Origin of the sequence: Peribacillus glennii, from assembly GCF_003429105.1 — a bacterium.
GTDB lineage: Bacteria > Bacillota > Bacilli > Bacillales > DSM-1321 > Peribacillus > Peribacillus glennii.
In genome coordinates this window covers 1-115,343 of sequence record NZ_QVTD01000016.1, presented here as the reverse complement: position 1 = coordinate 115,343, position 115,343 = coordinate 1, and the positions used below count along the sequence as shown (strand labels likewise).

Below are 115,343 nucleotides of genomic sequence, written 5' to 3'. Positions count from 1 at the left end.
TCAGTTGATCTACGTTCCAGGCAAAAAGACTCTTTCGTGGGCAGCACGACAGGTGAAATACCACAGGAGCGGTAGCGCCGAGGAGCCTCTAACGCCCTCACAGCGGAAAGTGAAGCGCCTGGACCGGAAATCAAATGACCTATCATTCTAAGAACAGTTTAGTGTAGTTTGTATTAAAGAGAAGGGAGCTTACGATCCGGATTGTCTACGTGCCTTGATCCATTTTCTCATTTCATCTGCATTCCCTCTTCTTTTAGCGTACTCTTTATATAATTTATGATTATTTTCAAAGTTGGGATTTCCTTTAGCTTCTGTCCTAGGATGCCAGAGATGGTACAGATCGTATTTGTTGATCCTTCTGTAGGGACCGCATAAGGTGTTCATCGCATCCCTGAATGCATTGTCCTCTCTGCCCCAGCCTGCAAATCTTTCATCAAATCCCCCGACCAGGTTAAAGTTTGCGCGGCTAAGGACTGCAAATGCGCCTACAGGTTTATGATCCTTCAACTCAAATCGATCCTTGAATTCTACATTGAAGGGAAGGGGCCATTGGGCATCGGTGCCCAAAAGTGCTTCGGTACTAAATTGTGATAGGTCCAGTATTTTATTATATGGGATAACCCAGGCATGTTCATCAAGCAGCTGGACCGCATTGATTAACACCTGTGGGTCGTATACGACATCTGTATCTATAATGGCAAACACATCTCTTGTTGCAATTTTTGCAGCATTATTTATAGCTTGCGATCTGTTAAACAGTTCACTGTTGCACTCCCCGATACAAATTTCAACCTCGGGCATCATATTTTTGTAAAAAGATTGTACCCATTTGAATAAATTATCTCTGACCCCATAATCTGGTTTGTATGGCATCAGCACAGATACTTTTTCTAACATCTACATTCCTCCAGGTGTAGGTGAAAAAGCAGGCTTATATTGTGAAGTGTTTTTAAACAAATGCACCGGGTTCTCGCCCACAATACTGTTTAGGAGTGATACATCTTCTTGATATATTCCCACTCATTTTGGATCCCTTCATGCAAGGTGATTTTCGGTGTATATCCCAGTTTTTCACGCGCCAGCGATATATCCGCCCATGTATGAAGAGGATCACCGGGCTGCCTGGGCTGGTAATCGATTTTTATTTTCTTGCTGGTGACAGCTTCCATAACAGAAAGGACTTGATTCACGGAAGACCTTTCCGCGCCCCCGATATTAAACACATTTCCGTGCTCCGGGTGGTTCATCGCCAGAATATTTGCTTCAATGGCATCACTCACATACGTGAAATCCCGGGTTTGCTGGCCGTTGCCAAAGAGGGTGATGGGTTCGTCTTGTAGGACTGCTTTCAGGAATTTGTGAAAGGCCATGTCAGGGCGCTGCCTTGGACCATAAACGGTGAAGTACCTCAGCGAAGTTGCCGGCAACCCAAAATTGAGGTGATATATATGGACTAAATGCTCACCGGCCAATTTACTTGTGCCATACGGAGAAATCGGCATTGCAGGTTTGTCTTCAGAGGTACTGCCGTCCGTTATACCGTAAATGGAGGAAGTCGAGGCATACACAAATTTCTTTAGGGGCAGGTACTTGCATGCTTCCAAGAGCCTCTGAGTCATAAGGATATTCAGTTCCACATATTGACGAAAGTTATTTCCCCAGCTATTCCTGACGCCCGCAATCGCTGCCTGATGGAAGACGACTTCAATCCCCTCAAGTAGTTCTTTTAAATCAAGCTCCAAGAGATTGCCGTTGACTAACTTGAAGTTTGGATGCTGCAAAAGCTCTTCAGTGCTATATTGCTTGAAGCGCTCCCATTCTTTGAACAGGAACATATCAACACCCGTCACCTCGTGTCCTTCAGCCAGCAGCCTTTCACATAAGTGAGAGCCTATGAAACCAGCTGCACCCGTAACCAGTACCTTCATGTTTGATTTCCCCTCCCTAATGCTAGATAGGTTATGCCGGCTGCCTTAATTATGTTTGGTTCATAAAGATTCCGCCCATCCAATAGGATCGGATTTTTCATATAAGCTTTTGCCTCATTCCAATCAATGCTGGTGAAAGTATCCCAAGTAGTACACAGGACGGCTGCGTCGGCTCCGACCAATGTCTCTTCGATTGTTTGGCAGACTATGATTTTACTATCATTAGGCCAAGGAGTTTTTGTGTTTGATTGAATGGTAGGGTCAAGGATGCGGATCTCTTTGCACGCAGGCAGGAGTTTGTTCACAATCTTAATTGCAGGAGATTCTCTTTGGTCATCCGTTTCAGGTTTAAAAGTGAGACCTAGTATCGAGATGGTCCAGGGTTCATTTGTTACCTTATCAAGAGAATCAGCCAATTTCGCCAGGTACACATTAGGCATTGATTCATTAACGGACTCTATTTCTTTCAAAATATGCGTTTCAACACCTATCAGATCCGCTGTAGAAATCAACGCCTTTACATCCTTGGGAAAACAGGAGCCGCCATAACCAATTCCCGATTGAAGAAATTCTGTTCCAATCCGCGGATCCAAACCGACTCCGTAAGCGATTTGAAGGATATCGGCTCCCGTCTTGTCTGCGATTTGGGCAATTTCATTGATAAAGGAAATTTTGGCTGCAAGGTAAGCATTTGAGGCGTATTTAATTAATTCAGCTGTTTCCCAATCACATATAACAAGTTTACTGTTAAGCTGGTGATACAGTTTTTTTATAATGGTAATGGCATCCTGACTGTTTCCGCCAATGACAGTCCTGTCAGGATTAAGAGTATCATAGACGGCATGGCCTTCCCGCAGGAATTCCGGATTGGAGATGACATCAAATAGTGTGCGGTCAGCGACTTTTTCCCCCAGATAATCCGATAACCAGCGATTTGTGCCAATGGGGACCGTGCTTTTGATCACAATGACCTTGTAATCATTAATGGAAGCGGCTATTGTATCAGCTACTGACCGGAGATATTTTAAATCGGCAGTACCATTATCAAGCGAAGGAGTCCCGACGGCAATTAACAGGATGTCGCTTGCCTGAATCGCTTCCTCGACCTGATCGGAAAAGGTTAATGTGCCCCTGAGAATATTATCCTTCAGCATTTCGTCAAGACCAGGCTCTACAAATGGGAGAATCCCGGCCGATAACTTTTTTACTTTTGCGGAATCCACATCCGCACCGATTACGTGATGGCCCAAGGTAGCTAACACTGCAGCAGTCGTGGTTCCCACATATCCGGAACCAATCACTGTAACTTTCATGATCCATTTCTTCCTTTCGAATTCTTCCGTTGTTTGAGGACGAATTTGTACTTACTCATTGCTTTTAACGAGTTTTGTATAGAGGAGTTTGATATCGGAGGTGACCCGGTCAAAGTTATAAATCTCCTTGACGTCTAATCGGCCGGCTTGGCCCATTGCGATTGCTTTGTGTGGATCATTGAGGACGTCAATCGCAGCGGCTGCGAATGCCAGTGGATTTTTATAATCATTGATCACAATCCCGTTTTTTCCGTTGTGAACTACTTCATGATTTCCGCCCCGGCTGGTTGTAATGATGGGCAATCCTGCCGCCATTGCCTCATAATGCACTCTTGCAAGCGGCTCCTTCCATTGCGATGGACAAATGAAAAGGTCTGCAGCTGCGTAATACTTTGGAATTTCGTCTACCGGTATATAGAAAGCGAATACGATACTGTCTTCATGTTCCGTCGCTAGTTGTTTCAGGCCCTCTATATATTTGCTGGTCGATTGATCTGCATACCACTTGCTTCCGACTATCAGCAACTTTGCACGTTCGACGTTTTTCAGAATCTCGTTCATTGCGGCTAAAATAAGATGGCATCCTTTGTCTGGTACAAGACGCCCTACAAAGAGAATGACCGGATCCTTGGATTCGAGATGATACAATGAGCGAATTTCGTTTCGCCATTCTCGTCCTGTCTTTGACCAAATGGGTGAGTACTCATCCAAATCTACACCAGTGTAAAGGGGCTGGATTTTAGCGGAAGCGTCAGGGAATTTTTCGGCGGTGTCTTGAGCGACAAACCTGCTGACTGTAAAGATCCAATCCACTTCCCTGAATGCTGCTTCGGCAAGAGCGCGTTCTATTTTTAAAGTGTTATAGACAAGGTTGTGGAGCGACAGGATGATCTTTGATTGTGGCGAGGCCTCCCGAATAAAGGGAATATAGCCTGGCCTGTTGTAAACCTGGATCACATCAAACTGAATTTCCTTTAGCGATTGACAAACTTGTTGGAAAAAATGGTCCTTATCATAGCGTTCAAAGTATACACCATTTGTACATTCTGAATCGGGGAGGGAAGGGTCGGTGATGGAGAATACTGTAACTTCATCTGTTTTAGCTAGCAAGGGTGCAATTTTGCTGATTAATAATTGGATGGCTCCGCCTTTCACAGGGGGACAGGGACCTCTGTCTGAACATATTAAAGCAATTTTCATCCAGATTTATCCCCCTTAACATCCGTGTTGTTTGACCCGTTTCTGGCATTTTTAGACGGGGATTGCGTCCCTTGTTTTCGCCTTTTTCCATACTTTTCTCCCAATTCAGCAATCTTTTGATCATCCCATCCATAAAGCTTTCGTGTGGACTCAATAATTTCCGGATGATAGATTCTAACACTGAGACTGCTCCGATTTTCCCCATGGAGCCAATATTCAGCTAAAGGCTCTTCCAGACAAAAGCCACGGTAATAGGCAGCCAGCCGAAGCCACATATCCCAATCCTGGGAATACCAATATTTTTCGTTAAAGAGCCCCGCCTTTTCAAAACAGCTCTTGTGGATCAACAAAGTGGATGTCCTGATCGTAAATTTGCGGATAAACAAAAAATATTGCAAATGCTCATTACTATTACAGGTATTCGGCTTCCGTAATTTTGTGTATTCCCCTTGATTATTCACATTGTAATACCAGGTATATAAAAATTTGCACTCAGGGTTCCTTTCGATAAATTCCATTTGTTTTTCGAGCTTCTCAGGCAGAAATCTGTCATCCGAATCACAAAAGGCGATGTATTCACCTTCCGCAAGGCGGACGCCGGTATTCCTGGCAGCAGAAGGGCCTTGATTTTCCTGCTTTACATAGCGGAGCCGATCCTTATATCGCTCCAATAGTTCTTCTGTATGATCCGTGGAACCATCGTCCACAACAATGATTTCATAGTCCTTATACGTTTGAGCAAGGACACTCTCGACTGCATGAATTGTAAACTCTCCCCGATTATAAGTGGGAATAACGACACTTACCTTGGGCAAAACTCAACACCTCTTACTTAAACTTATTTTGACAGCAGCGAGCTGTATATTGCTTCTAAATTCTCTATTTGCCTTTCAATATTAAAGAACTGTTCAACGGTTTCTCTGCCGTGTGTACCGAACCTTTCCCAATCCTCGGGGTGCTGAATAAAATGCAGCAAGCGCTCGGCCAATGCAGCGGAATCGCGTTCCGGAACGAGTAAACCCGATTTTCCATCCACTACAAGCTCCGGTATTCCTGCGTGATTTGTTGAAAGCACAGGCAAACCGCATGCCATCGCTTCTTTTAAAACATTTGGAATTCCTTCCTGATTTCCGACGTTGTCAGTCGTACTGGCGAGGGCGAATAACTGGGCTTTTTCCATTTCTTCTGCTACAGCCTGATGGGTAACTTCCCCCAGGAACTCGACGACTTCACCTAATAGCAGCCGCTCTACTTGTTTTTCAAGCGTCCGTCTTAATTTGCCATCCCCGGCAATTCGCAGCCTGATGCCTGGGTACTCTTGATGAACCTGATGAACAGCTTCAATCAGGTATTCCATTCCTTTCTTCTCAATGAGCCTCCCGACAGAAAGAACCGTGATAATCCCGTTCTCTGGTACTGAGCGCTTTTTGTATGAAAACTTCCCTACATTGATTCCGCTGTGATGTACGAATATTTTTTCCGGAGAACATCCATATTTGACAAGGATGTTTTTCATGTTAACTGAAGTAACCGTGAATGCATCTCCATGTTCAAATAAAGGCTCCAGCCGATTACCATACCTTTGCATGGACTTTAAATTTGTCGGCAGGTCAAAACCATGAAAAGAAGTCAACATCGGAATCCCGAGCACTTTTTTGACTTCAAGCAAATCAGCTCCCGTTACACCAAACCTTGCGTGAATCAGGCTGATTTTTTGTGTGCGGAGGATGTGCATCAGCTCATCATTATCCTTATATTGGTGAATAGGTTCAAAGGGGAAATGCTCCAGGTTCATGATCTTCTTGCAACAAACTATAGGAGAAACCGATTTGACATTTACCAATTCAGAGTAAATGAATGTTTCACTGATTGGAAGATACCACCCTCTTACAACTGCCACACGTGACATTGATATTCCACCGCCTCTGTTGGAGTTGCAAATTAGCAGCAGGAAGCAACCTAACCTGTCCTTCCATGCCGCAATTACAATATTTTATGAAGGCCTTGTCTGATATGTTCCTGGGCGTATAGACAGTATTCTGCTGATTTTTTTTTGGATAGGGAGGATTCAGAGCAAGAGGTTAGTAGCATAGACGGGATGATCATGAAATATCATCATTTTTCGTCTTTTTGGATGATAGCCAAGTACTAATGGATGTGCGGAACATATGATAATGGAATATCTCAGACGGCAGGAAAGGAAGGCGGAGCAGAATTGATTCATTATATTGTCGGGAAAAACCTGGGCCACTTGAACCCATGTGTCGCAAATATCTCAAAATTCAGGAACATAAGCAGTGAAGAGGTGAAAATTTTTGCTTATTCACATACACATGAATGGTTGAAGTCGAACCTCACTGATACAGAAATACATGATGCCGTACATTTTAGAAAAGGGGCAGACCAGCTTCTTAATGCAGACTTACTTATTCATGATTGGAGAGATGAAGTCAAGGAGACGAAGAATCAGCGGAAAGGCCAGGGACCCATTATAGGCGGAATTTATCATAGTGATCTGAGTGTATCGGATGATGATACAGACTGGACCACAAAATTTAAGCAACAAATCCGTGCGGTTTCCCAAAGATCAACGGATATCTTTTTTCATATCAATCTAACACAGCCAAAGGAAATTCCGGAATTGACTACTTTATATATGCCAATCCCAATCATAGCCCGTGATATCAACATGCAGCAAGCACAGGTGAAATCACGACTGGGGATTCCGGCCGATGAACCATTCATCCTGGTTCAAATGGGAGGAGGGATTGGGAAATTCCGTTACCGTTACATGGATGAATGGTATGAAAAAATCAATCAATTGGAGATACAGTACCGGATTGTTGTCGCAGGCCAGCTCGGGGGAGTAAACTTTCCATTCAATCCAAAAATAGTCCAGGCGCCTCTTTTTGAAAATGGCCGTGAATTAGTGAACGCAGCTGACCTCGTGATCAGTAAACCTGGAATGGGCATCTTGATGGACTGCATCTCTACAGGCACTCCTTTGCTGTCATTGCCTGCAGATACAAAGGAACGCGAAGTCAAAAATATGATGTTGAAGGAGCTGGCAGGAGAGGAGTCTTGTGTCGCGGAGCATGACATGCCTTTGCTGGAACTGGCGGCAAGAATAAAACAAATGATCAGCCAAAAAGATCACTACAATCAAGCCTTTAGCAAAGTACCCCAAAATGGGGCAGAGATTGTGGCTCAATCGATGAAAATGCTGTCGGGGAAAACTCTGGTGGATTTGCCCGACATATATGAGCAAATTTTAAAACTGACGCCTTTTCGTGTAAAGTAGATCCATCCAAGTAAAATAGGATGTAATATTAATAAGGCATAGACAAAAAACCGGGAATGTTCCCGGTTTCATTTTTTGTACTATTCCTTGGTGTTTGCTACCCTGAGCAGGTATTTGCCATATCCTGATTTAGTCTGAGAATTGGCCAGGGTGATGAGCTGATCTCTAGAAACGAACCCCTTCTTAAAAGAAAGCTCTTCAACACAGCCGATTTTAACACCTTTCTCTTCTTCAAATTGTCTTACATAGACAGCGGCCTCTAATAAGGAACCGGGGGTGCCTGTATCGAACCATGGACATTCTTTCCCCATCAATTCCACATGCAGCGCGCCCATTTCAAGATAGGCCTTATTGACATCGGTAATTTCCAGTTCCCCGCGGGCAGAGGGTTTGATCTTTTTGGCAATATCCACAACACGATTGTCATAGAAGTATAATCCCGTTACGGCATAGTTGGATTTCGGTTCAGCCGGTTTCTCCTCAATCGAATTAACTTGTCCAGCATCATTGAATGATACCACACCGAAACGCTCTGGATCATCGACGGGAAATCCGAAAACGGTTGCTCCATGGCTTCGGCTCACGGCTTTTTTGAGGAGAGGACCGAGATTGTGCCCAAAGACATTGTCCCCCAGGATTAAAGCCACGTTGTCTTGGCCGATAAATGTTTCACCAATCAGAAAAGCACCTGCTATTCCAATGGGAGACGGCTCGACTTCATACTGCAGCGAGATCCCAAGCTGTGAGCCGTCCCCTAAAACATCGATGAATCTGGGAAGATCGCTGGAACTTGAAATAATCATAATATCCTTGATTCCAGCCTCCATAAGAATGGAGAGCGGGTAATAGAACATGGGCTTGTCATAGACCGGAAGCAGAGATTTTGAAATCACTCGAGTCAGCGGGATAAGTCTTGTCCCACTTCCTCCAGCAAGAATAATACCCTTCAATATATACCTCCTATCGGAATTTTTGACTTAACAATATAAGCTATTCAATTTCGAAGATTTGGTAATGGGTATTTTGATTAGTTTTGCATAAATTCTATAAAGTGCGGATTTTCAAATTATTCTCGCATGATTGGGACAGCAAAGTAAAAGATAAGTTTTCGTCTTCTTCATTAATTATCTGCCCAGTGAAACTTTTTGAACTTGTGTATAAGAGGTTTAAAGAAATCCTGGACTTAATATTTCTTTAGCCGTGCCGGTAATGACGAGATGAAAAGAAATCATTTTCAGTAAACAGTCTGTAAAGAACTCCTATAATGCGACATAAAAAAAGCCAACATACGACATTGGCCTTGGTTTAATAAAATATTTGGTTTCGCTATAACTCTGCCACAAACCATCAGTCTTCAATTTCTTGCTCTTTCTTGTTTCGCTAACGATAATCTCCCCGTATTGTGTCGTGCCAGGCGGAAGCGTTGAGCCCAGCGCAACCAGTACTGGAAATTCAGCTGTAACTTCGTTGTTATGGCCGTACCTTCCCGGCCAAGTCCACCAATATATTAAACAGATGCCGTCAAGTTTCAGCTCGGTAATGTAGTCCGAATCATCGAACGGATCATCCGCCTTGAATAAAAGCATTGGCGAAACAAATGTAAAAACGAATTCACCTCGCCATCTAGTTTATATCGTCCACATGGACTTTTTTCTTTTTCAATGCATTTAAAATCATCGAAGAATCTTGATTTAATGGATTCCCGTAAAGCAAAACGTCTCTTAGAGTTGGCATATAAAGCAGAGGAGAAATGTCTGATATATTATTTTTTTTCAGCTCTATTTTACCTATTGATTTATTACCTTTAAGAACATTAATACTCATTATTTGGTTACTATTAAGTAAAACAACTCCAAGCTTTGGCATGAATTTTATAACTGAAATATCTCGTATATTGTTATTTTCTAAGTTTGCAAATGTAATATTTAAATTTTTTAACGGTGTGATACTATCTATTTTATTATCTGCCATATGGACTATATCTAGCCGCTTTAGATTCATTAAGGGAGCTAAATTAATAATATAATTACTATCCATCTGGAGTGTTTCTAATTTATTTAAATTCTTAAGTGGAGTTATATTTCCGATTTCATTTTTTGATATATCGAGATATCTGATGTTTGATAATTTTGAAATCGCTGATATATCTTTAACTTTATTATCAGCTAATTCAAGATGTTGTAGGTTTTTCAAGTTTCGAACAAAATTAATTTCAGTAATATTTGACTCACTCATAGATAATACTTGCAGTTTTGATAATTTTGAAACAGGGCGCATATCAATCTTTGATGCATTGACTTGATAAAAATCAAGTAATTCAAGGTTTTTCGCATATTCCAAGCCCTTTAAGCTTTTTGTATTTTTTGGTATACCTAGTGCATTTAACTTAAGGATGTCTACCTGTGTTAATGCACCAGTCTTCTTGTTCAATAATCTCCGCACTTCTTTATTCAAGTAACTGTCCGTGATATTGATCGTTTTCGATGCAGACAGAACATTAAGCTGTATGCCGAAAAATAGAACAATCAGCGTAATGGTAGTTATAAAAATCTTTTGCTTTTTCATATTCTCTCCTCTTTTTCTGCAAAAAAGTTAATGACATCTTTTGTACGAACATATACTCAATAACTTTATCGGTATTAAAATTATTTCTTTTAATATTCTTTTTACTTTTGCTACAGGGAAAGACAAAGTAAGCCTCAAAGAAGTGTGAAATATGAAATTTTGGGGAGTTTGGAGTACAATGAGATTCGCCGTTTTCGTAAACGAGCAGGTTTTCTTTATGTATGGACGGAAAACAGCCCGCCCTATGATTTACGTTAGGATACTCGATTAGTAATTGCTTTATAATCAAATTCCGGACACCATCTCCAAGAATAGTCCGAAAACTCGCTATGTCCAAGAGTATGTTTATAATTCTCCGATGCTAAAGAGTTGAAGTAATCGTTAAGCCAATCGCCCACTTCGTAGTTGTCTGTATTCTCTCTATGTCCTTGTCATTATCAGTCGCTTTCTGTAATGCTTTATCCGCCGTGACTTTCGCCTGTTCCGCAGTTTTCTTCAAAGCCATTACAAAATCACCTCCTGCGTAAAATTCTACGCCGCCACTGACAGGGACAACTCGGAAACTGATATACAACTTGTCGCCTTCTTTCGTATATTCAATGTCCTGAACGTCCTCTAAGCGGTCGTCAAAGGCAAGTGTTTCATAAACCATTCGGGGAATCTCTGAGTCTAGCAATTCCGGCGTCATATATTCTGCGATTAGATCGTGTAACTCGGTGCTGTACTCGTCCGAATAAATCACGTACTTTACGCTCTCTGTAAGGCGCTGGTTCGTATTCGATTTTTGTTACTGTGCGCCGTCATTAATCGGGCGGAACGTACATGCTTCGTTAAGTGTTCCGCCCGATATATCGTCAGGAACCTGTCAATAAAAATTCCCAATTTCACTTTACAAATGGTGGAATTTACTTAGTATTTCAAGAGTATGAAGTATCATACTACGCAGCAGGTAATCGGTAGTGAAAATTCCAAGTTCAGTTTATAGATAATGTGTATAAAAGGGAACCACTCCCCCCCTTGTTCTAACCAGGAATCTGACCGTTCCTGGTTAGAACAAGGGGGTATATTTTAAATCCAAAATAAAAAGGCAGCTATTATTGCTACCTATCTAATAATTAACATTTAATGATTTAATTTCATCTAAAATACTCCTTAACAAACTGATTCCCTTCTCCAATTTGACTAATATACAAATTCTCCTTTGATCTAGTGACTCCCACATAAAATAATCCCGCTTCCTCAACTGCATTTCTTTTGTGACTCGCTTTCTAATTCCTTTATGTCGATCATAATAACATTTGTCAAATTTACTAAACATCCTTGAAAGTCCACCCAATCACCTTGGGAAAGTAAATCATCCCTTGCTTTCTCTGTTGAATCAAATTCAACTTGGAATACTTTTTTGCAATTGTTAACAAATTCAAATGTCACTTTATATTGCGCCATGGAATCATCCTTTTTCTTTTTACTATTCCAATTTAAAGACAGATGATTCACAAACATAAAAACACACTCCAGCAAGTAGGTTAGGGGAGTGTGTTTTTCTATTTACGATATTCTTATTTCCAGTCTTTTCTCCAACTTTTTCTAAACTTGTCCATATCATACCGTTTAACAAACAGTTTTGTTTCGCGTAATTTCCCATTTATTACACTTAGTTTATAATCTCTTATGTACCATTTACCGTCACCATTATTATAGCCTGCCGTTCTAAAGCTGTGTTTGCCAACGTTTTGCGGTCTATATGTGTATGCAAATAGGTCTGCCTTCTTCAACTTACCTTTGAACATATAATAAATTCGTCCATCTTCAAAGTTTGAGGACATAGTTTCCGCAGTAATGAATAAATCAGGCTGCCCTTTGTACTTGGAAGGAACGGAGTATACCATCTTTCTCGTAGCATTATAGGTAAAGTCTTTTTTCTGATAGCCAGTATACTTTACGGTTTTCGATCCTGCTTTTCGCTGATAAATCTTGTAATCTCCGTGGTAAATTGTATCTCCTTGATTGACTCCTGCCCAACAGCTAGACCATGAATACTTACTGTTACATGAACCTATTGATTTCTTTTCATTTGTCGGGATAAAATAAATGGCGTATCTGACACCTGAAGAATCATCTAGGGTATACGTAACACGACTTTTAGAAGTATTAACCGCTGCTCCTTGAGCTTCTGTTACCCCAGTAAACAACAGTAATAAAGCAAAAACTACAGATGATGCTTTTAATATGACTTTCATGTTAAATTTCCTCTCCTTGTCTTTTTTCAAATTATACCAAGCAATATAGGTATCAACTAGATATTTTTCTACACAACGAAATACACCCCACTGGTTAAGTGAGGATATTTAGTGTTTATTTAAATTTTTTGTTTGTATCAATTGGTAAAACATCTTCATACCCATTTCCTAAATCAACGATATAAAAATTGTTTCTCAAATCAATTGCCTTTTTCTTCTTCAAAATATCATAAAAGGATTCATTTTGATGTGGATATGCTAAGTAATTCCTAGACAATTCTATAGCCTCCTTGATCCTCATCATGATGCCCGTGAAGATTGACAAAGCACCCGTCAAAGACTTATCCAGTTCTTACTTCGCCGTGAAATACGCCCTCTGCAAGGAGTTCGAAATTGGTCCGTAAAGCATCCTGAATGGTTAAAGGCTTTATGGAAGATTTTTTATTGTATATTAATATTGTGATTGAAAATTGAAGATTTGCCTCGGATGCGAACCCCGTGAAGGAGAACCATCATGTTCAACGATGCACTAATGTCTAAAGACTGAACGTGTGGCATTAGTCCGAGGCAGCTCCGGGTCGGATGAAGTTGAAATGTGGTAACCAACCCACGCATATCAGATTGTATATAACTCTATTCTTTGCTGTATGAAACACTATTTAAAACATTTAAGTCTGGTGGGTAAGACACATTCGTTCATATCAGTTGAATAATGAATTTAAAGCTTTTCCCCAGGTAATCCATTCTCAAATTCAAATTTAGCTGTTTGTGCATAATTTAGACCCCTAGCGAGCCGCGAAAACCCCTTGCAGCATAGTAGGATTCCGCTCCATTGTGGTACACGAAAACAGTGTCGTAGCGACAATCACAAAAGATGGCCCCGCCAAGTTTTCTAATATTAGCAGGAGTTTGCACCCAACTCGATGTTTTCATGTCGAAATTTTCAAGTTTCTGCAGCTCCCGGTATTGATCCTCTGTTAAAAGTTCAATTCCCATGGCAGTTGCCATATCAATAGCGTTATTTTCTGGTTTGTGTTTTTTTCTTGACTCCAGTGCTTTACGGTCGTAACAAACACTTCTGCGGCCTTTAGGACTTTCCGGTGAACAATCATAAAAAATGTATTCGCCCGTCTTTTTATCATGGCCAACAACATCCGGTTCACCGCCAGTTCCCTCCATTTCATTGAGCGACCACAGTTTTTCAGTATTAGCTTCAATCTTAGCTTGTACTTTAGCCCATTCGAGACCAATATGTCTGTGCATGTTTTTCTCAAAACGGGCTTCCAAAGTTCTTAGTAGTTCTTCACGTTGTTCTGGTGACAACTCCTTATTTTTCTTTGTCATATTAGATTCCCCCTAGCGTTGTCCTCACAATTGAGTAAGGACTAAACTGCTCCTTCGTACAATAACTTCAACATAAAGATGCGTTATCCTTCTTAGATAAACGCACCCATTAGTTTAACAAGAACTTATTTAGATTTAAAGTAAATTATCTCTAAGTTGTTTGATTGGTTGAATGCCAATATGTACAGCCTCGGCGGCATGCTTTCCGGCGAATGTGCGATACCTTCCAAAAGAAAGGCATCGCCCGGCTCAGAGCCTATCTGTGCCCGCCACTCCATATAAATCCTTTATATATAATGAAGTGAAACCCCATTTACACAAAAAGATTAATACTCCCCCAATATAGAAGAATCCCCTATTCGATTATTTTTTTATTTTGATTCTGTGTACTCCTTCGTCTCTCCGTCACTATACGTAATATCAAGCTCTAGATTCTTAAAATCTTCATTTAATTCAAAATCCTTCACCACTTCTGCAATAACTTCATCTTCGGGAGCATCCTGATTAAATTCCAGTTTTTCCAGCTTTGGTGCCAGTTGTTCCATCGCTTCATCGCCGGCTAGTTTCTTATCATTGATCTCGTCGTCAATCGATGCTTCTGTTTCCGCACCCTCTGTCTCATACTCAGCCTCATATTTCTTACCATCGGCATTCTCCACATTCAATTCGAATGATTTAAAAGTGAAATCGATTTTCTGAGAAGACGCCTCATTCGTTCCAGGTTTGTTGTCGCCCAGGTTTTCATTTTCAGCAACTGGCGGATTTTCCACTTCATCTTTATCGCTGCAGCCACCCAAGGCAAATACTGTCATCAACGGTATGCCTAAAAAATAATTAAAGGTTTTCACTGAATTCCCCTCCATATCATTTATGCTTTTATATTACCTTCTCTCCAGGAGTTAAACATTCTGTTAAACCTATGGGCAACCAACCATTTACATTGATATACCGCGATTTCTATGACTGTAGTGCGATTTTAGTTCATAGCAGACTCAAATTTTACAAAGAATGCACCATATGTCAATTATTCAATAAAATAAAGAACTTAAATACCCATGTTTTTAAGATAAACTACCACTCTCATAGTGAGCGTTTACAATATTGAAATCTTGGGTAAAATCTTTTCTGACACCTCCTTCAGGAACTCTTCCATCAACATATATGGGTAGGGAGCTAATAGCTTTGTTAATGGTGTCAAAGCTTAATATAAAGGCTTGCATTTGCAAATTATAAATATTTTAATGGGGAATGAATGAGTTGAAACTACAGTTATTAGCAAAAATTGGTGATGAAATTATCTTTAAGCAAGGTGTTAGAGGAGTCATAGAAAAAGTAAATAGTAACTCAGTTATTGTTACTATAATAAGCAATCCTACCACTCTAGAATTTCCAAACGACAGAACGGTCGTTAATCACAAGAACTACAAAATGGCCAACGAGGAAATATTAGGAAAAAGTTCCTAACTACACTGCTAATTATTTACCATTTCGAAGGTTATTTTAAAATCGAGAACTGTTCAGAAAAAATGGGATTCATATGAGAATTTTACAGATGGAGGTAATGATGATGACAGCAATTGAACTGTTTTCCTGGACATTATCAACGATATTAAGTATTTGCTTCATTGTTTCATTGTTCGCAGTATCAAGAAAACCGAAATTCATTGTTACAAGGAAAAATAAAATGTCATTTATTGATAGTAAAAGAACTGGAAGAAGTAATAAATAAAATAATTATGTCTAGTTAGAAGTGGTCGCTTTTTCCAGTTTCAATCTAGCAGATTGAAGGGAAAGTTAATCTGGCAAGAGTTTAGGTGAGATAGCAAGTGTGGCTGTCGTGATATTAGGCGAAGGTGGGGCCTAATATCTTTTTTTCCTTGCGATATTAGTAAAAATACTTTTTATTGGGTAATCCATGTATCACATAGTTTTTTTACCTTAACTTTGTTTACTTGCTTCTAAAGAATTAAAGGAGAAAATACGGTGCCCATAAATCAAATTAAGAAAATGCTATATGAGTTAATCAACTATAAGGATTCTGAAATAACTCATATATTTTCTAATTATGAAGATCCCTTTATAGTGTCTTTAAAAAAAGGAGAAAATCCCAATCGTTTTTTAATCACTTTCATTAATGAGCAAGATACTGAACTTTTAACTGATTTAGAAACAGCTGCTCGTGTTATAGATGAATTAGTACAAAATAAGATAGAAGAAGATAGCGATTTTACTATGCAATGAGGAATATGTTAAAGTGTGACACCTAGCTTTATAAAACTAAATAAAAAAAGAGCATAAACCCTTAGCGGTCTTGCTCTTGCTATTACTTAAATTCTAAAAATGGTATCCGTAACAAACCGGCCTTCGTATAATTCTTGAATGTAACCTGGCACTTTAGCTCCGGCCTAATGTAAATGAAATCCTTGTACTCATCCAGCGTTAGGATTTGGATTTTCGATATACTTCCTTGCGAGGTTCAGGAGAAACAAATTCCATAACCCCCATCAGCTTGATCAGACCCTTCTCCTCTACACCCAATAGCCAACCGAATTCCTTCTTCCTTAAACCTGTATAAAAGACATCGGCATACTGATAGTTAATGACCTTCAAAGAGGACATGCTTTAACGTGGGCTACGCTCTCCATAAGGAGACGGAGAAAATGCCCCTAACAAAAATCGAGATAATTGCGTCTGAGTCGACGTTTGCCAACCTGGCGTCGTTTACTCGGTCACTACCTTGGCTCTTATTTTCGGTATCGGCACCTCACTACCTCATTTATATTCTTGAGTATGATTTGGGCATTTGGCGCAGAAGGATCCCTTTTAAAAAAGGGAAGAGGTTTGGGAATGTGGTTCAGAAAATTGCGGGAGTTATTATTATCATGATTGGTTTGTTCGATATCATTACCTACTGGTAAAAAAGAAGCTTCCATAACGAGTTGCTTTCCATTGAGATGTTAAGCAATTTTCTGAAAATAATAAACAGCAGAACGAATTTCTGATTCTACCGTTTAGATATTAATGACCAGAATGCCCACCATCATCACCTTGGGACGGAGAAAGTTCATCTTCTGTGACCCATTGGTGGTTTTTCACTTCTTCTCCACCGGTTGTTGGCGTATAGTCAACCATATAAATAGTCGTTTGTTTTGCTGATTCAATAGTAGCCTTAGCACCCTTCATACCTTCCATATGCTCAACATTAAGAGTGACTTCATCTCCCACTTTATAAGGTATGTCACCAGCATCCTTCAAGTCTTCTTGAATAACCCATTTATGATTTGTCACTTTTACTCCACCCGTTGTTGGAGTGTAACTTACAGCATAGACAGTGGTATCGTAGGCATTAACAATCTCACCTTCGGCACCCTTCATGCCCTCCATGTGTCCATCGCTAAAATCACCTTGCTTCCAACCGGATATGTCGGATTCTGTGCTTCTTTTAACCCTTCAGGAACTTCTCCTGAGCTGGAATGATTCATCTCTGAATGATCCATTCCTGAATGGTCCGTGCCTGATTGGTTCGTCTCTTCTTGTTTGGACTCGTTATTGTTGTTCGAATGGTTTTCGTGGTCTGCATTATTTCCACATCCAGCTAACACTAAAGGCGTTGCAAGACCAAGTAATATCAGTAACTTTTTCATTTTTACACACCTTTCGAAAATAATATTTGGTATTTATAGCAGCATATATAATATACCCTATGAGGGTATATTATCAAATAAAAGAACTTTTTTAGAATCAACTTGAATAACTGGCCCATTTTCCAGCTGAAAATTTTTACTAAAGGCTTATATATGAAATCATCAAGAAAATATGCAAAAATTATGCAGTTAGCTTTCACGTTACTCTTATTAAAGAAATAATGGTTAAAATCATAAATGTAATCGTCAATATAGCTGCAATAACAAAGTGCCTGTTTAATATTGAGATAAACTTTGAACCTGATCCGTGCTTTGAAACATAAAAACATAACCGTATTTATGATCATTAATAAAATATGGGCTTATTGTTGAAACATATTTTTCTGTTCTCCAACTGTCCTCCAGTATGGAACCTTTCCTTGGAACATTTTCTATATTTGTTGAAATAATTTTCTGTTCTTCTTTATCCAGATCATTTGATTTTACTAGTATTTCATTATTTCGGTCAGTTATAACTACCTCTGTATCAGCCTGAGCTTCCATTAAAGCAACATGGTGAAGCGTGTCCTTGTTGAAAGACTTTTCTGCCACATCCCTATGGCTATTTCCTCTTGCCTACAGAGCATTAAGTTCCTCTTCTACCCTTGAATCCATTATGTTCGAATGTAAAAAGAAAATTAAAAACGATTCAAAAATAAGAATAATTACAAAAAACCATAATCCTAACCTTAAAGATATTTTATTTATAGGAATCAACACTTTTTAAAAATGTTCAATCCAAAATATCATAAAATTCTCGAAATCCATCTTATTTAAGACGGATGAGAATTATATCATTTTTGGTAAACTTCTGTTTAATTCACACCATTTATTTTTTAATTATCTTCTTAGCAAATTTTTAGGTTTTTCAGTATTTGAACTTACAAGGATAAGACTGGACAACTTTCCAAGCAATTCTGTTAATTCACTTTCAAATTCTATGGTGTTTCGTCAGTATTGGTATCGGCGTGAACTAACTCGTGCCCAAGTGTACCGGCGAAGGATTGTATATTTTATAGGTGGCTGCGTTAAATGATGATTCGTTTCAATTTAAACGGTCTCGCTGCAGAAGAATATTCGCATTTGCCGTTGATTGAAGAACAAAAATATTAAGGCTCCCTGACCTATTTTAATAACTAGGGTAAAATCCCGGTCATTGGCGGAATACTGACATTCCGAAATTCTCCATAACAACAAAGCGTAGCGTTTGGAAGTGGTTCCGAAACCCCATAACCATATCACTTATTACCTATTCTCTAGACCTTTCCCTCTATATGGCTTAGGTGGCCTTGGAATGTTAAATTCAATGTTGATACTACGATTTTCATTAACTTCTTTTTCTCAACTTCTTTGAACCCAGCCCTATCTAAAAAGTCTCAACGGACCCTAGCGACTTCCGAATCGTTCATAATGTCATACATTACCTGCCTTGCGACCAGTGTATCCGCAAAGAATAGAGCCTGAACAGATCCCAATATCTCATTTTTGTTTGTTTTAATCATATGCTGGATTTTGACTGTCTTCACCCTGGGGCTAGCTGTGACATGCGCACTATTTTCCGCATAACCAGCTGACAATGATCGATTTATTGAGAGCGTGACTTCATGAGATTTAATGAAGAACGACGTATAAGGGTTAGAGATAATCGCCTTGCACATGACAATCGTTGGTTCAACTGTCACAACTGTAGCCAAAGAGACTTTCAGTTATATTGACGTTACAGAAAACGCTTTAACCCTCACGGCCAGGGCTTTAATAAATTTCATACGCATATATCGTCGGATTCTTTTTCGAGCGTCAATTCAGTGCTGTGTTTCTCTAATGTGGTATTAATCCTTGTTTTTTCAAGGAATCTGCTTTATTCTCATATAACCTGTTTATTTAATGGATTTTGCACCATCAATTATTGCTACATACTTTTTCACAAAAGATATGTTTACATTTTTTCAAAAGTGTTCAAGAGGCTGTTCAGAAATAATAAAGACCCCGATTAAATGGTGAGTCCGGGGTCTTATCATCATATTTAAGGTATATTTAATATACTTTTACAGCTGTCGACTTACTTTTATTGCCAGCCTTATCTTTTGCAAGGATCGTTAGGCTTGAACCCTTTTTCTGAACCTTAATTTTCACTTTGAATTTGCCTTTGGAATCAGCAACCGCTTTGTTTACGTATGTTTTTCCGTTATATATATAAACAGTTGCCCCCTTTTCAGCTTTTCCGGTAACAAAAGTAGATTTGTAGGTTACTTTATTAACTGCAGGTGTACCAGGTGCAGTTTTATCAATAACTTTAACAGCCTTTGCTTTACTTACGTTTCCAGCTTCATCGGTTGCAGTCACTTTGATTTCCGTTCCCATGGCTTTCTTGCTGATTGAAAACTTAAAATCTCCATTCTTATCGGCAGTAGTGCTCTTTTGGAATTTACCATTTACATACAGCTTTACGGTTACACCGGGTTCAGCTTTGCCGCTGACTGAAGTAGTTTGATTAGATACCGGATTAACGCTAGGTACAGCTGGTGCATTAAAATCGGGCATATTTGTAAGGGACGGAAGACCAGAGATATAACCCACCCCACCTGTTTTATTTATGCCGATTTGTTCATCCACTGCCTTCACTAATTCATCTTTATTTACAGCAGTAATGGACTTCTTATCTACTTCATCACCTGGATGCTGGAAGTTGCTCATTATATAAGAGAAGCCATTACGGTCATCAGCGGCAAACAAACCAGTCGATTCAGCACCTGCTGGTACGGATAAAACACGTTCTAACGATTTCGTATCGATATTATACGCCCAAACAAAATTATTTGTATGCATACCACTGTCTTCGCCGATAAACAATGTCCTCATTGCCTCGGAATAGCTTAAATTATCCGGGCTTGCTACCTTGTCAACGTTGGCTGTATTGCCGTAAGCATCAGCTTGCGGCAGATCTTCGCCTACTAGCAAACCGGACATAGAGGCAGCCACATATTTGCTGAGAATGGCATTTCCCTTACTATCTTTTTGGCCGCCCTGTAAATTCAATTGGAATGTGGTACCTGATTTACTTTTTGGCAATTGTATATGGTCCACCGGGTCTTTTCCAGCCGTATCCTTTTCCATTCCACCGCTTTGATCAGCAACAGCTACATATACTTTTTTATCTTTAGCATTCAGTGTGATGCCTTCCATTTTATTAAATTCAGCAGTCGCTCCAATGTATGCTGCATAGCGGCGCGATTCAAGGAATGCCGCGGCTTTTTCCATGCCAGGCTTGAGTTTTAAATATTCCGTTTTACCATATGAATATTGCTTAATCGCTTTAAAGCCTTCTTTAGGCTCATCAAAGGTTTCAAATATATCACTGAATTTAATACCGCTGTCGATTATATCTTTAATTTCTTCATCCTTGGAATTCCCTAATTTAATCCATTCCAGGTTTCCTGAACCACCTTTTTCAGCTCCTGTCTGGTTGAATTTAGCTGCATATAACGTACCGGCAGATAAATCCTCGGCTTTTTCTGCTACATACATAAACATAGTCGTATAACCGCCATCATCGCCGAAAAATGCCGTACGGTTGTCAGGCATCATTTTCATGACTTCATGAGAGAAACGGCCTGTGCTGTAATGTTTCTCTACCTTTGTTTTCCCGTTCTTTTTCACCTTGATTTCCGGAATGTAACCATAGAAATAAGGATTGGCTTTTGATTTATCACCGAAATAAAGCTCGGCAAAGCTTTCCGTCCATGTTCTCGCGCTGGAAGCCGGGTCAAATTCAAAGCTGCGGGCATCCGGTTCGTACTCTTCTGAACCTAAATGCGTATTCCATGGCGAAGTAGATCCATTACATGGAATCCAAAGACCGTTCACTGCAGAAAAGTCGATTTTTTTAACTTCTGTTGGTTTTAGTTCGCCTGTTTTCTTATCTTGATCCAACGTGGTTAAAGACATGGAAGCAGGAACTAATCCATAAGCAGACTTTCCTGCCGCATCGATAGTATCATATTCGTAATGCGTAACCATGTATAGCTTGCCATCAATCGGATTCAGTAAGCTATTTGAATCGGGGGCATCCGAAACAAAATATGTAGGGTTTCCGTGAACACTTTTATCAACAATTGGATCCCCATAATAATCGATTGGAGTTCCAGCCGGAATTTTCTCACCATTAACTGTAGCTACTTTATCTTCGGATTTGAACAGCTGTTTGTATGAGAGCGGGAACTTTTTTACCTTTCCATTGCTGTATTTTACTTCTACTGATGCTTCTGTATATGTTTTTACCATCTGTTCAATGCTAGATGGTGCTTGCATTCCATTAAATTTTACTGAATCAATCTTTACTTCCTCTGATGGTGCAGCAGACACAGGGGTGAGAGCGGGAATGATAATCGCCAATGCGAGTGCCACCCCAGCTCCTTTTTTGGCAATACTTTTTTTGTTCATATAACATCCTCCTAATTTACTAGTTCACTTATCTACTTCTCTATTAAAATAAACGATTGTTAACCCACAATTATTGTTACGTTAGATTATTGTTGATTTTTGTTAAGGTGGTATGAAGACTTGTAAATCACATATAAACTCGCGTTTAAATAGTATTTATTTAACTATTGTAAAAATGGGTTTACTTTTTCGTGGCGACTTTGACGATCCACTAGAAAATAGCTAACATTGTGAGTGATTTTTTAATGGCATCAGTCAACATGCAAGAATAAAAGACAAACCATTCACCTATGAATTCAACGCATATAGATTCTATTAGCTAAAAATGAAATGGGTAGAGATGATATGCGTTGTGAAATGTTTAAAGAAGGAATATGAGGATTTCAAGCAGGACTTCCATAATTTCAAAATGTCATTTTGACCTATTATTGTAAAAATCCAGAAGTTAATGAACTCTGAGATGAAGTGCGTTTTAGAATTGAAGAAGAACGCTTCGACTATGACCATTTTAGACGTCGATTTAGATTAGAAGACGATTTTTTTCAAGACAGATGAGTATTAAGGATGCTGAAAATAGAGCCTTTGATGTCATTCTTGCTAAAGATTTATCCCGACTTGCCCGAAAACAGCGGGCTCTGCTACAAGATTCGTAATCTTGCCGAACGAGCCGGGATTCATATTATCACTTTGGATAATGCCATCAATTCACTTACAGGCAATGGATCCACGTTTGGCCTTTATACATGGGTTGCTTTCAAAGTCCAAATTTATCCTCACAAGATAAATCCAACCAAAAGTTTACATTTCAGCCTAAAATAGCTATTAATGAAATACTGAGTAAAAGGGAGATTCAGCGTTTTTGCTTCTTTCATTGAGTGAGGGAGTTGAATAAGAAGGTTCTCTATCCCAGTAAAAAACAACGGCAAATCAATTTGTCGTTGTTTTTTGATCTGGTCCAGATAAGGTTTTAAGCCTGACAGGCTTTGGCGACAATCATAATAAACGGGTGATTTTCGGTTCCGACGGGAAGATGTATTTCGGTTGGGCGACTGCCTTGAATTCCTGTGTGGTCGGTGAGGATAATAACAGGTGGCTTAAGGAACATCCGTTTCCCCATGACTATCCGGGCTCTGTTATCAGCCTTACCGGCGAAGATTTCAAGACAAAAAATTATCTAGCACCTAGAGATCAGGCACTAACAGTAGCATTTTCCCCTTTTGGCGTTTCCACTTTCCAAGGTGAGTGTGTGAAAGTAATTACTAAGGCTAGTGAAAGTATCTTAAGATAAAAGCCGGATGGTTCACAACTTGAAATGTTTGCATGGGGACGGAGGATCCTTTTCGAAAAAAGTTCGACCGCTTTAACCGGTTGGTCTGTGCAAACCATGGCATGTTGTTAGGGGAAGCCGTCCGCTGATGAATTTCAACGCATCATACAAGGATACTGGTACGGCTGGCCCGATTACATGGGAGGTTAACCCGTGATCAATGCGGTGTCTAGGCCAAAACAAAAGCCACAGCCACTCTTTGTACTATCCCACCACCCAATGCAGCCCCGAAAAACCATTTCGACATTAACTACGCACTCGGCAATAATGGGCTTTGACTTCAATTATAATCCTTATTTCGGTCGACTGACGAAGCTTATTTGGCAGAGTTCGGAAGTGAGGCACCTGAGACAACGGGTAGCAAACCGACACCAAATGTTGGCCCCCTTGTTTCAATTATAAATATGGAGAGCGGGAAAGTAAGAACATTTGCTATTAATCAGGAAAATTGTTCTCGCCTAGCGACTTTTTCTTTAGCAATTTAAAAACCGAATGTGCTTCTCAAAAGGAAAGTTTTTGTACAGTTGTTAAACATGGAGACTATATTTCTGTTGAATTTCACCAAATCCCTAGATTTGTCCAATCCTACCTTGTTAAGCCGCATAAACTTTATAGAAGGAAGAAATCGAATCCGTTTTAACGTTTGGGGGTCAGATATTGAGGTTCAACCGTTTTAATCCAGGACAGGAATCATTCCAGAGGAGGCCGCCTGTTAGGCAGTTCCCTCCATTTATGCCACGACAAAATCCAAGGCACACACAGACACCTGTACCGAAAAAAAAGACAGGTGTGACAGACCATATAGGCAATATTATGTCACATATTGGAAAAGTTCAAACAGGATTTAATATGCTGAGAGAAATCAAATCTATCATTTCTTTTTTCAAGTAAAAGTTACCCTATATAGAAAAAAGCCCGCGGTTCTCCCTTGAAAAAGGGCGGAAAACGTCGTAGTTGCACTCATGTGGTATAGGAAGTTTCACGCTATCCTATCAGCAAAAAAAGAAGCTGTCATTTACGCTTCTTTTTTGGTTAAGCCCACCCATTGAACCCGGTTGTTCGGCAGAGATGTCACCTTCAGGAATGCGGTGAAGAGGGCAAGCATTAACCCCAGCGCTAGTTCTGCCGTCACCTCCGTAGGAAACATATGGAGTGTTTGCTATCAAGATGCGTTTTTCTTTTGCCGCTTTGATATCTATGTTATCGAAGCCAGCTCCGAAGTTAGCTATCACTAGTGAATGAGGGGCTGACTCGATTACTTTTTTTGTTACCTTAGCAGAGAGTGGGCAAAGAAGGGCATCCGCATTTCTTACTTGCTCCATAAGCTCATTTTCTGTATTAGATTTTTCCAGTGTAGACAGTCAATTGGTGCTCCGAAAGAATTTCATAAACAATTTTCGGAATTTCACCTGAGATGAAAAATATGTGCCATGTCTGTTTGTCGACTCCTTTCTTAATCAAGCTTTAATAGCAGATTGCCGAACAACAAAGATTTTCTCCCTAGGCTATTTCCGGAATGGTCGCCTTCGTTATCATGCTTCTTGTAGCCCAAGTGATTGTCAATTTCCGCTTCAAACACATGTTGAATAGTATCTTTGAACAAATCATTCAATTTTTCCTGAATGTCTTCCACCGTCCGGCAATCTCTCGCTAATTCTTTAGCCAACCAGTTAGTTTCGTTTTGCATAAATGTCCACTCCTTAGCTGGTAAGTTTACCTATTTACACAAAACTTCTTACATCCTCTTTTCTTTTGGTTACTAGACATTCGTACACTACCTTTTAGATTGGTTAGGTTAGTTCCTTCAGATTTCTAATTCACCTGCACACTATAAACACTTCGTTAAAAATGTGACGAGTCATTCAGAGGATTTCTTCTGTTCTATATATCTATAAATAGTCGCTCTTGCTAAACCTGTTTCTTGAACAATCTCCCTCATGGTATATTCCCCGGAATAATACAGTTCATAAGCCTTTTCCTTAAGGAGTCTATTAGCTTCTTTCCTTCCTAGCTTAACTCCCTTCTCTCTTGCATTCTCGATTCCCGTTTTTATCCTTTCAACGATTAACTCCCTTTCAAATTCTGCGCAAACTTCGATCATATGAAAAACCATTCCGCCCTTTTCTCCAGAGGTATCAATGTTTTGTGTTAACGAAATAAGATCAATTTCTCTCTCCTTTAGCTCACTGGTTATTCGATGGAGATCTTGGATGCTTTTTGCAAGTCTATCAAGTTTGAATACGATTACAATGTCTCCTTCTCTGGCGTATTCCAGCATAGCATTTAGTCCTTCTCTTTCTGTGTTGCTTTTATTGTCTGTAAAAATCTTATAGCATCCAAATTCATCAAGAAAACTTATCTGTTTTTCCAAAGTATGTTTACCTGAAGAGGCTCTCGCATAACCCAGCTTAGCCATCAACACTCCTCCTTCCTGTATATAATCAATTACTTAAAATGTATCATAAATACCTCTCGGGCATTTGTACGTTAAATAAAAAGATATATTTTTGAGACAATGTTATAGCGATAGTGCGATACTCCTAATTTTGTTTCTAAAATATATGATTTTCAGATAAAAGGCAGCATTGTGGACAACTCATGGATCCAGGGGATAACTTAATTTCATTCATGTTACAAGAAAGCGAATATACGTTCGTCTCACGTTGAAACATTAAGAAAAATTGTGGATAACTAATGCCTGGTGTGAATAAAATTATTTCATTCATGTTACTGCCGTAAGGCAAAATAAAAACCACAGCAATACCGTGGCAACAAACTATCATAGGCTATTAGTGAAAATATTGCCCATTCATAAGCTTCAGGGGTTTCTATAACAAAGAGGGATCCCTTTATCATTTACAGCAGCTGTTTTCGATTCGGGATATTCCCCCTTATCTTCGCCCTCTATCCTTGTCTGCCGATTAAGGCAATTACATGGGAGGCAGGTATACGAATATATTATTACTCTGGTTTGGTAGCCGGTATTTTTCATCGATCATTGGTAGAATTTAACCTATGTCACATAGAACTCGAATATATCGTGAATTACACCATTTTTAGACAGATTTTGAGCCACACTTTGGGAATCTGAAAATATAAAAGGCAAATATATAAATAATAAAGAATTTCCTGGTACCTCAAGAAAATATTTAAGAGATATCTATATGAATATCAACGAAGTTACAAATTCTGCTGATCGACAGTCTATATTTACATGGTATGCTTATTTAAAATGAAAATGAAAAGTACCCCTCCCCCGGTTTCCAATAAATATAATTTTATTAGAGGTAGTCCATAAGAAAAGAGCTGAATCATGTGAAATGTTCGTTTAACCATAAGGTCGATGCTGCTATGAACTTTTCGGCAGCTGGCGAAAGATTTTTGAAGGATACCGAACCAATGCCGATCGAGCAGATTGCTCGATCATCTGAAAGAGGTATTATTTTTACACCATCAGGCAGATTATGTAAAGCGATGTCTGGCAGGATGGCTACACCAAGGGAGTTTTTCACCATCGAAATAACAGCCTGTTCATCATCTAAATGAAAAGCAATTTCAGGAGAAAGTTTATTGGATTTCAAGATGTTATGGATGATTTTAAGCGTAGAATTTTGGAGAATCAACTTCTCTTCCTGCAGTGCATTTAGCTTTATAGAATTTTCAGCACCAAGATGGTGGGTTTCCGGCACAACACAGCAAAACGCTTCTCGTTTTAAATGGAGCACCTCCAGATCGGCAGCAGGCAGCATTAAAAAACCGAAATCTACAATCCCCTGAGAAATCCATATAGTGATTTCCTCCTGTTTCCCCTCCACAATGTCTACTTTTATATGCGGATATTGATCCATGAATTTTTTCAATAGTCCAGGAAGCCATACAGCAGTAATAGATGAAAATGTGCCGATTCTGACAGTCCCTATTTCTAATCCCCTAATTTCCCCAGCCTCCTGAAGCATTTTTTCATTCAAATACAGAATCTCCCTCATATATAACAGCATTCGCTCACCGTTTACTGTTAGCCTGATTCCTGCTTTATTACGGGTTAATAAGGAAAATCCCAACTCTTTTTCCAAGCTGGAAATGGCATGACTTACCCCAGATTGGGAAATATTTAACGATACACTTGCTTTTGTTAAGCTGCCAAGTTCTACAACTGTATGAAATATTTCGTATTTACCTATCGACAAATCCATCCCTCTTTATATTAGTTTTACTTATAATATCACATATAAAATTAATTATCTTCATACCATCCCGCATTAAAAGAGACTGCTTGAGCAGTCTCCTCTTGAAACATTATTTTGGAAAATAGTTTATGATATAAGCGTCTTATCATGTTGTTTAATAATAGACTGGATAATATAGATGGAGTCCCATTCTCCAGAAGAAAATAACGTAATTGGATATTTTTTAGAAAACAATATGGCATTAATATCTTCGGGAGTCTTTCCATCTTCATGCAGCTTTAAAATATTTCCTTGAAGATCCAGCAAATAATCCAACTTCCTCTTCAAAGCTGTGCGTCCATCGTCCAAGTATCCTGCGTGACTGCAAAAAACATCCTCAAAATCATATGTTAAGATTTTTTTTAGTGACTCGATAATTACAGGGATATTTTCCTCCCGAAGAACTACCTTTGTCCGTTCTTGACAATAGAGATCTCCAGTAAATAGCTGTCCTGTATTATCATTTAAAAAGGCGAGATGATCAATCGCATGGCCAGGAGTTTTGATTACTCTCCATATTGCATTTGGAGAATTAAATGTTTCACCAATAGCTTCTGCCCGAAATGGTCTTAGCTTTCCCCAAAACAATTGACGATAAATCGGATAATCTGCCTTCTTCTTGCAGTATTCAATCATAATATCATTCATGAAAAGCGGCACCTGGAGATCTTCCTGTAAAAAAGCAGCACACCCCGTATGATCTTCATGAAAGTGTGTCATCACCACTTTATCAATACGAAGTTGATTAAAAAATGGCTTTAATAACTTTTCTAATGACTTAGACCCTGTATCAATTAAAACTCCATCAACAAAAAAGCAATGAACATTTAGTTTTACCCTTTGGAACGATACCGTTCCGTTACCTATCTTTACCCCATTCACTGTTTGTTGGGCAAAATTCTTTTTTAACAACATAGGCTTATCCCCCTAACTAATTACTTTTTTCAAAGTAACATAAAACAAATGAATGGGTATTCATTCATTTCCAGACAAATGATATTTCTGATAAGCAAAACCCAAGAATGCTGTTTAATCAGCATTCCTGGGTTATTAATCTGGGTGTATTCTCAAATATGCATTTTTAGACATCACCGTTTTTTTATTTTAACGTATTGTTTTTAGTGTACGGCTCCATGCAATCATATGGTCGAACATACCGTCAATATTGTTAAAAAACCCATATTTCGTTTATGCTTACTCAGGTATATAGGGTAATTCAAGATGCTTAGGTATGTTAATTACATGCATTTCAACATATGATTTTAAGCCCTCTTCACCATATTCACGCCCAACTCCTGACTGCTTGACGCCACCAAACGGAAAACGTACATCAAGACCCTGAACAGCTGCTGTGTTAATCATGGTAGTACCTGCTTCAATCTGGCGCGCGACTCTAATAGCGTGTTCTTCCTCTCCCCAAACAGAGCTAGTGAGGCCATAAATGCCTTGATTATGTAATTTAATAACATCGTTCTCATCATCAAATGGAAGTATTGGCACAGTGGGACCAAACTGTTCTTCGACGACAATTGGATCGTGGTGTTCTGCACCTAAAACTAAAGTAGGCTGCATGAAATACCCTGTTTCAAAAATCTCAGGATTAAGGATCTTCCCTAATTTAATCACCTCAGCTCCTTTGCTTGCTGCATCGTCAATAAGACTCTGTACGTAGTTCACTTGATTTTTATTGTTAACTGGTCCTATAGTTACATCTGGATTAAAAGGGTCACCTATTCGAATCCATTTATTTGCTGCTTCAACGTATTTTTCTACAAAAGAATTATAAATTGAGCGATGTACATAAATCCGTTTCGCAATCATACATATTTGTCCCGCTGTTAGAAAATTTGATATGACCATACGGCGCATGGCTCGACTGTCATTAACATCAAACTCAGGCAGAACAATAGCCACATCATTTCCGCCTAATTCCAAAGTCATATTCTTTAACGTATCAGCAGCAGATTTCATGATACTTTTTGCAGTTTTTGTTCCGCCAGTAAAAGCAATTTTGGCTACTTTTGGATTCGAAGTAAGTTCCACCCCGACATCTGCTTCACCATGAACAAGATTGAGAACACCAGGTGGAAATTCCGATGAAATGATATCGATCACCTTACTCACTGCAAGTGGAGCGAAGGGACTTGGCTTTAATACCATTGTATTTCCAGTTAATAAAGCTGGAGCAATCTTAATGGTTGATAGAGAAATAGGATAATTCCACGGAATAATAGCTGACACCACTCCAACCGAATCAAATGTTATAATGGTTTTTCCGTGGTCGTGTTCCTGTACCTGATCCTTGATAACATCTTTAACGATACTGCAGGCGTATTCCATCCACATGATAGATACGGCAAATTCTCCTTCAGCATCATAAAGTGGTTTACCGTGTTCACGTGATAAAAGGCGGGAAATTTCTGGTGTGGCATCTTTTATTTTTTGTACGGCACGTTTCATACGCTCAACACGATCATCTATTGAGCTATTTGACCACTCCTTAAAGGCATTGTGAGCTGCATCTATTGCACTAATCGCCTCTTCCTTTGTGTTTACAGGGGCATAGCCAACTATTTCTTCTGGGTTCGTTGGATTTTCACGAGAGTATTGTTTTTCCGTGGATACCCGTTCGCCATTAATGATTGCGTGCACTGTTATTGGTTTGTCTGCCATAAATGAATACTCCTTTATATGAGATCAATTTAAAGAATTATTTAATAATTCAATAACATTATCATAACATGAATATGTCCAACATTCGTAAAATGTTCGTTTTACGATAAATGAATTTAAAGTAAGCCAATTGTTTCTATCCCCTCAGTTGGTCTACTCATTCGTGACCTAATACTTTATTGGGAAAAAGTTTTGATTTCGACCTGTCCAACTAATTCATGAAGAAAAAGCCGCTTAATTTTTGCCAGATGTATCGTCAACCAACGCAATAGCTCCATTCACTACCGGCAATCCAAAATAAAAAACACCCATTATGGATGCTTAATTTATGACCCAGTCCCTTATTCCTTTAAGACCTGTGTATGTTTCCATCTTTTGAGAGTTTTCTTTAAGAAATTGTTCTCCCTTTAATGTGATTTCAGCAGTTGATAAATCGTACCTCCCATTGATGTAGACATCAACATAGGAAATATAGTTTTCACGTAATAAAAAATGAATGGCACTGTTCATTTCAAGAAGTTCGATATCCAAGTCCTCATGTTTGAAACGCTTGTTTCCTTTGGCCAATTCATTTATAATCGCTAAACACAATTTTTCTCGATTCAAATTATCATCTCCTTTTTGTTTTATACAAATTCGACAAAAGGAGGTGATTTCCTATGGATGAGAAAATTTTTAATATATTTAACATTTTTTTTATATTTTTGTAATCTAAAAATCCCCTACATTTACAGCGGTAGTAAAAATTGAGAATACCAATATTTCTTGGATACTTCACCCATTTAAACTTTTGACAGGCTTAGGTATGTATTCTTGCAATGTAACTCCCCATTACAGTGGCGTGTACCGTGACGGTCTTTCACGTACTTTCCTTTTGATCTTTGTAATCGTTATCCAAGGAACCCTTCCTACAAGTATGTATTTTTTGAATATAGAGCCATATTTAAAACGTTTACATATCGTGCTTGTTGAATAATGAAAAAGAAACAAATTCTAATTTATTTATACTTTTTTTGGGGTTAATGTGTATAGCATCTCTAGTAAATATTTCTCCAGTTGGAAATTTAATGGAGGATTCTGACATAAAGTTACGATTTGTGGCCGTGTAAATAAGGATTTGTACTTTTTGGTTTCTTATAAATATAAAGGTGAACGAGCCTTAATACCTTCCTGTGGTAATAAGCAATTTTTCCCACTGTTTTATTTGAATTATGGTATAATCCTTCTTTAAAAGTAAAGAAGGAGAGCAAATAAATGAAAAGCAGAACTTCCGTAATGATAAGTATTGTACTTGCTATGCTGGTAGCATCAATCGATACGACTATTATGAATACAACCATGCCCATCATCTCAAAAGAGCTGGGCAGATTTGACCTTTACGCCTGGTCATTTGCTACATATATGATAACAACTACTATTCTGTCACCGGTGGCTGGCAGATTATCTGATTTATTCGGAAGGAAAAGAGTATTTGGCACCGGGATTATTTTATTTTTACTGGGATCACTTCTTTGCGGGATGTCTGCAAATATGGTCCAACTGGTAATCTTCCGGGCAGTGCAAGGAATTGGGGCAGGGTTCATGATGCCGTTCCCTGCCATCATTGCGGGCGATTTGTTTCCAATTGAAAAAAGAGGGAAAATTCAAGCGCTGTTTACCGCCATGTGGGGAATTTCTGCTATACTCGCTCCCTTGCTTGGCGCGTTTTTCGTCGAGTATATGACATGGAGATGGATATTCTTCATCAATTTGCCCGTATGTATAATCGCATTCCTAACACTTTTACCTTACAAAGAGGATTATCAGCCGAAAAAAGCAAGTGTGGATTATATTGGCGCCGTGCTTTTCGCTGCGGGTGTTACGTTCCTTCTGTTGGATACCGTAGTTGAAGATAATAGAGTGTTATATACCTTGCTTGGAATCACGTTTATTATAGTTTTCTATTTTTATGAGAAAAAGCAGGCTTCACCGATTGTTCCCTTGTCCATGTTTAAAAATAAGACGATTTCATGGATCAACATTAATGCCTTTATTGGAACGGCTGCCCTATTTGGTACATCCAGTTACATTCCCTTGTTCTTACAGAACATAGCCGAGCTCTCCCTTTTCCTGAGTGGCTTTACACTTCTCGGTGTTGCCATCGGCTGGATGGCAGTAGCTGTCCCTGCCGGTAAATGGATAATGAAACATGGTTACCGTAGCTTGTTGATCATTGGGAATGGCCTGTTACTGGTTTCAGGAATCTTACTGATTCTTCTCAATGAAAATCATGGTTTCTGGTATGTGTTTGTTATCATGATTGTACAAGGATTAGCATTTGGCCTGCTGTCAACCGTTGGCTTGATTGGCTCCCAGCAATTAGTCGGCGGACATGAAAAGGGAATATCCACTTCATTTTTTATGTTCTGTAGAAACATGGGTACAGTAATCGGAGTTACGATCATGGGTGCCTTATTAACCAGCGGTACCGATTTTATGCAAGGGATTCATAATTTATTCATTTTCGGTTTCTGTGGAAGCATCTTAGCTTTAATAACATCCTTCTTCATAAAGAATGATACAGCCAATTCAGAATCCAACGTCGTTCATGCAAAATAGTGTTGTTATTAAACATGTTGATACGAATATGAGAGTGGAATCATCCACTGGTTGCATGTGCTTTTACTTTAATATTATCATATATCCAATGGTTTCAAATCCGAGCTAACGGGAAGCGACATAACTCGCTTCTCGTTTTTAACATCTTTTGAACATCAGGTGCGTACCTTTTGTCGATCGTGTTTTCAATTGAAAATCACCTAAAAGGAATCAATAGTTATTTAATAAAAAGAAGTATGTAATAATGCAAAAAAGGGGAGAATCCTGTAAAATCCTCCCCTCCCACTTTTTTCAATTAAACCCACTGGACAATATCGTTCATGTCCTTTCTAGTTTTTGGCCGGGGCTGATTTTTTCTATAGCCGAATGCGGCCATTACAGAAACAGCCAAATGGCCATCTTCAAGCAAACCTTCCTCTGCTAAGATCTTTTGAACCTTGTCAAAATTAAATCCTTCGATGGGACAAGAGTCAATTCCAATTTGGGCAGCAGCGGTCATCATATTCGCTAAGGCAAGATACGTCTGTTTGCTGGCCCAGTCGAATGCCGTTCTTTCATTTTTAAGAATGTTGATATCCTCTTCCTGAAATTCCCTGTATCTGATTTTCATCTGCTCAAACACGTCTTCAGGAATTTGTTTTACGTTTAGCATCTGGTTTTTTACATATTCGCTGTCATATTTTGTGTCTATAATCGTTCTTGCAAGAATAACGACGAAGTGGCTTGCAGTCGGAAGTTGTCCACGTGCTCCCCAAGAAACCTCCCGCAGCTTATCCCGCAATTCCCTGTTTTGAACAATTAAAAATTTCCATGGTTCATAACCGACAGAGCTGGGCGACAGCCTGGCTGCTTCTAAAATAAAGTGAAAGTCATCTTCAGAGATTTTTTTATCAGGGTCAAATTCTTTTGTTGCATGCCTAAATTGAAAGGCATCAAGTATTTCCTGCTTTTTTTGTTCACGGCTATCCGTCATTGTATTCTCCTTTTGTCTTATTTCGATATCCAAGATGAAAAATCTGAAACCGCATTTTACTTTAAACAAGTCTTAAGTGCATCCTCGCATTTCCCTGCAACTCCCTGGACACTTAAATTCAAGGGATATTATTATCTAGCTGGCAATTATTTATTACCAGAACGATTATAAAGAAAACAGAATTAAACACAAATAATATGCTTGAGTTCTGTAGCTCTATTGGCTATTAAAAAAAACCTTGCAATATTTAGATTTTCAGATAGCGTTTAGTCCTCCCAACTTGACACATATCATAATACATGCATTTACCTTCAGAGATTTAAAAAATTAAGGTATCAATGGATTAGGTAAACAATACTGGAAAATATTATAGTCAGAAGGCAAAATGAAAAACAAAAAGCAGCCACTTGACTGCTCTGTGAATATATCTGTTTTTTGATGCCGCAAAAAATTTCGGCTCGTTCGTTTTGGGGTCCTACCTAAATTGGAAGAGGAAAATAAGGAATTATGAAAGGCGCATTTCCTTTGTTTGAGTTCGTGATGATCAGGCGGTTTAAAACCGTAGCGTCACATAGACACTGTGGTACATTTATTGCAATAAGCAGATGATTCAATGGGTTAAATGTGATATAAAAGTTATGAGATATATTGTTAATTTTTATAAATACGAAGAATGGTATAAGGATCATCGACTTAACATCCAGGAAAACCTCTTAATTATCCGCTTCTACCCATCCCAGCCGTTCTATGCTAGTAAATAGCAAGGCTACATTCATGAACAACCATTATTAAATCCAATTTTCACCCTCAGTATCTGCTGCCTCCTCTAAAGTTCAACAAAGAAAGTGACTGCCTGCAACCACAGCCAGTTCTTCAATAAACGCAGGACAGATGTATAGATAAAATAAAAATTGTAAAGCCTTCTAGTATTAAATTTTGTTGATAAGGACAAAAGGATTAGAATATGTTTTCATTTCGTGGGGATGCTCATAAAATTTATCAAAAATTAAGAAAATTAAACAAGGAACACTCTATTGCATCAGTAAAACAGATTAAGGAAATTGAGGAAATTCAGAACTTTTATCTCTCCATTGATAGCATTACATTAAACAAAATTTATTTCTCTATGATAAAAGAAAAAAATGGATCCGGAATGATTCCCCTCCTCATATCCGCCGGACCATGGCTTTTCCTCATGTTTTCTCAACAATTACAGGAGTTTCTTTTTAAGGATGGGAGTTTACTTTGGGTCATCTTTGTTTCCACTTATATATCGATTCTTACTGTAAGTGTAATTCTTCACTTTCGCGAAAAATCCTGGGCTTCCGTTCATATAGAAATCATTCAAAAGATTTTACATGAACGGAGGGCATAATCTTCGTATAATCATCCTTATAAAGGATTTAATGGCGCGGTTACACCCTTACGAATAAATTGTCTTTGTCCTTCGCGAATTACTGGGGAAATGATTGGGGGTCGCCCGGAAGTATTCTAGTGGGCCCCTGTACTGTTTTGCGAATCTAATGAAAAGGATTGCTCCATAAAATTGTTGTTGAATCTGGTGTTCGAAAACAGGCTTACCCATTCCAGTAGAATCAGTGAGAGTCTGTTTGACTTTTATGCCATTTATCTATCGTTATACAGCTATTAATATTTATTCAACTTTAATTTTTGCCATTACAAAAGCACCCCAATGGTTAGATGGTGTCTAACCATTGGAGTGAGATCATAAATTACTTATTCAGTTTACTTTATGATCTCAAGGCGCTGTAAAAAGTACTCCTTTAACGTTATTTAGTTACAAGGTTTATAGCGTCTAGTTTCTCTTTGTCATGTTGAACATACTCGATCACGGCTCCGTCGGAGTGTTTAACCTCCATATTCATACCTGTTGGAATTTCCCTAGGTCCATCAAGGATGATTGCCCCTCTTTTCAGGAGCTCTTCTCTCCACTCGCTCAGCGAATCGACAAGAAAGGTTGCATCCGTCGATTTGAGGGGAACAAGTACTTTCTCGGAACCTGCTAACAAAAGTATAGAACCCACTTGTGCCAGTTCTAAGCCCATTTCCGGTACTTTAATGTGCATATAACATTTTTCACTGAATAGTTGCTCATATATGGAGATGCTTTCTTCTATCTGTTTCTCATTGATATAAACCCTGGCAAGTACTTTAAAAACTTTCATCAGTTCCCTCCTAACCAGATTAATTTTAATTACATAATTAAAAATGTCAGATGATTCACAGGGGAAGGACAAAGATTCGTTAAGGGTAACACATGTCATAATCCTAGAAGTGCCTGACAATGTCGCCAATAGTAAGGGTAATTTCTTTTCTTTCCCTATTCTGCTTCTTGTGTAAAAAAGTTAATAGTTATGATTGGCAAGACAAAAATCATCAATTCCCTTGGACAAAACAACCTGATAAAGTTGCAAAACCCAGTAAGTCCTACCGATACCGGTACCCAGTCAGAATGTTCCATCATATAAAATAGTATTGTATTATTGCATGATGTCCAAGATGGTATCTGTGCAGAGGAGATAAAAAGGGGGGCTTGGCTGGAAATTGTCTTGGTATGAATTACATTACCGTGGGACTTTCCGCGGCAATCGCCCCCCTGAATTTTCGAAACTATTTGTTCATTTTACGTATTTCCAGTAGATTCACCCTATCAGAAGGAAGGTGTGGGTACATCAACAATTCTACAAACTTTTTCTTCTAGGGCCGTTAATTCCTCCTTGCTATAATTATCAAACCAGAGCTGACGGTTTTTTGGTACTGATTGCGCATTTTGCACCTCGAACATCTCCAGTCTTGATGCGAATGAATCGGAGCATAAATCCCAGACGTAATTGAAAATACGCGTTTTCTCACGACCACTGTAGTTTTGTGCATTGATCGCTTTTTTTAGTACGGTACCAAATGATTCATCATCAAATGCTTTATCCGGAAAACGCATGATTAATCCCTGGCCAGAAATTTCTCTAAGGATGTTCATCATCTTTGGGTATTGTTCTACCGAGTACATGCGCCCAGTCGTGATAATATTATCATCAGCATGGGCGACACCACCCATAATGCCATAGTTCTCCTCAGCTGCGCGCAAAAATGCACGGCATGTCTCCAAGCAGCGTAAAGTCTCAGCAACAGAGTCCCTCACTTGGGGAATCTTCTCTGTCCCTATGACTTTGGGAATCAGGGATGCTGCACCAGCGATGAATTCGTAACGGCGGGTTATACGGGCCATAACATGCCAGTGTCCCCAAAGAGCAGTTGTTGAATAATATTTCGGTATTTCAGTATCGCCAACATAGAATACACGTTCATACGGGACGAAAACACGATCGAAGACGATCATTGCATCGATTTCATCAACACGTGAACTCAATGGATGTTCGATCTCTTTTCCAGGCGTTAACCACCCTTCACGGCATACAATGGTGACCCCTTTGGTATTTACAGGAATCGCACACGAGATTGCGTTGTCCTTTTCCAAATCTTTGCGATAAAGTGTGTGGACAATGATTTCTTCGGCAAACGGAGACAACGTCGCCACCACCTTTGCTCCGCTTACCACAATGCCGCTTTCTGTACGGTCCACCACCCGGAGATATTCTCGTTCCTCAGCCGGAAGCGTTCTGTCTCCCTGCGGATCGACGAATGCCAAGGTCATGATGGGGTTGTTTTGACGTGCCCACTCATAGTACCGTTCAACGTTTGATCCCAATTCGGGATTACTCTTAATGTATAATTCCCGGGATCCATACATTCCTAGGAGCATTGTTGGCATAAAGTCAGGACCACGTCCCATCGTTCCATGCGTCATATCAACAACAGCGTTTATTACCTGACCCCGTCGGCGGAGATCTTCCGTATTTCTCGGGATCATGTAGGCCGCGCTCGAAACGGTGCCATTCTCTCTTTTCTCTGTAAGTATATCTGCCAGAGGTCCAGATTGATGGGCGTCAAAATATCTGCAAATCATGTCCACTGTACCCGAAAACTTAGGATGAGAAGTAATGTCTTCGAGGTATTCCCCCTCAAACCACACACGTCGACCGTCACGAAGTGATTCTCTATATGAGTTTCCAGATCGTAGGTATACATTGTTTTCACTGCCAACAATATCACGGAGTGTTGTTTCCATATATTTCATCTACCCCCAAGTATATTTTATAATAAATTTTCATTCAGACCACTTAGCATCGAGACTGCTAACGGTGCTTGCTCATTCCCCCGCGAGAAGACCGCTTCCAGCACGCACTAAACAGCTGAATCACCGGGCATCCCCGTATTAACACGATGCCTGATACAACAACAACTGAAACCCTTTGCCTTATAGAAGTCATAATAGTTGGGCATAGCCGCGTCCCATGGGCATGCCGACCTAATTGAAAAAAAGAAGGTTAAAAAAATAAAATTGAGAAACAGCCCCAATCACAACACACTTCGTAAACACCTGGGTGGAAAACAAGTGGTGAACGTTGGTTGCCATATGTCTCACACGTCATCAAAACGTACATGGGTTCATATTTCTGATTCCCTGTAAAACAGTCAAGCTTCACCAAGACTTTTCATAAAGCAGAACTTACGGAAGGTCCGTAGGCGAAAGACAATATGGTCGATAGACTTTTCCGTTTGCGTCGGGCGCAAACGTGGACACATCGACATGGTCACAACTGAGAATAATTACCCCTAAGCGACCACCAGCTCTTAGTGACTGCGCTATGTAAGTACGTTGGTTCACGTACATGAAAATAGTGGGTGGAGTTGTATGAACAGAGAGGAAAACGCTAGCAGTCATGTCCCGAGGACTATGTTTAAAAAAATTCATGTTAATTGTTACACCAGAGGCGTAGCGGTGCATTACCCCGGCGGATTATTTCGCCCATTTTGTTTAGTTAGGCTTAATCATGTTCCATCCCTCCTCTACTAAAATATATGTAGCTATAAAATAGTATTATATTACTTATATATAATTGTCAATATATTTTAAATTTTTAAAATTTTATTGGTGGTTCTATCAGCAACCATATTTAATCGGAACACATAAAAAAATATTCAATCAAAATAAGCTGTAAAAACAGAACCTATGTGAAGAAAACAATAGAAAGAAATTTCGCTGATACAAAGATTTTCATACTTTTCAAACACGCAAGTTTTAATATGAAGAATCAGTCAGTGACCAGACACCATGACTACAACTTGCCAAAATCAAAAAATAGCCCTCGCCTCGACAGTTTCCCTAAATGGGGTACTATGGCTCTTCAATTTGTTATATATTAAACTTAATTTTTGAAATCATTATTAATCATGTTAGTTACGAGGAGTATTTTTTACAATACTTTTAACGGATTCAGTTATGTAAAACTGCCGTAATAAAAAAGAGCGGAAATCCTTATAACACAAAGAATTTCCACTCGTTCTGCTTTTAATGATTTATTGGTTCTAATCCTCGTGACCTATACCTGTGTACATACAAGGATCATAAAACGGTTAATTGATCATTATTTTATAGTGAGCATTTTGATGGTTTAGTTGATTGCAATGGAGAATCTGGATTTATTTTCAGAGATTATCCCAGAAAACCTTCTTTCATTTTGTTTGACCGGAACTGAAATGCTTCTCTAATTTACGGACAATTTCATCATTGACCGGTTCGACAACTTCCAGGTATTGCGGTTTATCAAACAATTGGCTGATTTGTTCAGGGAAGGGCTGTTCAATATTACAACGTTCAATGGATTCATTGAATTTTGCTGGATGGGCCGTTGCCAATGTGACACACACTTCACCAGGATCATTGCATGTTTCATATGCAGCGACTCCACAAGAAGTATGCGGGTCAAGTAAGTAATTGGTTTCGGCATAGCACTTGCTGATAGTTTGGAGGCATTCCTCTCCCTCTACACTATATGCCGCAAAATCCGCTTTTACCTGACGAAGCTGCTCCTCATTCACGACAATTTTTCCTTCTGATTTGAATTGATCCATTAAGGCAGTTACTGCACCAGCATTTTCATCAAGCAAGTAGTACAAATACCGCTCAAAGTTGCTGGCTACTTGAATATCCATGGAAGGGCTATAAGTACTTCTGAACTCGCCAGGCTGGTACACTCCATCCTTGATAAAACGTTCTAAAATATTGTTCTCATTCGTAGCAACAATAAGCTTGCCGACTGGAAGACCCATTCTCTTCGCCAGAAAACCGGCAAAGATGTCTCCAAAATTTCCTGTCGGCACACTAAAGTTGAGACTGTTTATGTCTTTCTCTTTTGCCACTTGGAAATACGCATAGAAATAATAAACGGTTTGCGCTAAAATACGAGCGAAGTTAATGGAATTAATAGCACGCAGATGATATTTGTTTTTGAATTCCAAATCTGCGAATAATTCCTTGATAATTCTTTGGCCGTCATCAAACGTCCCTTTTATAGCTAAATTCAAAACACTTTCGTCATGAACTGTCGTCATTTGCAGCTCTTGTACCTTACTTACCTTTCCATGAGGGTGCAAAATACAAATACGAATCCCTTCTTTACCTCTTACACCCTCAATAGCTGATGCACCTGTATCCCCTGAAGTAGCACCAAGAATATTGATTGTTACACCTGTCTTTTTTGCTATATAGGAATACAAATTTCCTAATAATTGCAGGGCAACATCTTTAAAAGCAAAGGTTGGACCATGGAATAGTTCCAACAGATACATATTGTCCTTTACCTTATGAACAGGAGTTACCTCGGAATTGCGGAAGGTTCCATAGCTTTTCTCGATGATTTCCTGGAGTTCATTTTGTGGAATTTCCCCATCCACATAATAGGAAATGATTTCGTATGCTAATTCTTGATATGTCAACTTGGACATTGCCTGCAACTTTTCTGCGGGAATATGCGGGATTTTTTCCGGAACCAGAAGTCCTCCATCCGTTGCCAGTCCCATTAAGACTGCATCAATAAAACCAATTCCACTTACATCCCCGCGTGTACTAATATATTTCATAACATCCTCCAAGAAAATTATAATCTATACAATCGTTACCCAGAATTCGCTGAGAGTCAACATAAAATTCAAAGTATTTTCTGAAATGCCAGACATATTTAATAGTATTATACTAATCTGACAAGTTCATATTTTACTTTCACTTTAATCCATTCTATACCCACCTGTCTAAGTTTCACCGTGTTCTACCAAGACTGCACATTAAATCAACAACAAATAACCGCCAAATGGCAGTCCAATTCTTGGTTAATTGATGCACAGGAAACTACTGTAGAGACAAATCATAAATGCTGTTAATTTCTTTCAACAGGTTTTTCCAATGCAATCTCTACCGTATGCCTTTTCGGCGGCCGGGATACAGTAATAACACTTGATTAAGCACGATAGCTAGAGAGACTTCCTAGGCCTTTTTGGTTTACAAATAACTAAAAAAGGAGTAATTTTGTCCATTGTATCCCTGTAAAAATAGAGAGCAGGGAAATTTAAAATAACTATCATGCACCATTAATAAAAGGAGTTTAACACCTATGACCAAACAAAAAACGAACGACTTTAATGAAATTGTTAAAGGACGGCGTTCAGTTAAGAATTACGATCCGGCAGTAAAAATCAGCAAGCAAGAAATGGAAGAGATCCTTGCACTCGCTACTACTGCGCCTTCTTCCGTAAATATGCAGCCATGGAGGTTCCTTGTTATCGAGAGCCCCGAAGCAAAAGCAAAGCTGGCACCGCTTGCCCGCTTCAATCAGAACCAGGTGAAAACTTCCGCCGCTGTGGTTGCAGTGTTCGGCGATATCAATAACTTCGAAAGGTTTGAAGAAATTTATGGAAAGGCTGTGGTGGAAGGGCATATGCCGCTTGAAGTTAAAGAAGGCATATATAGCTCTTTTGCTGGATATTTTGAGAACATTTCCCGTGCAGAGATGGAAGATGTAGTTCTGGTAGATGGTGGCCTTGTATCCATGCAGTTCATGCTTGCCGCCCGCGCATTTGGATATGATACCAACCCTATCGGCGGTTATGAAAAAGACAAAATCGCAGAAGCATTTGGTTTAGACAAGGAACGTTATGTTCCAGTTATGCTAATCTCCATTGGTAAAGCTGCAGATAAAGGGCATAAATCTGTTCGGCTTCCTATAGATAGAGTGGCGCAATGGAAATAAATGAGTAGACTTGATGAAGGGATAACGTTTGAGGCTTATTATTGACCCTTGATTCCATGTAATTACAATCAAAGAAGATCAATCTTTAAGCAGAGCTATATACCTTAGGGCCAGGCAGTTTGCAGGCCATAACCAGAGCGATATTACTTTATTCGTGTACAAAGCGGGAGAGTTCTTCACAATACAACATGATTTGAAACTATTTGATGGCCAGCCTGTGCAAAGTACATACTAAATGAGAGAAACCTTTATTGTGTCTCTTTTTATCAAAAGAGATGAGATCATATTAAAATCTCATCTCTCCCTAAATTTTGAATTGTATATTAATGGTTAGGCTCTTTTTAATAAGAGTTAGGTTTAACTCGCACCGTTAGCTAGAATCACCCACTAATCTTTCTATTGGTGAAACAGGGCCTTGGGTAATTTCCAAGACCCTGTTACGTAATTATGCCTGTCCTTAATTTCGAGAGTTTATTGATTTGTTCTCAAGGTTTCTTAAAATGACACGCTTAATTTTTCCTGAATCAGTTTTTGGTAACTGGTCAACGAATTCAATCAATCTAGGATATTTATATGGTGCAGTTATTTGCTTCACAAAATTCTGTAGATACTTAATCATTTCAGTTGAACCTTCTACTCCTTTTCGTAAAACGATATAAGCCTTAACTACATTCCCCCTAATTTCATCAGGGCTTGCGACAGCCGCACATTCTACTACATCTGGATGTTTCATTAAGGCATCCTCGATTTCAAATGGGCCTATTGTATAACCGGAGCTTATAATGACATCATCGCTTCTTCCCTGGAACCAAAAAAAGCCTTCTTCATCTTTGCTGGCACGATCTCCAGTTAAAAAATAATCTCCTAAATAGGAACTATTCGTTTTTTCGAGATTCTTGTAATACATCTTAAAGAGAGCCGGCAATTCTTTATGAATGGCAATATTGCCTATTTCTCCTGTTTTAACGGGAATACCTTCATCATTAACAATTTCCACAGTTCCATTTATGATCGGTTTACCCATTGATCCTGTCCTATGTTCCGCTCCCTGGAGTGTTCCTATCAAAAGCGTACTCTCAGTCTGTCCATAACCGTCTCTTATTTGAATGTCGAAGGTATTTTTAAATACATCGATTACTTCCCTATTAAGGGCTTCTCCAGCAGATACAGCACTTCTTAGATTCGAAAGATCGTATTGATTTAATCCTTCCGTTTTTACCATCATGCGGTATTCAGTAGGCGTACAGCATAGCACATTTATTTTTTGCTCCTGCAGAAGCTCTAAGTATTTTCCCGCAGAAAATTTCCCTTGATAAACAAATCCCGTTGCACCTGAACCTAAAATAGATAGAAATGGCGTCCATACCCACTTTTGCCAGCCTGGAGCGGCAGTTGCCCACACCATGTCATCTTCTCTAATAGTAAGCCATTCCTTAGCGGCAATACGGATATGGGCATAGCCCCAACTGTGTGTATGAGCGACACCTTTTGGATTCCCGGTTGTTCCGGAAGTATAAGCCAGGAAAGCAAGATCATCACATTTAGTTTTATCATAATTAAATTCATCGGAAGCAGAATCGCTTATCTCATCAAGATTCATCCAGCCATTTTTTTCTCCGCCAAAGGTTATCTTGTGAAGATATGGCAGTTCTCCCTCAATGGCATCAATTTCTTTTGTAAAATCAGCATAAGAAATAACTGCTTTGGCTTCAGAGTGGTTTAGCCGGTAAGCTATATCCTTGGCCCGCAGCAATTCTGAAGAAGGAATAATCACTAATCCGGCTTTTAAGCAAGCCATATAGATAATATATGACTCAATTAACCTAGGGGTAACGATCAGTACCCGGTCACCCTTTTCTAAACCTAAATTATATAACCCATTGGCAAGCTTATTGGATTTTTTTATAAGCTGGTTATAAGTAATTGTTTCAGCTGAACCAGACTCATTTTTAAAGATTAGCGCTAGTTTATCCGAGGCGTGCTTTTCAATTTCTTGAGTAATATTATAGTTTTCTGGTGCACTTAATTTCTTTTTGTAATCAAACATGAATAAAAGACCCCAATTCGTCTAAGTATCTAAAACTATTAATATTATACCTAGTTTTAATACCTGATACCAATTTTTTGTTTTTTGAAAGTATCCCTTTAGTTCAGTAAACCAAAATATTGAGTCCTGACATGAAAGAACAGATTTCAATTTAATTTAGTATTTACTATTTCTGCAACCTCATTTCATATGCCTTATCTATATAGCTGACTATTTGCTCTATGTTATCTACCCACTCCAACCTAATATACACTTCACCAGGAGTCAGTCTCGTCAGGTCAGATTTTTCATACTCATTACCAAGCAATTCATCTATATCCATCTGTATTTTCTTCGCTGTTTCTGTGTGTAGTTTCTTTCCCAGATGAAGTACGAAGCATGCTTTCCTGGCTGCAGTTATTGTTGCAAATTTATATGAACCTTTCTTGCTTACATAACCTATACAATCTGTTCGAACCCCATTTTTATATCGTTGATGATAGTCCTCGTCATCATCCTTATACAAACTTTTTTTATAAATATAATCATCGATTTCTTTTGCCAGCATTCTAGCTTTGTCTGTCTTAAACAAGCTATAATAATAATCTTTTGATTTGGCAGCTCTTTGATCGATTTCTCTCTTAACTGCCAATACATCCGTCACCCATCCAAAATAGAGATTTACCCCATTTAATTGTACCGGTCCGACAATCCCATCTTTCTGCGGGGATAGATGAAAAAGCTTCACAAACTCTGCATAGTGTTCAAACCATTTTCCTGTCTCACTAAATGAATGAATAAGCATAAGTGAATTCTTAGCATTAACCTTTCTGGCTTCAAGCACTGCCGATGCAGCCCTATGTATTAATTGATATCTTTTTTTTAATACACTTTCCTCATCTAAACCAAGTTGATAACACAAAAATTCCAACCTTGTTGTTTTACCGTCACTAGGATTATCACCTAACCAAGATTCAATAGTTTTTCCAAAGGATTCTGAAACTTTTCCTTCCACCATTATAGTTAATAACTCTTTATTTGCCTTTGCTAGCACATAAAGATCATTTTGTGAGCTTGCGCTTCCTTTAGGTAAAGGGACTTTGTACTCAGGAAATGCATACAATACTTCTACATCGTTAAACAGAGGCAACTTACTCTGTTTGAAAACTCTTTCAACACAATACGGTAAATTGTTAGCTCCTTCCCAACAATTAGCTAATTCATAAGCCGAATACCCTTTTTTCCACTGCTTCTCAGGATCTGCAAGGAAAGCTCTCCATGATAATGCCCCATCTGAAGGAACAAAGAATTTCCCCATTTTACCACTCCTGCATTTAGATTTTGTTGAATCATAATTATTGTAATTGATTAATATTTTTTAGATGATAGATAGTGATCAATCGTCTTCACATATGTTTTCCAATCTTGATAGCGTTCTTGAATTTTCCGTTCCAAAATTGGGTCAATTTGTTTTTCTTCGTTATAGATTCCTTCACGGCTCATGTTTTCTAATCTATTAATATACTGTGCTATAGATATCTCCTTCAAACTCCTTTCACCCTTTTTTAACACATGTTTCTGCTCTAAATATTCTTTAAATTCCATTATGTTTATCCTCCATTTAGAAATCCAATTTTACTGCAAGGGTTATCCAATCCTTTTCCACTCAGATGCAATAAGGACTTTAGCAGGATTAGTTCTCATATCGATCTTATATAACAATGGAGTAAGCCTCAATATTTATCCAACAAATGCAATATAATTGGTTAATTACGGACCGCACGAACATACCCCGCTGATTGAGAGCGGGGTATCACCTTTCTAGTTATAATTTTATAAGGCTACATGCGGTGCTTCGTGAGTAAGTCAAGCCTTTGCTGATCTCTCAACTTACATAGTTGAAAGTAAATAAGGATGGTTATGTTATTAACAACCGAGACAAAAAAAGTTTCTTGCCCCTTTCTGTGCTCAAATAATGATGTCTGCATCTGGGGCCACTTTGTTTGATCGGCAATGTTTTAGTTTATTCTTAACGACTCTAATACATATCTCCCATTTTCCTGTTTAGTAAAATTAAAAGACACATAGACTATACTGAATGCATCCCAGCCACGAGGAGTATAGCTGTATTGAAAGGACGCAACATTGCTCTTCTTGCTTGAATAATATACCTTTATACCTTTGCTGGTAACCTTTTTCAAGTCCCGTGCATATGCATCTCTTGTGGATCTCTTATTCGCTTTCCTGTTGGCTGTCACGGTTTGTTTGTACCTGTCCTTGTTATACTTCCTGCCCAATAAAAAATTGCCGGATGCTTTTTCCGCTACATGCTTGTCGACATATTTATTGAAATTAGTTACCTTTCCTGTCAGTATAGATTCAGCATATATTTTCATGAGTTTTACTGCTTCAGGTTTCAATTCAGCTGTTAGTTCAGTCTTAGAAAATTTTGACGGATAGCTGAATACTCCTTTTGGAACAGCAGCCTTGGTGGCCGCTGCTGATTGCTTCGAAACATCGGTGCTGGCTGAAGCTGTTACTGCTGATCCCGTAAGCGAACCCAAAAACAAAATAAAAGCCAGCAAAAAAGACCCCACTATTTTCTTTTTAAATATCATATCATCGTACCTCCCAAATAAATTTTTACAAATAGAATAGATTCTGTCTGTTTCCCCTTTTTTTTGCTAAATTATGGAAAAATACAGAAATGAATATTTAGAACTGATATTAAGTAGTTCTTTATAACTAAAACCAGATTACATAAAGATATGTATATAAAATCCGATAATAATCACCGGTGCTCCCTACATAGAACACTCATGCTGTTTTATGAAAAAAAACTCCGAAGCTACCGCCTCCCCAATTTTTAGCCGTGAACTAACAATCGGATCTGATTTTTATATGACTCTCCTTACAGACCAATTTAGAGGTTTTTAAAGAATACCTTAATGGCTCTGAGTCCATTAAAGCTACAGTTCAAAGGTTTAATGAAAATTGCGCAAACCCAGGTTATGTACTGAATGATCAAACAGTCTTGAATTTCCTTACCTTATATTCATACCAACCATCTTTATTGCATATATTCGTCAGAAAATGGTTAGTAATGCAGTTATTCCTGGAGTGGAGCAAAATGGTATCAACAATAAGATACTCATTGTTGAAACATATGTGAAAATCTTACCCGCCCACTAGGTTGAAAAGGATTAGAGCTTTTTCTAACCTGTCTCTTTAGTGGAACAAAAAAAAGCAGTATGTCTCTTATCCGAAATCACACGGCATTTTTAAAATATTAGCCTAATCAAGAAAAAATTCCCTTCTTTTTGTAAAAAATTTCTATATAATTGATTTAAGCCAGAGCACTGCGGGGTAGCATGGTCACCATTCATATTAGATAAAAAGAAGGAGGCGAAACGTTCAATGTCTGATGATAATGAGGTTTTATTAGATCATACAAAACAAAATGATTCAAAAATGAAATTTGAAAGGAAAGAGGGAGAACCGACTCCGGCTTTCAAAGGGGCGTCTTGGGCAGCTCTATTAGTAGGTGTTACGGCTTATCTCATAGGCTTATATAATGCAGCGATGGAATTGAACGAAAAAGGATATTACTTTGCAGTTTTAGTATTCGGGCTGTATTCATCTGTATCTTTACAAAAAGCAGTAAGGGATAAAGATGAGGGAATACCAGTTACTAATATTTATTATGGAATCAGTTGGTTTGCACTTATTGTATCTATTTCATTAATGGTTATCGGCTTATACAATGCAGGAAGCATTGATTTAAGTGAAAAGGGATTTTATGCTATGGCATTTGTTCTTAGTTTATTTTCAGCCATCACGGTTCAAAAGAATATTAGAGATACTCAGAGGGCAAGAGGAGACAGAGAGTAACTGATCTTCAGTTAATTCCCACCGCAAAAGCCATGCTATCCAATACGTAATAACTTTCGTTTCTTGCAGTATGCTATGAAAAAATTCAAGACGAACAATCGGGGAGAGTCTCATCAACATAGATAGTGCATTAATCAATTGAATCATTCTTCCATTTGTCTATCATCCTGGTTTCCATTGACTTTAGCACTTTCCATTGAGTATCAACGAGTTATCTCGTAGTTTGGATATAGAGATTTAACATCGATAATTAAACAGTCCAGAGTAAGATGAGGGCCGCCATTGGCAGCCCTCATCTTCAAGTAACCCGTTCGTTTAAAAGATGGACGTTAAAAAAGGACAGCGTCTCGACATTGCCCCATCTTTACTAACCCTTGTTATGTTCAGATCGAGTTATTATCATCTGTTGGAAATTCATATAGCACTTTCATTTTTTCACCTGTACAATCATTTATCAGCCAAATAACTTATCATTTTATCTTAATGCTCAAATCTTTTTCCCTCTAACTCAACAAAGGGGGAAAATACGAATCCTCCCTGTCCCAACTCTCAACAACTCAGTGAAATGGAAAATCATCTATCCGCATACAACTTGGCGTTTTAGGCGGTTCAGTATAGATTTCCTACTCTCGCATGAAATTGATACTTGTCCCCAAATTAATTTTCGCTGTTTTCCAGCCAGCCAGAATCCATGCCCGAGCATGTGAATGTGTACCACTTGTTTCATTTGACCACCAAGCTCCATACTTATAAGCTGATTTTGGTAAGTTGAACTGAAGGATCTCTTCAATTTCTGTGAATGATAAGGATATTTCCGGGTAGCAGCTTCTTCTTTGAAATAGGAATTCATAGAGTTTTGTATATTTACCATCATACCTCTTTTGATAATCTTCAACTTTGCCTTGTTCATTAAAGATTGATGTTGCACCTCTGAACTTTAAACCATTTCCATCAATAAATTGCATGAATTTATGTAAAAATTCATCGTGATTGATATTATTTTTATCTGAAAATATACTCCCATTAATTAGAATCGAATTTCGTTTATTCATTTTGTTTGTCCCCTAATAAAAGATCTTTTCATTTTTATCGTCAAATGAACAAACAAATTTAGGAATTTTCTCTAACTTTATTTAGCCCCCTACTCTACCTATGATGCCTCTACCTTTTCCATTGGCTCTTCAACCAAATTTCCAAGTATCTTAATGCATGGCCTTTGACTATTTTTAATTAGTAACAATTTCATGATTAATATTAAGACAATCGGGTATATATAACTTACAACTGGAGGTGCACCAATGAGCTTAATTGAACAGATTACAGAGGATATGTTTAGAAACAACTTCCCACATCTATTAGATGGCCATACGGAAGATGAAGATACAGATGAGGAGTAAATTAAAAGCTCCTCTTTTTTTTGTGCAGTTATATCATCGTTTCTTCTAAATAAATTTTCAATTTTCAAATCTGCTTCAATTGCACGATCGTACCTCGGCTTTGCTGAAGACTTTGTGAACAATAAAATTCCGGCCAGAACATTGCTTTGTGAATCTGGTATTTTAATCTTTCTTCATCTTCATTATGTTTCAAAAAAAGACCCCTTTCTTGTTTACAAGCCACAAGAAAAGGGTCTTCTTTGAATTTTATTATCACACACTAACATAACTATTTATGTTAATCTTCTTTTGTGCTTCCACATAATATAACGATATCTTATCGCACAGCCAATGCAGAACCCCATTAACGCGATGCCGGCAGCTAACAACACCATGACACTAAAAACATATGCGATCGTGCTCCAGCCAAGCTGGAAGAAAGCCAGTGACAATCCGAGGCATACTGTTGCGATCCATTGATTAAAGATTTGCTGGTCTTTGTCTTCCATTACATAATGGGATAAGGGTTTTTTCAGGAACATTTTACCCGCCGATATAATCGGATTTTTCTTTGTTATCAACGTGTATACGCCTATGGCGAATGGAAGTACCAGTATCAATTTATTGGATGCCAATGCGGTAAGGACACTTAACACGATAAATAATTGATTAAGTTGAACCAATGGTTTTGGAATACCCATTATATACCTCCTGATGAAAAAATGGTCGATAACCATATCCAATTTAACATAGTTTGTTACTAGGAATTATTAACTGCACAATACCATACTTTTGATATGCTGTATAGTTTTCCAGCTTAATTTCTTTAGCCACCGCTTATATACATGGAGTTTGTACGGTTATGTCCTCAACCAGCACGATGGAAGCATGTATCTGTAATGGCATGGCAGCCCCCCAGAGATGGGAGTAGCCCTCCTGTTTAGAGAGCAGAATAATAGAATATTGAAAAGAAATTCTGTAATCTACAAAAGATGCCCAGCACCTGGCTATTATTAAAGCATGCTTAAAGCTCCTCCAGGTACATAGTTGATCATTGACAAAAAATGGATGGGAGAACAAAAGAATGGAGAAACCAACGTTTAATCAGTCAACCATTGTCGCACTTTTGCTCGCGGGCACGTTTATCGCAATCTTGAATCAAACCCTGATGATTACAGCGATACCGCCCGTGATGGATGAAATGCATATTTCGGCGAACAGTGCTCAGTGGCTGACGACTGTTTTTATGCTTGTGAATGGAATTATGATTCCTATTAGCGCCTTTTTATTGGAACGGTTTACTACCAGGCAGCTTTTTATTTCAGCGATGAGTATTTTTGCTTTTGGCACCCTGGTCGCGGGGCTTGCACCTAATTTTGGAACGCTATTGCTTGGGCGGATGATCCAGTCCAGTGGTGCGGGTGTGATGCTGCCGCTCATGCAGACAGTATTCTTGATGATTTTTCCAGTACATAAGCGCGGAGCGGCGATGGGATTGGTGGGCCTGGTCATCTCATTTGCCCCTGCGATTGGGCCCGCTTTGTCGGGTTGGGTCACAGAGCATTACTCTTGGAGGGTCTTATTTTTCATTATCCTTCCGATTGCTTTGATTGATATTCTGATTGCTGTAAAGGCTTTACGGAATGTGACTGAAGTGACCAGGCCAAAAGTCGATGTACTTTCCATTATTTTATCGTCGTTCGGATTTGGGGGATTGTTGTACGGATTCACCAGTGCAGGGAATTACGGCTGGGCTGAACGGAATACGATTCTGTCCCTGTCTATTGGTGTGGTTGCCCTGGCATGGTTTATTTCAAGGCAGCTGCGGCTTGCACATCCGATGCTTGAGTTCAGGGTCTTTCAGTATTCTTTTTTCCCGATTGCAATACTCATTGGGATGATTACTTTCATGGGACTAATTGGTGCCGAAACGCTCATTCCTTTATTCATGCAGAACATGCGGGACTTTACCGCATTTGAAGCTGGCATTGCCTTATTACCCGGAGCTTTGATAACCGGTATCCTGGCGCCTTTTATCGGCCGGATATTCGATAAAGTAGGAGCAAGATGGCTCGTCATTACCGGACTGATTATAATCACAGTGTCCTCCTTTGCATTTATCGATTTAGGGCCGGCAACCACCATTACCTATATCACGATTTTGTACAGCATTAGGATGCTCGGCCTATCCATGGTCATGATGCCGGTTTCGACAGCCGCCTTGAACCTGCTTCCAAAGCGATTGCTTCCCCATGGGGCAGCCATGGACAACACGATGAAAATGATTGCCGCATCTGTTGGAACGGCCATCCTTGTCACAGTCATGACTACAAGCACTGAATTGGCAAAGGATCGTCCGGAAATCCGCCACCCTGATATGTACGGAGTGAATATATCCTTTTTTGTCGTTGCGGTCCTTTCGGCAGTCAGCCTGCTTATTTCTTTCTTTATCAAAAGCGGGAAACCGGAAAATCAGCAAGCATAATAATGCAAAAAAGCATGGAGGTGTTGTACTGCACCCCATGCTTTTTTGGTTGCATTCCCAAACAAGAGACTCTTTTGCTGAGTAAAACGCCAATACAATCCGCTGAAAATGGGACCCGGATGATCGGATTCCAATTAAAATGTCCCCTTCAGGAAAATTTTTACGTTTTAATTCCTTTTGAATGTTGCTTTTATTTCCTCTTTACTTCAACCTCATTTTTAAAACCTCTCAGTAATGAGTAGCACATCAATAGCATGATAATGGCAAATGGAAGAGCGGCTGCAATGGATGCTGTTTGCAATACGTTCAAGCCGCCGGCTAAGAGCAATACAGCAGCTACAGCAGATTGTATCACACCCCATGTCATTTTAATTTTGTTCGAAGGATTAAGTGTACCGCCTTCACTTAACATTCCCAATACAAAGGTTGCAGTATCGGCAACAGTTATGTAATAAATTGCTACCACGGAGAAGCCCAAAATGCTTAACAGGGAACTCAATGGAAGATAGTCAAAGAATGTAAAAATGGACAAGGACACGTTTTCGGCGATATGCTTTGCCAAATCATGATTTTCTTTATTTTGAACGAGTTCAAGTGCCGAACCCCCAAATACGGACATCCAAAGACATGTTCCCAGAGTAGGCACAATCAATACCCCAAATACAAACTCCTTTACTGTTCTTCCTTTTGAAACACGGGCAATGAACATGCCGACGAATGGTGCCCAGGCAATCCACCATGCCCAGTAAAACAATGTCCATGATGCAATCCATTCTTTTTCGCCAAAAGGGTTTAACCTTAAACTCATTTCTACAAAGTCACCAATATACAGACCCATCGTATTAAAAAACACTTGAATGACAGTTATGGCTGGACCGACAAGCAAAATCAGCAGCATGATAGCAACAGACAAAATAATCGCTGCGTTGGATAAGTACTTTATTCCTCTTTCCAAGCCTGTGTTAATTGAGATAATAAAAAGGACTGTTGCGACGACAATGACAACCAGCTGGATAAATAACGTATTAGGGATTCCAAATATGTCATGCATTCCGGCTGTAACCTGCATGGCCCCCAGCCCTAAAGAGGTTGCGATACCGAAGACTGTTGCAAAGATGGACAGGATATCGATCGTTTTCCCTATTGGTCCGTAGATTCTATCGCCTAAAATCGGATGGAACGCTGAACTGATGGCCGCTGGAAGCCTTTTGTTGTATTGGAAAAAAGCAAGGGCTAATCCAATAACAGTGTATATCGCCCATGGATGAAGGCCCCAATGAAAAAATGTATATTTCATTGCAGTGTTCGCTGCCTCAATAGTATAACTTTTTCCGTAAGGAGGTGCCGTGAAGTGGGTCACAGGTTCAGCGACACTCCAATACACAATTCCGATTCCCATGCCGGCACCGAATAACATTGCGAGCCAAGAACCGGTGCTGAAATCAGGCTTGTCAGTTTTCCTGCCGAGCCGGATATTGCCATACTTAGAAAAAAGTAAATAGATGGAGAAAATGACAAAGAATAAGGTAGCCCCAAGGTATACCCATCCAAGATAATCGATCGAGGCATTATAAACGGCGTTGGTGACTTTAGTTAGATTTTCTGTAAAAAAAACACCCCATATAATGAAAATGAGAGTAAGCAACAATGAAATGATAAAAACACTATTTTCCTTATATATATTACGATCCATAGAAACCTCCTGGCGAGCTTGAAGAATATTGTGTTTGGTGTAGTGTAAAAAACACTGTATTATGCATACTTTGTCCCTTAACCATCAGAAGAATGAAGTGCCTTAGCAAAGGGATTGTACTGGAATTCCCACTTATCGGTATCCATTAACTCTTCCTGCGACAACTCTAAACCGCCTCCGAGAAAAATAGTCTGCCCTTTGAGTGCTACCACCATAGTTTCAAATAAAACATCACTTTCTTTCTTTCGATAGATGTCCCCAAGCTTTGGCAGTTCACCGTAAGGAATCATTTGGCGGTCAACTTCATCTAAATATTCATCTTCAGTATTTACCATCTCTTTATAGGTGATGGGTTGGCTGTCAGGAGCACGGCCAGGTACCATTAATAAATACTCATTATGCTTAATACCGTTAGAGTCGCTTGTTATCACCCCTTTTTTATCAACAGTTTCAACCACTTCAATTTCATTTAACGAATAATGATCCAGGGTATCAGGGGCCGGATTGTTTATTAAAATCAAATCGCCTTCTTCAGGTTTTCGATTATTAATGAGCGTATATACCTTATGATTAAAAATAAAGCTGTCAAGTTCCTTTGGTATGTATTTTTCCACACTAGCTGCATTTGTTATATGCTGAGATAAGTCCCTCAGCTTAATAAGATGGACTGATAGTTTATACATTGGTTTCAGGCCATATACTTTGTGTAACTCATTGTTATAATATACAAATTGCCCTTTTCTTACTTGATAAAGTTTCAAAAGTACATCTCCCCTTCTTAAAGGATATTTATAGTTCAAATAACTTAAAAGAATAACTGTAGAATGCTCGTCAATAGTTTTTTCTTTACCTTTAGGATATCTATTTTTAGAAAAAACATGTTAGAAATGGCAAAAGTGCTCATTAGTAGAAAGTATCGTCCGGTTACGGTTAGTCCCTATTTTCTTCTTTGAACAATACAAAAATTTAATTAGTTATACCCTTCTTTTATTACCATAACCGGTTGAGCCGATATATTTTCGAATAATGAAAAACACAACTTATTAACAAACCTCTAAAATATAAGCCGCAAAAAAGGCTGCTATTTAGCTCTAGAGCATAATGGTTTCTATCAAGAAAAACAGAGCCTCCTGTGTGAAAATAGGATATAACTGTTGTAATAGTAAGCAGTGCCGCAGCCGCGTGAAGCCGAATGTAACTATAACCAGGTTAAATAAAATACCAGCCTGTATTTCCAGCTGGTATTATCTGATTTTTTATTTATTTCTTGAGATACTGCTTAATACAACAAGATCATAACCAATCTTAAAACGAGTTCGCTACACTTTTATCCTCCACAGATAAGAATTTAACCATGTGTTTTTCATTAATGGGACGACTAAACAAATAACCTTGAAGCTCATCGCACCCCATTTGCACCAATAAATCTTTTTCTTTCTCTGTTTCCACTCCTTCAGCGACTACGTTAAGCTGAAGTCCTCGTGCAATATCGAGAATGGATGCAACTAAAAGTGCTTTCTTTTCGTTGTGGTCGATATCTTTAATAAATTGACGGTCAATCTTGATTTCATCAATTGGAAGTTGGAGAAGCTGATATAAGGACGAATATCCCTTTCCAAAGTCATCGATAGAAATGAGGACGCCTAAACTTTTTAACTTATGGATGACTTCCGCGACATGCTTTGGATTGTTGATAAATACACTTTCCGTGATCTCCAATTTTAAATATTCAGGAGCCATGCCTGATTCATCCAAAACCTTTTCTATCATGGAGACCAAATAATCCTGTTGAAAATGTTTGGCAGATAAATTTGCTGAAATCGGTATTCGCTTTAAACCTTGATCGTGCCACCTTTTATTTTGTCTGCAAGCTTGCACGAGTGACCATTCATCAATTTGCAAGATTAGTCCAATTTCCTCTGCAATTGGAATGAAGGTTGAGGGTGAAACAAACCCTAGCACAGGATCTTGCCAACGAAGCAAAGCCTCCATGCTCGTTACTTTACCTGCACCTGTCTTTGGTTGATAAAATAGCTCAAAGCAGCCTTTTTCAACTGCTTCACGCAATGCATTTTCAATTAAAAGACGCTCTTGAAATCTGTTTCTCATGGACTCATTAAAGAATTGGGGAACATTTCCGCCTTTTTCCTTCGATATGTACATGGCAGTATCCGCACACTTTACTAAAGTGTCCAAGTCCGTTCCATCTTCTGGATACATGCTAATCCCCAAACTCGCCGTGATATAAAGCATCTGGCCTTGAATAGGAAAGCATGTTGAAAACTCTTTAAGAATTTGTTCTAATGTACCAGTTACTTCTTCTTGGCTTTCAACACAATGGACAATAACAAATTCATCCCCGCCAAGCCGAAAAACCTCTCTTTTGTTATTATGCAAAGTACCAAGCTTACTTGCGGTCAACTGAAGCAGTGTGTCTCCAGCATCATGGCCTAACGTGTCATTTATCCGTTTAAACTGATTTAAATCGATAAAAATAATGGCTAAATGTTTAGTCGCATTATTTTTGATAAGAGTCTTCACGTATGTTTGGAAATGAAGGCGGTTTGGTAATCGGGTCAGAACGTCATAAAAAGCCAATTGATGCAGTTTGTCTTCAGATTCCTTTATTTTTTTGGTTCGGTCCCTGAGCTGCCTATTCATTTCATGGCTTTCCTGGAATAATTCTTTCAGTTTATCAGACATCTTCATCAGGTTTTGAGTGAGCAACCGAAATTCAGCTACATAGCTTTGCGGCCACTCCACCATTTCCAATTTAAATAGTTTCTGGGGCAAGCCTGTAGTTACAATCGTTAATTGCTTTAGGTTATTCATCAATATTCGGCTAACAGCCAGTACGAGAATAACTGTACACAATGCGAATAACAGCGAAAAACCTAGTTGGTCTAAGAAATCTTTATAGATTTGTTTTTGGTATTGAGAGATAGGAAATTCAATAATTACTTTTAGCGGTAACGAATCTATATGTTTAACATAAACATATTTTCCTGCCTCCCATTTAACAATAGGCAGGACATCATCTTGACCTTTTGGCAGCACCTCATAAACATCATTCGAAACTTTTTTGACCTTATACATATTCCGCCAATCGTACTTTTTCTTCAATGAAACCACATGTGAACTGGAAGCGATTATGTTATTGCGAAGATTCAAAATACTGATGTCAAACTCCGGTGATTTATTACGCTTAACAACCTCATTTAATTTGCTCATTTGAAAACTTCCGTATGATGAAAGCTTTTTAAGGTCATCTTCCTTCCAAAGGAGCATCTCTTTTTCAATTCGAATCACACTATTCTCAGCTTGTCTTAGTGAATTATTAGCCAGAAAATCATGCAAATTCCAGGAATTGGTCACTACACTTAAAAAAAACGGAATTAGAATTGAAATTAACGTAATATGAGTTAGAAACTGGTGTATTGATACATTATTTTTATTTAATTTAACGCTTTTGAGCAGTTTATAAAAAGGAAAATATGCTAAAAGCATGTCTGCAATTAGGACATTAAAAAAACCATTGATAATATCTTTGCAAATCTGAAAAGATAGTGCGTCACCGGATAAGGATGTTCGATTGAGAAAGAATACGGCGGCCAAACCAATGGTCAACCAGAAAAGTGCATCTACAAAGAACATTTTTGCCTTTCTTCCTTTATAGAAAAAAGCACCAACAAATGTGACTTCTATTATGAGAATAATATGATAAGCAAAACTAGTAAAATCGCGGGGAACAAAAATAAGAGCTAGCAGACTTGTTAATATGGAAAGAGGAAGTCCGAATAGGCGAAGCACCAAAAAGATGAAAATACTCGTAAAAGTAAATGTAATTCCATAAACTAAAGTTAGTTTAAAAGCTGAAGAAAAAAAGACTAATACCAAGAGGGAGAAAATGAGAAACATTTCACTATTTACTCGTAGAAGTGAATTTTTGAATCCAAACATATTGATCACCCTAATCTATCGCAAAATCATTCCTTACTTGCATTACTCGATAACCAACTTTTTCTAAGGTAACTTTGCCATCATAAAACGCGTCATACCTAAAATTCTACGTTCCACCATTTATTGGAATATTAAGAATGCACTATTAATAATACCATAAGGTTATTATCTTGGATATAAGGACATAATTCAAAGGTCTCAGCTTTTCAAAAGACGCTTAACAAGACACCGTCTTTTCCTGCACCCCTCCGAATCTGCAATATTTGATGTTAAAAAAAGACCGATTATTATCGATCCATCAAAGTACACCCTTTTCAGAAGTTGTCCTTACTTTAATATAAATCCTTTTTTCCTTGCAATTTAAATTTCCTGTGCTGAAATGCAACTATGTAATATTGTTCTAACTGATAATTCATGGATACTTGACGCTTTGTGGAACCCAATAAAAACGAACATGGATCATAAGCGCCTATTGAAACTTTTAGGTACCCACTTCTAGTGGAGTAATCAATTAATCAATAAGATAAGGATCATATCTTTCCATTCCGCACCCAAAATAATGGAGAGGCTCATCTTTTTGGTCCACTTCAATCCTTTAATAACTTTATTTCAATGACTATAATTAATTTGGCATTCACAATTCTTAAGCATCAAGTTTTTTATAAAAAATCATTAATGTTTTCATTTACCCATACATATATTTTTTCTCTTACTTCCGCATTATTTTCGCCCAATTTTTCAACCAAACTGACTAATTCTGCTGGCATATTATTGATAACAGTATCGATTTGTTCGTCGCTCGGAGGCATTCCTAACGCATCTATAAAACAATCGTGAATGAATTCTCTCATTATTTACAACTCCTGTACAAAAGATTTCTTTTCATTCAAAAATACAAAATGACTCTTTAGTTCTTGATCACTCACAAGTACCTTTTGCTTCAGATCTTGGGTTTGTAATACAAATTCTTTAACCCCAATGAATTCAGAATGTGAGATAAGTAAGAATTTAGCTCCTTTTTTGTGATCTTTATAATCTTTTTTTAACCTATAAATCTGCATTATTTACCTCAAATGTTTGGAAAATAATTATTTTACGACGGTTTGTTTCCGCACTCTTACAAAAGATTGGAAAGTTCTAAATAATCTCAACAATGAACAATCTCAACAATGATGTAACATGCCTTCACATATCTGTGTCTTTATTTTGTTTCTTTCCATCAGCAACTATAATACAAATCAACATGTTACACAATACGGGATTATTCACTACTTCTTCTTTTCCGTATATAAGTGAATAAGAGCTTCATATGCCGTTCATATTTTTCTCTTTAATTCTTCGATTTGGGCAAGATGTCTTTTTTCATGGAGTCCTACAAATGGAATCCATTGTTTTAAGCTTAATTCACCAAATACTGGATGAGGGAACCCCCTTTGCTCTAGTAATGAATCATCTGCAGCATCCACTATTTTAGAAAATGCTTCTCTCGATAGAGAAAGCTTATTGTGCATTTCAGCGAGTGTTATAAATTCCTCGGAGGGATGGACAAATGAAGGGGCCTTTACTGTAGTCGAGCGATTGACTGTTAATTCAATCGGCTTTTCTTTTACCGTTTTACTCTCGCCATTTGCCAATTGGTCAGAAATAGCATGGGTGATTGCCCTTTCCATTAAATACAGATGTTCAAGTACCTGCATTATGGTCCATTTACCTTCTTCCAACTTTTCATTTAATTTATCAACTGAGATACCCTCTACCGCTTGCAAGACTTCATTTCTAATCATCTCATTTTTTTCCATTCACACCTGCCTCCAATCAATGATAATTGCAGTAAGGAAGTTCCATATGAACTATTATATAAGCTGGATGAATATTACAATTCTAATAAGACTCTATCACCCTTGCTATTCGGCTGAGAAGTGACTATAAATTCTACATCAAGATTCGTTTTATTAAACATTTGATGTGGCACCAGAGGCGGTATTTCATAGCCTTCCTGGGGGTTCAATTCTATAAGTTCACCATTGGCTTCAAGCGTAGCCTTGCCTGATAACACAAAGAAAAACTGACGGGAAACATTATGGTAATGTCTTGCTTCATATGTATTTGGAGGCATACGTTCATGAATGATACTTAAGTCGTTATTTTTGACCAGATGCCAACCATCGCAAAGATTCCCCCACAAATAATGTTCGGCATTTATTTTACTGATTGTCATCAAAAATCCCCCTTCATTTAAAGGTTTGGGTGATAAAATGTTATTGTTTTTATACAATACACCACACTGCTTTGCCCATCAATTCAGTAAGACACTTCGGCATCCCTAAACCAAAACCTTCCGTAAATGGCAGGAGAGTTCATTTTTAGTTAGGATGGTTGTAAATTGTTTTTCAAAGTAGTGATGCTTTCCTTCCCGAACTTCCAGCCATTACGGACTCATCGCTTAGAGAACATAGACATCCTCTTCAATAATAAAAGTTAAGAGATATCTATTAAGCACACATTAAGACAAAGTAGCAGGAACTTGCTTTTTAGAAAAAAGCATTAAGTAGCTGACTCGTGTATTAATTTCAATCCCTTTTTCTTCATAAGATGATCAAGAGCAGACCTAAAGGTTAAGAATGTTTTGGCGTCAATAAACAGCAATCCTGAACGCACTAACTCTTGGGATACAATGGGTGTAAACCCTACATAAAGAACTTCCACACCTAATAATTGGAGTATTGAATTTAACTTGTTAATATAGTATCCGAATAAATCGAGGTCACCGATTTCTTTTTTAGCAATCGCACTAAAATCAATGATAATGGTGTTAATTTCTTCAGAATACACTTTTTCCGATATCTGTGAAATGATAAGTTCAAATCTCTCCGGTTCCAATTTGCCTGTAATAGGCAGCAAAAAGGTCTCCGGAATGATTGAAGGTATGACAGGTACTGACATATCTTTGATTAGTTGTTCCAATTCGTTAAGTTGATTCCTAAGTTCAGTTAGTTCCTCCTGCATTTGCTTGATATGAGACTTATTCATAAATACTCCTTAGAATTGTAAAGTAGAAATATTATAACATTCGTTTTTAAAACTATCTATGTTAATACTTAATGCTATTAGCCCTAATTAACGAATAAATCAATCAGACCATCAGTAAGAAGGGAATCGGTGTTTAAGCCGCTTTAACAACGGAATTGACTCCATGTGGTTGGGTTGTATGAGACAATACAAGAGGTGTTGGAGGATTTATCAACCACCGAAGAAATCAAGTGGAACATTTTCACTTTAAGTAAACAAATAATAAAAAACAGATCCTTTATAAAAGGACCTGTCTGGTTTAAAAATATATTACGCTTTTTGAACGTTTGCAGCTTGAGGTCCACGAGCACCTTGCTCAACGTCAAATGTTACTTTTTGGCCTTCGTCTAATGATCTGAAACCTTCAGTTTGAATTGCAGAGAAATGAACGAAAACATCGTCTCCACCTTCACGTTCGATAAATCCGAAACCTTTTTCTGCATTAAACCATTTAACTGTACCTTGTTCCATATTTGTTGCCTCCTAGTGCATAACGCACCCAATTATTACTATCCTTGCCCAAAGTGATCATCAAGACGAAAAGTCCAATACTAATACTATCCTTTACACCGAACAAAAATAATTCTTTTTTATCGTAACAGTAAATGGAAGTGAAAGCAATACAAAATAGGAAAGATTATATCTTAATCTGTACTAGCCTACTCAAATGACAGTCAATTGCCTTGATTATCCTACTTTACAGCAATCCCCTGATATTCCTCGCGCAACCGATACTTCAATACCTTTCCCGAAGCATTTCTGGGCAGTTGGTCCATTTCATATAAAACCCTCGGTATTTTGTAACCGGCAAGTTCCAGGCGGCAAAATTGCTGCAATCCTTCAAGATTGATCTCTTTCCCTGGTTTTGGTACAAAAACAGCTGCAACCGTTTCCCCCCAAACCTCATGGGGAATGCCTATGACGGCGACTTCAAGAATATCTGGATGTTTATATAGGACCTGCTCGACTTCAGTCGAGTAGACATTTTCTCCACCGGAAATGATCATGTCTTTTTTACGGTCCACCAGCGTTATATATCCATCTCCATCAATTGTAGCCAGGTCACCTGTATAGAGCCATCCATTCTTTAGGGCTTTTTTCGTTTCTTCTGGCTTTTTATAGTATTCCTTCATGATGGTTTCACTGCGAATGATAAATTCTCCTACTTCACCAGGCTGTATATCTTTACCGTTTTCGTCAACAACTCTTGCATGTGTTAAATGAGAGGCCCTGCCGCTGGCACCCAGCTTTGTTTTATGTTCTTCCGGCAATAAAAACACTCCACCGGGACCGCCTTCAGTTAAGCCGCACATATTATAAAATTGTTCGGTGCCAAACATTGCCATCGATTGCTGTAATAAGGCAACCGGCATTGGAGCAGCTCCGTATCCACATCGCGTTACGCTTGATAAATCGTATTGGTCCCTATTCGGGACCTGAAGCAAAAAGTTATACATCGTCGGGACGGCAAAGAACAGACTTATTTTATAACGGTCAATATCTGTTAGGGCTTGTACCGTGTTAAACTCTTGATGCACCACTTGTGTACAACCGAGCATTGTTCCCGTGACCATAAATAAATTAAGTTGGGCTGAATGGAATAAGGGAGCAATATGCAACAAATGATCCTGGGGGTCGATTTTCATCGTCATAATTGTGGAGAATGCGACGTGGAGAATGCGATGATGGTCAAGTACTACTCCTTTCGGCAATCCCGTAGTGCCGGATGTATAGAGAATTTCTGCATCATGTGATTCTAAAACACCAATTTCTGGGTTTCCTGTGGAAGAGCTGCGAAACTCAGATAATAGTATTTGATCTTCTTTTTTAGTGGCACCAACCATCACTTGCAAACGGACCTTATCGTTTCCTTCAGCCGCTTTTTTAATCGTTTCTGATAGATCGTCATCAGCAAATACAATCATCGAATCGGAATCATGTAAAACATAGCTCACTTCATTGGACGTCAAGCGGAAATTGACAGGAACCACAACCCCGCCTGCTTTCAAGATTCCATAATAAATAAAAGGAAACTGATCGGAATTTTTCATCATGATGGCAACTTTATCGCCTTTTTTAATGCCAAAACTAATTAAGGCATTAGCAATTCGATTCGCTTCCCGGTTGAATTCTGCATAAGTATGCACCCTCTCATTAAAAAGGATTGCTGGTTTTTGACCATTGTACATTGCGTTTCGTTCTAAACCTTCAAACAAATTCATAACTTTTTCCCCCTTTTATTAAATTTGAAAGCGCTTTCAATAAATAGTAAAATAGTGGATTTTATACAGGTTCATTACTCCCTTCCTTATTTCAAAATTTTTTCCTGCTTGTAATACAATTACCATTATATTTTAAATTTTCAGATAATACAATTGTGTTTTTAAACACCGGTAAAGTCCCAGTAAATTGTCCAATGTAAAAAAATAGCACCCGAAGTTAGTCGGACGCCCGCTTTTTCCAATATTCAGATATAGCTTCCCTGATGATTTCGTTTAAATCGCCTTGTTTTTGTTTTTTTATCCATTCTGCCTGGTCGATTGGCAATGTTAGTTTTAAACGAACCTGTTCATTAGGCATTTCAATTTTTCTGATATCCTCTATTGACACGCCTTCTTCTATTTGAGGGAATGAGATATTATTTTCGCTGAATACTTGGAAGTTTTGGTATTCCCCGATGTCATTGAGATCGCAATATAAATTAAGCTTGGGCAATCCCCCGGACAATCTTTGTACATGCATTATTGTATTGATCGTTTGCCCATCCAGTAACTCTATTTCCAAAATAAGATTTTCTTCCTCACCATATTTTCTTTCCACTATTTCGCTGACAATTAAATCCAATTCCAATGTATATCCAGTGCTTGAATCTACAATATAAATGGCACTATTAAACACGTAAATACTTTCACCATCGATTTTTACCGATTTTACTTCTACCATAAATAGTCTTCCCTTCACTAAAGGCCAGTTGGCCAAAGTGGTACCCGATCCTCTATTCACTCTGTCATATCATCAATAAAAATTATAGAAGGTTTTTGGATTGCAAACAAGACCCTAACTCTATGTCAGTATGCTCCACCGCCTGATATAATCTCAAGTTTTTTAGGCAATCTGCCGGGGTATATTTAAATAAACAATTAGACTGGTGAGGTGAGGCCTATGGACTATGCATTACAAAATGTTGCAGCTTGTCTGGATCAAGAGAAAGAGAGTGTGATGGAAAACCTTTTGGAAAAGGCAGCCGAAAATCTTGATTTAGAGTTGCCACAAGAGGATTTGAAACATCATAGACAACTTTTGCTGTCTTTGATCGGCTTGGTTTCCAATAGCTTAATTGGGAGGATTGAGAATAATAACAAGCATTTTGTTTACGATATAGAGAATTATTTTTTTAAGAAAGGTATATTGCATACAGATATGATCGCATTACTTTGCGACTTTCGGATAACCATGCTGAAAGAAATCCGGGATAGATGCCTCTCAGAGGAAATGGAAACAGAGAAAATTTACGAGGTTTATGATAAAGTGGTAATTATTTTCGACATGGTCATGCGCAATACGACGAAAAGGTTTAATGAGAACCTTCAATCCTCCATCCAGGCACGTGAAATGGAGATTTTGGAACTAACAGCGCCGATTGTGCCGATAAAGAAAGGGGTTGCCGTTTTGCCTCTGATTGGTGATTTCAGTGAAAGCCGTGCCACTTATATCACAAATACAGTAATTCCGAAAGTATCGCAGATGGAAATCGATTTGCTTATCATCGATTTTTCGGGAATCCACATTTTTGATACATTTGTGGCCCAGCATTTTTTTCAGATACGGGATATTCTAAAACTGTTGGGGATTGAACCTGTCATCACAGGTATAAGGCCTGCTCTTGCCCAAACAGCCATTCAATTAGGAATCAATATTGATGATCTGCGTACCTATACAAATGTCCAGCAAGTCCTTGAACGATTGCATTGACCTCCCGTTTCTGTGAAAAGAAAAATGGAATACACGAAAATAGTCTTTCTATAGAGATTTTATGTCATTGCATAGCGCACTTTGAAGGCCTTTTGGCCGTTTTCCGCTTAAAAATATTGTTGGTATTTTTATTAAATACCACAAAGTGTAAACGATCAAAATGAAAAGCCAGGGAGTATCCCCCTGGCTCTTAACTCTTAACCATCTAAACGCGGACCGAAGATTATTTTATATATTGTCTCTGTCGCAGGTTTCTTAAAATAAGCAAACCAATATATAGGGCAACAGGAATTCCCGCACTGTATATGACTATGCCGCTGGCATTAGTTTGGTCCTTCTCTTTCTTGGTTGCTTCTTTCTTCATCGGAACCATGACATCCTTATCCGATTTGAGTGGAATTTGTTTGATGACCTTTCCTTCGTAAATCACATTTAGATTCCCTATGATTTCTCCAGCTTTACATCCATTTTGAAGCCCAAATGTTTCAATTTCTGTTTTATATCCTGGCTGTTCGCCCTTTTTGAAGGTGAGCGAATAATCCTGTGTTGCCAATAAGGACACATCTTTTCCTTGCAAATTCATCGAATCCACAGCTTGATTTGTTTTCACAATCGGCTTTACATTCAATTTGTTAAAGGCAAAATTCCCCATAATGCGAATGTCGTTATACTCTTGGGCTAAAGTGGTTTTCATTACAACTGCAATTACGGTCTTTCCATCTTTTTCCATTATTTCCACAAGCGTATTTTGCGCTTTTCGGGTGTATCCGGTTTTTCCGCCTAATGCAAGCGGATTATCATGAATCTTGCTATTGTTAACGATTCTCACTTTGCGTTTATTCGTGCGGATGACGTCTTCCTTTGTGCCCATTGCTTTTAGAACACTGGGTACTTTCATTGCCTCTTTAGCAATAAGTGCTAAATCATAAGGGGTTGTGACATGCCTGTCGTCATGCAGGCCATTCGGTGTTACGAAATTGCTATGGACTGCTCCTATGTCTTTTGCTTTTTTGTTCATCAGTTTTGCAAAGGCCTGTGTATTGCCGGCTATTTTTTCAGCAACCGCGTATGTGACATCATTTGAACTTTTGATCATCATCGCTTTTAAGGCATCTTCCTTCGATAATTGTTCTCCCTTTTTCAGCAGGAATACCTGGTTGCTTGGGTCTTGACTAACCGCATCAGCCGAAGCCGTAACCACTTCTCCATCTTTTAAATTCTCAGCTAAAATAATGGCCGATAACACTTTCGTCATGCTTGCCGGGTATCCTTGCTTCATTGCGTTTTTGTTATAAAGAATTTCACCGGTTACAGCGTCGATTGCAACGCCAAATTCACCTGTAATAGACGGCTGCGCAACATTAGCCTTTGCCCCCGCATGAGGAACGGCTGCGCCGAATAATAAAGACATACCCAATAAGATTTTCCCTAACCTCAACATGAATGTTCCCCCATATACCAGTAAAAAATGAAAGACAACGAAAGATACTGGCTTTCTATAATATATGTGTCTGGATAATGATACATAAAAAAACCCCCGAAAGGGATGTATAAAAAAACTAGGAAATTAGTCCTGATCCATCTTACCACATAATTGGGTATTTCAGGAACAGGAATTTTTCACCTTGCAAATTCCGGGATATAAAAACGCCTATCCATAGATAGACGTTGATGACATCTTAATTCTTTTTATATGTTAGTCGAATTATCGAAACGATACCACTTTTTACTGGGCTTCTTTTATATTGAATAACTTCACATCCATTGCTATAAAAACTGCACCTGTAAGTTTCTTTAACACCATTTCAAATTGCCTATTAGCTTCTTGGTGGCAAACGAAGCAAAAGATGCAGTAATCAGACATCAGACCCACCTCTGAAGGTAAATGGAAGCCCCAGGATCATAAATGGAATTGGACTGGCTTCACCGGTACCTGTGTTAATAAATTGAGGATAAATGCCAGGCAAAACAAAGAGACTTTTGGATTTGTAATATTCGTGAACATTCCTGGAAGAATATTTTTTTATTGCTTAACTGCTGTAAATGTTGTTGCTCTCATACATACGTTTTGGCCAACAACAATTTGATGCCTAAATAAGCAAAATAAAAAGCCCCGATAAACTTTATCAAATAAAATAAGAGAGCGGATTCCCTTTATATCATAGACAGGCCGAATGCCGCCATGAGGGTGTGCATAACGGTGCCTGCCGCTATTCCCAAACCAGAAAAGATGCCTGCTTTTGCCTTGCGGGTTACTTCTGCTGATCATATACAATTATAGACTATAGAAGCGTTTCTTATTCTGCCCTAAATTTACATATTCAAGAAAAAGCCTACCCAAAAAACGAGCTGTATAATTGTTCTTGTTAATTCGTTGTCGTTATCCCACTGATGGCAGTGGAGCTGTCCATTGAAAAAGGGAGAGCTGAATTAGCTCTCCCCAAGTATTACCCGGATACTACAATTGTGTTGATCCCTGCACCTTGCCTCATGTTTAGAGCGTGTTCCAGCCCTTCAGTAACCTTGCCAAAAACAGTATGCACGCCATTAAGATGCGGCTGAGGTTCATGAACGATAAAAAATTGGCTGCCCCCGGTATCTTTTCCGGCATGGGCCATTGATAAAGATCCTGCTACATGCTTGTGCGGGTTACCCTCTGTTTCACATTTGATTGTGTAGCCAGGACCTCCTGTACCGTTCTTGTTCGGGCAGCCGCCTTGGCTTACGAATCCAGGAATCACCCTGTGAAAATTAAGTCCGTCATAGAAGCCCTCTTTCGCCAATTTTTCAAAGTTTGCCACCGTGCCAGGAGCTTCCTCCGAGTATAATTCAAAGTTGATTTTACTTCCATCTGTCAACTCTATGTATCCTGTTTTAGCCATTATAACATCTCCTTAATTTTTAATCAGTTACATTCTAACATATAAGCCAAAAATCATAGCATTTTAACCCTCAGTTTTTGAATATTTTCTTTTGACCGTCTTTCACCCAAAATCACTTCCTTAGTTTTTAACCTTTCTATTATCGAATTCACTAAAATGAGCGTTCATAAATCCCCATGAACCAGCGCACTATAATAACCGGAGGTGTCGTAAATGACAAAAGATAAACAGCCGGTTACCTATCAACAGACACTAGGAACAGAAATAAAAAGAGCTCAATTTAACAAAGGAAAAGATCCATCCGCATTTGTTGATGGAGGCGACCCGTCACTTTCTGTAAATTCCACAAACCCAGGGCAAGATGTAAAAGTTCCTGATAATAATCCCAATTTGTAAAAATAATAGTTAATGTTATAAAGATTCCCTTTTGCTTTTTAAGTTGAATTTATGAATTAAAGCGTCGCCAATGTATTTTGGCTCATTCAGATTATACCTGTGTTTCCCGTCAAAGAGCCAAAAATAAACAAGGTTAAATTTGAAAGCGGACTTCTTAAGAAACTTATTAGATCTATACTATAGATTTTCCCTGCATGATATGGTACCATTTACCTTTATAGCTGCGTAAGGAAGTGATTGGCATGATCAAAATCGAAATACCTACACCGGATCTTTCGATAACACAACGGGAACAGGCACGAAGCGGAAACGAGCCAGAAATCCCCAGTATTAACGGATTTATTGATTTTCATTTGATTCCCCGGGATAAAGGAGGAATCTTTATGTTTTATAATATCAACGATGAGCTGTTGTTCGTCGGCAAGGCCAGAAAGTTAAGGCAAAGAATCAAGAAACATTTTGAAGATAATGTATCCCCGATTAAATCACATAGGGATGAGGTTTATACCATTGATATCTGCTATGTTGACGATCCTGTCGACAGAGAAATTTATGAAACCTACATCATTAATCAGCTTAAATCGAAATATAATGTCGACAAAGTCTTCTATAGGTAAGCAAAAAAGGGAGGGCTCTTCTCCCTTTTTTTGTTAAAACTACACCTTTGTCTTCCGCAAGGATATTCTAGAGTGCTGGCTAGTTTTCTGACATATCCCCACGAATTGCTTTTTCACTGATTTTTATTCTCCCAGGCTCTATGAGACCTATGTTGAAATCCTTCCCCAAAAAAGAAACACCACTTATACCCTATTCAAAAAAAAGAAATATAGGGGAAATGATAGATTTAAAATATTGTATTTGTTGATATTTATCATAATCTAAGGATTGCCATTAGCCACCAAGCGACTTTCCGCATTCGACCCTACTCTACCGCAGCTGGGGGATCAAACAGGGGAACCGTTTCAATCCTGCATGACAAACAGCACCCTTCCTCGATCGGTTTACCGAGAATCCCTTAACAATGGAAAAGATCAAAAGGGCTGGCTATAGCCGGCCCTTATTTATGGTGTTGGTTAATGTTTATCTTTTTCCACTTTCCGTGTCTTTGTTAATATACGAGAAACCGGGGTCTTCATAAATCATGTGATTAAAAAATTTCCTTATTGGTCCATTTTTTAAGTGTTTATTAATGTTTTCTAGTTTCAGCTTTATTAAGATTTAAAAAGTCAATTTTCAGAAAAAAGTTACTTGTCTCAAAGAATCATTGTGTCAGTCCTTAATAAAAAAACTCCGAAAAAACGGAGAATCAACAGTATACCTATTTACAGCCAGCATCACCTGAAACCCTGTTTTAGTTTGCGATATTGAAGGAGCATGGAGACACGCCAAGGAACAATCATTGCGAATGCCAATAAGAAAAACATACCGCTTAATTCTCCAAGGTCAATAGATGCGCTTAATATCAATTTGGCTACAATCCTTACGATCAATAGACCGATTAATATAAACGCAAAAGCCTTTGAACGCTTTAGGAAAATTTCATTGTCCTTTACTTCAAAATTTGAGGTTTTTATTAGTAGCATCGAAAAGAGCAAACCAACCGTAACGGCTTCCAGTACTTCCATTGCTGTTACCCGGAAGACTGGAAATAGGAACATCAAGGCCCCAGTACTCATAAAAACAGGGGGCAGGATAATTTTTTTTGCATTCACAGGCCGTTTAGCCGCTTTCATTCTGATAAATAGCGCGAATATTGCCATTAAAATCGCAAACGCTGAAGATAGATAAAACACCAATAATCATTCCTTTAATTAAAGAAGGTAGAGTTATAACCTATTATATAATATTGGCTGGATAAATAAAACGTAAAGAAGCCTTTTCAAATATAAAACCGTTTAGATATCTAAACGGTTACATCCAACACCCTATTTATCGCTTCCAATACGCGGTTTTCATCAAATGGCTTTATAATAAAATCCTTTGCACCGGCTTCAATCGATTCTACAACCATTTTTTGCTGGCCCATGGCAGAACACATCACTACTTTTGCCTCCGGGAATTCTTGTTTGATTTCCTTAACTGCATCGAGACCGCTCATTACAGGCATTGTTATATCCATCGTCACTAAGTCGGGATGTAGTGCACGGAACATTTCGATCGCTTCTTTTCCGTTTTCCCCTTCTCCAACTACATCATGATCTGCCTTTTTCAAAATGTTCGAAAGGGTCAATCTCATAAATTTTGCATCATCGACTATCAGTATTCTGGCCATCTGAAGAATCCTCCTCGCATCGCTAACAGACAATCTTTCTATCAAACTTAAAAATATGGATTTTCTTACCCACAAAAAATAATCGCAATGTTTTAAATATATAGGATTTTGGTATTAAATTCAAATGATTTTCTATTACTAAATACCTTCCTATGCATCGATTTAGGGTTTCTCAATCAAAAACCGGTAAATCCGCCAAACAGGTTCGAGAACACAATAATGATCTTGGTCATCCAGTCGAAGAACAAGACTAACCCCATAACAATCATCAAATAACCGCCAACTTTTACGATTAGATTGCTGTATTTCTTGATCCATTTCAATCTGCCTAAAAAGAGGGAAAGAATAAAAAACGGGATGGCAAAACCTAAAATATAAGCGACCATGTATGCAATGGAAGATCCCGGATTTGTCCCGGCCATAACAAAAACTGCAGAAAGAATCGGTCCGGTACATGGTGTCCATCCCGCAGCAAATGCCAGTCCGATTAAAACCGATCCAAAATAACCGCCGGGTCTGTTCTTAAATTCAAAACGGGTATCCTTCATTAAAAATTTTGGCTGGAACACCCCAACCACGATTAATCCGAAAAATATAATAATAATGGCACCCAATTGTCTGATTAGATCCTGATATTGGTCAAAAAAACGTCCTAACAGTGATGCACTGAATCCCAGTGCAATGAAAATAATCGAAAATCCAAGAAGAAAAAACAATGTATGCAATAAACTCCGTCTTTGAAGCATGGCATTTTCCGATTTAATTTCCCCGACGCTCATCCCCGTTATATACGATAAGAAAGCCGGATAGAGCGGTAAACAACATGGGGAAATGAAACTTAAAAAACCTGCTCCTAAAGCAAGCAACACGTTTACATCATTCAAGTGCGACAACTCCCAGTTCTACAATCTAACATCATTCTAACAAATCAAATTTAAAAAAGATATGCTATGATTTGTGACAATTTCGTAAGATTCCCCTATTCATACAGATAAAAAATGTTCATATTTCGACAATTTAGTTACAAGAATCAGAACGAACTGTTTGAATTAATTTCCATGACAGCTTATAATTGTAACATTCATACATTTTTTCAAAAACAATACATTCTTTATAATAATATGGAGATGTTGCAAAGAAAGGACCATAATCGAGACGAAGACAGAATTTCTCGCTCTGATTGAAAAAAAGAGAATTGAACTGTTCCATATTGTTTCCAAGAACGGTTTAAATTCAAACATAACCTTGCAATACAGCCAGGAATTAGACCAGCTGCTTAATCAGTACAATAAATCTTTTATAAAGATGGATATCTCCCCTTGAAAAAGATTACGGCGCATGATACAGGTTCTGAAATTGGAAGAAGATCAATACACCGAATTTCTTCAAATCCTCATACTGCAGCAACCTCCTCAGGTAACTTTTAATAACCTTGGCCATTCAGTTTTATTCCTACTTCTAAATATAAAGTTTCAAGATTTTTAAAATAAAAAAAAGATAGGCACAATTTATCCTATCTTATATTGGGATAGTCCTCTTCAGATTTTATCAGTAAATTTGGCCGCATTACAGTATGTCGGCAATGTAACGGTTACAGCCGTACCATGGTTTGTTCTGCTATTAACATTGATTGTTCCATGGTGGTTTTCAATGATACGCCTGCAAATCATCAATCCGAGCCCGGTTCCCTTTTCTTTTGTTGTGTAAAATGGTTCAAAAAGTGTTTTTTGCCTCTCTTCTGTAATCCCAGAACCATTATCAACGATTTGAATGATATAATTCTCTTCCTTCCCGGATTTTAGTACAATGTTAATGTTTTTATTCCTTTCTAACGTCGCTTCAATTGCATTTTGAATAAGGTTAATCAACACTTGTTTTAACTGGTTTGGATCACATACAGCAATGATGGAAGATTCCAGTTTGGCATTCACTTTGATACTATTAATATTTGTTTGCGGTTCCATTAATTTAATCACATGTAGAATTAATTCTTTTATATCAGTTTCTTTAAATTCAGTTGTATCATTTGGTTTTGCAAGAAACATGAATTCATTTACTATTTTATTGATCCGGTCTAACTCATTCAGCATTATTTCCAGATACTCTTTTGTGAGGGCATCATTTGCATTTTCTTTTATAATTTGTGCAAAACCTGTTATAGAGGTTAAAGGATTTCTGATTTCATGAGCAATACCGGCTGCAAGTTCACCTACCATGGAGAGCTTTTCCATTTTACGAACCTTCATTTCATGTTTCTTTTCAGTAGTAATGTCGATTGCAGTGCCGTTCACTTCAACGGTGCAAGAATTCCGTATCGACGGTGTCAAGGAAGCTACGTAATACGAGCCATTTAAGCTCCCTTCGTAATTCACCGTTTCTCCATTCCATGCTATTTCGTAAAACATCTGTTTTTGTTTCGCTTGGTCTTCAGGAAGAAATTCATACAGGGTATGGCCGATTACCTCCAAGGGGTTAATGCCGACCTTATCAAGGAAATCTCCTTCAATGAATGTATGGACGAAATCATTATCTTTTTTGATATATTTAAAAACAAACCCATTCTTCCTGGGTATCAGGTTTTTGTAATTAATGCCCTCTTTCATACCTGCCATATTTTGCCCCCCCTTTCGACCATTGTTATTATTGTAACTTAATTCGTCATATTTTATCGAAAATCCTTGTTTCATGGAGAATTAGTTTCATAACAGGACTCCAGGGGAATTCAACAAACAACATGAATAAGGGAGGTTTTTCGATTGCTATCTATTTTCCCGAGTAAAGACAAATCAACCATAGCCATCGAATTTGCTGGGAAGGCTACAAAAGAAGACGCTCAGAATCTTGACCGTTACGTTCAAAACAACTTTGAGGAAAATGAAAAATTCAATTTCCTTGCAATCATGCATGACATCGATGGGATGACAGCAAAAGGGATTGTCAATGGTGTGAAATTTGATGTAAAACGCTGGAAACAGTTCAACAAATTCGCAGTAATAAGTGATAAGAAATGGATAGAGGAATTGGCTGAAGCAGGGACTCATTTGCCTGGAATCAAGGCGAGGCATTTTAACAAAGGCCAAGAGAATGAGGCGTGGGATTGGATTAAAAAATAGGCTCTATAATATTTGTTGGGTCACGGAATATTTTTCAGTAGTCCTAAATATTTGTTATAATTTAAATAGAGAAGTGACACCCCCTAAAGAGCTATTTCTAATTGACCGTTCAATCCTTCCAGATTGGATGGTCTTTTTGCTTAATCATTGTGTAAATAACGGTTAATGACCATATGACAATAAGTAATATGATCGCAAACGTGTGTCTGTGCAAAAATCCCGTTACTTTAGCCCTGTGATCTCACCGCCAAGGAATTCAATAATATCAATACATTTAAAATTACTTATTCGTGTATCTTTCTAAATTCAGCCGAATCTTTATAATGTACATGGATATTGAACATTCAGAACTTCATTTTGAAAATCTGACTGACAGTTAAAGTGTCCGTCCTTTTCCCCGTTATAGGTGAACGTTCGGACAAATAGTTTAACTCCGACTCCGTTTTTAAATCGGACTCCCCGTTTAAGTGAGAGTCCTCGGTTTACCTTTTTACCAAAAATTCACACCCCAATTTTTGGGAGTGATTTAGAAAACATAATTTTGCGTTATCATCTCATAGGCTTCCGCCTTAAAGTCGGAAGGCATATGGACACTTTTGTCCGAGTAAAAATTCAGATGAATACAATAGCGAAAAATACGGATATTAATTTTCGACACGGCTTTTCTCATTTTAAGACCTATTCCTCTTCTTTACCAAGTGGATTATTTTCACTGGGTATTTTTGATTATATCGATATTTTTAACTTTACAAAATTTGTAAAGAGGAATATGCTTTAATAGTCGTTATAACGTGAAAGGGAAATTTAAATTAGATGACTACTTGATAACTCTGCGCAGGAGGTCGTCAAGAAAGAGATCTATTGAGAAAGACTCTATTTGCTGTAACGACAGGCTGTCTATCCTTTAGGATAGGCAGTTTTTATTTTTATATTGACAAACCGATGAATACATAGCTGTAGCTTCTATGTCCATTTGCTTCATCCACCGTACATTGCCGGAACTCATGGGTATTTTCTGAATAAAATATACGAAGTACTGTATTAATACTATTCAAATCTTTCAATATAGATATGCAACTAACGATGACAAACTAAATCCAAGCTCATGAAGCTTCTCAAAATACTTCTCCTGAAATTTATTTAAAAGCGTTCCAAAGGAATAACCCTACTTATTTTTCCTGAATGAATTGTTTGATCTGCTTTAAATTCTTGACGTTTATTTTTCATTGTCTTCTGAGTAAAACCCTTGTCCTTACAGTGGTAAAAATACTCTTCTAGTGCATCTTCTAATAGCACAAAAAAAATACCACCCTTTCCAGTGAATTTTTCATCGGAAAAAGCGGTACTTTATCGGGAAAATGAAAGATTAAGCAATTTAAGTAGAAATTTCGAAGAAGGATTAACTAATGTTGTTTCCCAACTGGATAAGTTCTACGTTAAAAATTGCTTTCAACCTTTGACAAACCCTTATAGGACAAGGTTTTATTACTTCATACCCTTGTTCATTGCGCTCATCATTTGGTTGATCTTCTTCTGGGACGGCTTCATACCCATTTGCATCATCATCATTTTTAACATCTGCTCATTAATTGGCGGATTTTTCTTTAGGTAGCTCATCATATAACGGCGAGCAATGAAAAATCCTAGTGCTATTCCGGCTAATAAGGCCAAAATACCGACTAGAATATAACCCCACATATTTATTTCCTCCTATCATGTTGTCTATCATACAGTGTACTAGACCAAGGGTTATTATACAATATCGAGGGTTAAAATGTCGCCTTTTTACACAAATTTTCTTTCTTTGACAGGCTTAAGCCAGCCATATCGATTATTTTCGAGATCGATGGCAAGAAAACCGGAATCATATTTCCGGATACATTCAAAAAAAGATGTTTCGGCTTCAAAATTCCCCTCTGCCTGCAAGGCAATAAATTCCTTGCCCAGTTGAAGGGCAGCTCTGCTTTTTCCTGCTCTTTTTTCTAAGTAATATACCCCATCCTTATATAAAAAATCTTTATTCCGCATTGATAGTTTTTCTAATATATTTCTTAAAGCCGCAACAGGAATAGCCCTAGTGATATATTCGATTTGTTTTTGCAGTATACCCTTTTGGCTTCCGGAAGAATTAGTATACTCCAAAAACAAATTGAAAAATAAACGCTCTCTTCCATAAAAATGGCGAGCAAATTCATCCTCTATCAGGTAGATTCGATAATTTCTCATTCCAACCGCCTCCAAACACTCCTTTTTGCTATTATATATTTCAAAAATAGAAAGATATGTTGTTTGATGGTGAAAATTAATTCTTTTTTTGTCGAATCGAAATTTTCTGAATATACTGTATAGGTTTAACTATATTCTATTTATATTTGTATGTAAAATAATAACTCTTTAAGGCAGATCGAAAAATTCTAAGGTTCATAAAAAGAAACCTGTCCAATTAAAGACAGGTTTCATCTTAATTATTAATTTTGAAGCATTGCTTTTACACGCGATACGACATTATCAACTGTAAAGCCAAATTCCTGCATGATCTTTCCTCCCGGGGCAGACGCACCGAAGTGGTTGATCGCAAGAATCTCGCCTTCATCTCCTGTATAACGGTCCCAGCCAAGCGGTGCAGCCATTTCAATAGCAAGACGTTTTTTGACTGAAGGATTGATTACACTCTGCTTATATTCTTTTGTCTGTGCTTCAAAGCGGTCCCATGAAGGCATGCTGACAACGGCTACATCAATTCCTTCTGAAGCCAGCGCTTTTTGGGCATCAACAGCGAGATTCACTTCTGAACCACTTGCAAGAAGCAAAGCATCAGCCTGTTCTTTCCCTGCAGGCGACACAATGTATGCTCCTTTTGAAACACCTTCATACGCCCACTCCGCCGTACTGGGAAGTGTTGGCAGATTCTGGCGTGTCAAAACAAGAGCAGTCGGTTGGTTCTTTGATTCAAGCGCAAGCTTCCATGCAGCGGCTACTTCATTTCCATCAGCCGGCCGGACTACGCCTAACTTCGGCATAGCACGCAATGCCGGCAATTGTTCGATTGGTTCATGAGTAGGCCCGTCCTCTCCTACAGCAATACTGTCATGTGTAAATACATATGTCACAGGAAGGCCCATTAATGCGGCCAATCGAATTGCAGGGCGAAGGTAATCCGAGAATACAAAGAAAGTTCCTCCGAATACTTTGATGCCGCCGTGCAGAGCCATACCATTCAATGCGGCACCCATTGCGAATTCACGTACCCCAAACCAAATGTTCCTGCCTTCATATTCACCTGGCATATAATCAGCTTGCCCTTTGATCATGGTATTATTGGAGCCTGCAAGGTCCGCAGATCCACCGATAAAACTTGGAAGGTTCTTCGCGATCGCGTTTAACACCTCACCACTTGAAGCACGTGAAGCAAGGCTCTTTCCTTCTTCATAAACCGGAATATCTTTATCCCAACCTACCGGAAGTTCACCCTTCATTGCGCTTTCAAGCTGCGCGGAAAGCTCCGGATAGGATTTCTTGTATTCATCAAATAAGTTATTCCAAGCATCCTCTTTACTCATTCCTGCTTCGACACAAGCTTCTTCGAAGTGTTTGTAAACCTCGTCAGGAACATGGAAATCCCTTTCAAACGTCCACTTATAAGCTTCTTTCGTAAGCTTTAATTCATCTTCGCCAAGCGGGGCGCCATGTACGGAAGAAGTTCCTGACCTGTTCGGGGACCCATACCCAATCACCGTCTTCACTTCGATTAAAGTGGGATGTGCTTCATCACTCTTGGCCTCTTTAATTGCATTTGAAATTTCCTGCATATCATTGCCGTCGTTAACACGAATATACTGCCATCCATAAGCTTTGAAACGATTTTCCACGCTTTCACTGAAAGACTTATCAAGGTCGCCGTCCAATGAAATATCATTTGAGTCATATAAAACAACCAATCTTCCAAGCTTGAGATGCGCGGCTAAAGAAGCTGCCTCAGCAGAAACACCTTCCATTAAATCTCCGTCTCCACAAATACTGTATGTATAATGGTCAACAACATTAAAGGAATCCCTGTTATAAGTGGATGCCAAGTGCCGCTCTGCCATCGCCATTCCGACTGCCATCGCAATCCCCTGGCCAAGCGGTCCTGTGGTCGCATCTACACCTGCTGTATGGCCGAATTCCGGGTGGCCCGGAGTTTTACTTCCCCACTGGCGGAAATTCTTTATGTCATCCATAGATAAATCATATCCGGATAAATGCAACAAACTGTAAAGAAGCATAGAACCATGTCCGGCAGAAAGAACGAACCGGTCCCTGTTAAACCATTGAGGATTCCTTGGGTTATGGTTCATAAACTGTGTCCATAATGAATAGGCCATCGGAGCAGCACCCATCGGCATCCCTGGATGGCCGGATTTTGCCTTCTCAATAGCATCAATGGACAAAGTCCGGATGGTACTGATGGAAAGTTCATCAATCTTATCTAACATGCAAAAACATCCCTTCCTTGATAATCACTCTTATATATTATAGTTCCCTCTTTATAAAGACAACTAAAATCGCTCATTCATGCGAGCAGTTTAAACACTTTTTCAGCTATTCAAAAGATCGATAAAAATGTCTGCTTATTATGATTCACAAAAAAAGAGAATACATACTTATTATGCATTCCCTCCTTGGTGTGCAGACAATTTTACAATCCCTTAATGCAGCCGTTTCTTCTTATCCCTTATATCCTTTATTTTTTTCGGGGTAACATCGTTTCCCTCCGGATCGATCACTGTTACACTTTCCAATGTATTGGCCATTGAATTTCTAAAAGATTGTAAATATTCGCTTCTAAGTTTCGTTTGTTCCTTTGCCTCTTCTTCTGACAATCCGGTTTCCCTAGACTTCTTCGACAGTTCGTTAATACGGGCAATTTTTTCTTTGGACAGCATCTTTTCGCTCCTTCTCAGTGATGATGATACTGCCCATCTTATAAAAAATATTAATAAAAAACAAGTTATACGGTCAGCTGTCTTGATTCTCTTTTTGAAATTCCAGGTATCTTCTGTGCACCGTGGCCTTGGAAACCGCATAACCAAACCCTCTTAAAGTTGCGGCAATTTCATCGAAGGTAAGGCCATTTTCCCTGAGCCGGACAATCTCCGTTAGGGGAATTACCTTTCGTTCCCGGCCGCCCGGGTTCCCCCTGTTGGCAAGATTTTTTTGAGGCTTGTACCCGTTCTCGACTGCACGCAGCATGCCTCTTTTGATTTTCAAGTTATGGAGCTTCCTTTGGTATTCTTCGACGAGGCCAATGATGTTGAGGACCATACTGTCTGAATCGGATAACTCGATTTCTCCGGAATGTGAAAGAGAATAAATACTGGCACCTTCCTTGATGATTACATGGAACAGGGCAATTTTTGCATTTCCCCTGCCCAGCCTGGTTTCATCCTGTACCAACAGAGCGTTCGCTTCTTTATTTCTTAATATTTCCAGCATTTCAAAAATGCCGTCCCTATTTAGTTCATAACCGCTTGCCTGCTCCTTGATTACTGCAGCTACTTCAAATCCCAGCTCCTCAGCAAGCTGCCGCAATTCCTCTTCCTGCCTTAAGAGCGAAGTTTCCTGTGATGCTTTTTCTGTGCTAACCCGGCAGTATATGATTGCTTTCATCTGTATATCAAATCCTTTTATTCACTTGCCAGATTATGAATGGCGGCATTTTTCTCAATAGGGATAAAGATCCTGTCACCAGGCTGAAGGGATTCAGCACTTATATCATTTTGTTCCTCTATCCAGGAAATGAAATCTGTTCTGGAAAGGTTTACAGTTTCATAACGCTCAGCGAGCTGCCAGAGAGTTTCGCCTGAAGCGACTTTCACCGATTGGTAGTTATCCAGGTTTTCCTGTTCTGATTTTAATGAAAGCAATAATGAAAAAATGAATACCACGCCCAATAACAAAATAGTATAAGAGTGTTTCCGGAATAATGTTTTCACTTAAAAAACCCCCGTAATCGAATACTTGTTCGTTTTTCTGATTTGAGTATAAACCGAACATTTGTTTTGTGTCAATAATTAAATTCGAACTTATGTTTGTATACGTTATTTGTACATGCTATAATGAAGCCAAGGATTTTGAGATGGGGTGCGTGAAATGACAAAACTATCTAAAAGGCAGTATGATATTTTAGAATTTATTAAGGATGAAGTACGCAAGAAAGGATATCCCCCTTCCGTACGGGAGATTGGGGAAGCCGTAGGCCTGGCATCCAGCTCTACAGTACATGGGCATCTTTCAAGGCTTGAAAGCAAAGGGCTTATCAGGAGGGATCCAACAAAACCGCGGGCTATCGAGGTTCTTGATTTGGAGGAAGCCAGCAATATTCCTCAAAACGGAGTTATTAATGTACCCTTGCTGGGGAAGGTTACAGCCGGCCTTCCGATTACTGCGATAGAAAACATTGAAGAATATTTCCCGCTCCCTGAAAACATGGCACCTCATGACGAACAGATTTTCATGCTCGAGATCATGGGTGAAAGTATGATTGAAGCTGGGATACTGGATGGGGATTTTGTAATCGTCAAGCAGCAGCAAACGGCCAATAACGGTGATATTGTGGTAGCAATGACAGAAGATGATGAAGCCACTGTCAAGAGATTTTTTAAAGAAAAAGATTTCGTACGGCTACAGCCGGAAAATTCAAATATGGATCCAATTATTTTACAGAATGTTTCCATTCTGGGGAAAGTTATTGGTTTATACCGGCAAATCCACTAAAAGCGCGCATGCGCTTTTTTTATATTCATATTATTCAAGTCCGCCATAATGATAGGTATATTTACGCACGGCATTCTCATAATGCATAGGTAAAAGGAGGTGCATCATGGGCGTTACATCTATTATATCAATGGCTGTTTATTTTTTAAAAGGCATTGGAATGGGTATGTTCATGCCCATTTCCCAAAAGTTCCCGTATCCCCCGGCACATGCCCACATAAACCTGCTGAAATGGACGTCTCTTGCGTTAATGGGTCTCAAATAACACTTTTTCCCATCCATCGGTGAAAACCGATTGGCTAAATTTCATTTTTGGCTGTATAACATTGGCCTGCCGATCATGATGTCTGGCCAGCTTTTAATTGAATCTGGAAGAACAGCTTTTGAACCTGTTATGGTGATAGGGCCAGCATTATAAGCGTCGATGTAATCCTTTTTGTTATGACCGTACTGATGAATATTAAAAGCACTGCAGGGAATAAATGATAATATCACTTTGTGCAAAAGTGGATAAACTGCAAAATTGAAGAAGCCCAGTGCCATGCTAGGGATTTTGTTGTGAGATAAGAAAGGTGCTCGCCCGTCGACGAGTTTTCTAGTCTATTCCTTATTTAATTCTTTATAAGCGATTACTTTTAAAGCAAAGATTTCCTCTTCAGTCAGCTTGCTCTCCGCTTCAGCCATGAGTTCTTCTTTCGTAATTGACCCATTTTGTACTCGTGTTTGTATATCTTTTAAGTTGCCGACGCCAAATTTACTGATAAGTGTCTTTGTAGCTTCTTCTTTTGTTGTGAACGCCAACGTGTCCCTATCAACATTTTTACCGCCTTCTACAAACTTCTTAAGTTCCGGGTCAATTTCGATAGCTTTTTTAATTTCTTTGCCTTCCCCGCTACTTTCAAGCTGGTGCGAAACAGCATACACCAATTTGTCAGAAGCAATTTTTGTCCCGAAATGATAAATCCCCAACCCGATAACCGCTAGAATTACTACTATCGCAGATAGTATTTTTACAGCTTTCATAATTTCCTCCTTTTTTCCTTATTATATAATGGAAGTCTCCAGAATTAAATTTCTTACATGTAAGGGTTCGATCTGAATGCTACAAGTAACTTGTTAACATAATACTATTATGTAATATTTAATTGTGCAAATTTATGATATCGAAATTCTTGCGATTCACCTTTCCAGGCTTCAAGCTATCCAAAATGAATCGCTCAAAGCTTGCCCGTACTTATAACCCACAAATCTCCTTCTAAACTAACAATAAATTTTCACTTCTCAACCTATTCCCTCTAAAATCTTTGGTTTACAATCTTAAATTGAAACAAGAGCCAACAACCCGTGCATATCAAGGAATTTCACTCTATCTTTTTTAGCGTTCCGGAAAGGAATCGCCAGCTATGGCCGACACCTATCAGGCTGTCGCCTATGACTATTCTTTGGGAAACAATGAAAATAGAGTTTTTAGTTAAAATTTTCAAGCAGTTAGCGAATTAAATCATTAGGTCCGGTAGCGGAATGCCACCTATTTGTAGAATTATTAACTGCTAATAGCCTTATTAAATTGTCAAACTAGTAAACTTTAAGTCGATAATCCTTTTAAATTCCACCACTTCACTCACTAAAAACACTCAAGCCGGGCAGGAAATAAGAGTGTGTTTTTGTATCAAAGATATTCTTTTATTTCCAATCAAATCTCCAGACCATAATAAAATTATCCATAGTATACAATTGCTGCTGACTTAAAATCCCGTCCGTCTAATTCATTTTGATCATTGTGTTCATTTTCGGGGGACTTATTATATAAGAAAATACATCTTTAGCTGATTAAGTTACGCTTATAGATGGATAAAAGGAAACCGCCTTAGTTGCTGGTTTGTTCTTTGAATGAATATCTGCAAATTTTTGCTCATAAAATGTACTGTCGGAGGGTAACTATGGCACTATATAGTGATGCAAAAGACATTAAGCCAGGTTCGCTTGCTTAGGTTAGTCAATGATACTTTATTGTTTTAAACTCTACATAAATGGTTTATTATTATAGCAATACTCAAACAGGAGTGTTCAAATTTGAAAAAACATTTTATCCTTTCTCTAGCCCTAATAATATCGATCTTTTCGTATTATTCCGTTTACGCTCATACACATGACTTTAAAGTCAATGCCGTTCAAGAAGGTGTTTCAATAGATAATGAAGATACTCCTTCTGATATTGATGATACAGGCAAGCAGGATATTATGGGATTTTATATATTATTTAAGCCCTTTGTTGTTCTAATTCTGGCTTCCTCGTGTTCATGTCATTTACTCATCCGTTTTCTTAGGAAAAATATTTTGTTTACTCCTGTCCTTTATCAATCCAATTACGTGGTAATTACACCTTTTGAATAATTAATATTTAATTATTTCTTACTCAAAGGAGGGTAATTATTATGATCTGGATTCGTTTTATTATAATTGGATTTTTTTCTTTAACCTCTTTATCACTTTTTACTTTTCAAGGAATTGAAATCTTCCAAGCTTTATTGGATCTTATAAACAAAAAATAATGTAACATATACCTATTAAGGGCTTTTTGCCCTTAATAGGTATATGGCAGCTTTTATAATATAAAAGTAATAAAAACGATTTAATAAAGAAAAATACAAAAAAATTGTGAGATTTTACACAAGCCCTATTCCTCCTTAACCGGGTTGGTACAGGGCTTTTTAGAATTAAATACTTTGTAATATCCATTCTAACCAACTGCTTTTCAGATTATTTGAGCCAAATTGTATATATGATTCCTTGGTCCAGGATATCAAGGCAGCAAAACCGCAGGATAAAATGTAATTAATAATTCCTGTTTAGTTACATTTCTAAATGGGTTTTCTTCAGTACATTGAGAGTTCCACTGTTTTAACAAAGGCAAAAAGTAATTCATGAATGTCAAAATTGTTCAGAACACAACCACGATGATTTCCGTCCAATTGTATACAAGAAATAAACTAATTTTTCAGTCGGATCCCATTTTAAACGAGAATAAATATTGATAAATTGGAACTTTTTTACTTATCGGTTGCCAGTTAAATCGACTTGTTAACTTGAATTAAAAGAAACTGGATTTTATACGCAGGAACAAGCTGCTTACCCAGTTCATTTTCTTTTTAAAGATATCCATAGCCGTCTTGTCATGATAAAGGCAGCTGCATAAAAATAGCCAGTGCAGTAGCAACATTTAAAAAGCAAATATCAATTCCTTTCTTTGGCCCCCCTATTTATATCCCTGTTAGAGTGCGTTTTCTCCTTATTGAAGCATAAAAAATACATTTGCTTTTCAGTGGTGTTGTTAAGCATAAATTATATAAAAACAAGTATATAAAGGACCTTTTTCGCTCAACAACACATTAAGGTACCATTAACAAATAGAGGAAGAGATTCAACTATTAACCATTTTCCAATCTGGGATTAATACTATTAATGACGCTAATGATGAAATAAAAAAGCGACCAGCTTTAAAGGGACTGGTCGCATAATTTGAGTAACAGGAAAACAATCAATAAAAATTTTTATAATTCTATAATACTCTTTTCAATGGTCCCTTTGCCTTCAAATTGCATCTGGTAATGATTTCAATAATTTTTTATATTATGTCACTTGATATTCCGCATGCGACTTAAACAAGCCAGCATATGTGATATATGCTGACCCCAATGTTATGAACATTTGTTAATGCTTTTACTTTTGGTTTAACAATCCACTCATGAAACTATCTAGTGAGTGACTTAGTTGGTTCAGCTCCTCTGTAAGCTTAGTAAAAATTTCGGCGTTTGAGCTTAATTCAGAAGATGATTTCTCAATATCCCCGATACTTTGAGTTACTGCCGATATTTGCTCTTTCATATCACCCAAGAAGGATCCGATTTGTTTGGAGGCTTCCCCTGTATTGCTTGATAGCTTCCTGATTTCTGAAGCAACAACGGAAAAAGTCTTCCCGTGTTCGCCTGCTCTTGCTGCTTCTATTGAAGCATTTAGTCCAAGCAAATTGGATTGCTGTGATACACCCTCAATAAAAGAAATCACCTTAGTTACTTCTTCAGTATGCTTCATAGTAATTTCCGATGATGCTGAAATTTGTTGAATGGTAGCTGAAAGTTCCTCTGCATGCGCTGTGATGGTTTGGGTCTGATCACCAATTGTACTTGAAATATTATTTAAGTTAGAAATAATATCTTTTAAGGTGTACTCATTCTGCAAGCTAATTCCAAAACCTAAAGACCCAATCCATTTATTGTTTTCGTCAAATAAAGGATAACCAACCCCCTTAAAAGGTGTACCATATTCAGGAGGTGTTAAAATTTCCACTCTATTAAGTGTTTTTTTAATTTGACCGAAAAGATCATAATCTAAAAAAGGTTGTCCATATTCTATCCCCGGGTCTAAATTCTTACCTGGTGATGCATAAATGTATTTTTCTGTATCAGTAATTGCTACTATAAAATCCTCATCTTTTAGTATTTTTGTAAGTATTGGTGCAATGGAAAGCGCTTGTTCTAAGCTATTCATCTTCTGACACTCCTTGGTAGTATTTAAGCATAAGCATAAATCTTTTATCGTCAAAAAATGATTAATATTTAATCGTATTTAAATTCTCATTCTATTTAATGAGCTAATAGTACGCTGAACTTTAGAAAAAAAACCTGCTGGTTGAGATGAAACGTAAAGATAATTATTATTCCATGATCGATCTTTGACATCCTCTCCAGCATTACAGCAGCCAAGCAAACCCGAACAAATGGATCCTTTTGTGAGCTACAAGAGCCCCAGGTTGCCTTTATTTATGATGCGTCAACTGGCCCTTCCGGTTCAGGAGTATATCGACCATACATTCTTATTGTAAAAAGAACCTAAAATGAGGGTGAAATTATGAAATTGGACAATATAAGCTTAAAGCGAAAAATTACTATCCCCGCTTCTGAAGCCATCAATTGCTGAGAAACTTCAAGTATCAGAAAGGAAATTGCGACTTTACGAATCCGGTTAAAGTAATTTATCAAAAATTATTAACAAGAAAGTGGATGATTTTATGAATTTGAATGAGTATTTTGAAGTAAAAGAGAAATATGCCGACATTAAACTAAGATTGATTAAAATAGCAGCGAAACTCCATGAAAATGACCAATACTCCAACGACGAGGCTGTTAACGATTTAATGAATATCATTGGGAAAATAGAAGGTTTTGATGTCAAGATTAGCGATGCTGTAATCGAGGATCAGTAATAAACGAACATATTGAGCCATCATAGTCAAAACCCTTCTTGGCTGGCTGGTTATAACTTACAATAATTTTCCAAAAGGCCCATACCAATTGTATCCTTTGTTCGATTCTCTTCGTTTTACCATTTAATTCCAAGTCGCGGATAAAGTATTTGATTTCTTATGTTAGCTTAGTTTAAACAGAAATTTTTTATGCCCAACCTGTGATTTTATTTTCGTTGTTTTTGAGGCAGCGTATTTTCATCCTGGTTTCCAGCTTGTTCTCAATTTATTTTTTGCCATACCATTATACAAACATCCCTGCTCCTTGATAGATTTTTAAACCCATTTCTAATCCAGAAACAAAATCACCCAAAATATGCCGCAACTCCCTTACGGTGCTTTTATTTTCCTGGTGATTATAGCATTTTATTCCAGATATTTGAATTGGGTTATTCATTTAACCTGGCCCTTTAGTTTAATAACTCTATACGGATTCAATAAAAAAAAGTGCCTTAATCCTTCCCTGGATTAAGGCACCATTAGTACACAAGTTCAAAACCAATAGGTATGTTTGGAATTAAAATTGCCAGTTCCTATGGTAATGAATAAAAAATCATTTGCTCCAATAGAATTTTGCTTCTTCTTCAAGGAGTTTTAACCGTTTATAATAATCTGGAAATTCGTTAAGGTGAGCCAGTGCTATTTTCCCAGTAATAATTGGATCATCCCCAGTAACATTTGTTTGGCTTGATTGTTTTCCATGTTCAAGTTCAGTATTGACTCCCATCCAAAACTGATCTAAATCAAATTTGCTTTTATTAAAGTTAATGCCTAAAAGCAAAGCAATTGCTGCTGCTTCAGCTTTAGAGAAGCTAGTTTTAACTGATCCGTTATTTTTCAACCTATATACATTTCGACCGTGGTCTTCTTCGGCCGCCATTGCATCTTCTTTTTTAATATGAACAGTACCAAATGGATGGTTAGGAGGAGAATATATGGAATAAAGTTTGAGCGGAATTTTACCTGTATTGGTAAGATTATGCCATGTTCCAGCAGGTATCATTATTGCAGAATCATCATAGACATTTCTTTTAAAGTTTAGATTATCTTTTCTCTTGCCCATTTGAACAATCCCCTGGCCTTGTTCAATACGTAAGAATTGATCAACATCGGGATGAATTTCCAAGCCGATATCTTCGCCAATATTAAGACTCATCAATGTAACCTGCAAATGTGTCCCAGTCCATAAAGCGGTACGATAGGTATTATTTTGCTTTGTAGCCTCATTGATATTGATTGCAAATGGGTTCGGCCCATAATCCCTTATCTTAATTTTATTTCTTGCATTCTGGGGTGATAAAAAACCAGATCTATAAGCATCATCATTAACAGCCCTGTAATTAGGAGGTCCTACATGGTTAAACATTGGTACATTAGTGTAATAAGGATTTCGTTGATATTGGTCTGGATACATAAATGGTTCATAGTACATCTTTTTCAATCCCTTCCATGATTTATACAATTAACCTATGCATTATTTTAGGGAATGTACTCGCATATATATAGGTGATCTGATTTAAAGGAATACACGATTCAATAATGCATGTTTCCTAATTCATGACTAATTCAAAGGATTAATCTTTACTTAAAAAAACAACAATAAAAGGGCGGTGAGTTTTATTTTCACCGCCCGCCCTGCTTCAAAAAAAATTATTTAGATTTATCCAATACGCCTATCAATGTAGCTTCAATTTTTCCTGCTATTTCCTCTAACTCTGGATCATTTAGCATTCCAACCATCATTGTCGGCTTCGGTAATCCAATTTTTGTTATGTCCCCAGACCGATACACAGTTATTTTACCCCGTAGGAAATATAGTGCAGTAAGCAACAAGATGTGTAATGCAGTCTAAACTCTTCCATTCACAAACCAAACAAAAAGCCAACAGTGAAACCGTTTACTTCTGATCATGTATATTTATTTCATTAGGTTAACTACATTTGTCTTGCAATGTCAGTTAGATTATCAGTAGTTGTAGCTACTGTGCTGACACCATCTGTAATTTCTTCGATTACCGTAACAAGCGACTCCAGTTCTCTTTCAATTTAAATACTTCCGTTTTTGATTTGCCCCATGGATTGTATCACCTGTTCGAAGAATTGATCCAATTGATTGATTCCCTTTACTCCATCGGAAACCAAGGTGTTGGCTTGGTCGGTGGATTGGTTGACTCCTTGGATACCATCGTTCGTTTCAGAAATGAGTGAACTTACACTGTCTAAACTATACTTCGTCTGCTCAGCAAGTTTTCTGATTTCGTCGGCTACAACAGCAAGCCCTTGCCATGTTCTCCAGCCTGGGCTGCTTCAATAGCGGCATTTAATGATAATAGATTGGTGGGTCCACCATGGGAACTGCAGAGTAAACTGGATAGGTTGAGGGTATATGATACGGCGGATACAGCAATGATATTATTTCAGCACAAAAATTCTAATAAATATGATGATTCGTACATAGAAATTTTATCATTGATGAATTCCACAAGGTATTTTGGCAATGAATTAAAGCCTCTCCAATTGGAAGGGCTTTTAATCGAGCCTTCAAAATAGAAATATATGCTAATTCATAAGGCAAAACCACTAGGATGACACTATGTGACAAGGCCATGTAAAATTTTACTGATCAACCTCATCAACGATTGCATTATGCGTTGAAACACAGAAGGGCTCTTTTTTTTAAGCGTTTTTTGTTTTCTTACTTCCAGCTCTTTTCCCTTATTTGTTACAGTTACATAAATAGCCCCCTGCTTTGCTACCTAATTGCTTAAAGCAGGTGTAAAACGACTTGTTTTAATTTTATAGCATCTTGTTTTTAAGGATATATATCTTTACAACTTTACTCGTTGACATCCGTCTCTAAATGATGTCCCCTCTTCTTCCACTAATCTCCCCGTTAGTCAACAAAAATATGGACATCCTGTTCCGGAAGCATAACATAAAAGCCAACAGAGTTCTGTTGACCTCTTGATATTTATTAACTTTGTGAACCGTGAGTTTAATAAGAGGTCGGTGAAATGCCCTTGCCGCCCCTTGTATTTAGAGTGCAGATTCTCTCCATTCCAGTAATTATTTGTTTTGCACGCTTTATTAATGTTTGTGTCGCTTCAAGTGTAAGTGACGCTTGATGGGCAGTTTCATTACTCCACACTTCATAAACAAAAACAGAATTATGTTCGTTTTCAGAAGTGTTAACGAGATATATCTCACATTCGTCCAGATTCTTCATCGATTCTGCTGCTTCTAATAAAATTTCTACCATTGTGTCAAGTTCGCCCTCTTGTACTTTAAACTTGACAAACAAACCAAATTTACTCATATAGTCCTCCCTAATTTTGTCATTGTTAATTGTTTCTACACGGAAACATGATTATCCTATTATTCCCATAAATATATATTAATAAATATTCCTTTTCCTACTGTTTATCTCCCGTCAATACAATTTTCATTCTATTTAAACATATGGGATTCATTCCAAGTATCCCATACTCTTATGCAAATTTGAGTATCGTTGAGAAGCCGTCTAAAGTGAATTCTTCGATTTGCCTGCCCCCGTTAAATCAAAGATATACATCATCTTCCGGATATGACAAAAAGCCAACATCACTGTTGACTCCCACATTGCTTATGAATCTAAAAAGCCCGTCAGTTCTATAAGATAATAGATATACATTGAAGTTTTTAATAATTACTTTCACCAGTGGTACGGTCCGAATGTTATTTTCACATTTTTGCTGCAATGACTATTTTGTTTCTTCCCTCTTGTTTTGCTTTATAGAGAGCCTGATCTGTTATGTTTAACAAATCTGTAAAATGCTTTGCTGTTTTAGCTGAACTTCCTATTCCTATAGAGAGTGTCACTGGATTTCCTGTAGGACTGGAAGTCATTTCAGCTTTTTTTCTTATTCGTTCTGCTATCGTTTCAGCCATTTCCGTATCAGTTTCTGGAAGGATAATCAAGAATTCTTCCCCGCCCAAACGGAAACACAAATCCTTTTCCCTGGTTTCTTCTTTAGCCAATTTCGCAATATACTTTAATACTTCATCACCCATTTGATGTCCATATTGGTCGTTCACAGCTTTAAAACGGTCAAGATCAAATAATAGGATAGAGTAGGATTCCATTTCTTCAATTGTCTTTTCCAGCGATCTGCGGTTAAAGTGACCTGTTAAAGGGTCAAGGTTTGATTCATTTTCCACATAATGAAGTTGCCTCTGATAAGAATCAACAGCCAATAAGATTGCCCGCTTTAATTCTTTTAATTCATAATACCACCCAGAAATACGAGGTACAGGGACGGTTTCATTTTCTGAAATGTTTCGTGCATATTCGGCCAGATCCCTTACAGGTTTTATAATTGTCTTTAACATTACAATGGAAATAAGGAAGACAAAGATCATAAACGGAATCGCAATTTGGCTTACTTGTTTGGCCATTTCCAAAGTTGGTTCCATCACGGAATGTTTCGGCGTTTGGGATATAATCCCCCACTTGCTTGTAGAAGAGGCGTATCCAGCCAACATTGGCACCCCTCTTGTATTGATAACCTCCTGGTTCCCATTATCACCTTTTAATGCTTTCTGTACAGCTTTGTTTTCTTTTGCATTTGTATTGATTCTTTCATCTTCAGGGTGATAAATAACATTCCCGTCAGAATCCACAACAAATACATACGAATCATTTTTATGTTTTGGATGCTTGTCAAGAACTCTTGTCAGACTATTTTCTTCATGTAGATGGATGGTGCCAGCAAGAAAACCTTTATACCCGCCGTGATCGTCAAAAACAGGGACAGAAATAAGTAATATGAGATTTCCAGTCACACCCACATATGGTTTGGATACTAAGGACACTTTATGTTTCAGGGCTGCCTTTGCCCCAACGGTACTTAGCTGTTTCCCCTTAATGGACATATCCGGAGCCGAAGCCAAGACATACCCTTTTTGATTGACAAACAACATGGAATTAAAAAAAGTGGTCGAATCTAACGTATGCTTTAATTCTTGATATATCGCATTTGAATCTTTGGTTAAATATTCTCCATCTTGCGATTCCATCTTCAGACTTTTGAACATATTCCTAAAAAGAGAATCCGTCGTAAGCGCCAATTTCTGGGCATAATACTGATTTTCTATTAAATAATTCTGCTCTAAGTTTTTTTTACTTACTAACATACTTGAAACAGCCGTTCCAAGCCACGTCCCTACCATGGCAAAAGCTAATAATGCCAGACTTAGTAATTGTATATTCAATTTAAAAGGCTTCATTTGTTACCACCGATTTTTTGATAATTCTACCTTAGTCTATATCGGACAAACATTAAGCGATTTTATATATAAAATATGGAAAACTCTACATTTTGGATTCAAATCATTTTTCAGTGGTTTTTTTTTACATAAATTGTCCCACGATTACAAAAGAAAGCCACATAACAAAATTACTGCTTTTAGTTACATAGAGGTGCCTGAGCCGGAAAAGGCCCCGGGCTTACACATTAGTTAACTTCCAATATTAGCTCTTTAAATTAGAAAATCTTAACATTGAAATGTTGGAACTTTTTTACTAAATCATTAAAGGAGATTTATATATTGCCTTGAACTGATCCATGAGAATCGAATCTGTCATTCACAATATAAAAAAAGCCTGTGACAAAAATGAATTTTCTAATGCCCGGGCAACAATAGATAAACAATGGAATAGGGTTACCGAACCTAAAAACTACTTATATTTAAATGAGAATGCAAAACAATTTGTTAAAATTATGAAAGATGAAAAGAGAAAAAGATGATTTTGGTGTTCTATCTCTAGAACAAAAACGTGTTTTACAAAAAATGAACCAGTATGTCCGAGATCCTAACTTCACCTACACAAAACTTACGTACAGCAAGTATGAACAATTATTTAATTTGCCAGAGGCTGGAACTATGGCTTACAAAACATGCAAAAATCATTTGTGATTCTTTAAGGAAATCAATCTAAGCACAACGATTCCGGACTAATATAAGGAGAGACCAGAGCCTGTGCGGATTTCTAATACGCTTTACCTCCGTGCTTATGCGCCCTTGTTTTATTGTGAATCATCTTTTTTGCCATAGCAATTTTCAAGTCGATGCCTTTCCCTCCACAGAGATCAAAAATCCGGATGCAACACCGGCCAATTCCTCACAATGGCAATCACGCCTCAATAACTTCGGTACATGCAGCTTGGATAATTCCACCGGTAATTGTGCGCTTAATCAAGGTTGTGTTTTCTTCAATTTTGTTAATTTCTCATTCATTACCATAATTTGTTGATAGTGACGGTCACTTGTTCTTTTCAACGTTGATACCCTCGGCTCCATGTCTTAAATTCGGCCTTCAATTCCATGATTTCTTTCTGGTTTGCATTCAATCTACTTGGTACCAGAACTGTTTCAGGCATGGTATCCCCCTTTTTCGTGCATAAAAAATACACCTACTTTTCAGTGGCGTTTGTTACAATTTTTCTACATGTGTTTAAAATCAATTGATGTGTATCAACTGTGGGTGTACCCTAAATAAATAAATTCTCTAGAAAGAAGAGACTCAAAGTGAAGAAACTGATACTTCTATTTGCATCTATAATAATTACCTTCTCTTTAGGACACCAAATAAATGGAGGGTTTAAGGATCCACGTAAATATCGCCCTAGATATTCTCAGCTGAAATAAATCTCCTGTTGCACATAATATTCCGTATGTGTAAGAAAAGCCAGCATAAAAAAGCTGACCTTGATTCGTTCATATTCAGATAAGAAAGACTTTACCCAATATGTTGATTAATGAATATTTCTTTTTTTGAAGCGCCCTCCTCTGACTTCTGCAATATCCGCAATCGCGAGAAAAGCTTGAGAATCAATTTCTTCAACAATTGTTGTCAATATAGATTCTTCGAGTCTGGTGATTACACAAAAAATCACCTTTTTAAAATCACCTGAAAACGCACCTTCTCCTGGCAAGTACGTTACCCCTCGTCCTAATCGTTTACTGATTGCATCCCCAATTTCCGTTGCTTCATCGCTTATGATCCATACAGATTTGGATTGTTCCAATCCGTCTACCACGGTATCAATTGCTTTAACAGCAATTACATAGGCTAAAATGGAATACATAGCCCTATCCCATGTGTATACGAAACCTGCAGCACCTAGAATAAAGAGGTTGATAAACATTACAATTTCACCAACAGAAAAAGGCACTTTTTTACTTATTACGATCGAAAGTATTTCTGTACCATCCAGTGCACCACCGCTGCGAATCACTAGTCCTACCCCTACACCGATGAATATGCCACCGAAAATTGTAGCAAGAAGAATATCCTGAGTGAATGGTGGAATAGGATGGAAAAACGATGCGAAAATAGAAAGCATTATAATCCCGTACACAGTTGATATAGCGAAGGTTTTCCCAAACTGTTTATATCCAAGGTATACAAACGGTAAATTCAGCAGGAATAAAAAGATTCCAAGTTGCACTCCTGTTATGTGGGAAAGCATAATAGATATGCCTGTTACTCCACCATCAATAACTTGATTTGGAACTAAAAATATTTCCAACCCCGTGGCCATTAACAAAGCACCAATTGTAATTAATACAGCTCGCTGAAAAACTTTAATAGGGGATAATTTCCTATGTTGTTTTTTCAGTTTTATCACTTCAGTCAAAAAATCACGCCTTTTATTTCTTATTATATCCTAATCCCCTAGTAAGCAAAAATTGATATGGCTCGACATACGAGTGAATTGATTGCTTCCGTGTAATGAACATAATTTCCAACTATGACAGAAAAGCCAACATCACTGTTGACCATCTGTTCTCAAGACTAATTAATTCGCTTTTGCAAACTCAGTTATCTGTTGATCTTTTTTCCCACTGTAAGGTAAGCAAGGCCTTATCAACCTCAGCCTGGCCCAATTTCGGTTAAAGGTTTTGCTGCAATGATTGTGTAAAAGATATGTAAAATGATTTCAATTTATTTCATTTAAATGTATTTATCAATTTATATAAAAAACACCATAAACACATTGATATATCAACATTTAGGAGTGTTCTTGGTCTTTATTAAGCTTCACCATAAAGACTACATAGCGTCCCAGATAGGAATCGAACCTACGACCTACAGCTTAGGAGGCGGTGGTTATTGTTAGGAGAGGAATTGGTTGACCTGGATAAACCTTGATATATTCACATATTTTGAACACCTTATAGGATTAAGTCGGAATGTTTCCGACCCCAACCGAACAGTTTCGACACCAATCCGACCCCTTTTCGTTTAAATTTAAATTGTCCCTTCAATCTTTTTCTAAACATTCAAGAGGATCGTCATAATTTTTTGCATCAATACATATCCTAACCCGAGTCTGAATCCTACTCAAAGCCGTCATGCTTTTTTTAAAACTAAAGCACCCGTATGTTTAAGTGTACCACTTCACATAGTTACATCAATTGATTTTAACATATATACATTGTAACTTTTCTTACTCACCTTACATTTTATATCATATAGAGCACCTCCCAGAAGAAAAGGTACTCTATACTTAAGAATCAGTGACTCCTTGTTATTCTTTTCCGCTAAACTCTAAAATATTTAAACCCTCGGATGCCTCTGGTGCTTCAAAAAAACTAGTAACATGAATAAACACCGCTTCCGTGTCAAAAGCTGCTCTTTCGGGTTGTTCGATACGCCTTTGTGCAATTTGACGTAAGCATTGCTCGTTATTTAGATTAAGGAAAATTAGTTGATGGCTTGCATTGACCTCTGACGCCATATCCAAAAACCACTTTCGCAGTTTTTGAGTGTTAGCTGGAAAATCCATTACTACATCTGTACCGACACTTAATATGTTTTGGACATGCTTTTTCACCAACGGCTTGAGCTGCGCTGAGAATTTTAGATAGTCATCAAATGATGCAATCTGATTGGGATAAAGAGATGAAAGCCATTCATCTTCAGACAACAGTACCGCATGTTTATCTATCGCCAATTGTTTTGATTTAGTTGATTTTCCAGCTCCCATTTTTCCACAGAAAAAGTATAGCGTCCCCAATTGTTTCATATTTTTTTAAACCCCCGCGTTTATTTTAGTGTAAACTTTTTACTTCGTAAGTCCCATAGATATTCTCCTCTTATAATATTTAGACGTGCCAAATTTACTTATTCTACTAATTTCATTTATATTCCTTCTTTAACAAACCTGCCCCGTTTGCACAGTAAGCACAAGTCTCTTGATGCAGCTATATAATTAGCCTTTTTGTGATATTCATCCAGGAATACCAGGCTTTCATATACTCTTCATAATCATTTGGATGGTGTTTAATACATTTCCCTAACCTGAGATATAAACCAATAATTACGTTTTCGTATAAAAATAACTTTTCTTTTTCTCTTTTAATCATCAAATGACTTACAGCGTAATCTATAGTTTCTTTTGTTAAATCATCTGGGGAAGAGCAAAATGCATAGATTAAATCATAAAGAGGGTCTCCAATAACAGGTGCAGGGTCAATCACCCCGCTAAGCTGTCCATCATTAAAAATAAAATTGTGGACTCCACAATCACCGTGTATTAAGTAAGGTTTTGTATCTTTAGGGATTTTTTTGACAAGGTTAGATATAAAATTATGGTCTTCCCTATCTAATCTTCCATCAATAATTTTATTTGCCTCAACGACTTCGTTGATTAAAAAGTTCTGCCAAGAATCAGTTATTTGGTCGGCCCATCCCCAACCAATATTATTAGAAACGGACTTATAATTGTTTAAGAGTCCTTTCACAACATCTTTGAGAATTTCTTTTTTATTTTTTTCGATGTAATTTGTAGACCCATTTACGTATGAATATACTAAGTAATTGTATGATGGTTCTACGAATAGAAGTTTAGGTAAATAACACACTTCCTTATAACGATCAAGAAAAATCGCCTCTGATTCAATCACTCGTTGATCATTTAGCTTAATAACATATTTGGAACCATCAATATTTAGGAGATACAATTTACTCACAGTACCGCCGTTTAGTTGTTCCCATTCTGTTGGTTCTGAGTGAATAATATTATTGTGAATAAGATCTATAATTATCTTTTCAATACACATATTTCATCCTCACTTTTACATAATACCTTGTTCAACTAACCTGCTCCATTAGCTCAATAAGAGGAATTCTATAAAAAAGGCCGTTAATCCTTCCTGGATCAACACACCCGGTAGTTAAACAAGAATTATTCTCTATTTGTTTTAAGCATAATTAGTATCCTGTATAAAATATAAGTCACTCCCAGAGATACAAGGGCGATAAATAGCAGTTGGTAACTAAAGGTATCGATTCAAATAAAAAAGAGCCAAACCCCTTACTAATCAAGGGTTTGGCTCTTTTGTTTTTAGCGTCCCAGATAGACGTTATAATTCACTCAGAAATCCTTATATATCAATGTTTCCTAATAGTGGTGTGTAAAAAATGTGTAAAAACATATCACGTATAAAACAAAAGAGCACAGCGTGCATAAGTAGTGCTACCAACACCCTTATACCGTCCGCCTGAATAGACCAGGCAAACACTTGCTGTACCCTTGAGTGTAGTTTATTACATCATGGGTTTCTTAGCAACGGTTTGCTTAAATAGGCCGTTGCTTTTTTGTTTCCAAAGGAGACATATAAATATGAAGAAACACATTGATGTTATAGCGAGTGTGGATTCTTATCACAATCTATCCACCTTCACAGATATTGAAGAAATGAATAAAACTGTACGCACTTATAAGAACTCAATTAAATCTGCGGTCAAGCGTGTAGATGTACAAGCCAGACTTATTACTCTCGTGGAACTATTAAAGCGTCACAGCTGCAAGCAAATCGGTGTGAGCTATATGTGCAAGAATACTATTGCATCCAAATTGGAGATTTCTTATAAAACTGTTCAAAGGCTTGTGAAGAAATTAGAGGAACTGGGTATGATCCGGCAGGTCGCTATGAAAAGAAAAAAAGATATGTTGCAGACGGCTAATGCTATCCTTATTATTCCTGTGGAAGACAATCTGTCCGACAAGACCCCTACTAAAAAGTCCGGGAAGTGTCCGACCATTAAGACAACTAATATTTCTTTAAAACAAAATATAAATAATAAACGTAAGACTGTCTCCCAATCATCTATTGTGGATAAACCTGGTCATAACTACTTTCAGCAATCTAACTTTGTAGCTCATTGGGTTCCAGATAGGTTTACTGACATGGTAGGTTCTTTTTACACAAAAGCCGAAATAATTCAGGAGTTTTGGAAAGTAGTGAAACAATGTAATAGGGTTGTGAACTATACTTCCGAAGAGAGGGCATTTACAGCTGATCAAGAGTTACAAATCGGCATCCGAGCTTTTAAAGAGTTTGTTATGAAGGTTAAGAAAGAAACAACTATGAAGAAGGGAATATTCGCCTACTTCAATGGTATCGTTAATAACTTGATGGACAAGCTTTATTTTGATGAGGACTTTATGCAGGAATAAACCATTTACAAAGTTTCCCTGACTTGTTAGGCTAAAATTAGTTAAATTTCATGAGGATGAAGAAGAATGAACGTACATCTTTTCATAAGCATTTTTAGTTATCGTTCTGGAGGGTCATTTTCTCAAAAGGGAAGCTTCTCAGTGCGGGTATCTGACTTCAAAAAAAACCCAGATAAATCAGCAGCGCTTCCCGCATATGCTTGGTTGAAGAAAGAAAGGTATTTAACGAATGAGTATGAAATACAGAAAGTGGTTTACGATGGGGAAAATGACATTACTGAACTGGTGAAAAAGATAAGGATCGTTCCGAAGGATGATTTACCATTTTAAAGGGGAGCAAAATGAAAAAATATTTATTAATGTGTGCAGCAATATTTTTATTATCAGGATGTGGTTCTGATGAAACTGCGACTCATGGGGATGTAGACCAAGAAAATGAAACTTCCGATACACAACAACAGGAGAATGAACAAGTGGTTGAAGATGAACCCCTTGAGGAAGAAAGCAAAGATACTGACAGTGAGGGACCTTTAACAGAAGTTGGCCAGACGCTTAACGATGAAGGTGTAGGTACAGTTACTTTAAAGAAGATTTCAAATGTGGATACTGACTATAAAATGGATGACTTGACTGTTCATATTGATAAAGCAAAATTATTGTCCATTACAAACATGACTGACGAGTATAAAGATAACGTTGGTGCAACCAGTGATGAGTTTACTTATTTACAAGTGGCGTATACCGTTTCAAATAACTCGAATGAAACCGTAGACTTTAGTGGTTTTAAAACAGCAGTACTGGATAGCGGGAAACAACTCAATATTAAAGAGAATGATATAATTGGTTCTGCCAACCCAGAAAATTTACAAATTTTGCCGAAAGCAACATTGGAAAACAATATATTTGGAATTGAAGTACCATCAAATCTCAGCTTCATCAGAATAAAACCCGAATATGTGATCAATGAGAAAGCACATAAAACCAATCTAAATCCAAAGGAAATAAAAATTGATTTTAAATAAAAAATGGCCCCTCCAACCGGAAGGGCTTTTTAATGTAATAGGAGATTTTTATTAAATTTTGGAATATGTTTTTTGATAATATACAACCGCCTCGCGAAAAGAAAAGATTGAAATTCCAGATTTTCGCTACAGATATTAAGAACAAAGAACATATATTGATAAAAGAACCTCTCAGTATCTATATAGCACAAAATTTTGTCATTCCTTTTAATAGTTACGAATAAATTAATTAGAAGGGGTTTATAACACATGTCACTGAATAAATTAACACGTTTAATGCATGGATTAGCAAAAATACTAGGAGATGTCGATGCGGTTAGAAAAGGGACTATCGGCAAGAGGGTAGCCAGAAGGGTAGCAGATAAAGTAATCGGAAAACTTATGGGGAAATTATTTAAATAATTTTACTCAGTTTAAAGCCCCTCCAGCCGGAAGGGCTTTTTGATTTCTGTATCTGAGGGTTCTCATCCAAAATAAAGAGGCCGCGCATGACAAGACTACTTCTCAAAATTCTATATTCGATTACTTAGGTGATAATGTTGGATTTCCTATTACTGCACTTGTGCCTAAATCTATTGTTAGAAACTTAATACCTCTTAAATCTACCTCAGCATACTTTGCATCAGTTTGGTAATCAAGCTCACCGCTATGAAACAATTCATTCCCATCACCAGTTATTACAATGTTTGATTTCTTGCTAGCATAATCAGACATTCCATAAAAAAATTTCAGACTTGAATATTTACCATCTATCTTATAGTTTATTTTACCTCTGAAAGGTGTAGTATTAGTTCCCAGTAAATTTTTTGAATATCTCTTATTATTAATTGATAAATTATAGTCGATTACAACTTCATGTTTAGAATATTCCTTCATATTGGTTAATGCGATTATACCTTTACTCGGCATAACTCCCAAATATAGTGCTTTTCGAGTTGCATCATATTTTATTTGGTTATCCGTATAATTAGTTAACACTGGAATAATGTCATCAACTTCTACATAATTCCTTCCACTCCACGAAAGAAACCTACTTGTTCCGTTCTGTACGCCATTAGTGAATATCTTTCCAGAAGAAACAGTTGGAATGCTTTTCTTTAATTTAGCATTTTGAGCCTTCAGACTTGCTACTTGTTTTTCTAATGCTGCATTTTTCTTTTTTAAATCTGCAACTGACTCAGCTTTAGCTGATGTTGTGGTACTGAAACTCAAACCGAAACATAAAAGCATAACAATGATAACCGATATTTTTTTCATAGAACCCTCCATAATTAGTATATTTTACCTATTTAATTATACAGAATTAATTTTTATAGAGGAAGAAATTTTTTCATTTTTTACCATAATTAACGTGGATTATTTCCACCTTTATGTTTTTTATTTAATTCAAGATATTAGTTGAAACAACACTTGACAATTGATTTTCTGTTCGTATTTCAATTAACACCGTCCGACAATCTTTCGTTATTCTATAGCCAACCAGTATGTTTCGTTTTGCAAAAATAATCGTCTCCTTATAAGTAATTTTAACCATTTATACAAAACTTCTTACATCCCCCTCCATCCGGAAGGGCTTTTTCATTTACACTCTTTCAATCTCGATTTTTTTAGCACCTTTTTGAACAGCTTTTTCAATAGCCTCAGCCACTCCGGAAGCTTTACTGAAGGCACCTATTTGTTTTCCATCAACTATCACTCGATGAATGACCTCTTTCTTTGTTGGTGATTTCACAGCTTCCTTTTTCGTGTTAGGGTTTATATTTTCGAGTGCTGCCTTCTTCACATCAGCCATTCTAAAGTTTTTACCTGGGCAGGCTGTGGAAGCCCCAGGCATATCCTTGTGACCTACTACATCATTAAGCTGCAGTCCGTATTCCCGGACCAATTGAGCGATTAACCAACCGCCCGCCTTAACCTGTGCATCAGGCATTTTTTCTTTTTCAAAGTCCCCTTGAAAGCAGATACCCAGAGTGTGATCGTTATGCCCCAGGCAGTGTGCCCCTTCATATTTCCCTCGACCTTCCTGAATCCGCCCTTCTTTGGTAATGAAATAGTTGTATCCTATCCCGCTCCATTTCTTTTTATCTTTATGGAAATCATGAATGTCATGGATACCCCAAGTTTTGTGGGCCGGGTGATGCAGCACTAACTTGTCTACTTTTTTAATCGGATCTAAGGCATAACGGAAAGATAACTTTACCTTTTCGATTTTCATCGTTTCTTCCTCCCCTTCAATCTTGATTTGACATGGGTGTTCTTCCACACGGCATAAACATTTATCACGAGGGCAGTGAAAGCAGCTACAACTATAACGAACGCATTAATGCTTTCTGTGGTGAACCAATCAAAGGAGATACCAATGGTTCCAAAAAAGAAAAGGAGAGCCGTTAGGAAGCCCCCCAGTAAAGTGAAGATATCTTTTTTCACATTAATTCCCTCCCCACACGCTAAACACAATGGCAATCACGCCGCCAATAATTCCGGTACATGCAGCTGTGATAATCCCTCCGGTAATTGTGCGCTTTATCCAGGTTGTGTTTTCTTCAATTTTGTTTAATTTCTCATTCAATACGATAATTTGTTGATCGTGACGGTCGCTTGTTCTTTCCAACGTTGATACCCTCTGTTCCAGTGTCTTAAATTCGGCCTTCAATTCCGTTATTTCTTTCTGATTTGTATTCACTGTAGTTGGTACCTCCAATGTTTCAGGCATGGTATCCCCCCTTTTTTAGATATAAAAAATACACCTTCTTCAGGTGTTTGGTTTGTGCCGCATGACCATTGATAAATTTAACACGATACATTTTAATTAAAAAAATACCCTGATGCATATTCTCCAGGGTATTCCATATTCATCATCTATTTATTAGATTTGTTATGCGGCACTGTTACAGTTACACTCTTGTTTGTCACATTGCCTGCTTTATCCGTAGCTCTAAAAGTGATGGTATACACTCGTCCCTTACCTTTCCCTAATCGATCTGCAAGAAGTTTAAAGGTATCAGTGGAGCGAGTAATAGGTGTATGATACTTTGCATTCTGAATATCATCGGATCGAAGTCGTTCATTGCTTGTAATGGATGCTAATACGACCGAATCCATTCCTGAAGTCGCATCTGAAGCGTTAATTATAGCCGTAACCGGAACCATTTTACCATTAGGCGGCCATATGGATGTTTTGTCTAGGCGAATATTTAATGTAGGTGGTGTTTTATCCAGCTTAATTGTTTTTGTATTAAATTGTTCAGTATTCCCAGCGTTATCTGTGCTTCGATAATCAATGACATGCGTTCCATCATCAGATAACGTAAAGGCTCCATTATAAGGTGTCCATTCCCCGCCGTTTAGACGGTATTCTGTATTAGCTGCACCTGATCCGTCTGAATCTTTTGCACTTAAACTAACTTGGACATCTGATGTGTACCAACCATTTTTTCCATTAGGTGTGCCTGGATCCGCACTTAGTGTCGTAACAGGTGCACTGTTGTCGATCTTTACGGTCGCCGTATGCTTGTCTTCTATATTTCCTTCTTTGTCCACGCTCCAATAGGTGATGGTGTGGATGCCTTGAGTCGAAACTTTAACGGAAGTACCACTTTGTTCATCATCATTATCAAGTTTATAATACGTATTAGCAACTCCAGAACCATCCTTATCGGTTGCGGTCAAGTTTACGGTTACATCATTATTTACCCAATCTTTTGGTGCGTCATCCGTGGTAACTGGTGGTGTTGTGTCAGCAAGTGTCTTAAGGGTGATTTTTGCGTATCCATTTCCTGATTGACCATATTGCCTCCCGCCAGATGTAGAAGGCATGGGTTCGTTTCCTGCTATTAACTGAGTGTTGGTCAAATAATAAGATGGGTTTACAGAGTAACCTTCAGGTTTATAAGAGGAAGAGGTAAGAACATAACCGGAACCACCAGCACCACACTCAACTCTATGAAATTCAGTTCTAACTCCAGCATAACCCCCATACCAACCTCCACCTCCCCCTGCTGTGGATGAAGATCCATTCTGACCATACCCGAAAGCATAGCCGGATGTTTGTGTTCCTGCTGCAGTTTCGAAGACTGCTCCACCACTTTCTCCACCACCCCATCCTGCATACCAGTCTTGAGTGTCATCATGACCGCCACCACCACCTGCAACGATAATCCGACTATTCAACGATACGGGGTCTGTTGGACTAGTAGCAGAGATTAATCGAATATCAGTTCCGCCACCACCGCCCATGCCAGATTCATCCTCTGAACCACCGTTTCCTCCGCCATTCCATCCTCCAGATTTTGAACCTTCTTCTCCTACGTAAACATAGAGAGTTTCACCTGCAGTTAATCTAATGTCACCTTTAGCATAACCACCGTAACCCCCTGGTTGGTAACGCCATGGTAGGTAATGTGAGCCTCCTTGAGCACCCCAAACTTCCAATTTATACGTCCCCGTATATGGTGCTGTATATTCCTGAACGGCACCAGTGTACTGAAAATCCCACGAATTCGATTCTGCATATACACTAGAATTGCCTATTACTGGTATTATTCCCAATAAAACCCCTGCAGATAAAACTAAACATGATAGTGTCTTTTTGAAAAACATGTTTGAATTTCTTTTCAAACCATTCTTCTGTTTGTGTAACCACTGAATAGCCAAAAAAACATCAACCTCTCTACTAAGTTTTAAATGGTTATGACAACAAAACTACTTTCTGGTCGTTCCAATCCAAAACAGTTTCCATTTTTGGACTAGATACCCATCAGAAATTAAAAAATGTCCCCCCTTCTTCCAGTTATTCAGTAAGAAAACTTAATAACAGTCTGGATTATACGTTATAACGAATGAAAAATATGTCACAATTAGTAAATTTGATATTTTTTGTAAGAATTAATTTTATGAGAATAAAAGAATGATTTTTTTGGTTACTAGAACATAAAAAATACACCTACTTTTCAGTGGTGTTTACAAAAAAAGCGACCAGCTTTGAAGGGAGACTGGTCGCACAATGAGTAATAAGAAAACAATCAAATGAAGATTGTTTATAACTCTATATTTCTCTCTACAACAGTGCTTTTCCTTCAAATAGCATCTGGTAATTATTTCATTGGTGTCGCATCTGATCCTAATACGATGCATAATAAACCTTTCATTTTTTTGTTAAAAATAAAGTCGTACAAAAAGCACGACTTTATTTTAGCATTCACTTTGTTTTTTTGTAGGTGCCTTCAAATTGATTATAGTAGGTTTTTTTATTAATACTTATCTTAATTGTCGAATTATTCTTGTTAAAAGAGATTTTAGTTTTATTATCACTCGGGTTACCATTAAGTTTATTAGAACTAGCTGTTACCCCTTTATAATTTGCAGTACCAAAATAATCCTCTACATAATACATACCATTAGCTTTTTGGTAATACTCCGATTTAAGATAATAATCGAACTTCCCATTTTTTTGATTCTTAATCGTCATCCATAAACGCCATTTCCCCCCTTTATCATTTCTTTCAAAATAGTAATTACCTATCCAATGTTCATTAGAATTAGAACTTAAATATTTGCTACTAACATAAGCTTTCTTTCCCTTATAACGAATCTCTGACCAACCATTTGAAGTTTTAGAATATACAACTACTTTTGTACCCTTTTTCAATGTTCCAAGAATTTTTGTTGACTTTGCAGTTGAAGGTTTGTCTCTAACATTTAATTTTGCTGCAGTAACTGTTGCTGATAGTGTTGCTGCCTCTGTCTTAGATGAAAAAGGCACTAAAATACTTAGCATCATTACGAAAACTAAAATAACCTTCAATAAGATATTATTTTTCACTACTTTCTCTCCCCCTAGGTGATATTAACTATTTAATATTAGCAAAATACTCCTATGTTGTAACTATTTTCCGAAAAACCTAAAGGAGTGAACATAATCTTCCGGATACGACAGAAAAAGCCAACAGAATACTGTTGACTTCATCAACTTTTTAACTTACGAAAAACTTTTCTTATCTCCAAGTTCACGTATTGCTTGCTGTACAGTTCCATATATTTGTATTAAAGATAAATCCGCTCCCAGCTGAATCACGCTTCGTGAAACAGCAGGACTGATTCCCGTAACAATAGAACGAACACCAAGTAAACCTAGAACGGCACTAGTTTTAAACAGAAAGTCGATTACCATTTGATCAAGTTCATAGATGCCTGAAAAATCGCTAATTAAAGTATGGACATTCTGTTCTTGAACTTTTAACGGCACATTTTCCAGAATATATCTCGCCCTATCAAAATCGATAGTTCCCACAAGGGGCAACACAGCTACCCCTTCTAAAACAGGGACGACTGGAGCTGATAGTGCAAATATTTCTTTCGACACTTTTTCTAGTTCTCTTTCGATGTCTTTACGCTGTGTTATATCTCTGACGACAGATAGAATCGCTTTTTTACCCTCATATAGAATTGGAGTACAATTTGTTTCAACGTCAACAAGCGTACCATCAAACCGTCGTAATTTTTTTCGATGATTCCAGTCGGTTTATTTTCTTCAAGGATGGACTTCATATGACTGGCTGTCAGCCCTATATACTCCTCAGGTATGATATCAGATACAGATTTACCTATAACCTCCTCGCTAGAAGCTGCCCTTAAAAATGTTACTCATGCCAGGTTTATATACATGAATGTGTTTTCTTGTTGAATAATAATTGTCTCTGCGGAAGAATCGACGATTTGACGAAACATTTCTTCATTTGTATTATTTTTCATGAAAATCCAGCACCCCTCACAACATATCACTTTTTATCATTACTAAACATTAATGTAGCAGCAGGAAGATACTGTTCACATTCTTGTTAACCTAACAAATAATGCAAAAACTATTCACTTTTTGTAGTCTCATTACTGACCCTCTCCCACAGGGCTATATCCGTTGCTGGATCATGCAGCACAGTTTCATATTCCTTCAATGGAGCCTCACCTGAATCTGCATCAAGTTCGCCACCAACATATACATAACGGTCCCTTGTTGTGACAGCCACCATGGTATTGTCTTTCGTAGCAATCCCACGAATAACAGGGAAAATAGTCTGCTCCCCTTTTGGTGTGAATTCTATTCTAGTCCCCGTAATTGGTACCGTGATGTGATCTCCGTAACGTAAAGGGTCACTGCATGTAAAAGTCAGGGAGGTTTGCAAGTCATAACCCGTAAGTTCCACCCATTCTCCAACTCCAGAAAAGTAACCGTAATAAACCCATTCTGGTTCTTGATCAAAATACAATTCCCCCTCAAATGCGTTTTGATGGATTGTCATATTTGCCAGGAGTCTTTTTTTATCATTTTGTTCGCGTTGTCTTCCACAAAGTAATGTGATGTCTATTGTGATAGTTCTCTCGCCAATGTTATTCCCAAAAAAAAGGACACCCCTACGACCCGGGATGTCTGTGGTTACAGAGGATATGGCAGGAGCTAACGGTACATTGACTTTATTTACATGAATCCCTAATGACTTAAACGACGTACCTATATAAGTCATACTGTTCATGTTGTTACCACTCCCTTCGCCCTGTTTTGTCTGTAACTCCGTTTATTTTGTACATCTGATATGGATTTCTCCATCTGCTTGCTGTCCAGGTATACGTTCGTATCTTTTAGGACTAGCTGAGTAAGCAACTCTATTTGTTGCTGCATGAGATGGATCTGTGTGGACATTGCATCTAACATATCCTCGCTTCTTCCCCCAGTTGTGGAAGGCTCTCCTAAAACCTTACTGCTTACGTTCGCTAGTAGCTGTAAGGCTCTCCCACGCTTTGCCTTACTTAACGGGATAATGGCTTCGGGTCCAGCTTCCCCCACAAGTCCTATGTGAGGTTTACGGATAATGCCGCCATTTGCGTAAGGTTTATAACCTCCACCCCTGGACATTGACTTAATCCCTGGATGACCCCAGATGCCACCATACCGCGAAATAAGGTAACTGATAGCTGCAACAGCAGAGTGCAAAGGGTTAGTCCTATCTCCCATACCCTTCATCATATGCGCTCTAAAAGTTGAACCGATAATTTGGAATAAACCGACTGATGGATCTCCCCTCTTGGCGTTAATGTCCCAATTGTTAATTGCCCTTGGGTTAAACCCTGACTCTTTTTGCGCTACTGTCATTAACGGTCCCAACCAAGACATAGGCTGTCCTGTAATCCGGAGCGCTTGGATAATCGCAGCCCGAGCCATAGCAGCTTCTCCGCCAGAGAAATTACCAAAGGATGACAGGGCTTTGTCCAGCAGGGCTTGAATACCCTTAACTGCTATATTAGAGATATATTTGACTGGACTTCCACTAATCTTAGTGAACCAGCTAGGAATCAATTTATCTGACAGGCCAAATTGGGACTTTGCAGAATCCCAAATAGCTTTCGGACCTTTCGTAATTGCATCAAAGAAAGTACCAATACCATTGGCATATCCCGGGAAACCATAAGATTTCAATAATCTTTCAGTATGCTTGTTTGGTAAAACGGAAGTACCTTTAGGAAGATTGCTATGATACTAAGGTCCTCTAGCACCGAGCATGGTAACACCTGTACCCGGGATATGGGCCAACTCTCTTCCCTTTTCCCCCACAATTGCAGGGCCACCAGGATGACCTGTGGAAGATGTACCTGTGGCGTAACGTGCTTCTTCACTCTTTGTTTTCTTCGCAGCCTTTAATGCAGTGGTGTTTGATTTAAAGCCAAACATGCTCTTGATTTTACCCATAATTTCGAATACTTTTTCCCACATTAAATTCCAACCTGTTTTTACTTTGCCTGTTTCTTCGTCAATATACCTACCGTGGGAACCAGCTTGTTCTTTAGCTTCTTTCACAACATTTTTGTGCATGCTTTTCGCTTTTTTCACTGCATGGTCATGTTGTCGATTCGCTTCCCGAATAATTTTCGCCGCTTCTTTAGCACTAATTGAACCTGTTTCATCACGTTCTCGGATCGCGGCAGCTATTACTTTATCTCTTTTAGTGACAGCGTCCTTGATGGCAGCATTTTTGGATTTTAAACTGTTTCTGATTGTTTCTGCAGCTTGTCTCGCTGTGATGCTTCCGGATGCATTTTTAAGCCGTTCCATAATGGCTTTTTCTTCAACTTCACCCTTTGACATAGTTTGAACAGCCATATTCATCATTCTATTTAGAATGTGATTGATTTCTCTCTGTTCACCTTCAGTTATATCTCTTTTTTCTTTTGCTGCACGATTTGTAATAGCTTTGAGTCGATTCTGCATATGTTGAAGAGATTTTTCACGTTCAATTTGTTTACCCTTTATCTTGTTTAGGATTGCCTGTTCTTCTTTTCCAGTAAGGGCTTTGCTGTTCTGAAAGAAAGTATTCATGTGGCTGTAGCTTTGGTCAAACTCTTTTTTCATACTAGAAGAAATTTTTCTTGCCATCTCAGCGAATTTACCTGATAAATCATTTGATATTTTTTTAGTAATGGTTGTTCCAGACCAAAGCAACTCATTTAATTCAGTTGTAGCTTCATAATTCAGTTTTTTATAACCTAGAACAGCCTTTGAGGTAGAATCAGAGACTTTGTTGCCAAAGCTATCTAATGCGGGGATTTGCTCTTCTTTAAGGTGTTTATACAACTTCGTCCCCCCTTTCACTAAAAGAGGGATAGCCATAGTAGCCAATATACCAATCGGACCGCCTAAGCCTCCTGCGGCAATTCTGGCCACACCGAAACCTTTTGATAAAATACCTATGTTTTTACCCGCTCCTAATGCTTTCCCATCTAGACCAGTGAGACCACCGGCAGTGGTGGCAGCATTCTTTCCGACTGCCGTTACAGATGCACTCGTCAACGAAGAGCCTTCCCAAGTTCCGTTTGGCAGAGGCTGCAGGTGCGGCAGATGCTGCTGGTTCTTTAATTGGCTCTCTTGGTTCCTGTTTTTTTAGTTGTGACAATTCATTTTGCAGATTAAATACAATGGATTTAAGGTTTTCGATTTCGGTATCGGCATTGTCTGTCGTTTCATTGACTTTATCAGCCAATCCAAGATCAACCGCTTCCCCTGCTGTGAACCAAGTTTCCGATTCCACAAGCGTATCCAGGTCTTCTCGGCTGCCAGTATATCGCGTCATGTAAATATCAGCGATGGACTTATCGATTCCCTCAAGTGCATTGAGAGTTTTACGGATTTCATTCTTAGTGCCCCACGTAAAGGTAGATGCTTAATGGATCATCATCATGGATCCGGTATTCATGATAAGTTCATCGGCTGCCATGGCGATGATAGAAGCTGCGCTCGCTGCAAGTCCTTCCACATTGACGATAACCTTTGCCTTGTGGTTTTTAAGCTGATTGTAAATGGCTATGCCGTCAAAAGCGTCACCACCTGGACTATTCAACCGAATAGTAATGGTGTCACTTTCAACTTGTTCAAGTGCGTTTTTGACATCATTAGCAGAAACGGATTCATTCCACCATGATTCACCGATATCGCCATAGATGGTGATTTCTGTTGTATCATTAGTAGCTTCAGCCTTAAACTCATGCTTGATCGTAGCCGCCATTTTGTTGGCTCTTTCATTCTTAAATCGCTTCACTCATTCTCACCTCCTTCAAGTACCTCAGAATAGTTTTTGGTCATTACATACTTATCTAACAATGGGTCATCCACCCTTTCCAGGCCGAACTTGCTTCTTATTTCATTTCCATTCATGACCCCTGAAGCTCTAATCTTGTCAATCGCTGTTGCCAGGTCAAAAACGTTCTGATAAGAAACTTGCCAGATATCAATGCATTTCCCTTTCAGGTAATCGTCCTGGGTAAAGAACTTAACGTCTGCTTGATCCTTTATTTTTTTCAACAAAGGACTAACAGTGAAAAGCATATAGTTTTTGGTTTGCTTCTCTACATCGGCCATGTCTCCATGAAGCAAGCTAGTGGGAATACCCATGGCCATTGCAACTTGATCCAAGAAGCCGTTGGTTACTCTGTTTACTTCATCCACACTTTGACCGTTAACCGAGCCGCCGCCGTTTGTCTGTTCAGAGTATTTAAACCCTGGCTGCTGTGGAATGATAGCCACATCTTTTTCACCAATAGCTTTGTACATGTTATCAATGAATTCCTGAAGCTTCTTTTGGTGTTGTTCACTTTTCGCTGCCAGCATGTCCATATCTACAGTTGCACGGACTTGATTCTTTCTCTTTTGTGCATTTAAGATGCGTCCGAAAAGGTCTCCATAATCAGAAAATAACCCATCAATCAAGGGTGATAGGTTTTCGTTTTTATATCTCAGATGAATGACTTCGTTTTGCCGAAAACTTCGCTTGAATTCGTATTCCTTCACCTTTACCTTAGTGAATGTATCCTCCAAAACAGCATACTCGTTGTGCTCGAAGTCATCTGCGATAAGAAGATCCCCGTCATCGGCTTGGATGATTAGACACTCATTGTCATAGACCAATTTGTGGACGAATGTTTGCCAAAAGGTACTGGCCGTCATGTTTTTGTTAGGCCTGACATTTAACCGGTGATAGAGTTCATCCTTTATAAACTCCTTACCATCCTTAATCCGGAATTCAGATTGGCTAATCGTCCGGCCAAGAAATGAAACACATGTATCAAAAGCCAGCTTTTTCATATGGATTCTTGTGGATGTATCTTGGAAAAATTCCACATCAAACATGAATCCGAGTTCACTATTCCTTTTTAATATCGCATCCAGAAACCCCAATAATCATCACCCCTTTAATATGCGGTCAAAGACACGATAAACCAAAATAAATTTTAAATTCCGACAAAGTCTCTTATATATAAATTAGATTTTTCATGTTAAGGTGAATCTATTAAACATATTATTCTGGGAACTACGAGACTTCTCTTAGTCAACTCCCTATATTAAGGAGGAGATAAGAAACATGTCCTTAGAGCATGCAAAAACAATGTTGAAAACCATAAAACAGTACTCTAATAGTGAAATATCATTAACTTTTAACGATAATAGATCGACACCAATATTATGTGTGTGTTACAAGGGTTCTTATTTTGAAATTACAAACCTAAGAACCTCTGACATTAAAACTTTTAACGATGTTGAATCTACGATTGTATTTATTGAGACAGAATTACATGATAAAGTATTACACCCCTCTAATTGTTAGGATTTTTTCGACTCTTTAAAATTTGATACCAGCTAAAAAAAAGTCGATTTCATCCACAAGTATATTATCTGCCTGCCATAGGGCATGGATGAATGCCTGGAATCCGTCTGTTTTCCGCCTCACTTCATCCTTCTTCAAATACTCTTTATTCCCATCTTTCTTTATGTGAACATATACGTTGTTTGTATACCAACGCATAAGAGGATTGTCATCGAAAATAATGTGCTGTTTTGCAAACATTGTTTCTACTTTAGGTGCCAGCAGCGAGTGAATCGCTTTTGGGTTACGGATATACAACAAATTAAATCCTTCTGCTTCTAATGCGGTTTTAACAAGGTCCAATCTAAATGTATCGGCTACAATCGTATCAACACCATATATCTCCCTCATTTCAACAAACCAATTAACGATATGAGAGATATCAATGACTGGCTCATCGACAATAGTAAGAAGACCGTCTTCTTCCCACTGCTTAACCGGCACTGCCGTCTTCATATCGGATTGATAACCCTTTACCTATCGCAGCCGTTCCGTCGTAAATCCGGTCAACTACGCCCTCCCCGACGGCTTGCAGCGAAGTACCCTCCGGCATGGCAATATCGATTCCGGTGTGCGGTGTTTTGTGTACCGCGTCGACGTCGCCGAACCGACTTGTAATCCGGACAATCATATCGCCTTCATAGCTTCAACGAGGATATTTAGCGCAAGGGGAGTCATTTGGACCAGCGCATAGCCCAGGCCAGCACCCGACATCATGCCGAAGCCTTTTTCACGGTTGCCGATCATGATAAAAAGAGCCCCGCCAAGCACTACGACCATTGCCACCGGATAAGCAAGCGCCTGGACTAAGGTAATCAACGGATCAAAGGCGTGAAGCATCTTATCGTACATAGCGTTGGTGGCTGCCGTGGCGGAACCTGCAACCGGGTAAGCTTCCGCAGCAAAGGCGACTTTCTCCGTAAACAATGGCTTAATGGCTAATGGAATTACACTTAGCGCCCCTAGGACGCCCAGTGATTCGCGAACCTCTTCCGTATACTGAAACCGACTATTTGTAGGTTTTGGATCCTTGTGGGCCATAAAATTGCTGATTGTACCGACTACTTCCGTTTTGTTCCGTTTAAACATGCTGTCATCCTCCTATGCGGTGAAATCCGATGTAGTAAATACCTGGGTGTTCATTCCTCCACTAAGCTTCCTCAATTCTTCGCGACGGTGCTCGCTGTTGGTAATCCAAACGAATTTCGGCGCCATCATGCCGAACGATCCCCGCTGCCTTAGTATCCGATACCTTTCAATCTTCGCCTGATTCTTCTTCATTGTCTGCGTGTTATCGACTTCAACGATTACATAAACGTCGCCCTGCTTAAAAAGTGCGTCTGCCACACAAGTAACGTTTTCCTTCTTAGTTGCTCCTTCGCTTCTTATCCGCATTTCATTGCGCCAGGACTCCGGACAACCAAACGCGATGTATATGTGATTCCGCATGATGTTATGCTGTATGTTGCCGGTGCTTTTGCGCACTTTATCGCAATTTACAAGCGCCCTGCCTGCTGCGTTTAAATAGTAAACAAATTCACCGTCTCGGATTACGCTTAGATATTCCTCCATTTGCTTGAGAACTCGCTGGGCATTACGGTCACTTTTAAGGTTTTGTATTGCCTGAATTTGATTACGTGTTAAGAAATCAAGCCTCTTCAAAGTAAGTAATATAGCTTCCTCCCGTACCTTCCTCTTTGCCTCTAGATGATGCACCGGACTTTTCACTCCTCGCTCTAAAGGTGATGTGAGGCGTTAATTTCGTATCGATAAAATCGTTCTTAATAAACGGTGTTTGAACAATAACGTCTCGATCGGTCTGATATATCGCCCTGCCACGTAATCCTACAGGCAAGGCTTCGGCACCTTTCCGGTCAAGCACGACCATACTTTGCGTGCTGTTCTTCAATTTGAAGCATAAGGCCGCGCTCGTATTCGCCTTAACCTGGCGCGGAAACACATCTGCTACGGGATATTGCGTGGCGAAAATCATGCGATACCCAAGCCCGGCACCAATACGCGCGATCTCTCCAAGTAAGTACGTGCAACGTTCACGCTGTGCCTTGTCTTCAAAGCCCGCGATTTCCGCGCCTTCATCCACTATAATGAAATGCCGTTCCTTCCATCCCGCCTCTCCAATGTCTTCCCAACCCTTCGATAAGAATAGCGCCTGGCGTTGCCCCATTTCCGCATGAATTAAATCGAGGGCGAGCAACGATTCTTCCGCGTTCTTGGCGACGGTGTGAACCTGTTTACAATTAGAGAAACGGCTAAAGGCTAATCCACCCTTGAGGTCCACGAGAGTCAGCTTCACATTATCAGGCTCGTTATGGATTAACGTTGTAATGGAGTTCTTTAGAAAAACCGTTTTCCCGTACCGAGTCATTCCGGCCACTACGAGCATCTGCATTTTTTCAAAGTCATGCTTTATAAACTCCCGCATTGTGACGCCTTTTGGCACCTCCCAGCCACCCACCTTCGCAAGCAGCTCGTCGTCATAAGGTAAGTCATCGGTAAGGCCTTTGTCATACACCCGGATAATAAGCATGCCGTCGTACTCCATTTCGATGTTCTTATTCAACTGGTCGCGGTTTTCGAGTATTTTACGGATTTGCTTAACGATATTCCGGTCCGGCTTCAGCTTTTTAAAGTCGCGTAAATGAATCCGGTGCTGACTGCGGTTATTTAAGCCGTCCTTAAATTTTCCGTACTTCTCTAGGAAATCTTCGAGCTCGAGTCCTAACGGAATCTTATAAACATATTCCGTGTAATTCGGTTTCTTCTTTCGCTCCCGTTTCCGACGGTACAGGCGCAGCTTCTCTCCGTTTTTGTACAGGCCGGAGTTCTCTGCGATTTTCAGAATTTTATCGTTATCGTCCTTCGTGTTCGTCCGGAAATAATGACTAGCGCCCCAAACTCCGAGCATACTGGCTGTCGACACTACCTCAAATAGCAAATCGCCACGCTCCCTTCTATATCTGATATAGATAGTTGCAAGAAAAACGACTCCGAAAGCGAATGTTATGGATGTTGGTATGCGTAAGGTTAATGCGAGATTTTATCCGTTCGCGCTTCCGTTTTGTGACCGTTTGGTAATGCGTATGGTAAAGAGTATGGGAGGACGCCCAAAAACTTGCACGTCCATAACAAAATTAGTTGGATATTTATTGAAGTATTTTTATGAAAGGTAAACCGGTCGCTAACGGAGAAATAAATATAGAGGTGTTTCGCATGCTTAAAAGTAATATTGGTGAACTTATTAAACAATCGAAATATAAACGAGAGTTTATTATGAATGAATTAAACGTGTCCGCAAATACGTTGTCTAATTGGTGTACCGGAAAAAGTATGCCATCATTATATAAGGCGTTTAAGTTGGCTGAAATATTAGGTTGTATGGTGGATGACTTGTACGAAAAATAGAGAGTGCATTGCAAAAGTGGACAAGTATAGGCTTCAAACCTCTTGTTTAAAATAGAACGAAAGGTTCTATAAGAGGTGAGAAAAGATTGGCTAAACTGGTGAGAAGAGCTAAAAAGAACATTCAGACATATTTGATCGCTGCGTTCAGCGTCTATATATGGTACGTGGGAACATTTGATTTCATTAAGGAGAATCCTAATGAGGTGTCTACAGGTTTAGTTATGCTTTCTTTACCATTCTTGGTTGCGTTAACTTTTAAGTCTGTACGGAAAGAATTCTTTGGATTATTTTTATTTCTAAAAAGCTTAATTCGATATAAAAGTATTCTACCTACTGACCTAAGAGAAATCGATCATATGGATGGTTTTGAATTTGAAAGGTTTTTAAAACCGGTCTTTGAACGACATGGATATCTTGCAGAGGTAACACAAGGTTCTGGAGATTTCGGAGCTGATTTAATATTGCATAAAGGGCGGAAAAAATACGTGGTTCAAGCAAAACGCTACAATAGTAATATTGGAGTCAGTGCAGTTCAGCAAGTTGTTGCTGCAGTGAATTACTATAAAGCCACCTCTGCTATTGTGGTAACTAATCAGTATTTTACACATCCAGCAATCGAGTTGGCTAAAGTTAACAAAGTAATTCTCATCGATAGAGATAAGCTTTCAAAAATGATCCTATAAAATCGAAGATGGATTAAAATGATCGGGGAATACGTTCTGGCGAAGCGAAGGTAACATACAACGGAGAGCACGATATAACGGAGATTGTCCGCCAGTTGCGGCCGGTGATTGACGATCTACCGTTTTAAAATGTATTGACTAAGTTAAATGAACAGCAAGGGTATATTTAGATTTTTCAGCAAAGAATAAGGACCCTCCACATGAGAGAGTCCTTTTTAAAGGTCCAAAAACTATTGATTAATAACCGCCGCCACAAAATCCTGAACAGCCAATAATCACCAATAATACGAAAATTACAAGAATAAAAGCAAATTGGCCGCCGTAGCCACCGCCAGTGTATTCACCCATATAGTTATCCTCCTTTATGTGTTAGTGGAAAAGCTATCTTACAATTTCATACTATGTACAACCCGTTTAATGGGACAGGGCAAAGAGTTTGTCCTACTTAAAAATGTGCCTTTTCATCAATTTGATAAATGCTTTTAAAAAAGGCTGCCAATTTAATAGCTTGTACATATTATAAGATTGAGTAAAAGAAAAGGAGTGAATAGTATGGGTGAGAATTACGGACAAGGACGTGGCAGAGAAGCTGCATTCGTTCTTGTAATTTTCGTTCTGTTGGTTATCATTTTAGGAATCAGTTCCTTCGGTTACTAATCAAAAAACCGCCGCATAATTGGACAAGTCCAGTTTAGGACGAGTCCTATAGAAAAAGCCTTTTAATTAGTGAATGCCTAGTTATTAGGCTTTTTCTTGTTAAAAACAGGCTGTCACTTTGCGAGCTTGTACATAGTATAAATTAAGCCGAAGCCAGCCAGCATATCTGCCATTCTCCTCCTTTTCGAAATGGCAAAAAAAGAAGCCTGATAATTAGGAGTCCCTGATTATTGGGCTTCTTTCAATTGTAATTTGTTTTTCCAGCAAAGATTAAAGGGACTGTCATCAAAGGCAGCCCCTTTTTATATGTCCCCCCAAAAAAACGCCTTGACCATAGCGGCCAGGGCGCTCTTTAATTCCATTCATTCGGAAATCTAGCGATATTTTCATCTTTGAATTTTTCGTTAAAGATAATATCGAAACCTACTCTGTTTGGATCAACGATAACATCATCCGAAAATGAAATACCGAGTCCTTTCTCTATTTCATTGATTGAGTTAACCGTCTCAAGCTGCATATGTGCGATTTTACCTTCGTAAACAATAACGGAAGCGTAATCGAAAATGTCGCTAGCAGAGTAGAAAAGTAAGTCGGTGTTGACCTTTGTACCGTCCCTAAATTCGAATAGACCGTCTAGCCATTGTTTCTCCTGTGGATCCTTCGTGTACTTCTTATCGAATTCAGCGAAAGTGATTTCGGTT

Annotated in this window: 114 protein-coding genes and 8 pseudogenes; 27 read left to right on the top strand and 95 right to left on the bottom strand. The window is 38.3% G+C overall.

The features are described 5' to 3' along the window. Window positions 1–189: 189 nt before the first annotated feature. The 6 genes from D0466_RS19010 to D0466_RS18985 form a co-directional block, all read right to left on the bottom strand. On the bottom strand, window positions 190–897 hold the full coding sequence (locus D0466_RS19010) for a galactosyltransferase-related protein (protein ID WP_117324105.1): 708 nt from the start codon (window positions 895–897) through the stop codon (window positions 190–192). Between the two features lie 89 nt (window positions 898–986). Next, entirely contained in the window at window positions 987–1,928 is a 942-nt protein-coding gene (locus D0466_RS19005) for an NAD-dependent epimerase/dehydratase family protein (RefSeq protein WP_117324104.1), read from the bottom strand. Continuing rightward, on the bottom strand, window positions 1,925–3,241 hold the full coding sequence (locus D0466_RS19000) for a UDP-glucose dehydrogenase family protein (RefSeq protein ID WP_117324103.1): 1,317 nt from the start codon (window positions 3,239–3,241) through the stop codon (window positions 1,925–1,927). Before D0466_RS19000 ends, D0466_RS19005 begins: the two co-directional genes overlap by 4 nt. A 51-nt stretch (window positions 3,242–3,292) precedes the next feature. Continuing rightward, window positions 3,293–4,441, bottom strand: coding sequence for a glycosyltransferase family 4 protein (locus D0466_RS18995; RefSeq protein WP_117324102.1), 1,149 nt, complete (start codon window positions 4,439–4,441; stop codon window positions 3,293–3,295). Beyond that, a complete protein-coding gene (locus tag D0466_RS18990; RefSeq protein WP_117324101.1) occupies window positions 4,438–5,256 on the bottom strand; it encodes a glycosyltransferase family 2 protein in 819 nt (272 codons plus the stop codon). The genes D0466_RS18995 and D0466_RS18990 overlap by 4 nt, the downstream gene beginning before the upstream one ends. A gap of 23 nt (window positions 5,257–5,279) precedes the next feature. Beyond that, window positions 5,280–6,350, bottom strand: a complete 1,071-nt coding sequence (locus tag D0466_RS18985; RefSeq protein WP_117324100.1) for a glycosyltransferase — start codon at window positions 6,348–6,350, stop codon at window positions 5,280–5,282. Window positions 6,351–6,656: 306 nt separating this feature from the next. Here D0466_RS18985 and D0466_RS18980 point away from each other — a divergent pair, with 306 nt between their 5' ends. Next, complete coding sequence (locus D0466_RS18980) at window positions 6,657–7,742, top strand: glycosyltransferase (RefSeq protein ID WP_158555954.1); 1,086 nt, start codon at window positions 6,657–6,659, stop codon at window positions 7,740–7,742. 80 nt (window positions 7,743–7,822) lie between these two features. Here D0466_RS18980 and rfbA read toward each other — a convergent pair whose 3' ends face one another. The 4 genes and pseudogenes from rfbA to D0466_RS18960 form a co-directional block, all read right to left on the bottom strand. Next, window positions 7,823–8,692, bottom strand: coding sequence for a glucose-1-phosphate thymidylyltransferase RfbA (gene rfbA, locus D0466_RS18975; protein ID WP_117324098.1), 870 nt, complete (start codon window positions 8,690–8,692; stop codon window positions 7,823–7,825). Window positions 8,693–9,001: 309 nt separating this feature from the next. Next, the gene (locus D0466_RS18970) at window positions 9,002–9,328 is read right to left on the bottom strand and encodes a hypothetical protein (RefSeq protein WP_117324097.1); all 327 of its coding nucleotides are present in this window, start codon (window positions 9,326–9,328) and stop codon (window positions 9,002–9,004) included. A gap of 37 nt (window positions 9,329–9,365) precedes the next feature. Next, window positions 9,366–10,307 carry a leucine-rich repeat domain-containing protein gene (locus D0466_RS18965; RefSeq protein WP_117324096.1) on the bottom strand — a complete coding sequence of 314 codons (942 nt, stop codon included), beginning with the start codon at window positions 10,305–10,307 and terminating at the stop codon, window positions 9,366–9,368. Window positions 10,308–10,668: 361 nt separating this feature from the next. Further along, window positions 10,669–11,055 (bottom strand): annotated as a pseudogene (locus tag D0466_RS18960) (contractile injection system sheath initiator); the annotation flags it as partial. A gap of 86 nt (window positions 11,056–11,141) precedes the next feature. Here D0466_RS18960 and D0466_RS23690 point away from each other — a divergent pair. Then, window positions 11,142–11,267, top strand: a complete 126-nt coding sequence (locus tag D0466_RS23690; protein WP_117324094.1) for a DUF3298 domain-containing protein — start codon at window positions 11,142–11,144, stop codon at window positions 11,265–11,267. A gap of 176 nt (window positions 11,268–11,443) precedes the next feature. Here the strand turns inward: D0466_RS23690 and D0466_RS23685 are convergent, their stop codons facing one another. From D0466_RS23685 to D0466_RS18925, 6 genes are all read right to left on the bottom strand, one after another. Next, window positions 11,444–11,527 (bottom strand): hypothetical protein, encoded by an 84-nt coding sequence (locus D0466_RS23685; RefSeq protein ID WP_407675651.1) that lies wholly within the window; start codon window positions 11,525–11,527, stop codon window positions 11,444–11,446. Window positions 11,528–11,546: 19 nt separating this feature from the next. Beyond that, entirely contained in the window at window positions 11,547–11,810 is a 264-nt protein-coding gene (locus D0466_RS18945) for a hypothetical protein (RefSeq protein ID WP_117324093.1), read from the bottom strand. Between the two features lie 56 nt (window positions 11,811–11,866). Further along, window positions 11,867–12,547, bottom strand: coding sequence for a hypothetical protein (locus D0466_RS18940; protein WP_117324092.1), 681 nt, complete (start codon window positions 12,545–12,547; stop codon window positions 11,867–11,869). A gap of 115 nt (window positions 12,548–12,662) precedes the next feature. Then, window positions 12,663–12,824, bottom strand: a complete 162-nt coding sequence (locus D0466_RS18935; RefSeq protein ID WP_233522704.1) for a hypothetical protein — start codon at window positions 12,822–12,824, stop codon at window positions 12,663–12,665. A gap of 500 nt (window positions 12,825–13,324) precedes the next feature. Further along, a complete protein-coding gene (locus D0466_RS18930) occupies window positions 13,325–13,891 on the bottom strand; it encodes a DUF4256 domain-containing protein (RefSeq protein WP_117324091.1) in 567 nt (188 codons plus the stop codon). 371 nt (window positions 13,892–14,262) lie between these two features. Then, a complete protein-coding gene (locus D0466_RS18925; protein ID WP_158555953.1) occupies window positions 14,263–14,739 on the bottom strand; it encodes a YusW family protein in 477 nt (158 codons plus the stop codon). A gap of 400 nt (window positions 14,740–15,139) precedes the next feature. On the opposite strand from D0466_RS18925, the gene D0466_RS18920 reads away from it, so the two are divergent. After that, window positions 15,140–15,355, top strand: coding sequence for a DUF2187 family protein (locus D0466_RS18920; RefSeq protein ID WP_117324089.1), 216 nt, complete (start codon window positions 15,140–15,142; stop codon window positions 15,353–15,355). 69 nt (window positions 15,356–15,424) lie between these two features. Here the strand turns inward: D0466_RS18920 and D0466_RS23385 are convergent, their stop codons facing one another. Further along, entirely contained in the window at window positions 15,425–15,556 is a 132-nt protein-coding gene (locus D0466_RS23385) for a hypothetical protein (protein WP_267897403.1), read from the bottom strand. 318 nt (window positions 15,557–15,874) lie between these two features. Here D0466_RS23385 and D0466_RS18915 point away from each other — a divergent pair, with 318 nt between their 5' ends. Both D0466_RS18915 and D0466_RS18905 read left to right on the top strand, forming a co-directional pair. After that, complete coding sequence (locus tag D0466_RS18915) at window positions 15,875–16,132, top strand: hypothetical protein (protein WP_117324088.1); 258 nt, start codon at window positions 15,875–15,877, stop codon at window positions 16,130–16,132. A gap of 419 nt (window positions 16,133–16,551) precedes the next feature. Further along, window positions 16,552–16,809, top strand: coding sequence for a hypothetical protein (locus D0466_RS18905; RefSeq protein WP_117324086.1), 258 nt, complete (start codon window positions 16,552–16,554; stop codon window positions 16,807–16,809). A gap of 100 nt (window positions 16,810–16,909) precedes the next feature. On the opposite strand, the pseudogene D0466_RS18900 reads toward D0466_RS18905, so the two are convergent. The 11 genes and pseudogenes from D0466_RS18900 to D0466_RS18835 all read right to left on the bottom strand — a co-directional run bounded on the left by D0466_RS18900 (window position 16,910) and on the right by D0466_RS18835 (window position 30,846). Then, window positions 16,910–17,535 (bottom strand): annotated as a pseudogene (locus D0466_RS18900) (DUF1541 domain-containing protein). Between the two features lie 276 nt (window positions 17,536–17,811). After that, window positions 17,812–18,126, bottom strand: a complete 315-nt coding sequence (locus tag D0466_RS18895) for a hypothetical protein (protein WP_117324085.1) — start codon at window positions 18,124–18,126, stop codon at window positions 17,812–17,814. Between the two features lie 824 nt (window positions 18,127–18,950). Next, a complete protein-coding gene (locus tag D0466_RS18890; protein WP_117324084.1) occupies window positions 18,951–19,268 on the bottom strand; it encodes a hypothetical protein in 318 nt (105 codons plus the stop codon). A 340-nt stretch (window positions 19,269–19,608) separates the two neighbouring features. Next, the gene (locus D0466_RS18885) at window positions 19,609–22,014 is read right to left on the bottom strand and encodes an Ig-like domain-containing protein (RefSeq protein ID WP_158555952.1); all 2,406 of its coding nucleotides are present in this window, start codon (window positions 22,012–22,014) and stop codon (window positions 19,609–19,611) included. Window positions 22,015–24,333: 2,319 nt separating this feature from the next. Further along, window positions 24,334–24,693, bottom strand: a complete 360-nt coding sequence (locus D0466_RS18865) for a Rossmann-fold NAD(P)-binding domain-containing protein (RefSeq protein ID WP_267897404.1) — start codon at window positions 24,691–24,693, stop codon at window positions 24,334–24,336. A gap of 152 nt (window positions 24,694–24,845) precedes the next feature. Further along, window positions 24,846–25,028, bottom strand: a pseudogene (locus D0466_RS18860) (IS256 family transposase); the annotation flags it as partial. Between the two features lie 171 nt (window positions 25,029–25,199). After that, entirely contained in the window at window positions 25,200–25,757 is a 558-nt protein-coding gene (locus tag D0466_RS18855; RefSeq protein ID WP_117324078.1) for a recombinase family protein, read from the bottom strand. Between the two features lie 895 nt (window positions 25,758–26,652). Then, the gene (locus D0466_RS18850; RefSeq protein WP_158555951.1) at window positions 26,653–27,528 is read right to left on the bottom strand and encodes a LysR family transcriptional regulator; all 876 of its coding nucleotides are present in this window, start codon (window positions 27,526–27,528) and stop codon (window positions 26,653–26,655) included. A gap of 126 nt (window positions 27,529–27,654) precedes the next feature. Further along, a complete protein-coding gene (locus D0466_RS18845) occupies window positions 27,655–28,482 on the bottom strand; it encodes an MBL fold metallo-hydrolase (RefSeq protein WP_117324076.1) in 828 nt (275 codons plus the stop codon). Between the two features lie 279 nt (window positions 28,483–28,761). Beyond that, the gene (locus D0466_RS18840) at window positions 28,762–30,240 is read right to left on the bottom strand and encodes an aldehyde dehydrogenase family protein (RefSeq protein WP_117324075.1); all 1,479 of its coding nucleotides are present in this window, start codon (window positions 30,238–30,240) and stop codon (window positions 28,762–28,764) included. Window positions 30,241–30,561: 321 nt separating this feature from the next. Beyond that, entirely contained in the window at window positions 30,562–30,846 is a 285-nt protein-coding gene (locus D0466_RS18835) for a YjcQ family protein (RefSeq protein ID WP_158555950.1), read from the bottom strand. Window positions 30,847–31,494: 648 nt separating this feature from the next. On the opposite strand from D0466_RS18835, the gene D0466_RS18830 reads away from it, so the two are divergent. After that, entirely contained in the window at window positions 31,495–32,838 is a 1,344-nt protein-coding gene (locus tag D0466_RS18830) for an MFS transporter (protein ID WP_117324073.1), read from the top strand. Between the two features lie 295 nt (window positions 32,839–33,133). On the opposite strand, the gene D0466_RS18825 is transcribed toward D0466_RS18830, so the two are convergent. The 5 genes from D0466_RS18825 to thrC form a co-directional block, all read right to left on the bottom strand. Next, window positions 33,134–33,811, bottom strand: coding sequence for an NAD(P)H-dependent oxidoreductase (locus D0466_RS18825; RefSeq protein ID WP_117324122.1), 678 nt, complete (start codon window positions 33,809–33,811; stop codon window positions 33,134–33,136). Between the two features lie 1,790 nt (window positions 33,812–35,601). Next, window positions 35,602–35,997 (bottom strand): VOC family protein, encoded by a 396-nt coding sequence (locus D0466_RS18815; RefSeq protein WP_117324071.1) that lies wholly within the window; start codon window positions 35,995–35,997, stop codon window positions 35,602–35,604. A gap of 485 nt (window positions 35,998–36,482) precedes the next feature. Next, complete coding sequence (locus D0466_RS18810; RefSeq protein WP_158555949.1) at window positions 36,483–37,958, bottom strand: 4-hydroxyphenylacetate 3-hydroxylase N-terminal domain-containing protein; 1,476 nt, start codon at window positions 37,956–37,958, stop codon at window positions 36,483–36,485. Window positions 37,959–38,399: 441 nt separating this feature from the next. Continuing rightward, a complete protein-coding gene (locus D0466_RS23680; protein WP_117324069.1) occupies window positions 38,400–38,678 on the bottom strand; it encodes a flavin reductase in 279 nt (92 codons plus the stop codon). A gap of 728 nt (window positions 38,679–39,406) precedes the next feature. Further along, window positions 39,407–40,813 carry a threonine synthase gene (thrC, locus tag D0466_RS18800; RefSeq protein ID WP_117324068.1) on the bottom strand — a complete coding sequence of 469 codons (1,407 nt, stop codon included), beginning with the start codon at window positions 40,811–40,813 and terminating at the stop codon, window positions 39,407–39,409. Window positions 40,814–41,340: 527 nt separating this feature from the next. Here thrC and D0466_RS18795 point away from each other — a divergent pair. Further along, window positions 41,341–41,976 (top strand): nitroreductase family protein, encoded by a 636-nt coding sequence (locus D0466_RS18795; protein ID WP_117324067.1) that lies wholly within the window; start codon window positions 41,341–41,343, stop codon window positions 41,974–41,976. Window positions 41,977–42,433: 457 nt separating this feature from the next. Here the strand turns inward: D0466_RS18795 and mbcS are convergent, their stop codons facing one another. The 4 genes from mbcS to D0466_RS18775 all read right to left on the bottom strand — a co-directional run bounded on the left by mbcS (window position 42,434) and on the right by D0466_RS18775 (window position 46,620). Further along, a complete protein-coding gene (gene mbcS / locus D0466_RS18790) occupies window positions 42,434–44,023 on the bottom strand; it encodes an acyl-CoA synthetase MbcS (RefSeq protein WP_117324066.1) in 1,590 nt (529 codons plus the stop codon). Between the two features lie 166 nt (window positions 44,024–44,189). After that, the gene (locus D0466_RS23100) at window positions 44,190–45,320 is read right to left on the bottom strand and encodes a DUF6946 family protein (RefSeq protein ID WP_233522703.1); all 1,131 of its coding nucleotides are present in this window, start codon (window positions 45,318–45,320) and stop codon (window positions 44,190–44,192) included. Window positions 45,321–45,370: 50 nt separating this feature from the next. Further along, window positions 45,371–45,607: a hypothetical protein gene (locus tag D0466_RS18780; protein ID WP_117324065.1), complete on the bottom strand. Its 237-nt coding sequence runs from the start codon at window positions 45,605–45,607 to the stop codon at window positions 45,371–45,373. Window positions 45,608–46,020: 413 nt separating this feature from the next. Then, window positions 46,021–46,620, bottom strand: a complete 600-nt coding sequence (locus D0466_RS18775) for a hypothetical protein (protein ID WP_117324064.1) — start codon at window positions 46,618–46,620, stop codon at window positions 46,021–46,023. Between the two features lie 799 nt (window positions 46,621–47,419). On the opposite strand from D0466_RS18775, the gene yiaA reads away from it, so the two are divergent. Then, on the top strand, window positions 47,420–47,893 hold the full coding sequence (yiaA, locus tag D0466_RS18770; RefSeq protein ID WP_117324063.1) for an inner membrane protein YiaA: 474 nt from the start codon (window positions 47,420–47,422) through the stop codon (window positions 47,891–47,893). 623 nt (window positions 47,894–48,516) lie between these two features. Here yiaA and D0466_RS18765 read toward each other — a convergent pair. From D0466_RS18765 to D0466_RS18760, 3 genes are all read right to left on the bottom strand, one after another. Continuing rightward, the gene (locus tag D0466_RS18765; RefSeq protein ID WP_117324062.1) at window positions 48,517–48,945 is read right to left on the bottom strand and encodes a DUF7662 domain-containing protein; all 429 of its coding nucleotides are present in this window, start codon (window positions 48,943–48,945) and stop codon (window positions 48,517–48,519) included. Between the two features lie 98 nt (window positions 48,946–49,043). Next, the gene (locus D0466_RS21950) at window positions 49,044–49,412 is read right to left on the bottom strand and encodes a hypothetical protein (protein ID WP_158555948.1); all 369 of its coding nucleotides are present in this window, start codon (window positions 49,410–49,412) and stop codon (window positions 49,044–49,046) included. A gap of 150 nt (window positions 49,413–49,562) precedes the next feature. After that, window positions 49,563–49,970 (bottom strand): DUF4395 domain-containing protein, encoded by a 408-nt coding sequence (locus D0466_RS18760; protein ID WP_117324061.1) that lies wholly within the window; start codon window positions 49,968–49,970, stop codon window positions 49,563–49,565. 383 nt (window positions 49,971–50,353) lie between these two features. Here D0466_RS18760 and D0466_RS18755 point away from each other — a divergent pair, with 383 nt between their 5' ends. Next, entirely contained in the window at window positions 50,354–51,754 is a 1,401-nt protein-coding gene (locus D0466_RS18755) for a DHA2 family efflux MFS transporter permease subunit (RefSeq protein WP_117324060.1), read from the top strand. A gap of 190 nt (window positions 51,755–51,944) precedes the next feature. Here D0466_RS18755 and D0466_RS18750 read toward each other — a convergent pair whose 3' ends face one another. The 10 genes from D0466_RS18750 to D0466_RS18700 all read right to left on the bottom strand — a co-directional run bounded on the left by D0466_RS18750 (window position 51,945) and on the right by D0466_RS18700 (window position 63,419). Continuing rightward, a complete protein-coding gene (locus D0466_RS18750; protein ID WP_117324059.1) occupies window positions 51,945–53,447 on the bottom strand; it encodes a glycine betaine uptake BCCT transporter in 1,503 nt (500 codons plus the stop codon). Between the two features lie 77 nt (window positions 53,448–53,524). Continuing rightward, window positions 53,525–54,208, bottom strand: a complete 684-nt coding sequence (locus D0466_RS18745; protein ID WP_117324058.1) for a hypothetical protein — start codon at window positions 54,206–54,208, stop codon at window positions 53,525–53,527. Window positions 54,209–54,752: 544 nt separating this feature from the next. Beyond that, window positions 54,753–57,407, bottom strand: a complete 2,655-nt coding sequence (locus D0466_RS18740) for an EAL domain-containing protein (RefSeq protein WP_117324057.1) — start codon at window positions 57,405–57,407, stop codon at window positions 54,753–54,755. 659 nt (window positions 57,408–58,066) lie between these two features. Further along, window positions 58,067–58,258: a hypothetical protein gene (locus D0466_RS18735; protein WP_117324056.1), complete on the bottom strand. Its 192-nt coding sequence runs from the start codon at window positions 58,256–58,258 to the stop codon at window positions 58,067–58,069. 465 nt (window positions 58,259–58,723) lie between these two features. Further along, window positions 58,724–59,206, bottom strand: a complete 483-nt coding sequence (locus D0466_RS18725) for a DinB family protein (RefSeq protein WP_117324054.1) — start codon at window positions 59,204–59,206, stop codon at window positions 58,724–58,726. A 74-nt stretch (window positions 59,207–59,280) separates the two neighbouring features. Beyond that, on the bottom strand, window positions 59,281–59,625 hold the full coding sequence (locus D0466_RS18720) for a cupin domain-containing protein (protein ID WP_117324053.1): 345 nt from the start codon (window positions 59,623–59,625) through the stop codon (window positions 59,281–59,283). Between the two features lie 326 nt (window positions 59,626–59,951). Next, window positions 59,952–60,437, bottom strand: coding sequence for an STAS domain-containing protein (locus tag D0466_RS18715; RefSeq protein ID WP_117324052.1), 486 nt, complete (start codon window positions 60,435–60,437; stop codon window positions 59,952–59,954). A gap of 309 nt (window positions 60,438–60,746) precedes the next feature. Beyond that, entirely contained in the window at window positions 60,747–60,947 is a 201-nt protein-coding gene (locus tag D0466_RS18710) for a cold-shock protein (RefSeq protein WP_117324051.1), read from the bottom strand. Window positions 60,948–61,168: 221 nt separating this feature from the next. Then, window positions 61,169–62,698, bottom strand: coding sequence for a class I adenylate-forming enzyme family protein (locus D0466_RS18705; RefSeq protein WP_117324050.1), 1,530 nt, complete (start codon window positions 62,696–62,698; stop codon window positions 61,169–61,171). A 217-nt stretch (window positions 62,699–62,915) separates the two neighbouring features. After that, window positions 62,916–63,419, bottom strand: coding sequence for a hypothetical protein (locus D0466_RS18700; RefSeq protein ID WP_117324049.1), 504 nt, complete (start codon window positions 63,417–63,419; stop codon window positions 62,916–62,918). A gap of 219 nt (window positions 63,420–63,638) precedes the next feature. On the opposite strand from D0466_RS18700, the gene D0466_RS18695 reads away from it, so the two are divergent. Beyond that, entirely contained in the window at window positions 63,639–64,448 is an 810-nt protein-coding gene (locus tag D0466_RS18695) for an STAS domain-containing protein (RefSeq protein ID WP_117324048.1), read from the top strand. A gap of 223 nt (window positions 64,449–64,671) precedes the next feature. Here the strand turns inward: D0466_RS18695 and D0466_RS18690 are convergent, their stop codons facing one another. Then, the gene (locus tag D0466_RS18690; RefSeq protein ID WP_117324047.1) at window positions 64,672–65,889 is read right to left on the bottom strand and encodes a D-alanyl-D-alanine carboxypeptidase family protein; all 1,218 of its coding nucleotides are present in this window, start codon (window positions 65,887–65,889) and stop codon (window positions 64,672–64,674) included. A 1,006-nt stretch (window positions 65,890–66,895) separates the two neighbouring features. Beyond that, the gene (locus tag D0466_RS18685) at window positions 66,896–67,330 is read right to left on the bottom strand and encodes a peptidylprolyl isomerase (protein WP_117324046.1); all 435 of its coding nucleotides are present in this window, start codon (window positions 67,328–67,330) and stop codon (window positions 66,896–66,898) included. 213 nt (window positions 67,331–67,543) lie between these two features. On the opposite strand from D0466_RS18685, the gene D0466_RS18680 reads away from it, so the two are divergent. Both D0466_RS18680 and D0466_RS18675 read left to right on the top strand, forming a co-directional pair. Next, window positions 67,544–67,726, top strand: a complete 183-nt coding sequence (locus D0466_RS18680) for a hypothetical protein (protein ID WP_117324045.1) — start codon at window positions 67,544–67,546, stop codon at window positions 67,724–67,726. 242 nt (window positions 67,727–67,968) lie between these two features. After that, complete coding sequence (locus tag D0466_RS18675) at window positions 67,969–68,343, top strand: nucleotide excision repair endonuclease (RefSeq protein WP_117324044.1); 375 nt, start codon at window positions 67,969–67,971, stop codon at window positions 68,341–68,343. A 717-nt stretch (window positions 68,344–69,060) separates the two neighbouring features. Here the strand turns inward: D0466_RS18675 and D0466_RS18670 are convergent. The 3 genes from D0466_RS18670 to D0466_RS18660 form a co-directional block, all read right to left on the bottom strand. Continuing rightward, on the bottom strand, window positions 69,061–69,519 hold the full coding sequence (locus D0466_RS18670) for a CcdC family protein (RefSeq protein WP_407675649.1): 459 nt from the start codon (window positions 69,517–69,519) through the stop codon (window positions 69,061–69,063). Window positions 69,520–69,629: 110 nt separating this feature from the next. Next, window positions 69,630–69,998: a response regulator gene (locus tag D0466_RS18665; RefSeq protein ID WP_117324042.1), complete on the bottom strand. Its 369-nt coding sequence runs from the start codon at window positions 69,996–69,998 to the stop codon at window positions 69,630–69,632. A 176-nt stretch (window positions 69,999–70,174) separates the two neighbouring features. Beyond that, window positions 70,175–70,882 (bottom strand): cytochrome c biogenesis CcdA family protein, encoded by a 708-nt coding sequence (locus tag D0466_RS18660; RefSeq protein ID WP_117324041.1) that lies wholly within the window; start codon window positions 70,880–70,882, stop codon window positions 70,175–70,177. 184 nt (window positions 70,883–71,066) lie between these two features. On the opposite strand from D0466_RS18660, the gene D0466_RS18655 reads away from it, so the two are divergent. Further along, a complete protein-coding gene (locus D0466_RS18655; protein ID WP_325048744.1) occupies window positions 71,067–71,321 on the top strand; it encodes an aspartyl-phosphate phosphatase Spo0E family protein in 255 nt (84 codons plus the stop codon). Window positions 71,322–71,536: 215 nt separating this feature from the next. On the opposite strand, the gene D0466_RS18650 is transcribed toward D0466_RS18655, so the two are convergent. Continuing rightward, window positions 71,537–72,610, bottom strand: a complete 1,074-nt coding sequence (locus D0466_RS18650) for an ATP-binding protein (RefSeq protein ID WP_158555947.1) — start codon at window positions 72,608–72,610, stop codon at window positions 71,537–71,539. A gap of 144 nt (window positions 72,611–72,754) precedes the next feature. On the opposite strand from D0466_RS18650, the gene D0466_RS18645 reads away from it, so the two are divergent. Then, window positions 72,755–73,111, top strand: a complete 357-nt coding sequence (locus D0466_RS18645; protein WP_117324039.1) for a SpoIIAA family protein — start codon at window positions 72,755–72,757, stop codon at window positions 73,109–73,111. Window positions 73,112–74,251: 1,140 nt separating this feature from the next. Here D0466_RS18645 and D0466_RS23095 read toward each other — a convergent pair. From D0466_RS23095 to yneA, 7 genes are all read right to left on the bottom strand, one after another. Next, window positions 74,252–74,407 carry a hypothetical protein gene (locus tag D0466_RS23095; RefSeq protein ID WP_233522702.1) on the bottom strand — a complete coding sequence of 52 codons (156 nt, stop codon included), beginning with the start codon at window positions 74,405–74,407 and terminating at the stop codon, window positions 74,252–74,254. A 189-nt stretch (window positions 74,408–74,596) separates the two neighbouring features. Further along, window positions 74,597–74,809, bottom strand: coding sequence for a YneF family protein (locus D0466_RS18635; RefSeq protein WP_407675648.1), 213 nt, complete (start codon window positions 74,807–74,809; stop codon window positions 74,597–74,599). An 87-nt stretch (window positions 74,810–74,896) separates the two neighbouring features. After that, on the bottom strand, window positions 74,897–75,337 hold the full coding sequence (sirA, locus tag D0466_RS18630; protein ID WP_117324037.1) for a sporulation inhibitor of replication protein SirA: 441 nt from the start codon (window positions 75,335–75,337) through the stop codon (window positions 74,897–74,899). A gap of 242 nt (window positions 75,338–75,579) precedes the next feature. Next, on the bottom strand, window positions 75,580–77,586 hold the full coding sequence (gene tkt / locus D0466_RS18625; RefSeq protein WP_117324036.1) for a transketolase: 2,007 nt from the start codon (window positions 77,584–77,586) through the stop codon (window positions 75,580–75,582). A 213-nt stretch (window positions 77,587–77,799) separates the two neighbouring features. Beyond that, the gene (locus D0466_RS18620) at window positions 77,800–78,036 is read right to left on the bottom strand and encodes a DUF896 domain-containing protein (RefSeq protein ID WP_117324035.1); all 237 of its coding nucleotides are present in this window, start codon (window positions 78,034–78,036) and stop codon (window positions 77,800–77,802) included. Window positions 78,037–78,109: 73 nt separating this feature from the next. Next, window positions 78,110–78,760 (bottom strand): YneB family resolvase-like protein, encoded by a 651-nt coding sequence (locus D0466_RS18615; protein WP_117324034.1) that lies wholly within the window; start codon window positions 78,758–78,760, stop codon window positions 78,110–78,112. Between the two features lie 17 nt (window positions 78,761–78,777). Continuing rightward, window positions 78,778–79,086 carry a cell division suppressor protein YneA gene (gene yneA, locus D0466_RS18610; RefSeq protein ID WP_117324033.1) on the bottom strand — a complete coding sequence of 103 codons (309 nt, stop codon included), beginning with the start codon at window positions 79,084–79,086 and terminating at the stop codon, window positions 78,778–78,780. Window positions 79,087–79,243: 157 nt separating this feature from the next. Here yneA and lexA point away from each other — a divergent pair, with 157 nt between their 5' ends. Beyond that, window positions 79,244–79,867, top strand: coding sequence for a transcriptional repressor LexA (gene lexA, locus D0466_RS18605; protein ID WP_117324032.1), 624 nt, complete (start codon window positions 79,244–79,246; stop codon window positions 79,865–79,867). Between the two features lie 106 nt (window positions 79,868–79,973). After that, window positions 79,974–80,132, top strand: coding sequence for a hypothetical protein (locus D0466_RS22340; RefSeq protein WP_158555946.1), 159 nt, complete (start codon window positions 79,974–79,976; stop codon window positions 80,130–80,132). A 335-nt stretch (window positions 80,133–80,467) separates the two neighbouring features. Here D0466_RS22340 and D0466_RS18595 read toward each other — a convergent pair whose 3' ends face one another. After that, entirely contained in the window at window positions 80,468–80,890 is a 423-nt protein-coding gene (locus D0466_RS18595; RefSeq protein ID WP_117324030.1) for a hypothetical protein, read from the bottom strand. A 1,050-nt stretch (window positions 80,891–81,940) separates the two neighbouring features. On the opposite strand from D0466_RS18595, the gene D0466_RS18590 reads away from it, so the two are divergent. Beyond that, window positions 81,941–82,261 carry a hypothetical protein gene (locus D0466_RS18590; protein ID WP_117324029.1) on the top strand — a complete coding sequence of 107 codons (321 nt, stop codon included), beginning with the start codon at window positions 81,941–81,943 and terminating at the stop codon, window positions 82,259–82,261. A gap of 1,326 nt (window positions 82,262–83,587) precedes the next feature. Here D0466_RS18590 and D0466_RS18585 read toward each other — a convergent pair. Next, entirely contained in the window at window positions 83,588–84,415 is an 828-nt protein-coding gene (locus tag D0466_RS18585; RefSeq protein ID WP_117324028.1) for a methyl-accepting chemotaxis protein, read from the bottom strand. A 520-nt stretch (window positions 84,416–84,935) separates the two neighbouring features. On the opposite strand from D0466_RS18585, the gene D0466_RS18580 reads away from it, so the two are divergent. Then, on the top strand, window positions 84,936–85,130 hold the full coding sequence (locus tag D0466_RS18580) for a hypothetical protein (protein WP_117324027.1): 195 nt from the start codon (window positions 84,936–84,938) through the stop codon (window positions 85,128–85,130). A 592-nt stretch (window positions 85,131–85,722) separates the two neighbouring features. On the opposite strand, the gene D0466_RS23090 is transcribed toward D0466_RS18580, so the two are convergent. The 7 genes and pseudogenes from D0466_RS23090 to D0466_RS18560 all read right to left on the bottom strand — a co-directional run bounded on the left by D0466_RS23090 (window position 85,723) and on the right by D0466_RS18560 (window position 90,433). Further along, window positions 85,723–86,049, bottom strand: a complete 327-nt coding sequence (locus D0466_RS23090) for a DUF5661 family protein (protein WP_233522710.1) — start codon at window positions 86,047–86,049, stop codon at window positions 85,723–85,725. Beyond that, window positions 86,029–86,601, bottom strand: a pseudogene (locus tag D0466_RS18575) (cupin domain-containing protein); the annotation flags it as partial. The pseudogene D0466_RS18575 and the gene D0466_RS23090, both read right to left, overlap by 21 nt. A 218-nt stretch (window positions 86,602–86,819) precedes the next feature. After that, entirely contained in the window at window positions 86,820–86,960 is a 141-nt protein-coding gene (locus D0466_RS23085) for a hypothetical protein (RefSeq protein ID WP_233522701.1), read from the bottom strand. 254 nt (window positions 86,961–87,214) lie between these two features. After that, entirely contained in the window at window positions 87,215–87,424 is a 210-nt protein-coding gene (locus tag D0466_RS22620; RefSeq protein ID WP_199484589.1) for a methyl-accepting chemotaxis domain-containing protein, read from the bottom strand. After that, a pseudogene (locus D0466_RS23675) lies at window positions 87,400–87,507 on the bottom strand (methyl-accepting chemotaxis protein); the annotation flags it as partial. The pseudogene D0466_RS23675 and the gene D0466_RS22620, both read right to left, overlap by 25 nt. Before the next feature lie 656 nt (window positions 87,508–88,163). Further along, on the bottom strand, window positions 88,164–88,484 hold the full coding sequence (locus tag D0466_RS18565; RefSeq protein WP_117324025.1) for a putative quinol monooxygenase: 321 nt from the start codon (window positions 88,482–88,484) through the stop codon (window positions 88,164–88,166). 404 nt (window positions 88,485–88,888) lie between these two features. Beyond that, window positions 88,889–90,433 (bottom strand): sensor domain-containing diguanylate cyclase, encoded by a 1,545-nt coding sequence (locus tag D0466_RS18560; protein WP_117324024.1) that lies wholly within the window; start codon window positions 90,431–90,433, stop codon window positions 88,889–88,891. A gap of 338 nt (window positions 90,434–90,771) precedes the next feature. Here D0466_RS18560 and D0466_RS18555 point away from each other — a divergent pair, with 338 nt between their 5' ends. Then, window positions 90,772–90,954 (top strand): hypothetical protein, encoded by a 183-nt coding sequence (locus D0466_RS18555; RefSeq protein ID WP_117324023.1) that lies wholly within the window; start codon window positions 90,772–90,774, stop codon window positions 90,952–90,954. Further along, on the top strand, window positions 90,935–91,123 hold the full coding sequence (locus D0466_RS22330) for a hypothetical protein (protein WP_158555944.1): 189 nt from the start codon (window positions 90,935–90,937) through the stop codon (window positions 91,121–91,123). Before D0466_RS18555 ends, D0466_RS22330 begins: the two co-directional genes overlap by 20 nt. A gap of 217 nt (window positions 91,124–91,340) precedes the next feature. On the opposite strand, the pseudogene D0466_RS18550 reads toward D0466_RS22330, so the two are convergent. The 4 genes and pseudogenes from D0466_RS18550 to D0466_RS18535 all read right to left on the bottom strand — a co-directional run bounded on the left by D0466_RS18550 (window position 91,341) and on the right by D0466_RS18535 (window position 95,275). Then, window positions 91,341–91,587: pseudogene (locus D0466_RS18550) on the bottom strand (hemolysin XhlA family protein). 375 nt (window positions 91,588–91,962) lie between these two features. Then, window positions 91,963–92,847 carry a YitT family protein gene (locus tag D0466_RS18545; RefSeq protein WP_117324022.1) on the bottom strand — a complete coding sequence of 295 codons (885 nt, stop codon included), beginning with the start codon at window positions 92,845–92,847 and terminating at the stop codon, window positions 91,963–91,965. 894 nt (window positions 92,848–93,741) lie between these two features. Beyond that, window positions 93,742–94,239, bottom strand: coding sequence for an AAA family ATPase (locus D0466_RS18540; RefSeq protein ID WP_117324021.1), 498 nt, complete (start codon window positions 94,237–94,239; stop codon window positions 93,742–93,744). Between the two features lie 178 nt (window positions 94,240–94,417). Next, a complete protein-coding gene (locus D0466_RS18535) occupies window positions 94,418–95,275 on the bottom strand; it encodes an aminoglycoside phosphotransferase family protein (RefSeq protein ID WP_117324020.1) in 858 nt (285 codons plus the stop codon). Window positions 95,276–95,838: 563 nt separating this feature from the next. On the opposite strand from D0466_RS18535, the gene D0466_RS18525 reads away from it, so the two are divergent. The 4 genes from D0466_RS18525 (at window position 95,839) to D0466_RS22615 (ending at window position 98,099) form a co-directional block, all read left to right on the top strand. Continuing rightward, on the top strand, window positions 95,839–96,675 hold the full coding sequence (locus D0466_RS18525; RefSeq protein ID WP_117324019.1) for a helix-turn-helix domain-containing protein: 837 nt from the start codon (window positions 95,839–95,841) through the stop codon (window positions 96,673–96,675). Window positions 96,676–96,741: 66 nt separating this feature from the next. Then, window positions 96,742–97,005, top strand: a complete 264-nt coding sequence (locus D0466_RS18520) for a hypothetical protein (protein ID WP_117324018.1) — start codon at window positions 96,742–96,744, stop codon at window positions 97,003–97,005. Between the two features lie 11 nt (window positions 97,006–97,016). Next, a complete protein-coding gene (locus D0466_RS18515; protein ID WP_117324017.1) occupies window positions 97,017–97,697 on the top strand; it encodes a hypothetical protein in 681 nt (226 codons plus the stop codon). A 249-nt stretch (window positions 97,698–97,946) separates the two neighbouring features. Next, complete coding sequence (locus D0466_RS22615; RefSeq protein WP_199484588.1) at window positions 97,947–98,099, top strand: hypothetical protein; 153 nt, start codon at window positions 97,947–97,949, stop codon at window positions 98,097–98,099. 120 nt (window positions 98,100–98,219) lie between these two features. Here D0466_RS22615 and D0466_RS18510 read toward each other — a convergent pair whose 3' ends face one another. The 17 genes and pseudogenes from D0466_RS18510 to D0466_RS18420 form a co-directional block, all read right to left on the bottom strand. Beyond that, window positions 98,220–98,954 carry an NPCBM/NEW2 domain-containing protein gene (locus D0466_RS18510; RefSeq protein WP_158555943.1) on the bottom strand — a complete coding sequence of 245 codons (735 nt, stop codon included), beginning with the start codon at window positions 98,952–98,954 and terminating at the stop codon, window positions 98,220–98,222. A gap of 325 nt (window positions 98,955–99,279) precedes the next feature. Continuing rightward, the gene (locus D0466_RS18505) at window positions 99,280–99,912 is read right to left on the bottom strand and encodes a peptidoglycan recognition protein family protein (RefSeq protein WP_117324015.1); all 633 of its coding nucleotides are present in this window, start codon (window positions 99,910–99,912) and stop codon (window positions 99,280–99,282) included. Next, window positions 99,909–100,124, bottom strand: coding sequence for a PTS mannose transporter subunit IID (locus D0466_RS18500; RefSeq protein WP_117324014.1), 216 nt, complete (start codon window positions 100,122–100,124; stop codon window positions 99,909–99,911). Before D0466_RS18500 ends, D0466_RS18505 begins: the two co-directional genes overlap by 4 nt. Before the next feature lies 1 nt (window position 100,125). Then, window positions 100,126–100,410 (bottom strand): hemolysin XhlA family protein, encoded by a 285-nt coding sequence (locus D0466_RS18495; protein WP_117324013.1) that lies wholly within the window; start codon window positions 100,408–100,410, stop codon window positions 100,126–100,128. Between the two features lie 146 nt (window positions 100,411–100,556). Beyond that, entirely contained in the window at window positions 100,557–102,350 is a 1,794-nt protein-coding gene (locus tag D0466_RS18490; protein WP_117324012.1) for a glycine-rich protein, read from the bottom strand. 544 nt (window positions 102,351–102,894) lie between these two features. Continuing rightward, on the bottom strand, window positions 102,895–103,518 hold the full coding sequence (locus tag D0466_RS18485) for an SH3 domain-containing protein (protein ID WP_199484587.1): 624 nt from the start codon (window positions 103,516–103,518) through the stop codon (window positions 102,895–102,897). Window positions 103,519–103,674: 156 nt separating this feature from the next. Continuing rightward, window positions 103,675–104,142 (bottom strand): STAS domain-containing protein, encoded by a 468-nt coding sequence (locus D0466_RS18480; protein WP_407675650.1) that lies wholly within the window; start codon window positions 104,140–104,142, stop codon window positions 103,675–103,677. Then, complete coding sequence (locus tag D0466_RS18475; RefSeq protein WP_233522700.1) at window positions 104,094–104,243, bottom strand: hypothetical protein; 150 nt, start codon at window positions 104,241–104,243, stop codon at window positions 104,094–104,096. Before D0466_RS18475 ends, D0466_RS18480 begins: the two co-directional genes overlap by 49 nt. Window positions 104,244–104,557: 314 nt before the next feature. Continuing rightward, a complete protein-coding gene (locus D0466_RS18470) occupies window positions 104,558–105,223 on the bottom strand; it encodes a distal tail protein Dit (protein WP_117324010.1) in 666 nt (221 codons plus the stop codon). Beyond that, entirely contained in the window at window positions 105,220–106,164 is a 945-nt protein-coding gene (locus D0466_RS18465) for a lytic transglycosylase domain-containing protein (protein ID WP_233522699.1), read from the bottom strand. The genes D0466_RS18470 and D0466_RS18465 overlap by 4 nt, the downstream gene beginning before the upstream one ends. A gap of 60 nt (window positions 106,165–106,224) precedes the next feature. Then, entirely contained in the window at window positions 106,225–107,532 is a 1,308-nt protein-coding gene (locus D0466_RS18460; RefSeq protein ID WP_142919947.1) for a hypothetical protein, read from the bottom strand. Continuing rightward, window positions 107,438–108,244 (bottom strand): annotated as a pseudogene (locus D0466_RS18455) (head maturation protease, ClpP-related). Before D0466_RS18455 ends, D0466_RS18460 begins: the two are co-directional and overlap by 95 nt. Window positions 108,245–108,273: 29 nt before the next feature. Beyond that, the gene (locus tag D0466_RS18450; RefSeq protein ID WP_117324117.1) at window positions 108,274–109,365 is read right to left on the bottom strand and encodes a phage portal protein; all 1,092 of its coding nucleotides are present in this window, start codon (window positions 109,363–109,365) and stop codon (window positions 108,274–108,276) included. Window positions 109,366–109,855: 490 nt separating this feature from the next. Further along, window positions 109,856–110,308 (bottom strand): annotated as a pseudogene (locus tag D0466_RS18440) (terminase TerL endonuclease subunit); the annotation flags it as partial. 198 nt (window positions 110,309–110,506) lie between these two features. Continuing rightward, window positions 110,507–110,968 carry a hypothetical protein gene (locus D0466_RS18430; RefSeq protein ID WP_117324006.1) on the bottom strand — a complete coding sequence of 154 codons (462 nt, stop codon included), beginning with the start codon at window positions 110,966–110,968 and terminating at the stop codon, window positions 110,507–110,509. Between the two features lie 12 nt (window positions 110,969–110,980). Continuing rightward, window positions 110,981–111,541: a replication-relaxation family protein gene (locus D0466_RS18425; RefSeq protein ID WP_158555942.1), complete on the bottom strand. Its 561-nt coding sequence runs from the start codon at window positions 111,539–111,541 to the stop codon at window positions 110,981–110,983. Next, window positions 111,528–112,820, bottom strand: coding sequence for an FtsK/SpoIIIE domain-containing protein (locus D0466_RS18420; protein WP_142919946.1), 1,293 nt, complete (start codon window positions 112,818–112,820; stop codon window positions 111,528–111,530). Before D0466_RS18420 ends, D0466_RS18425 begins: the two co-directional genes overlap by 14 nt. A gap of 239 nt (window positions 112,821–113,059) precedes the next feature. On the opposite strand from D0466_RS18420, the gene D0466_RS18415 reads away from it, so the two are divergent. Continuing rightward, the gene (locus D0466_RS18415) at window positions 113,060–113,302 is read left to right on the top strand and encodes a helix-turn-helix transcriptional regulator (protein WP_325048741.1); all 243 of its coding nucleotides are present in this window, start codon (window positions 113,060–113,062) and stop codon (window positions 113,300–113,302) included. Between the two features lie 86 nt (window positions 113,303–113,388). Then, window positions 113,389–113,985 (top strand): restriction endonuclease, encoded by a 597-nt coding sequence (locus D0466_RS18410; RefSeq protein ID WP_233522698.1) that lies wholly within the window; start codon window positions 113,389–113,391, stop codon window positions 113,983–113,985. A gap of 237 nt (window positions 113,986–114,222) precedes the next feature. Here D0466_RS18410 and D0466_RS18405 read toward each other — a convergent pair whose 3' ends face one another. Beyond that, window positions 114,223–114,333 carry a YjcZ family sporulation protein gene (locus D0466_RS18405; RefSeq protein ID WP_117324003.1) on the bottom strand — a complete coding sequence of 37 codons (111 nt, stop codon included), beginning with the start codon at window positions 114,331–114,333 and terminating at the stop codon, window positions 114,223–114,225. A gap of 204 nt (window positions 114,334–114,537) precedes the next feature. Here D0466_RS18405 and D0466_RS18400 point away from each other — a divergent pair, with 204 nt between their 5' ends. After that, on the top strand, window positions 114,538–114,642 hold the full coding sequence (locus D0466_RS18400) for a sporulation protein YjcZ (RefSeq protein WP_117324002.1): 105 nt from the start codon (window positions 114,538–114,540) through the stop codon (window positions 114,640–114,642). Between the two features lie 352 nt (window positions 114,643–114,994). On the opposite strand, the gene D0466_RS22325 is transcribed toward D0466_RS18400, so the two are convergent. Then, the coding region (locus D0466_RS22325) for a hypothetical protein (RefSeq protein ID WP_158555941.1) at window positions 114,995–115,343 on the bottom strand (349 nt) is incomplete at its 5' end.

What these genes read in the sequence shown, in the direction of transcription:
- D0466_RS18665 (WP_117324042.1), bottom strand. Translation starts at nt 69,998, where the DNA reads ATGGCCAGAATACTGATAGTCGATGATGCAAAATTTATGAGATTGACC.
- D0466_RS18560 (WP_117324024.1), bottom strand. Translation starts at nt 90,433, where the DNA reads ATGAAGCCTTTTAAATTGAATATACAATTACTAAGTCTGGCATTATTA.
- D0466_RS18905 (WP_117324086.1), top strand. Translation starts at nt 16,552, where the DNA reads ATGCCCCTAACAAAAATCGAGATAATTGCGTCTGAGTCGACGTTTGCC.
- D0466_RS18690 (WP_117324047.1), bottom strand. Translation starts at nt 65,889, where the DNA reads ATGTTGAGGTTAGGGAAAATCTTATTGGGTATGTCTTTATTATTCGGC.
- D0466_RS19000 (WP_117324103.1), bottom strand. Translation starts at nt 3,241, where the DNA reads ATGAAAGTTACAGTGATTGGTTCCGGATATGTGGGAACCACGACTGCT.
- D0466_RS18970 (WP_117324097.1), bottom strand. Translation starts at nt 9,328, where the DNA reads ATGCTTTTATTCAAGGCGGATGATCCGTTCGATGATTCGGACTACATT.
- D0466_RS18565 (WP_117324025.1), bottom strand. Translation starts at nt 88,484, where the DNA reads ATGAGTAAATTTGGTTTGTTTGTCAAGTTTAAAGTACAAGAGGGCGAA.
- D0466_RS18985 (WP_117324100.1), bottom strand. Translation starts at nt 6,350, where the DNA reads ATGTCACGTGTGGCAGTTGTAAGAGGGTGGTATCTTCCAATCAGTGAA.
- D0466_RS18615 (WP_117324034.1), bottom strand. Translation starts at nt 78,760, where the DNA reads ATGAAAGCAATCATATACTGCCGGGTTAGCACAGAAAAAGCATCACAG.
- D0466_RS18700 (WP_117324049.1), bottom strand. Translation starts at nt 63,419, where the DNA reads ATGGTAGAAGTAAAATCGGTAAAAATCGATGGTGAAAGTATTTACGTG.
- D0466_RS18845 (WP_117324076.1), bottom strand. Translation starts at nt 28,482, where the DNA reads ATGTTGTTAAAAAAGAATTTTGCCCAACAAACAGTGAATGGGGTAAAG.
- D0466_RS18855 (WP_117324078.1), bottom strand. Translation starts at nt 25,757, where the DNA reads ATGGCTAAGCTGGGTTATGCGAGAGCCTCTTCAGGTAAACATACTTTG.
- D0466_RS18705 (WP_117324050.1), bottom strand. Translation starts at nt 62,698, where the DNA reads ATGAATTTGTTTGAAGGTTTAGAACGAAACGCAATGTACAATGGTCAA.
- D0466_RS18885 (WP_158555952.1), bottom strand. Translation starts at nt 22,014, where the DNA reads ATGAACAAAAAAAGTATTGCCAAAAAAGGAGCTGGGGTGGCACTCGCA.
- lexA (WP_117324032.1), top strand. Translation starts at nt 79,244, where the DNA reads ATGACAAAACTATCTAAAAGGCAGTATGATATTTTAGAATTTATTAAG.
- D0466_RS18720 (WP_117324053.1), bottom strand. Translation starts at nt 59,625, where the DNA reads ATGACAATCAGTAAAATAAATGCCGAACATTATTTGTGGGGGAATCTT.
- D0466_RS18725 (WP_117324054.1), bottom strand. Translation starts at nt 59,206, where the DNA reads ATGGAAAAAAATGAGATGATTAGAAATGAAGTCTTGCAAGCGGTAGAG.
- D0466_RS18825 (WP_117324122.1), bottom strand. Translation starts at nt 33,811, where the DNA reads ATGACGGATAGCCGTGAACAAAAAAAGCAGGAAATACTTGATGCCTTT.
- D0466_RS18715 (WP_117324052.1), bottom strand. Translation starts at nt 60,437, where the DNA reads ATGAATAAGTCTCATATCAAGCAAATGCAGGAGGAACTAACTGAACTT.
- D0466_RS18505 (WP_117324015.1), bottom strand. Translation starts at nt 99,912, where the DNA reads ATGAAAATCGAAAAGGTAAAGTTATCTTTCCGTTATGCCTTAGATCCG.
- D0466_RS18755 (WP_117324060.1), top strand. Translation starts at nt 50,354, where the DNA reads ATGGAGAAACCAACGTTTAATCAGTCAACCATTGTCGCACTTTTGCTC.
- sirA (WP_117324037.1), bottom strand. Translation starts at nt 75,337, where the DNA reads ATGAGAAATTATCGAATCTACCTGATAGAGGATGAATTTGCTCGCCAT.
- D0466_RS19010 (WP_117324105.1), bottom strand. Translation starts at nt 897, where the DNA reads ATGTTAGAAAAAGTATCTGTGCTGATGCCATACAAACCAGATTATGGG.
- D0466_RS18995 (WP_117324102.1), bottom strand. Translation starts at nt 4,441, where the DNA reads ATGAAAATTGCTTTAATATGTTCAGACAGAGGTCCCTGTCCCCCTGTG.
- D0466_RS18965 (WP_117324096.1), bottom strand. Translation starts at nt 10,307, where the DNA reads ATGAAAAAGCAAAAGATTTTTATAACTACCATTACGCTGATTGTTCTA.
- D0466_RS18475 (WP_233522700.1), bottom strand. Translation starts at nt 104,243, where the DNA reads ATGAAGTCCATCCTTGAAGAAAATAAACCGACTGGAATCATCGAAAAA.
- D0466_RS23385 (WP_267897403.1), bottom strand. Translation starts at nt 15,556, where the DNA reads ATGAATTTCGGTTTTCTTGATACTGCGAACAATGAAACAATGAAGCAA.
- D0466_RS18830 (WP_117324073.1), top strand. Translation starts at nt 31,495, where the DNA reads ATGAAAAGCAGAACTTCCGTAATGATAAGTATTGTACTTGCTATGCTG.
- D0466_RS18620 (WP_117324035.1), bottom strand. Translation starts at nt 78,036, where the DNA reads ATGCTGTCCAAAGAAAAAATTGCCCGTATTAACGAACTGTCGAAGAAG.
- D0466_RS18795 (WP_117324067.1), top strand. Translation starts at nt 41,341, where the DNA reads ATGACCAAACAAAAAACGAACGACTTTAATGAAATTGTTAAAGGACGG.
- D0466_RS18470 (WP_117324010.1), bottom strand. Translation starts at nt 105,223, where the DNA reads ATGAACAGTATGACTTATATAGGTACGTCGTTTAAGTCATTAGGGATT.
- D0466_RS18765 (WP_117324062.1), bottom strand. Translation starts at nt 48,945, where the DNA reads ATGAATAAACGAAATTCGATTCTAATTAATGGGAGTATATTTTCAGAT.
- D0466_RS23680 (WP_117324069.1), bottom strand. Translation starts at nt 38,678, where the DNA reads ATGCACCGCTACGCCTCTGGTGTAACAATTAACATGAATTTTTTTAAA.
- D0466_RS23090 (WP_233522710.1), bottom strand. Translation starts at nt 86,049, where the DNA reads ATGGCGGCCGAAGAAGACCACGGTCGAAATGTATATAGGTTGAAAAAT.
- D0466_RS18735 (WP_117324056.1), bottom strand. Translation starts at nt 58,258, where the DNA reads ATGAGAGAATTCATTCACGATTGTTTTATAGATGCGTTAGGAATGCCT.
- D0466_RS22340 (WP_158555946.1), top strand. Translation starts at nt 79,974, where the DNA reads ATGGGCGTTACATCTATTATATCAATGGCTGTTTATTTTTTAAAAGGC.
- D0466_RS18695 (WP_117324048.1), top strand. Translation starts at nt 63,639, where the DNA reads ATGGACTATGCATTACAAAATGTTGCAGCTTGTCTGGATCAAGAGAAA.
- D0466_RS18535 (WP_117324020.1), bottom strand. Translation starts at nt 95,275, where the DNA reads ATGTGTATTGAAAAGATAATTATAGATCTTATTCACAATAATATTATT.
- D0466_RS18510 (WP_158555943.1), bottom strand. Translation starts at nt 98,954, where the DNA reads ATGAAAAAAATATCGGTTATCATTGTTATGCTTTTATGTTTCGGTTTG.
- D0466_RS18515 (WP_117324017.1), top strand. Translation starts at nt 97,017, where the DNA reads ATGAAAAAATATTTATTAATGTGTGCAGCAATATTTTTATTATCAGGA.
- D0466_RS18750 (WP_117324059.1), bottom strand. Translation starts at nt 53,447, where the DNA reads ATGGATCGTAATATATATAAGGAAAATAGTGTTTTTATCATTTCATTG.
- thrC (WP_117324068.1), bottom strand. Translation starts at nt 40,813, where the DNA reads ATGAAATATATTAGTACACGCGGGGATGTAAGTGGAATTGGTTTTATT.
- D0466_RS19005 (WP_117324104.1), bottom strand. Translation starts at nt 1,928, where the DNA reads ATGAAGGTACTGGTTACGGGTGCAGCTGGTTTCATAGGCTCTCACTTA.
- D0466_RS18430 (WP_117324006.1), bottom strand. Translation starts at nt 110,968, where the DNA reads ATGTTTAAACGGAACAAAACGGAAGTAGTCGGTACAATCAGCAATTTT.
- D0466_RS18710 (WP_117324051.1), bottom strand. Translation starts at nt 60,947, where the DNA reads ATGGAACAAGGTACAGTTAAATGGTTTAATGCAGAAAAAGGTTTCGGA.
- D0466_RS18680 (WP_117324045.1), top strand. Translation starts at nt 67,544, where the DNA reads ATGACAAAAGATAAACAGCCGGTTACCTATCAACAGACACTAGGAACA.
- D0466_RS18675 (WP_117324044.1), top strand. Translation starts at nt 67,969, where the DNA reads ATGATCAAAATCGAAATACCTACACCGGATCTTTCGATAACACAACGG.
- D0466_RS18920 (WP_117324089.1), top strand. Translation starts at nt 15,140, where the DNA reads ATGAATGAGTTGAAACTACAGTTATTAGCAAAAATTGGTGATGAAATT.
- D0466_RS18555 (WP_117324023.1), top strand. Translation starts at nt 90,772, where the DNA reads ATGAGAATCGAATCTGTCATTCACAATATAAAAAAAGCCTGTGACAAA.
- D0466_RS18400 (WP_117324002.1), top strand. Translation starts at nt 114,538, where the DNA reads ATGGGTGAGAATTACGGACAAGGACGTGGCAGAGAAGCTGCATTCGTT.
- D0466_RS18525 (WP_117324019.1), top strand. Translation starts at nt 95,839, where the DNA reads ATGAAGAAACACATTGATGTTATAGCGAGTGTGGATTCTTATCACAAT.
- D0466_RS22330 (WP_158555944.1), top strand. Translation starts at nt 90,935, where the DNA reads ATGAAAAGAGAAAAAGATGATTTTGGTGTTCTATCTCTAGAACAAAAA.
- D0466_RS18780 (WP_117324065.1), bottom strand. Translation starts at nt 45,607, where the DNA reads ATGGAATTTAAAGAATATTTAGAGCAGAAACATGTGTTAAAAAAGGGT.
- D0466_RS18540 (WP_117324021.1), bottom strand. Translation starts at nt 94,239, where the DNA reads ATGAAACAATTGGGGACGCTATACTTTTTCTGTGGAAAAATGGGAGCT.
- D0466_RS18635 (WP_407675648.1), bottom strand. Translation starts at nt 74,809, where the DNA reads ATGTGGGGTTATATTCTAGTCGGTATTTTGGCCTTATTAGCCGGAATA.
- D0466_RS18415 (WP_325048741.1), top strand. Translation starts at nt 113,060, where the DNA reads ATGAAAGGTAAACCGGTCGCTAACGGAGAAATAAATATAGAGGTGTTT.
- D0466_RS18940 (WP_117324092.1), bottom strand. Translation starts at nt 12,547, where the DNA reads ATGAAAGTCATATTAAAAGCATCATCTGTAGTTTTTGCTTTATTACTG.
- D0466_RS18760 (WP_117324061.1), bottom strand. Translation starts at nt 49,970, where the DNA reads ATGGGTATTCCAAAACCATTGGTTCAACTTAATCAATTATTTATCGTG.
- D0466_RS18945 (WP_117324093.1), bottom strand. Translation starts at nt 11,810, where the DNA reads ATGTTTGTGAATCATCTGTCTTTAAATTGGAATAGTAAAAAGAAAAAG.
- yiaA (WP_117324063.1), top strand. Translation starts at nt 47,420, where the DNA reads ATGTCTGATGATAATGAGGTTTTATTAGATCATACAAAACAAAATGAT.
- D0466_RS18595 (WP_117324030.1), bottom strand. Translation starts at nt 80,890, where the DNA reads ATGAAAGCTGTAAAAATACTATCTGCGATAGTAGTAATTCTAGCGGTT.
- D0466_RS18650 (WP_158555947.1), bottom strand. Translation starts at nt 72,610, where the DNA reads ATGGCAGGTATGAAAGAGGGCATTAATTACAAAAACCTGATACCCAGG.
- D0466_RS18520 (WP_117324018.1), top strand. Translation starts at nt 96,742, where the DNA reads ATGAACGTACATCTTTTCATAAGCATTTTTAGTTATCGTTCTGGAGGG.
- D0466_RS18775 (WP_117324064.1), bottom strand. Translation starts at nt 46,620, where the DNA reads ATGATATTTAAAAAGAAAATAGTGGGGTCTTTTTTGCTGGCTTTTATT.
- D0466_RS18810 (WP_158555949.1), bottom strand. Translation starts at nt 37,958, where the DNA reads ATGGAAACAACACTCCGTGATATTGTTGGCAGTGAAAACAATGTATAC.
- D0466_RS18580 (WP_117324027.1), top strand. Translation starts at nt 84,936, where the DNA reads ATGAATTTGAATGAGTATTTTGAAGTAAAAGAGAAATATGCCGACATT.
- D0466_RS22615 (WP_199484588.1), top strand. Translation starts at nt 97,947, where the DNA reads ATGTCACTGAATAAATTAACACGTTTAATGCATGGATTAGCAAAAATA.
- D0466_RS18495 (WP_117324013.1), bottom strand. Translation starts at nt 100,410, where the DNA reads ATGCCTGAAACATTGGAGGTACCAACTACAGTGAATACAAATCAGAAA.
- D0466_RS18815 (WP_117324071.1), bottom strand. Translation starts at nt 35,997, where the DNA reads ATGAAAGTTTTTAAAGTACTTGCCAGGGTTTATATCAATGAGAAACAG.
- D0466_RS18585 (WP_117324028.1), bottom strand. Translation starts at nt 84,415, where the DNA reads ATGAATAGCTTAGAACAAGCGCTTTCCATTGCACCAATACTTACAAAA.
- tkt (WP_117324036.1), bottom strand. Translation starts at nt 77,586, where the DNA reads ATGTTAGATAAGATTGATGAACTTTCCATCAGTACCATCCGGACTTTG.
- D0466_RS23100 (WP_233522703.1), bottom strand. Translation starts at nt 45,320, where the DNA reads ATGGGGAAATTCTTTGTTCCTTCAGATGGGGCATTATCATGGAGAGCT.
- D0466_RS18930 (WP_117324091.1), bottom strand. Translation starts at nt 13,891, where the DNA reads ATGACAAAGAAAAATAAGGAGTTGTCACCAGAACAACGTGAAGAACTA.
- D0466_RS18840 (WP_117324075.1), bottom strand. Translation starts at nt 30,240, where the DNA reads ATGGCAGACAAACCAATAACAGTGCACGCAATCATTAATGGCGAACGG.
- D0466_RS18450 (WP_117324117.1), bottom strand. Translation starts at nt 109,365, where the DNA reads ATGTTTGATGTGGAATTTTTCCAAGATACATCCACAAGAATCCATATG.
- D0466_RS18405 (WP_117324003.1), bottom strand. Translation starts at nt 114,333, where the DNA reads ATGGGTGAATACACTGGCGGTGGCTACGGCGGCCAATTTGCTTTTATT.
- mbcS (WP_117324066.1), bottom strand. Translation starts at nt 44,023, where the DNA reads ATGTTTGATTACAAAAAGAAATTAAGTGCACCAGAAAACTATAATATT.
- D0466_RS18740 (WP_117324057.1), bottom strand. Translation starts at nt 57,407, where the DNA reads ATGTTTGGATTCAAAAATTCACTTCTACGAGTAAATAGTGAAATGTTT.
- D0466_RS18685 (WP_117324046.1), bottom strand. Translation starts at nt 67,330, where the DNA reads ATGGCTAAAACAGGATACATAGAGTTGACAGATGGAAGTAAAATCAAC.